Origin of the sequence: Neorhizobium sp. T25_13, assembly GCF_002968675.1 — a bacterium.
GTDB lineage: Bacteria > Pseudomonadota > Alphaproteobacteria > Rhizobiales > Rhizobiaceae > Neorhizobium > Neorhizobium tomejilense.
Window position 1 is genome coordinate 1 of the sequence record NZ_PVBI01000002.1, and the last position, 109,995, is coordinate 109,995.

Consider the following 109,995-nt stretch of genomic DNA (forward strand, 5'->3'; position numbering starts at 1 on the left):
CCCTCCCCACAAGGGGGAGGGGCTCCTCGCCCCACCTACGCGGTTACTTTACCGGCTCCACCCAGGCATAACCGAACGTGACACTGTCCCGCCCGCCCGAGAAGAGATAAGGCACGACCTTGGTCGCCGGCGCCAAGCCTTCCGCTGCGACCCCGTTCGCCCGCAGATATGGCTTGAGGGCATCGAGCGTTTCACCGCCTCCCTGCCAGACGATCAGCCCCGGCTGTTTTCTCTCCGCCTCGCCGAGCGGCGGCGTCTGCCCGAAACTTTGCAGCAGCACGCGAGCCTGCGGCAGTTCCAGCCGGGCGCTTCCGGCAAGATAGGGATCGTCGGTGATCACATAGGCCGGCTTGGCACCGGCATGCTCCGCCACCGCCTGTTCGATGAACGGCCCGGACGGCAGGTTTTCCTTGCTATAATCGCCGAACATCGGGCCGATGACATTGCCGAGCGCGATATAGACGACGAAGCCGAGCGCTAGCGCCGCCACCGGAAACAGCAGCCGCGGGATGCTGCGGCTCGTATCCGCATTGGCCGCCTCGAGCTTCAGGCAGAGATAGAGGGGCAGCAGTACCAGGAACGGTGACAGCCACTTCTCGCTGATGCTGGTGGCGCCGAAACCGAGCCCGATCAGCCCGACGGCGATCAGGCAGATAGCGAGCGTCCGCCCGATCACCCGCGTCCATTGGTTCGTAGCCTGCCAGGCATCGATGAGCGACCGCCGGAAGGCGATCAGGAAAAAGGCGAGCACCGGCAGCCCGCCGGTCAATACCGCCGCCAGAAGCGTGCCTATACCGGACAGCCGGTCGAGAATGGGGTTGCCTGACGCGTCCTGACGCATGGCCTTGATCGTCCCGGCCGTCGCTTCGCCCAGGTTTCCGAGCACCCAAAGGCCGTGCGGCAGGCAGATTACCGCTGTGACGGCAAGTGCCGGGATCAGCCGCCAGTCGAGAATGCGCTTGCGAAGCTCCGGTTCCGGCAGGATGGCAAGGATCGCCGCGACCGGCACGATGACGAAATTATACTTGGCGATCAGCCCGAACCCGACCGCGATGCCGGTAAGCAGGTAGGTCCAGAGGGTCGGCCGCGTCAGCGTCTTGAGGAAACCATAGAAGAACAGCGCGACGGCAAGCAGCGTGGCGATCGCATGCGTCAGGTCCCGCTGCGCCATGACGCTGACCGCCGGCATGGCGATCACGCCGATCATGGCGATGGCGACAAACCGCTGGTCCTTCAGCAACACCCGGGCCGCCAGACCATAGACCGCACAGGTGAGGAACAGCAGCAGGTTCTTGACCAGCGCGACCGCAAGGACCGACGGGCCGATCAGGTGGACGGCCCCGTATTGCAGCCAATTGTAGAACGGTGGTTGACGGCCGTAGCCCATCAGCAGGAACTGCGACTGGTAGAGCTGTTCCGCCTCGTCGCTTTCCAGCGCCTCCGAGCGCAGCACCCGAAGGATGACCGCGAGCACATAATATGCCGCGATCAGCCAGAGGATGAGGTCGGGACGGCGGGCAAGCGCGTCACTGATGCGCCGCATCGCCCTCATAGACTTCCCTGACGATGTAGCTGAGCGAGTTGTCATCGCGGTAATAGGTGCGGGCGATCATTTCCGCGATAATGCCGGTAGTGATCATCTGTACCGCCGACAGGAACAGCATGACGCCGATGAGGAACAGCGGCCGGGTGCCGATGTCGTTGCCCATGACGAATTTGTCGATGAACAGGTAGAAGAGGATGATCGCAGACAGCGCGCCGAGCCCGAGGCCGAGCGAGCCGAAGAAATGCCCGGGCCGCGCCTTGAAACGCATGAAGAACATCACCGACAGCAGATCGAGAATCACTCGGAAGGTGCGGGAAATCCCGTATTTGGAAACGCCGTGCTGGCGCGCATGGTGGGTCACCGGCATTTCGCCGATCCGCGAGCTCGGCACTACGCCTGCGACCCAGGCCGGAATGAAGCGGTGCATCTCGCCCATCAGCTTGACCTGCTTGATCACCGATCCGCGATAGATCTTCAGCGAGCAGCCGTAATCATGCAGCCGCACGCCGGTGATGCGGCCGATCAGCCGGTTGGCGATGAAGGAGGGCACCTTGCGCAGCAGCAGCCCGTCCTGGCGATTCTTGCGCCAGCCGACCAGCAGGTCCAGCTCGCGCCGCTCCAGCTCGGCTACCATGCCGGGAATATCCTTCGGGTCGTTCTGCAGGTCGCCGTCGAGCGTGGCGATCAGCCGGCCGTTCGCCTGGTTGATGCCGGCCTGCATGGCGGCGGTCTGGCCGAAATTGCGCTGCAGCGCGACGATCTTCAGGTCGAGGCCGGGACGGTTCAGCGCTTCGCGGGCATTGGCGATCGTCGCGTCCGTGCTGCCGTCGTCGACGAGGATGAGTTCCCAGTTCGCCGCGTAGCCGGCCATCGCCGCGCAGATCCGTTCGATCAGCGGGCGCACGCTTTCTTCTTCGTTGAAGAGGGGCACGACGAGGGACAGTTCGATCGGCTCGGCCGTCTCGATGCGGCTGGTCACCGACTCTGCTGTTGTACGCACCTTGCGTTTCTCCTAAACCACGGGCTGGAAAGGCCTCTGATAATGGCCGAAACCCGAAATTTCACATGGGGCACCCTACTATATGAAGAATTCTCCGGTTGCCAGCCGCCGGGCGTGGATAATTCGCCACGCGATGACGCTCGCAACGGTGGCGATCATCCTTGTCTACGCCGCCTTCATTCAATGGGTCTGGGGCTGGCAGAGCGTCGTGTCGCTGTGGAGCAGCGCCGGCTGGGGCTCGGCGGCGGTAGCGCTGGCGCTGCTGCTCGGCACCTACGTTCTGCGCACCTGGCGTATCTACGACTACTTTCCGGCCGAAACCGGCGGCCGGTTCGGCACGCTGCTGAGGCTCGTCCAGGTCCATAACCTCTTGAACATCATGCTGCCCTTCCGCACCGGCGAAGCGAGCTTTCCGCTGCTGATGAAGCGCGAGTTCGGCCTGGGCGTTGCGCGCAGCACCGCGGCGCTGTTGGTCATGCGGCTCTTCGACCTGCATGCGCTGCTCGCCGCCGCCGGCACGGGACTGGCGCTGCAGACAGGAAAGCTCTGGGCCTGGGCGCTCTGGCTCGCCTTTCTCATCCTGCCGGCAATCGCCTTCGCGCTGCGCGGCCCGGCCTTCCGGCTTGCAGCCAAGGTTCTGCCGGACAAGGCAAAGAAACTGCTCGACGAGGTCGAAGCCGGCCTGCCGCTCGATGCAAAAGCCTTCGCCCGCGCCTGGGGCGCGACACTGATCAACTGGTTCACCAAGATCGCCGTCCTCGCCTGGGTGCTTGGCCTTCTGGGTGGTCTCTCCATCGCTGCAAGCTTCGGCGGCGCGCTCGGCGGCGAACTTTCTTCGGTGCTCCCGATGCATGCACCGGCCGGCGTCGGCACCTATCCCGCCGGCATCACCGCCGGCGCCATCGCCTTCGGCGCCGGCACCGCCGGACTGCCCCTGGCGGAACTCGGCCAGGCGGCGGTCAACACGCATCTGCTGGTGATTGTTTCGTCGCTGGTAGGGACGGCGCTGTCACTGCTGGTGGCGAGGCGGAGTTGAGCCTGCCAGACGACGCGCTTCAATCCCGAGACCTTCGCCTCATCTATTGACGAGCTGCGCCTTGTCGTAAGCCAAAATACCGGCCTGTGAGATAACGCCCTTGAAAAATAAAGGATTGTATTTCCGCTAGGCTTTCGACATGAAGGAGTCGGCTTAGGGGGAGTGCTATTGTTGATGTTGGAGCAAGTAAAACCGGAAATTTTGCTATGAAGCGCGCCATGGAAAAAGACTATGGCGATACATCTTTTATTACCGGAATGCGGGCATTTGCCGCTCTTGCGGTCATCATGATTCATACCGGCGGTGCCGGTTTTAGAGAATTGGGTGAAATCGGGAAAAACTTCGCCAATTTTGGTGCGGCGGGTGTCTTCGTCTTTTTTGTCATTTCCGGTTTCAGCGTATCGTCATCCTACGAAACGTCGAATAGTTATCGAAGCTATCTGAATAAACGGCTCTGGCGAATCGCCCCGCTATATTATTTTTGGCTTGGTGTATCGATCCTGCTTGGGACAACGGCGCTTTATTGGCAGCAACAATTCTCCGCACCGGTCGACATCTATAATGTCGCCATGCACCTGAGTTTTCTGAGCTTCCTCGATTTCCGCATAGCCAACACAATTATCGGCGTTGAATGGTCGATCCCGATCGAGGTTTTCTGGTATCTGGCCATCCCGTTCATGATGCGGTTTTCAGGAAGCGCGAAACAGCTTGCCGCGTTGATCGCGGTATCGCTGATCGTCCATGTCATTTCAGCAAGGGCCGACGTCCTATTTCCATTTCTTGGAGAAAACGCCCCGTTCGTCATGCGATGGAGCCCGGTTCCCTACGCGCTCTGCTATGCGCTGGGCATCGCCATCTACCGTGCCCGGGCCTATATCCGTCATTCGGACGCCATCGGGAATCTGGCCTTCGTAATCTCTGCGGCATTTATCGTGGCCTACGTGTGTGCGCCTCGGATGTTTGCGAAGATATTCTTCGACGAATTGATATTCACCTCACTGGTCACGACGGTGCTTTTGCTGTTCGGTTCCGCCAAGAGTCGCATGTTCACTCTGGTCTTCGGTAACCGGGTCGCCCAGTTCCTGGGTATTGTCAGCTACGGGCTGTATCTGGCGCACGTGCCGTTGCTGGACTTGTTGACGCGCTATGACGGATTCTGGATGCAGAATCCTACATTAAGGTTCCTTCTGGTCAGCCTATGTGCGACGTTCGTCTCCGTCATAACCTATTACTCCTTTGAGCAGAGGCTCGTTACCTTCGGGAAAAATATCGCACGGCGCTTCTCGCCGTCCGCGCCTCTATCTGAAATTCAGAGTTGAGGCGGGCTTACGCGCTCGACTCGGGGATCAATCCCGCCCCGTTCTCACTGAAACGCCGTCTCATAAAAGCTTCTCAGCTTGCGCGAATGCAGTGTCTCGGTCGGCATGGCCGCGAGTTTCTGCACGGCGCGGATGCCGATCTGCAGGTGCTGGCTGACTTGGGTGCGGTAGAAGGCGGTCGCCATGCCAGGCAGTTTCAGTTCGCCATGCAGCGGCCGGTCGGAGACGCAGAGCAGCGTCCCGTAGGGCACGCGGAAGCGGAATCCGTTGGCGGCGATCGTCGCCGATTCCATGTCGAGGGCGATTGCCCGTGATTGGGAAAGCCGCTTCACCGGTCCGCGCTGGTCGCGCAGTTCCCAGTTGCGGTTATCGATGGTCGCGACGGTGCCGGTGCGCATGATCCGCTTCAGTTCGAAGCCCTGGTAGCCGGTGACCTCCTCGACGGCGCTTTCGAGCGCCTGCTGCACTTCGGCCAGCGCCGGGATCGGAATCCACACCGGCAGGTCGTCGTCGAGCACGTGATCCTCGCGCACATAGGCATGGGCCAGCACATAGTCGCCGAGGCGCTGGCTGTTGCGCAGGCCGGCGCAATGGCCGACCATCAGCCAGGCATGCGGTCGCAGCACGGCGATATGGTCAGTGATCGTCTTGGCGTTCGAAGGTCCGACGCCGATATTGACGAGCGTGATGCCCGCATGACCCTTCTTCTTCAGGTGATAGGCAGGCATCTGCGGCAGGCGGACGACCGGGTCGGTTTCCGGCTTGTCGTTGCCTGCAAGCGTGACGACATTGCCGGGCTCCACGAAGGCCGTGTAGCCGTCGCCGCCGCGCGCCATCATCTCGCGCGCCCAGGTGGCGAATTCGTCGATATAGAACTGGTAGTTCGTGAACAGCACGAAGTTCTGGAAGTGATCGGCGCTGGTCGCCGTATAGTGGCTGAGCCGGGCCAGCGAATAGTCGATGCGCTGGGCAGTGAACGGCGCAAGCGGCGCCGGCTCTCCGGGCACCTGATCGTATTCGCCATTGGCGATCAGGTCGTCGGTGTTGTTGAGATCCGGTGTGTCGAAGAGGTCGCGCAACGAGATGTCGGCGAGCGAACTGGTCGCCGATGCTTCCACATGCGCGCCTTCGCTGAAGGCGAAATGCAGCGGGATCGGCGTCGTCGATTCCGAAATCGTCACCGGAACGCTGTGGTTGCGCATCAGGAGGCCGAGCTGCTCTTTCAGGTAATGCCGGAACAGCTTCGGCCGGGTGATCGTCGTCGTATAGACGCCGGGCGACGAGACATGGCCGTAGGAGAGGCGCGAGTCGGCGTGGCCGAAGGAGGTCGTCTCGATGCTGACCTGCGGATAGCAGGCACGGTAGCGGCCGGTCACGGCAGCACCATCGGCAAGCGCCCCGAACGCGTCGATCAGGAATTTCGTATTGCGTTCGTAAAGTTCGGTCAGGGCATCGACCGCTTCGACCGGATTGTCGAAGGCGCGCGGCTCTACCGGGCTCGGGCTGATGAAGGAAAGCGGGGTCAGGGAAAAGATTCGTGTGTTCATGCGCTATTATAGAGAGAACTCAATAACAATCAAACGACGTTGAAAGCCTCCCGCCGATTGAACACTTGAACTTTTTCAAAGCGCCGCGACGCAGTTCGGCGTGGCGGGATGATAGCAGGGCACCGCGGTGCCAAGATGCACGCGCAGATCGTTGCGCGCCGGAACGGCGACGAGTGCGGCAAAGGCGAATGCGAAAATGGTCATGATCAGCGTTACGATTGTCAGGCGGCGTGCAAGGATGGTCATGGTTCTCTCCCCAAAGCCAATGACGGCAGAATAAAGGCGCGGGGCTGAATGCGTCCTGAGAGAGGGTTTCATCTAGCGTTCAGAATGGTTAACGCCGAAGGGGGCGGAATGCGCGACGAATCGTCTATGACCTCCGTCGCTGGTTTCATCCGCTCGCCGGAGGAGTCGGCACACCTCGCAGAGCACCGCGTTCATGAAAAAGCCGGCCACGAGGGCCGGCTTCGAAATTGATCTGTCGGTGGAGAGGTCATCCCGTGCATTGGTGCGACCAGCGCGGGATGCGGTATCTTGAAGCAACTGCTTAGTTATGCGGACGCAACGTACCGTCGTAGTAGTCGCCTTCGTCCTGTCCACCATCGAGATCGGCGTTGCCGCTCGCGTTGTTGTTGTACATGTAGCCGGTGCTCGGATAGATGCTGCCGGTCGACATGGTATCCACGCCCTGACTGCGATCCTGGCCGCGATCCTGCTGGATGGTCGGCGGCGATTGCGGCAGGCCGTTCGGGTCAGGATAAACGGCATCCTGCGCCATGGCTGCACCAGTAAAACCTGCTGAAATGATAAGAGCGGCAATACCGGAAGTCAGATAGCTTCTCATTGTCCTGTCCTTTCCATCTGTTCTCATGGTGCGGAGCGACAGGTTCATCGCTCCGTCCGAGGTACAAATCCCTGGAAGGGAGGATCGTTCCAATAGAAATGGAGCGGAGCCGCCAACTAGCGGTTTTTTTTGAACGGCAAAAAAGCCTGTAATATTGCGGGAAACCGGCGGCGCAGCGCCAAATGCAGGAAATCTCACGAAGAAGAGCATCAACGTGATTGATTCGTGGAAAAGCTTCACTTAATCTTGAACTCGATGGCTGGTTTCAGAGTCCGGCCATCACGCACCGGAAAGACGATTGCGACCCGTCTTTCCAATCGGTGTCTTGAATGAACTGCGAATACCAGCCGCTCGCGCGGCTGGTATTTCATTTTTTCCGTATGTTTGCTGTCTGTTTGATCCCGCACCGGGCAGGGCTCTGTGCGGCTATCGATGGTGAACGAACTTCAGGGTTAGTTCGGGCGGTTGACGCCGCTGTAGTAGTCGCCGTTGTCCAGATCGGAAGCACGGTTATCGCGGCCACCGCCATTGTTGAACGGAAGCTTGCCGTCCTGACGATCGATGCTGCCGGTGTTCAGGCGATCGATGGTTGTGGCAGGCCCGGTCTTCTGGGCGCCCTGGTAATAGTCGCCTTCAGCAAGTGCTGCACCGGCGAACGAAACCGAAGCGATCAGGGCTGCGGCGAGGGCGGAAGTCATCTTTGTCATTGTCTTATGCCTTTCAGAGTTGCCCGCGGCAGTGAGTTTGCGACCCGGCCTGCGGACATATGTTCGGTGTCTTGAATAGGAGGCGGTTAGTTCGGACGAACTGCGCCTTGGTAGTAGTCGCCACGGTCCAGGATGACCGTGCCGTCGAACGACTGGTTCGACTGGTCGGAACCCTTGGCGCGAGCGATCGAACCGGTGTAGCCGAAGCTGTCGACGCGGGCGCCATGGACGGACTGAGCCTGCTGGGTGGGCTGTGCGCCTTCGTAGTAGTCGCCTTCATCGGCGAGAGCGGCGGTGGCGAAGGAGGCCGAAGCGATGAAGGCTGCGGCGATAGCGGAAGTGATCCTGGTCATTGTGGTAGTCCTTTCAGAGTGTTCCGCGGCTTCAAAGTTTGCGACCCGGCCTGCGGAAATTGTTTCGGTATCTTGAATGAGCTGCGATTAGCTCGGGCGGTTTGCGCCGTCGAAATAGTCGCCGCTGTTGACGTCGGCCTTCTGGGCATCAACCTTCTGGCCGATGCTGCCGGTCTGAACGTGGTCGACGGTGGCGGAAGCCTTGGAGGCGCCTTCGTAATAGTCGCCTTCGGCAAGAGCGACGGAAGCGAACGAGGCCGAAGCGATGAAGGCTGCGGCGATAGCGGAAGTGATCTTGGTCATGGTGGTAGTCCCTTCAGAGTTACCCGCGGCTTTCAGTTTGCGACCTGGCCTGCGGAAGATTGTTTCGGTGTCTTGAATGAGCTGCGGTTAGTTCGGACGAACTGCGCCTTCGTAGTAGTCGCCACGGTCCAGGACGACCGTGCCGTCGAACGACCGGTTCGAACCCTGGGCGTTGGAGACCGAGCCCGTGTAGCCGTAGCTGGCCGAACCCTTGGCGTTCTGATGCGTTGCCGAGTGCTGCTGGCCGGCCGACGGCGGAGTAACGCCTTCGTAGTAGTCGCCTTCAGCGAGAGCGACGGAAGCGAAGGAGGCCGAAGCGATAAGGGCTGCGGCGATAGCGGAAGTGATCTTGGTCATGGTGGTAGTCCCTTCAGAGTGACCCGCGGCTTTCAGTTTGCGACCTGGCCTGCGGAGATTGTTTCGGTATCTTGAATGAGCTGCGGTTAGTTCGGGCGGTTTGCGCCGTCGTAGTAGTCGCCGCGACCGATCGGAGCCGGGATCTGGTTCTGTTGATCCTGAGCAATGCTGCCGGTCTGAACATGGTCGACGGTAGCGGAAGCCTTGGAGGCACCTTCGTAATAGTCACCTTCAGCGAGGGCGACGGAAGCGAACGAGACCGAAGCGATAAGGGCTGCGGCGAATGCGGAAGTGATCTTGGTCATTGTCTTTATCCTTGGGTTATGTTCGGTTCGGTCTTGGGTCCGAACCAGAGTGAATTTCTGTTTGCGATGCTGATATCGGACCGATCGGTTCGATCCGAAAGCCCCCCATTTCGGCGACTGCTGTCAACGAAACGTTGACAGCGAAAATTGCTTGGAAAAAATGCACGTAAAACGTGCTTATCGTGGTTATTTCTCGGAAAAAGCCACGAATAAATCGATTAAGTTACGATTTGGTAAGATAATTAATAAGTGAAATCAGTAGGATATCCGGCGCTGAAAGGAATTGCACCGACTGCGTGTAATTTTCGTGAAATCATGTCATTTTCGAGGCTTTTATGTGGCGTAAATAGTGTTCAATAGGTATTCAAGCTTTTCACAAAACTGTGACATTGAAATTTTGCGAATTTTTACGCCCGAAATCGATGCCGTTCGCGTGATCAAATTGCCTTTTCTTGATGCGGCGCAGCAAAATAATCGGGCACCTCTTGACGGTTGGAAACGAAAAATGGCCGTGCCGTTGCCGGCGCGGCCATTTCTGCACTTCTTATATGGGACGATATTCGGGCGATCGGCTTAGAGGCGGGTCCACGTCTGCGATTTGCAAAGGATGGCGAGGACGCAGCCTTTCATTTTGAGCGAATTGCCGTTGACCGAACCGGACCCGCTATAGGTCTTGTCCTCCGCGGGATCGGTGATCTCGCCGCTATATTCGCCGTCCTTGCCGGAGAGCTTGCCGATCTGCTTGCCCGAATGTTTGCCGGTCTTCAGCGTCACGCAATAGGCGGTGCCGCATTTGCCGATCACCGCGGTCTCGCCGCTGGCGGTCTTCCAATTGCCTTCGATCGGCTCTGCGGCCCGGGCTCCGGTCGCGGCAAGTGCCAGCACGGCAACAAGCATCAGTCTGCGCATCATGATTGTTCTCCTCCTTCGCTTCCGCCGCTGAGCTCTTCGGGAGCAGACAGACGGCGCGGTTTCCTCCAGTTCGCACCCCTCTGGACGAACTCGTGCCGAAATTATCTTACGCACACGTAAAGGTAAATATGAGTTTGGGCCCGACATGGCGGAATTTCAGCGCTCGGGAAGGCCGGGTTTTCCATAGCCCTGGAGACAGGTTCACCGAACCGAACCGTATTCGTAGTTAGCGATCAGTTTAAATCGTTTTCTAAACTTTCCGTAAAAATCTCCGCAAATTCCTTAAAATGCAAGGCATCCCATGTTTAACAAAAACTCAAATTTACGAAGCGTTTGAACTTTGTTTTCGTTGAATTAATCATGCTTTTTAGGCGTCTTTTGGAAGGTTGGGCGCATAGTGAAGTCATCAAACGAGCGGAAAAAACCGCCGGCCGGAAGGATCAAAACAGCCGCTTGAAGACGGTGATCCGGATGGAGCCCGAAAGGGCAAGAAACAGGGCAGACGACGAACAACAGGCTTTAACAGGGATCAAACCGATGGCACGCTTTGAAATGAATAATTCCGGAATGGCCACGATGGGTGGCGAAACCCGCGCCGACACTTTCTGCGAAATGGGCCTGATGTATGCGACCGGTCGTGGTTGCGACGTTGATCTGATCTCCGCACACAAATGGCTCAACATTGCCGCGATCAAAGGCTCCGATCGCGCCGCCGAATTGCGCGCCGACCTCGCTCAGACGATGAGCAAGATGCAGCTGGCCGCAGCACTCCGCGCCGCTCGCGAATGGATGACCATGCACTGAGCGCCTTCAGGAGCGCCGTGGTCGACGAATTGACCGGCCCCGCAAGAGGGCCGGTGGGAGAACAATCCAAAAGACAGCACCCATGAGGGATTGGGAGACAGGGCGGTCGGTCTGGACGGGGACGATCGTCGGAAATTGAGACCGCGACCGGCAGGAACAAGGCCGGCGCGGTCGTTTTTCGTATAGCCTATAGGCCCTTCAGCACCTTCGGCAGAGCTTCTTCGAACAGTGCCATGTCCGATTCCGGGCCCGTGCTGACGCGGATGCAGCGGTTGAGCTGCGCGACACCCGGCATGCGGATAAAAACCCCGTGCTCCATCAGCCCATCGACGATCGAGCGTGCATAGGCGCCGTCGCGGCCGCAATCGATCGCCACGAAATTGGTGGCGGACGCCAGCGGCTTCAGTCCGTTGGTTTCAGCGATTGCCGCGATCCGGTCCCGCGAGGCCTTGATCTGCCCGATCACCTGGGAGAGGTAGGCCTGGTCTTTCAGCGCCGCGAGTGCCGAGGCGATACCGATCCGGTTCATGCCGAAATGATTGCGGATCTTGTCGAAGGCTTCAGCTGTGCCGGGCGTCGAGATCGCATAACCCACCCGCGAGCCGGCCATGCCGTAGGCCTTCGAGAAGGTCCGGGTGCGGATGATGTTCGGCCGGTCGATCAGGGCGGCGATCTCGGGCGTCGCGCCGGCGGGGCCTGTCTCGCAATAGGCTTCGTCGAGAATCATCAGGCAGGTTTCCGGCAGCGCCTTGGCAAAAGCAACGATGCTGTCGGCATCCCACCAGCTTCCCATCGGATTGTCAGGATTGGCGAAATAGACCAGCGGCGCGTTTTCACGGCGAACGGCTTCCAACAGCCCATCGAGGTTTTCGCGGTCGTCGACGTAAGGCACCGTCACCAGACGGCCGCCATGGCCGGCTACATGGAAGTTGAACGTCGGATAGGCGCCGAACGAGGTGACGACCGGCATGCCCGGCTCGATGACCATCCGGACGATCAGCCCGAGCAGGCTGTCTATGCCTTCGCCGACGGCAATGTTGTTGATCTGACAGCGCAGATGCGCGGCGAGCGCCTGCTTCAGTTCGAAATTTTCCGGATCCGCATATTTCCAGGTGCTTGTCGCCGCAGCGCTGATCGCCTCGATGACGGAAGGCGCCGGTCCGAAGCCGTTTTCATTGGCGCCGATGCGGGCCTTCACCATGAGACCGCGATTGCGCTCGATGGCCTCGGGTCCGACGAAGGGGACGGTGGCGGGAAGGGCGCTGATCAGCGGCGTAAAGCGCGAGAATGCGGGCATGGACTTCAGTTCCGGTTCTTTTAAAACCGGCACACAATAGGATCGATTCACCGGCATGCAAGTCTGGTTGGGCTCGATTAGGCTGCATCGCCGCTAAATCTTTTCGCCTCCCGTTTGAAAAGCGCGTCGAGCCTTTCGATGACCTGACGTACCTCCGGCCGATGCCGGTCGTCGTCATTGGCGACGATCCACATTGTATAGGTGAGCTCCGCGATGATGCCGCCCTCGCGCACCAGACCGGGAACGGAATCACCGATGAAGCACGGCAGCACACCGCGCCCGTTGCCGCGGGCGATCAGTCTCGGCAGGATATCCGGAGAATTGGTCCAGGTGCGAATATCAGCCTCGTGATGCTGGAACACCCATTTATCGGCCGGGGAATGGGAGTTGTCGGTGCCGAGCGAAACCCAGGGCATGATCTCGTCTTCGGCAAGGGCGCTCGCCCTATATATGCTCGCCCTATATATAGAGTGTGCGACGACGACTGATCGGCGGATCGCCACATTGCCTGATTCCGGTCTCCGGGCGACTATCCCGATATCCGCCTCGCGATAGGTGAAATCGACGCCCTTATGCAACGACTTGCAGCAGAGCCGGAACCGGTCCTCTCTGCCCCTGATCTCCGGCGTGTGCTCGCCGATGTAACCGGAAAGCCAGGCATCGGCGCCGATCGAGACGATCGGCATGGCAAAGGCCTGCGCGTTCCAGTCGGCAATGCTGTCAGCGGTCCTTTGCATGGTGCGGACGTGTTCGAGCAGCGTTTCTCCATCCGGCGCCAGCCGATAGCCCTGCTGGCTGCGCACGAACAGGGTCCGGCCGGTTGCCCGCTCGAGCGCCAGCATCCGCCGGCCGATCGTCGGGGCGCTGAGGCCCGTGCGGGCGGCGGCGCCGCTCAAGCCCCCTTCGCTCGCCACATGCAGGAACAGTTTGAGATCGTCCCAGCCCGCATCCGTCATATCAGGCACCCTATCGTTTCACCGGTGATCTTCCCATCGTTCATGGATGAAAAGCGGCTTTCGCCGGCGCGTCTACAAGCCGCGCGGCAAATCACTAGCTCGATGGCATCGCATCATAGATGGAGTGACCGCCATGCTTCTCAACTGGGTGAGACTTTGGGAACAGCTGAGCAAGGGAAAGGACAGGTACCGCCTGAACGGGCTTCGGCATCCGATGGCCGATCCTCTCGAGGGTGCCGAATGGGCCGGGCTGCTGTGGACCGTGCCGTTGCTGTCGCGGCTGGCGAGCGGCGGCCATGAGCGGCGGGAGGAAAAGGCCCCCCGGCCGCGGGACTATCTGCCCGTCAATGACTCGTCTCGAAGCTCAGCCGGATCACGTGATGCAGAAACTCGGCGTCGATCAGCATGTTGAAGCCGACGGTGACCTTCTCTTCTTCGCGGCGGATCACCGTGCATCCGATGTCGTCATGGATGCCGAGGATTTCGAGGAAGAAGTTGTTGGGCATCGGCAGGGTCGGGCCGACCTCGATTTCCGCACCGTAGAGCGAGATGCTGCGGATCAGGCAGCGGAAGCTGGTTTTGGTGCTGAGATGATGGCCGACAAGGATGACCTTGCCGGGGCGGTCGATCGTGAACTTCTCGAAGGCCCGGTCGCGCGGGCCGTCTTTTCTGGTGTCGTGGTCCATAGTCAAGGGCATTACACCCTCCCGTTTTCATTCCTACTCTGTGACTATATTCCTCCTGCGCTGACACATTCTGAAACGGAATGATAAAATTCGACGGATCGGCGGGGATATTGACGGCAAATCCCGGTTTTAACGCTGTAGAGGCGGTTTTTCCTTTCCGTGTGGGACAGCTGCGAACTCATTGCGCGTAATCGGCCATGTCGCGTTGTTGACGGACCAGTGTCGCGGGGATACCCCTTGCGATCGGATTAGTGGTGCTATCAACGAAACCATGATCGGTGTGGGGAGCGAGACGTGACGGGCAGGTTGGTGATAATTGGCGCGGGCCAGGCGGGTTTCGCGCTCGCTGCAAAACTCCGGGCCCTGAAGGATGCGCGGCCGATTACGATCATCGGTTCGGAAAACGTGATCCCCTACCAGCGCCCACCGCTCTCCAAGAAATATCTGCTCGGTGAAATGGAATTCGAGCGGTTGACCTTCCGGCCCGAAAGCTGGTTTGCCGAAAACGATGTCGAGCTTCTGCTCTCGACCTATGTCGAGGAGATCGACCGCAAGGCAAAGTCCGTCCGCATGCAGGACGGTGCCGTGCTTGAATACGACACCCTGGCGCTCGCCACCGGCTCGACGCCGCGCACGCTGCCGGCAAGTGTCGGCGGCGATCTCGACGGCGTCTTCACCGTACGTGACAAGCGCGATGCAGACCTGCTCGCCGGCGAGATGAAGCCGGGTCGCCGGCTCCTTATTATAGGCGGCGGTTATATCGGCCTCGAAGCGGCCGCCGTCGCCCGCCATCTCGGCCTCGAAGTGACGCTGATCGAAATGGCCGACCGCATCCTCCAGCGCGTCGCTGCAAAAGAGACCGCCGACGTGATGCGCGCCATTCACGACAGCCACGGCGTGATCATCCGCGAAAAGACCGGCCTGCACCGCCTGGTAGGTGGAGGCGGCCCGGAAGGAAAACACGTGCGCGCCGCCGAACTCTCCGATGGCAGCACCCTCGAGGTCGATTTCGTCATCGTCGGCATCGGCGTCAAGCCGAACGACGAACTGGCGCAGGAATGCGGCCTCGCAGTTGGCAACGGCGTGATCGTCGACGAATTCGCCCGCACCTCCGATCCGTCCATATTCGCCATGGGCGACTGCGCCATGCTGCCCTGGAAGGGCGAGCGCATCCGTCTCGAATCGGTACAGAACGCCGTCGACCAGGCGGAAGCCGCCGCAGCCATCCTTGCCGGCGGCTCGGCGCCCTATGACGCAAAGCCCTGGTTCTGGTCCGACCAGTACGATGTGAAGCTGCAGATCGCCGGCTTCAACATGGGGTATGACGAGACGCTGGTGCGCAAGGGTGCCCGCGAGGGAAGCCTGTCGATCTGGTATTTCCGCGAGGGCCGGTTCATCGCCGTCGACGCGATCAACGATGCCAAGGCCTATGTAAGCGGCAAGAAGCTGCTTGATTCGGGAATCGAACCGAGCCGCGCCATCCTCGCCGATCCGGCCGCCGACCTGAAACAGCTCCTCTCCTGAAGGGAAACGCCATGCCGTCTCCGAAGAATCACTTCAAGGCGGCGCTGAAGGCCCGCCAGCCGCAGATCGGCCTCTGGCTGAACATGGGCGAGGCGCTGACAGCCGAGATCGCCGGCCATGCCGGTTTCGACTGGCTGGTGATCGACGGCGAGCACGGCCCCAACGACCTGCGCAGCATTCTGGCGCAATTGCAGGCGCTTGCCACCTCGCCCTCGGAAGTGGTCGTCCGGCCGCCGGTCGGCGAGACCTGGGTCATAAAGCAGATGCTCGATATCGGCGCCCGCACGCTGCTGGTGCCGATGGTCGATTCGGCCGAGCAGGCGAGGGAACTCGTCCGGGCCGTGCGTTATCCGCCACGCGGCGTGCGCGGCGTCGGTGCCGCCGTCGCCCGCGCCTCCGGCTTTAACTCCATCGCCGACTATGCCGAGACGGCCGCCGACGAAATCTGCCTGATTGTCCAGGCGGAAACCATGGCCGCGATCCGCGACCTGGAGAACATCGCCGCGGTGGACGGTGTCGACGGCGTCTTCATCGGTCCGGCCGATCTTTCGGCCGACATGGGTTATCTCGGCCGCATGGAGGCCCCTGAGGTCCAGGAGGTGATCGAGAAGGCGATCGGCACGATCCTGAAATCCGGCAAGGCGGCCGGCATCCTGACGTTCAGCGAAACCCTGAATCGCCATTATCTCGATCTCGGCGCGAGCTTCGTGGCCGTCGGCGCCGATGTCACCGAATTTTCCGGCGCGCTGCGATCACTGGCCGGCCGTTACGGCCGTGGCGGTGGCGCCGGCAAGCAGCGTTCGGGCTACTGAGAATCACCGAAGCTGCGGGAATGGAATCACTTGTTGCGATTCGTGCGTCGCGGCCGGTGGGAATCGCATGACATTTCTATAAAAGACCTTGCCATCGATATCGTTTCCCAATAATCAGGCCCGACCGGAGAGGTGGCCGAGTGGTCGAAGGCGCTCCCCTGCTAAGGGAGTATACCCGAGAGGGTATCGTGGGTTCGAATCCCATCTTCTCCGCCATTCCAGGCTCGAAACGCCGGCCCAATCCTCAAATCCAATCCCGTTCTGATCGACCTTTGCGTGTTGCTCGCAGGACCGCGCAGTCACGCCGCGTGACGGGCGAGGTGATTCCCCTCCGGAGCTTTCCCGAGGCCCTAAGTGGCTGCCAGATAAGCTCTTTCTTAACAAAGCGTAAAATACCACCGAAGTCGGTCCCTGGCTTTGTGTCCTTTCGGCAACAGACTTATGGGAAGCGGGTACCGGAAGGGCGCCCGATTGAAGTTCCAGATTGCATGACCTCCCCCGTCTTGTATTTTCAAATCCAGAAGCGAGGCGGTGGATCGTCCTTCTTCTAGCAATCGACGGGGATGGGGCAGGGAACGCTGTCCTTCAGCAAAAAGAACCCAGACCCATACGAAACTTTGACTGGAGGTCAAAAATGAACATCAAGAGCCTTCTTCTCGGCTCCGCTGCTGCCCTCGCAGCAGTCTCCGGCGCTCAGGCAGCTGACGCCATCGTAGCTGCTGAACCGGAGCCCATGGAATACGTTCGCGTTTGCGACGCTTTCGGCACCGGCTACTTCTACATCCCGGGCACCGAAACCTGCCTCAAGATCGGCGGCTATGTCCGTTTCCAGGTTGATGCTGGTCAGGACGTAAACACCGCGAACGACTCGGACTGGGATGCCTGGTCGCGCGTTCAGCTCAACTTCACTGCGAAGTCTGATACCGAACTCGGTACGCTGACCTCGGTTGCTGCGGTTCGTTTCGAAGCCGGCCAGGACGCCCTCTACACGGTCAACGCCGGCGCCGCTTACATCGATGAAGCCTACATCCAGCTCGGTGGCTTCAAGGTTGGTCGTTACTACAACCCTTGGGATAAGGGCATCAACGGCGAGGCCGATTGGAACTCCGGTACCCAGAACACCCGCATGCAGTCTGTTGGCTACTTCTACACGGGCAGCGCTTTCACCGCCGGTGTTCAGGTTGACGAACTGTCGCGTGTCGCGGGTATCGGTGGCCAGAACGTCGGTCTCGAAGGTATCGTTACCGCCAAGTTCGGCGCTGTAGCTTTCGACCTTCTCGGTGCTTATGACTTCGGTGCAGAAGAAGGCGCTGTTCGCGCTCTCGTCTCGGCTCCGGTCGGTCCTGGCACTCTGCAGGCTCTCGTTGTCTATTCCACCGGTCTTGGCGATCACAATGATAACGCTTACGCCAACCGCGGCGAATGGACTTTGGCTGCTTCGTATGCCTTCAAGGTCGGCGACAAGCTGACCATCACTCCCGGCGGTTCCTACATCTGGAATGCAAATGACGGTACTGGCGACTACGGCAGCGACGAAGCTTGGCGCGCTGGTCTGACGGTCGACTACACGATCGTTCCGGGCTTCACCGCCAAGGTCACTGCGAACTACAACAAGGTTCAGACTGTAGCTGACGAGTTCTGGGACGGTTTCGTCCGTCTCGACCGCTCGTTCTAATCATAATGGAACTCCCCCGGTTCGCCGGGGGAGTTCTCTATAAATGGCTGGCCTCAATGTAGGGCCTCCATATGGGGAGATGATACTGGGGAATGGGGCTGCTTATGCGGCCTTTACGCGTTTGATCAATTTTCGGTCGGGCGCGAACTAGCATTCAGAGAAATTGACTGGAGGTCAAAAGAATGAACATCAAGAGCCTTCTTCTCGGTTCTGCAGCGGCTCTCGCGGCAGTTTCCGGTGCTCAGGCTGCCGACGCCATCGTCGCTGCCGAACCGGAGCCTATGGAATACGTTCGCGTCTGCGACGCGTTCGGCACTGGTTACTTCTACATCCCGGGCACTGAGACCTGCCTCAAGGTCGGTGGTTATGTCCGTTTCGAAGTCGGCTTTGGTGACGGCACGAACGACTTTAACAATGGCGACTGGGATTCGTACAGCCGCGCTCAGCTTGACTTCACGGCGAAGTCCGACACCGAACTCGGCACGCTGACCTCGGTTGCTTCGGTTCGTTTCGAAGCCAACCAGGACGTTGCTTACACCGTCAACACGAGCGCTACCACGGCCTACATCAACGAAGCCTATATCCAGCTCGGCGGTTTCCGCGTTGGTCGCTGGCTGAACTGGTGGGATGCCAACGACCTTCCGGGCGAACTCGACAACCTCGGTTCGAACCGTCTGCAGTCGATCTCCTACACCTATACCGGCTCTGCCTTCACGGCTGGCATCCAGGTTGACGAACTGTCGCGCGCCGCAGGCGTTGGCGGGCAGAACGTCGGTATCGAGGCTATCATCCAGGCAGCGATCGGCCCAGCCAAGCTCGAACTGCTCGGTTCTTATGACTTCGGCGCCGAAGACGGCGCTGTCCGTGCGATTGGATCGGTTGCGGTTGGTCCGGGCACCTTCTACCTCTCCGGCGTTTGGTCGTCGGGTGACAATGCCTACTACGGCGTAACCGATACCGGCGCCGGTGAAGCAGCTGTGGCCGTTGCCTATTCCTTCAAGGCGACCGACAAGCTCGAAATCATTCCGGAAGCCCAGTACATCTGGAATACGGAAGCTGATGCAGACGGCGACTTCTTCGGCGATGATGCCTGGGGCGCTGGCGTAACCGTCAACTACCAGATCGTTGAAAACTTCGCTGCCAAGGTTGCTGTAAACTACGTGGAAGTTGGCGACGAAGACGGTACGGTACAGGGTATCGTCCGCCTGCAGCGCGACTTCTGATCTGATTTGATCGGATTGAATTTGGAAGCCCGGCCTCGTGCCGGGCTTTTTTGTTTTGATTGACTTTCGGCTGCAACAGGGATGGTTGCTCGAAATTAGGCCCGCGTCGTCTCTTGTTTGAAGGTAGAAGATCAGACTCGATCAGGCCGGGATGTGATTACCGCCGTCCAAACCGCAGATCCGCCTCTATATCCGCCTTCTGCCCGAGCCTTGTCTTGTAGACCTGGTAGTTCTCCATCACCCGCTGCACGTAGTTGCGGGTTTCGGGGAAGGGGATGCGCTCGATCCAGTCGACCACCTCGTCGAGCGACTTGCCGCGCGGGTCGCCATAGCGGGTGATCCATTCGGGCACACGCTTCGGGCCTGCGTTGTAGGCGATGAAGGTGAGGATGTAGGAGCCGCCGAACGTGTCGATCTGCTCGCCGAGGTAATGCGCGCCGAGTGTCGCATTGTAGCCCGCATCCGTGGTCAGCCGCGCCGCCGCATAGGTGAGGCCGTGCCGCTTGGCGACGCCCTGCGCCGTGCCGGGCAGGATCTGCAACAGGCCGCGGGCATTGGCGGGAGAAACCGCGCCCGGGTTGAAGGCGCTTTCCTGGCGGGCGATCGCATAGGCGAGCGCCTTGCCGGAACCGGCGATATCGGCACCGGCCGGGATGACGCCGATCGGGAAGGCGAGTGCGGCCACATCGACGCCGCGGCTGAAAGCGGTCTTGCCGATCTGCAGCGACAGGGCGTGGTTGTCTTCCGATTCGGCTCTTGCCGCGAGGATCGCCAGTTCTCCCGGGCTGGTCATTTCTTCCGCCAGCGCGCGATAGAGCACCGCGGCGCGTTTGCCATGGCCGGCATCTTCGAGCCTTGCGATCGCCCGGACGGCTTCGCGGCTTTCGAAATTCTGGCGGTCGGCCCCGCTCGCAGTCGGATAGGTGAGGTCGAGCGACTTGAGGTCGAGCCGTGCGGCGGCAAGCTGGCCGTAGAACGTGCTGGAGAAATGCGCCGCCTTGGCGAAGAACTCCTTGGCGCTGCCCGGACCGCCGTCTTCCGCCGCGCGGCCGAGCCAGTAGAGGGCGCGCGACGCCGAAAGCGGCTTGTTCGAGGTCTCGAGGATCTTGCGGAAATGTTTCTCGGCGGTTGCCGGCTCATGCAGCGCCCGCAGCGCATACCAGCCGGCGTGGAATTCCGCATCGACGATATCGGTGGAGGAAGCGGCGACATAATTGGCCGCGGTCCGGTAGGCGAGCTTGAACTCGCCCTGATCGGCGAGGCCGCGCGCCACGATGCGGCGCTCGTTCCACCATTCCGTCGTGTTGACCAGTTTTGCCGCGTCGCGCGGAGCGTTTTCGAGCAGGTCCGCGGCGTCCCGGTATTTGTCCTGCCGCCGAAGATATTCGACGCGGGCGAAGAGATAACCGGCATCGTCCTTCAGGGAGCTGTCGACGCCGTTCAGCAGTGCCTCGGCATTCTTGGCATTGCTGATGACGGCGGTCCAGGCCTTGTAGAGCGATTGCGCCTTACCGAGATCGCTAAAACGCTTCGCCTGTGCCGCACGCCCCTTGTACATCAGGAAGTCCATCCGCGCTTTGTGGTCGGCGGCGGTGAGAAGCGCAGAGAATTCAGAGAGGATCCGGTCCTCGGTTGGCTTGTCGAGTGGCTCGGACAACCAGATCTGCCGAAGCGGCCGGGCGGCCTCGACCTGTTTGCCGGAGGCGACGAGCGCGCGGGCGAGGATGAGCATGCCCTCGGTCGTTTCCGGCCGGGTTGAGCCGAAGGCCGCGAGCACGGTCGGGGCGGGCGGGTTTTCGCGATAAAGTGCGCGTTCGGAATTGGCACGCAGCCCCTTCAGCCCCGGCCAGCCCTTCAGCTCCGTCTGGGCCGCCGCGATCTCGCCGGACGGCACGCCCGACGCGCCGGATGTGGCGATAGCCCAGGTGAGGATATGCCGGTCGAGCGAGCCTTCGGCGAGACCGTTGCGTGTGGCAAGGGCGGTGGCGATGTCGTTGCCGGCAAGCGCATCGAGCCCGGCTTTCAGCGCAGGTGCCACCACCAGCGGGTCGGTTCTCGGGATCGTGCCGGTGACGTCCGGCGCCGGCATCGCGGCGGGCATGGTGATCGCGGCCGGGTTTTCAGGCTTCATATAGGGAAGGGGGGCCATGCTTTCGGGCAGCGATGCGGCAAATGCATGCATGCTCGCAGCGCCGAGCCCCAGTGCTGCGAGGATCAGAACAGGCCTGTACATCCGGTAACTCGCGAAAATAGTCGTCCCCTTATTAGCCGCCAGCCACGTTAACGAAAGCTTACCGCATTTATGAAAATGCGTGGTTTCTTATATGAGATTCCATATGAAATCCCTGGCACTTGCGCTTGTCGCCGCTTTCCCGCCGCTTTATGGTGCGCGACCTGAAAGGCTTTCGGGAAAAAGGTCGGCTGCGTCGCGGCCCGTCCAAAGTTGTCGAGAGCCGTCATAGTCATGGATTGCGGCAGCAGAATGGACGCTGTCGATTGGGAGTTTTGCATGTTCAAGGGATCGATGCCCGCGCTGGTCACCCCGTTCACCGCCGATGATGCGGTGGATGAGCAGGCTTTTGCCGCGCATGTGGATTGGCAGATCGTCGAAGGCAGCAGCGGCCTGGTGCCTGTCGGCACCACCGGTGAATCGCCGACGCTGAGCCATGACGAGCACAAGCGCGTCGTGGAACTCTGTATCGAAGTGGCCAGGAAGCGGGTTCCCGTTATCGCCGGTGCCGGCTCCAACAACACGCGCGAGGCGGTGGAGCTTGCCGTGCACGCGGAAAAGGCCGGCGCCGATGCCGTGCTCGTCGTGACGCCCTACTACAACAAGCCGACCCAGAAGGGCCTGATCGCGCATTTCTCGGCGATCGCGCAGGCGATCAAGCTGCCGATCATCATCTACAACATCCCGCCGCGTTCGGTCATCGACATGTCGCCGGAAACGATGGGCGCGCTGGTGAAGGCGCACCGGAACATCGTCGGCGTCAAGGATGCGACCGGCAAGATCGAGCGCGTCTCGGAACAGCGCATCACCTGCGGCAAGGATTTCGTGCAGCTCTCGGGGGAAGATGCGTCAGCGCTCGGCTTCAACGCCCACGGCGGCGTCGGCTGCATCTCGGTGACGGCCAATGTCGCGCCGCGCCTCTGCGCGGAATTCCAGGCGGCGACGCTTGCGGGCGATTATGCCAAGGCGCTCGAATACCAGGATCGCCTGATGCCCCTGCACAAGGCGATCTTCCTGGAACCCGGCCTCTGCGGCGCCAAATACGGCCTCAACAGGATCCGCGGCATGAACCGCACGGTCCGCTCGCCGCTGGTCTCGACGCTGGAACCGGCAACCGAAGCGGCAATCGACGCGGCACTGCGTCACGCCGGCCTCTTGAACTGAGACGCTTCCGCGCTCACCGCTTCACTTTCGGCTCTCGCCGCATTACATAGGCAGGTAACCCCGCTCATTGCCCATGGGCGGGGATTTTGTTTTCGGATAAAAAGGGCGGAACGGAATATACCCATGGCCCCCAAAGGCAGCCAGCGTACGGTCAACAAGATTGTCGCGGAGAACCGCAAGGCCCGCTACAACTATGAAATCCTGGATACCTATGAGGCCGGCCTGGTTCTGACCGGCACAGAGGTCAAGTCTTTGCGTGAAGGCAAGGCCAATATTGCCGAATCCTACGCCTCGGACGAGGGCAACGAAATCTGGCTGATCAACTCGCATCTGCCGGAATACCTGCAGGCCAACCGTTTCAATCACGAACCGCGCCGCCGCCGCAAGCTTCTCCTGTCGAAGCGCGAGATCAACCGCCTGCGCGTCGGCATCAATCGTGAGGGCATGACGCTGGTGCCGTTGAAGATCTATTTCAACGAAAAGGGCCGCGCCAAGCTCGAACTCGCCCTCGCCAAGGGCAAGAAGCTGCATGACAAGCGCGAGACCGAGAAGGAACGCGACTGGAACCGCCAGAAGTCGCGGCTGTTGAAGTCGAACTGAGTAACCGCTCAATTCCGCCGCGCCATTTCGCCATATATCGATCGTGAACTTCCATGCCTCCCAGCCGTTAAGGGAGATACCAGGGAGTTTTCGTGCGGAAGACAAGTTATCCGGATATCATCATCGGTGCGATCGAGCGGCGGCGGATCATCGAACTCCGCTACAAGGGCGTAAAGCGCAAGGTGCGGCCGCATATCCTCGGTTATGTCGGCGAGGGCGCACTCGCCCTCAGCGCCTGGCAGATTGCCGGAACGGGTTCCGGGTGGCGTCTGTTTCACGTCGACGACATCAGTGATCTGACCGAGACCGAGGCGGGCTTCCACAGCCCCGCGTGCGGATATAATCCCGGCGATCCCGCCTTTTCGCGCATCATCGAGCGGCTGTGAAATCTAGCCCTAGGAACAAAATCCACCTTCGCCCGTTCGTTTTTCATCTCTGAGCGCGAGCGGGCAATGAGCAACGGGGCTATGACGCGAAAGAAAATCCTCACCTATGGCATGCTGGTGATCGGTGTCAGTGCCGCCGCCTATCTGCTTTATCACACCTTTCGCGAATACTCGGTCTCCGACATCGTCGAATCCGTCCGCGCCATCCCCATTTACAATCTCCTGATGGCGCTCCTTTTTGCCTTCGGTTCCTATCTCTGCCTGTCGGGCTTCGATTGGGCCGGCGTGCGATATGTGAGGAACGACCTCGCCTATCCGAAGATCGGCCTTGCCTCCTTCATCGCGCTGTCGATCGGCCAGAGCGTCGGCCTTTCCGGCTTGAGCAGCGGCGCGCTGCGCTACCGCTATTATGCCCATTGGGGCATGAGCACCGAGGATGTGGCGAAGATCGTGCTGCTGTCGGGCGTCACGGTCGGCATCGGCATGGCAATGCTGTCCGGCATCGTCATGGTCCTCAACCCGAAGGATGCCGCTTCGGTGCTGGGCCTGAGCGAAGCCGTGATCATCGCGACCGGTTATGCCTGCCTTGTCGCTACAGCCGGCTACCTGGTGCTTGCGGCCTTCGTCCGCACCCCGCTGAAGATCCGTTCCTGGACCTTCGAAATGCCGATATTGAAGATCGCCATTGCCCAGGTGGTGATCGGCACCATCAATTTCGCGCTGGTCTCGGCCTGCCTGCGCGAAGTCATGGCCGCCAGTGCCGACGTGAGTTACCTGAAAGCCGCCACCGCCTTCGTGCTCGCCAACCTGGCGATATTGATCACCCATGCGCCAGGCGGTCTCGGCGTCCTGGAAGCGACCGTCCGCCATGTCATGGGGGACCAGGCCTCGATCGGCTCCCTGGTCGCCTTCCGGGTGATCTATTTCTTCATCCCGTTCTTCATCGGCTTGCCGCTGTCCTTGATCGTCGAGGCGATCTTCCGCGCCAACAAGATAAAGCGCCAGTCGCAGTCGGGGCTTCAGCTTTCCGAGCCGGCATCGACGTGACCGCGCTGAGGGGCGTCACCCCCGTCTGAGCTTCTAACTCTTCCTCACCGCCATCCGCCGCTCATGCTCCAGCAGCCAGCGCTTGCGCCACAGCCCGCCGCCATAACCGGTGAGGCTGCCGTCGGCGCCGATCAGGCGGTGGCAGGGGATGACGATGGCGATCTGGTTGGCGCCATTGGCGCCCGCCACCGCGCGGGTGGAGGAGGGGAGGTTGAGCTCGGCCGCGACCGCTCCATAGGTCGTCGACACCCCGGCCGGGATCGTCCGCAGCGCCTCCCAGACCTGCCGCTGAAAGGGAGAGCCGTGCCCCGCCAGCCGCGTTTTGAAGCCACGGTCCTCGCCGGCGAAATAGGCCTTCAGCTCCGCCTCGATCTGGTCGATCGGCGGATGGCGTCCCATGACGATGCCGCTGCCGGTGAATTTTTGAAGTTTCTGGATTTCCGCCGGCAGCGCCTTGCGCTCGGCGAATTCGAGGAGGTGCAGCGAATGCTGGTCGGCGATCGCCATCATCGGCCCGATCGGCGTTTCAATCCAATCTGCCCTGAGCAGCACCTTGGTCCGCAGATTGGCGGGCGCCGCACCGAACAGCTTGGTCACCGCGCTGCGGAAGCCGCTGCCGGATTCATAACCGGCATCGAGCTGCGCATCGAGAACGCTCGCGCCTTCCTTCAGCGTCTCGGCCGCCTTGCCCATCCGCCTGAGCCTCGCGATCTCGAGGAAACTCATGCCGAACTGGCGCCTGAAGGCACGCCGTGCCGTGGAGGGGTCGATACCGAGCGAAACGACATCATCTTCGCTCCAGCGGCGGAAAGGCTCCGTATCGAGCGCCGAAAGCAGCCGCGTCACCATCGGATCCGCCTCGCCGAGCTTGAGCATCGGTCGGCAACGGCTGCAGGGCCTGAAGCCGGCCTCCAGGCATTCGGCAATCGTCTCGAAGAAACTGGTGTTTTCCCGCTTCGGCTTGCGGGCCGGACAGGTGAGGCGGCAGAAAATGCCGGTCGTCTTCACCGCCGCCCAGGCAAAGCCTTCATAGGAGGCGTCGCGGGCGACCAGCGCGTCGTAAAGAAGATCATCGGAAGGGCGTTCGAAAAGCATGGATCTTTTCTAGCCCAGAACGAAAAAAGGCGCCGCCGAAAAACGGGCGCCTATTCTTCTTTTTAGTGGTGCGGATGCCGGGTGATCAGACGTCGGTGGTTTCGGTCGACTCCGCCGGGCGCACTGGGCGTTCGGACGGATCGCGGCCGACTTCCGCCTTGAGCGACACGAGATCGATGAAATGATCGGCCTGGCGGCGCAGGTCGTCGGCGATCATCGGAGGCTGGGTTGCCATGGTCGAAACCACGGAAACTTTGCGGCCCTTACGCTGCAGGGCTTCCACCAGCGTGGTGAAGTCGCCGTCGCCGGAAAACAGCACCAGATGGTCGACGGTTTCCGACTGTTCCATGGCATCGATCGCGAGCTCGATGTCCATGTTGCCCTTGATCTTGCGGCGGCCCATCGAGTCGGTAAACTCTTTGGCGGGCTTGGTGACGACCTTGTACCCGTTGTAGTCGAGCCAGTCGATCAGCGGCCGGATCGAGGAGTATTCCTGATCTTCGATCAGCGCGGTATAGTAATAGGCACGTAGAAGATAACCGCGCTTCTGAAAAGCCTTAAGCAATTTACGGTAATCGATATCAAAACCGAGGCTTTTCGAAGCAGCGTAAAGATTTGCGCCGTCTATGAAGAGAGCAATCTTCTCCCTTGGGTCAAACATGTGGTCTCCATCCCCTTTTCTTATCAACCTGCTTGGCAGGTGGAGGCCTGGTCAATATAAGCCGAACCAAATCTCCGGAATAATCCACTACATTACGAACTATTCATATAACTGTCATTTATGGCACGATTCATAATAATCCAAGCAGCTTGGGGTTGAAATTCGCGGGCGCCCCCAGAAGACGCGGGACGCCTTGTCAAAAGTCAATTCTCAGGAAAAACTTGAATTTGCCGCGCAATGGCTGTATCGGGCGTATCAATTCCGAAAATCACCGATCAAAGGACAGGCAATGGCCCGTGTCACAGTAGAAGATTGCATTGACAAAGTCGACAACAGGTTCGAACTGGTCCTGCTCGCGAGCCATCGCGCCCGCCAGATCTCGCAGGGCGCTTCGATCACCATCGACCGCGACAATGACAAAAATCCTGTCGTCGCTCTTCGCGAAATCGCCGATGAGACGCTTTCCCCGGACGACCTCAAGGAAGACCTCATCCATTCGCTGCAGAAGCATGTCGAAGTGGACGAGCCCGAGCCCGATCCGGCTTCGCTGATTGCTGCCGGAAGCGGATCGACCGCTTCGGATCGCGACGAGGAAGAAGACGCTCCGGAAGCCGTTACCTTCGACCAGATGTCGGAAGAGGAACTGCTCGCCGGCATCGAAGGCCTCGTGCCGCCGGAAAAGAGCGACGATTACTAAGCGAAACGTTCGCTTCGCAAGTTTTCGTTCATTCTCTCGCCCTAATCTGCTTGAATGTTTTATGATGGCTGCGCCAACCTATCCGGTTGGCGCGCCATTTTCTTTTCGTCCGGTGCCCATTCGCAGGCACTGAAGCGGTATCGAGGACATTTTTCAGGATGATGCGGCAATACGAGCTGGTGGAACGGGTTCAGAAATACAAGCCCGAAGCCAACGAAGCTCTGCTCAACAAGGCCTATGTCTACGCCATGCAGAAGCATGGTCAGCAGAAGCGCGCGAGCGGCGACCCTTATATTTCCCATCCGCTCGAAGTGGCAGCCATCCTCACCGACATGCATCTCGACGAGTCGACGATCGCGGTCGCCCTGTTGCACGATACGATCGAGGATACCACCGCCACCCGTGCCGAGATCGACGAACTGTTCGGCGAGGATATCGGCCGGCTGGTTGAGGGGCTGACCAAGCTGAAGCGCCTCGACCTCGTCTCCAAGAAAGCCAAACAGGCGGAAAACCTCCGCAAGCTGCTGCTTGCCATTTCCGACGACGTCCGCGTCCTTCTCGTCAAGCTCGCCGACCGCCTGCACAACATGCGAACGCTCGAGCATATGAAGGCCGAGCAGAAGGCGCGCATTTCCGAAGAGACCATGGATATCTATGCGCCGCTTGCCGGCCGCATGGGCATGCAGGACATGCGCGACGAGCTGGAGGAACTCTCCTTCCGCTACATGAACCCGGAAGCCTACGACACCGTCACCCAGAGGCTTGTCGATCTCGAAGCCCGCAACGAAGGCCTGATCAAGAAGATCGAGGACGAACTGCGTGAGCTGCTGATCGCCAACGGCCTCAAGGACGCCTTCGTCAAAGGCCGCCAGAAGAAGCCCTATTCGGTGTTCCGCAAGATGCAGTCGAAGTCGCTCTCCTTCGAGCAGCTCTCGGATGTCTACGGGTTCCGCATCGTCGTCGGCGACATTCCGTCCTGTTATCGCGCGCTCGGCATCGTCCATACGCGGTGGCGCGTCGTGCCGGGTCGCTTCAAGGATTATATCTCCAACCCGAAGCAGAACGACTACCGCTCGATCCACACGACGATCGTTGGCCCGTCCCGCCAGCGCATCGAGCTGCAGATCCGCACCCAACTGATGCAGGAGATCGCCGAATACGGGATCGCCGCGCATGCGCTCTACAAGGACGGCCAAGGGGCGGTGAAGGGCGGCGAGCTGTTGCCGAAGGAATCCAATGCCTACTCCTGGCTGCGCCACACGATCGAGTCATTGGCCGAGGGCGACAATCCGGAAGAATTCCTGGAACACACCAAGCTCGAACTGTTCCAGGACCAGGTCTTCTGTTTCACGCCGAAGGGCAAGCTGATCGCGCTGCCGCGCGGCGCCACCCCGATCGACTTCGCCTACGCGGTCCACACCAATATCGGCAACACCACGGTCGGTGCTAAGATCAACGGCCGGATCATGCCGCTGGTGACGAGGCTCAACAACGGCGACGAGGTGGAGATCATCCGCTCCGGCGTGCAGGTGCCGCCTGCCGCCTGGGAAGAGATCGTCGTGACGGGTAAGGCGCGTTCGGCGATCCGCCGCGCCACCCGCATGGCGATCCGCAAGCAATATGCCGGCCTCGGCCACCGCATCCTGGAACGCACTTTCGAGCGCGCCGGAAAGGTCTTTGCCCGCGATACGCTGAAACCCGCTCTGCCCCGGCTCGCCCACAAGGATGTCGAGGACGCGATTGCCGCAGTCGGGCGCGGCGAGCTCTCCTCGCTCGACGTGCTGCGCGCGGTCTTTCCGGACTACAAGGACGAACGCGTCACGGTGAAGCCGGCCACCGACGACGGCTGGTTCAACATGCGCAGCGCCTCGGGCATGATCTTCAAGCTGCCGAACCAGCGGCGCGTCTCGCCGGAGGAAATCGAGGCTGGGCCGGATCCGCTGCCGATCCGCGGTCTTTCGGGCAATCTGCAGGTGCGGTTCGCGCCGAGCGGCGCAGTACCCGGCGATCGCATCGTCGGCATCATGGAAAAGGACAAGGGTATCACCATCTACCCGATCCAGGCCTCCGCCCTGCAGCGGTTCGACGACCAGCCGGAACGCTGGATCGACGTGCGCTGGGATTTGGACGAAGCCAACAAGTCCCGCTTCCTCGCCCGCATCGAGGTCAACACGCTGAACGAGCCGGGCACGCTCGCGACCGTCACCCAGACGATCGCCCATCTCGATATCAACATCCGCACGCTGACCATGGGCAGCAACCGCGCTGCCGATTTCTCGGAGATCACCATGGAAGTCGAGGTCTGGGACCTGCGCCAGCTGAACCAGCTGTTGAGCCAGATGAAGGACCTCGACTGCGTGGCGAACGTCAAGCGGGTGTATGACTGAGAGGCCGTTTGAAAACGGGCGGAAATTTAAAGTTGCCCGCGATTCAAGCTTCTGATGTGGAAACCAGCGAACTGGGCGTCGATGGCTGTCGGTGTTGAGGTGTCTGGAGCGTCCTTTGATTGACGAGGCGAGACCCTCTCGGTTGAAACGACACATTGGAGATTGGAAACATGGCCCTCAAGCGGATGGACAACGTCGGAATCGTCGTCGAGGACCTCGCAGAGACGATCGATTTCTTTCGCGAGCTCGGCCTTGAGCTCGAGGGGCAGGCGACGATCGAGGGAGAATGGGCCGGGCGCGTCACCGGACTGGGTAACCAGCATGTCGAGATTGCCATGATGCGCACGCCGGACGGCCACAGCCGGCTCGAGCTCTCCCGCTTCCTCACGCCGCCTGTCGTCGAAGATCACCGGAACGCCCCGGTCAACGCACTCGGCTACCTCCGCGTCATGTTCACCGTCGACGACATCGACCAAACGCTCGAAAGGCTCCGCGCGCGCGGCGCTCAGCTCGTCGGCGAAGTCGTCGACTACCAAGACGTGTATCGGCTCTGCTACATCCGTGGCCCCGGAGGGCTTCTCATCGGTCTCGCTCAGGAGCTCGGCTGAGATCAGCCCTGCGCCGTTTCCGCCTGGCTCACCACCGTTGCCGCCTCGCTCGCATCCCGCACGAAAGCGCCTTGAGCGCGCAGCGTCGACTGCAGCTCGGCTATATCCACATCCCGCGGCGCGACGCCGCGATTGGCCGCAATCCCCGCCGCAGCACCCGCCGCCTGTCCGGTCAGCCAGCACTGCGGAATTTCGCGCATGAAGCCGTGGCTGTTCGCATCGCAGGAGATGTGCCGCCCGGCGGCCAGCAGTCCGTCCAGCCTTGCCGGCACGAGTGCGCCGTAGGGTACTGAGATCACCGGAAACTTCGGCGAGACCGAGGGACTGACGCCGATTTCATCCGGCAGAACGGCACCGACCGGCCACTGGCTGCGCTCGACCCGGCCGACACCGGCGAGCCGCCGTGTATGCCGGACGCCGAGCTGCGGCGCGCTGAGCAGCATATAAGCGTCCTTGAACCCCGGCGCATTTTTCCTGAAGAATTCGCAGTGTAACTGCATGAACCGGTGCGAGCGGATTTCGACTTCGGTCATGTCGTCGACATTGAGCGCCGAAAGCCCCGATTGCCGCGGCCCGAGGAACAGCGCGATATCGTTGCGCCAGGAAACGTACGGCGTCTGGAAGAAGCCGAGCTCTCCGCGGCCGAGTGTGTTGAAGTCGGCAAACGCCTGTTCCTGCTCCGATCGGAAGGCGAGCCAGGTGGCCATGTCCACGCCGCCGAGCATGAAGCCGGTATTCATCGAGTGATGTACGTCGCCCTCTTCGATATCGGCCTCGAAACTCGCTCCCGCACGCGCAAAAACGTCGCCGTCGCCGGTGCAGTCCACCACGACCTTGGCCATGATCCCCTGGCGGCCTTCCTTGCTTTCGAAGATGACGCCCTTTACGGCGCCGTCCTCGACCACGGGTGTTGCCGCCCAGGAATGGAAGACGATCCGCACGCCCGCCTCGATCAGCATTTCCTGCGAGGTCAGTTTCAGTCTTTCAGGGTCGATCGTGGGCGCCCAGGTGACGATGCCGTGGAAAGCGGATGTGCGCAGCCGCCAGTATTTGGCGAGATCCGCGTCCCGCTGCCCCCAAAGGCTCCTGTCCGGGCCGGCGACGGCTTCAGGGGGAAGGCGGCCCAGAACCTCCTCGGCAAAACCGCGAATGACCTGCCGCCCGTCCCAGTCGGTCATCCGGTCGATCCAGATCACCACGCCTCCGGTGGAAAGCCCGCCGAGATGATTGTAGCGCTCCAGCACCACGACCTCCGCGCCGGTTCGCGCAGCGGCGAGCGCTGCGGCGGTTCCGGATGGTCCCCCACCCACGACCAACACGTCGCAGCGATGATAGACCGGAATGTCGCGCGCCTCTTCCCTGAGAACGCCCTCGCCGTTGCGACGGGGGAAGACATACTGCCCTGATTCAAAAATGTCGGAGCTCAGGAAGCGGTTCTCGTTCTGGCGTATCTCCTTCACCGATACGTTGCGATCATTCATGGCATCCTCCTCATTTCCGCCGGCCGTCACGCCCGACGAGCCCGAGGGGGGATTTAGCCAAGGAAAAGGCTGGTCGGAAAGACACCAATCCGCCGATAGAGCTTTCTCGATTCAGGGCAGGATCGGCCCCGTAGAGCAAGAAAGAAGGCTCGGATGACGGCTTCGAACCCGGAGCCGGACGTGGTCAGCTGGCCGATGCGGCTGTGAAAACAGCCAACTGGGCGGCGAAAGCACGCTTGTATGCGGGCCGCGCTTCGCCGCGGGCGACATAGGCGGAGAGGTTCGGATAATCGTCGAGCATATCCGATGATGCTTTCAACCGGAGCAGCACCGACACCATCAGCAGGTCGCCGGCGCTGAACTCGCCATCGAGCCAGTGGGCCTCGCCAAGGCGGCGGGAAAGATCGGCCAGCCGTTTCCGGATGGTGTCGTCGAGGGAGCGCAGACGCTTTTCATACCAGGGCTCGTCGCGCTCGAGGATCCTGGCAAGGCTGCGGTCGAAGATCGGCGGCTCCACGGTGTTGAGCGCGGCAAACATCCATGCGATCGCCCGCGCCCGGGCATTCGCATCGTCCGGCAACAGGCCCCCGTGGCGTTCCGCGATATGAAGCACGATCGCTCCCGACTCGAAGAGCGCGAGATCGCCTTCTTCATAGGTCGGGATCTGCCCGAAGGGCTGAAGTGCCAGATGCGCGGGTTCCTTGATCGCCTTGAACGAAACGAGGCGAACGTCGTAAGGCTGTCCCGCTTCATCGAGCGCCCAGCGTACGCGCATGTCACGCGCCAGCCCTCTGCCGCGGTCGGGCGATCGTTCGAAGGCGGTAATAGTGATAGTCATCGTCGTCCTCCATGGCTTGTCCGTCTTGAAGACGGCCGGCTAAACGAGATTCCGACACCCGTGCCCGAAATAATGCCTGCGATCATACCAAATAGGCTCAAAAGCGCACGTTTCCTATGCATGGTGGAACCGGAGAACTCGGCGCTCGCCTATTTCCTGCGCATCCCCATTAACCCGCCATGCTTCCCACGCAGGGCTGCCCGGCAGTTGCGGCGTTGGTAAAAGATGATGCCGCGTCTTATATTGCTGCAGTGCAATATTAGAAAGAAAGAAGACATCATGTTTGACTCAGTACGCAAGTTCGCTCGCGCTTTCCGCGTTCCTACCACCCAGGACCGTGAAGTCGCTTACCTGAACGAAGCAAACGACCGGATCGACCTCGAATACCGCATGCGCCAGATCGACCGCGGCATGTTCCGCAAGTCGCCCTTCTAAGCGATACGTTCCGATCAGCTACCCGTTCGCGCGGAAAATGACGCCGCGCGGCTGCTGCAGGTCTTCCCGTGTCGACGCGACCGGTGACCGGATCACCTCTGCGAAAGCCGCTCTCATGCAGGGCGGGCCAATTTTCGCCATCATCTTCGGCTTGGGCTAAAGCCTGTTTGCCCGAAGATTCCCGCAGTTGACGGATGAATATCCCGCTGCCGAACCAGATGCGCCCTGATGCCGTTTCGCCGCCGTACACCGCTTGGAATTCGTGAAAGACTGCGCCGTGCCGTCCTGCCTCCTAAGGGCTTTCGCCGCGTCCTCGCATATTATCGCCTGAAGGTGATGCGCATCGGCGGTTCGCCGCATGCGGTTGCGGCTGGGCTTGCGATCGGCGTCGTCAGCGCCTGGACGCCGTTTCTCGGCCTCCACATCCTGTTTGCTATCCCGCTCGCCTATCTCTTCGGCGGCAGCATGATCGCTGCAGCACTTGGCACCACCTTTGCCAATCCCATCACCTGTCCGATCATCTGGCCGCTCACCTGGAAGCTCGGCGAGACGATGCTTGGCCACGACGCCGGCGGCCATGACAGTCTCGATCTCGGCAGGTTGTTTCACCACCTCGACGTCTCGCAGCTCTGGCGGCCGATCCTGGAGCCGATGCTGATCGGTTCCCTGCCGCCGGGCATCCTGTGCGGCCTGGTTTTCTATGCCGTCACCTATCTGGGCGTGCGCAGTTTCCGCAACCGGCGGCTGGAGCGCTTGACGGCGCGGGCCGGAGCCCCCAAGTCAGTATAGGACTGACGAGAACCGGCCGGGCGCCGCGAGGAAGATTTCATGATCATCGGCATGGGCAGTGACCTCATCGATATAAGACGCGTGGAAAAATCCATCGAACGGTTCGGCGAGCGTTTTACCCATCGCTGTTTCACCGAGATCGAGCGGGCGAAATCCGACCGCCGCCAGAACCGGGCGGCCTCCTATGCCAAGCGTTTCGCCGCCAAGGAGGCGTGCTCCAAGGCGCTCGGCACCGGCATCGCCCACGGCGTGTTCTGGAAGGATATGGGGGTCGTCAATCTGCCCGGCGGGCGGCCCACCATGGTGCTCACCAATGGCGCCGCCGAACGTCTCGCGAGCATGATGCCGGCAGGCTATGAGGCGGTTATTCACATCACCATCACCGACGAATACCCTTATGCACAGGCCTTTGTGGTGATCGAAGCGCGCCTCGCGGCCTAATCGACCATTGCCGCCGCTTTGCGAAGGGTTTAGAGAACGCAAAACCGCTGGCAACAGCCGAGCCGAACAGAAAGACGTCAAACGTGTCCGACAAAGCCGAGACCAAGTCGCAGAACAGCCTCTGGGAAAACATCAAGGTCATCATCCAGGCTCTCCTGCTGGCAATGGTGATCCGCACCGTGCTGTTCCAACCTTTTACCATCCCGTCCGGCTCGATGATGCCGTCCCTGCTCGTCGGCGACTATATCTTCGTCAACAAGTTCGCCTACGGTTATTCGAAATATTCGCTGCCGTTCTCGCCCAATCTGTTCTCCGGCCGTATCCTGGAATTCAGCGAACCCAAGCGCGGTGACGTCATCGTCTTCCGCCTGCCGAGCCATCCGGACATCGATTATATCAAGCGCCTGATCGGCCTACCGGGCGACCGCGTCCAGGTTACCAACGGCGTGCTGCTCCTCAACGGCAAGCCGGTTCCCAAACAGGGCGACGGCACCTTCACCTCCGATTACAGCCTCGATCCGGGCACCGACGTGCCGGTCTTCCGCGAAACGCTCGACAACGGCGTCACCTATGACACGCTCGACCATTCGCCGGTTTCGCGCGGCGACAACACCCAGGAATTCGTCGTCCCGGCCGGCCATTATTTCTTCATGGGCGACAACCGCGACAACTCGCTCGACAGCCGTTTCGACGTCGGTTACGTGCCGGCCGAGAACCTGGTCGGCCGCGCCAGCGTCATCTTCTTCTCGCTCGGCAACGACACCTCGTTCCGCGAGATCTGGAAGTGGCCGACGAACATGCGCTGGGATCGGATTTTCAAGGTCGTCCGGTGATGAAGTCCAAGACGCTTTCGGCGGAGGAACGCGGCCAGCTTGAAAAAGCCATCGGTCATGAATTCGCCGACAAGCAATGGCTCGACCGGGCGCTCACCCATGCGAGCACCGGGTCGGCCAAGAGTGCCAATTACGAACGGCTGGAATTCCTGGGCGACCGCGTGCTCGGCCTCTGTGTCGCCGAACTGCTGTTCAAGACGTTCCGCACCGCCGCCGAAGGCGAGCTTTCGGTGCGTCTGAACCAGCTGGTCAGCGCCGATAGCTGCGCTGTGGTCGCCGACGAACTCGAACTGCATAAGTTCATCCGTACCGGCGCCGACGTCAAGAAGCTGACCGGCAAGCGGATGATGAACGTGCGCGCCGACGTGGTCGAAAGCCTGATCGCCGCCCTCTATCTGGATGGCGGGCTGGAAGCCGCCCGCGGCTTCATCATCAGGTACTGGGAAGGCCGCGCCACCCGCGCAGACGGCGCGCGGCGCGATGCCAAGACCGAGCTGCAGGAGTGGGCGCACGCGAAATTCGGCCTGACCCCCGCCTATCGGGTGGACGAACGGTCCGGCCCGGATCATGATCCCCGTTTCACGGTGACCGTCGAGGTAACCGGCGTGGCGCCGGAGACCGGCGTGGACCGTTCCAAGCGCGCCGCCGAACAGGTGGCCGCCAGCAAAATGCTCGAACGCGAAGGCGTGTGGCAGAAACCCTCTGCCGAACAATGAATTGGACACCATGACCGAGAACGACAACAATACCGGTGAAGAGAACGCAGCCGGCCAGACATCCGCCAGTGCTACCCATTCCGGCTTCGTGGCGCTGATCGGCCCGACCAATGCCGGCAAATCGACGCTGCTCAACCGGCTCGTCGGCGCCAAGGTCTCGATCGTCAGCCACAAGGTGCAGACGACGCGCGCCATTGTGCGCGGCATCGCCATCCACAACAACGCGCAGATCGTCTTCATGGATACGCCCGGCATCTTCAAGCCGCGCCGCCGGCTCGACCGCGCCATGGTGACGTCGGCCTGGGGCGGCGCCAAGGATGCCGACCTGATCCTGCTCCTGATCGACAGCGAACGCGGCATCCGCGGCGATGCCGAAGCGATCCTCGAAGGCCTCAAGGACGTCCACCAGCCAAAAATCCTGGTCCTGAACAAGATCGACCGCGTCCGCCACGAAGACCTGCTGAAGCTCGCCGCCGCGGCCAACGAAGCCGTGCCGTTCGAGCGCACCTTCATGGTCTCGGCCACCACCGGCTCCGGCTGCGGCGACCTGATGGATTATCTCGCCGAAACCTTGCCGGAAGGCCCCTGGTATTATCCCGAGGACCAGATCTCGGACCTGCCGATGCGCCAGCTGGCGGCCGAAATCACCCGCGAAAAACTCTTCCTGCGCCTCCACCAGGAACTCCCCTACGCCAGCCATGTCGAGACGGAGAAGTGGGAGGAACGCAAGGACGGTTCGGTGCGCATCGAACAGGTGATCTACGTGGAGCGTGACAGCCAGAAGAAGATCGCGCTCGGCAAGAACGGCGACGCCATCAAGGCGATTTCGACCGCATCCCGCAAGGAACTGGCCGAGATACTCGAACAGCCGGTCCACCTCTTCCTGTTCGTCAAGGTCCGCGAGAACTGGGGCGACGATCCGGAACGTTTCCGCGAAATGGGACTGGAATTTCCCAAATCCTGAGCAATGCCATATCCACCTACGCCGCCGCATGGCGGCGTCAGTTCTTCCGAACGTCAGCTGCGGACGGGGTGGCTAGCTAGGCCGTGAACCCATAAACGCGAACGGCTATCTGATTTTTGCGATGACGTGCCGTCGATTCCAGATCGTCACCGACGGGCTAGCCGTTTAGGGCGACTTCCAGGGGAAGACGGGTGGTCTATTTCTTTTGATTGCCAGCAAAAGCGGCCGTCAAGCCAAGGCCGATATACACGAAACCACTGACCCAGCGTTCAGCCTTCAGATACACGGGACTGCGCTTCAGCCACTTGCCGGCCGTGCCGGCGGCAAGTGCGTAGGAGCTGTCCGTCAGAACGCCAATCGCTGTGTAAACAATCCCGAGAAAAGCGATCTGCATTGCCACATGGCCACGGTTGACCTCAACGAACTGCGGCAAGAAAGCCAGAAAGAACAGCGCTGTCTTCGGATTGAGGAGGTTAACGATAAAGCCCTCACGAAAGAGGCGCATGCGGCTTCGCGTTGGTAAACCGCCCTCGACGTTGGGAATGTCCGAGGGGCCGAAAAGCTTCTTGAGGCCAAGCCAGATCAGATAGGCCGCGCCGGCATACTTCACTACGCTGAAGGCGAGCGCGGATGACGCCAGGAGCGCCGACAACCCCACGGCGGCGGCAACGACATGAACAAGCGTGGCCGTATGGATGCCAAGGATCGAAACGAGCCCGGCAGAGCGACCCTGCTCGACCGAGCGCGCGAAGATGTAAAGAACAGCCGGTCCCGGCACGAGAAGCAGCACCAGCGTGGCGCTGACGAACAGGCTGAGATTCGTTGCGCTGGGAATTGCCAAATCCATGATTGCCTTGCCCCGTTTTCTATTGCACTAACAATAGCATTGGGCTGCCTCCAATGCGAGATCGTCTTCTGCTTGGCTGCTTTTATGCTCTCACATCGCGCCGATTTCTGGTTCAGGGCTCACCATGGGCAAGGCCTTCCGATCCGGCTGAGCGTGACCACTGGGCAAAGTCATGACGGTCAAGCTGCCGACGATCTGGGTCCAACTTGCCTCGATCCGCCTGTGGCTCCGAGTTTATGGGTCTACGGCCTAGCTATTTTTATCCATCATTATAACGACTTGCTAACGTAGAGCCGACGATACAATTTATCGACAAAGTGGCGCGGAGAGTCATGAATGTCGGACGTCGATTCGGGAGAGGAAGAAACGGGCTCGGATGATCCCAATTCTCTCGGCTTCTACAGCTGGGTCGTGCCGGAAAACAAGGTGTATGGCGACCAGGTGATCGCCGACATATTCGGCGTTTCCGAAGAGGAACTGGCCGCCGGCGCCCCCATCGAAAGGGTCATCCGCTACATCAACGAGGGCGACAGGCAACGGGTCGCCAAGGCAATCCACGACGCGATCGTCGGCGGTGGTGCATATCTGGAAAATTACCGTCTCACGCATCCGGACGGGCGCCGGATCGACGTCACCGCCAATGGCCGCTGCCTGCGCGATGCCGAGGGCGTTCCGTATATCTATTCCGGCACCGTCGCCATCCAGTCCGCGGCGGTTGCCGCGACCGATCCTCTGGAACGCCATTGCCGCGCCGCCCTCTGGCTCGCCACCAAACGCCGCCAGATGCTCGCCGCACGTTATCTCACCTCGGCGCTCAACGTGCTCGGCAAATAGGCCTGCGCCTCACTTCTGCCGGTCCATCAGCGCCCTGACCTCCTGGTAGCGGCGTCGGTTGTCCTGGTCCTGCTCGTTGGGTCCGTAGCAGGTCTCGGAAATGCAGAAGCGCTGCAGGCGGAAGGGCGGCTGCCCCTTGTCGAACTCGCACTCGATCTGGTTGGTGAAATCGGTCGGCTTGGCGTCCTCGCGGGTGGAATAGGTGAGCCGCGCGCCAGGCGGATCCAGTTCCGGGAAGGACTGGACGATACCCGTCTTGATCGACGGCACCAGCAGGAAATTTTTGGCGACGGTGATGCAGGCCTGCTCGAGCTGCTGCGATTGCGCGGCGGCCGGCGAGGGGAGAAGGGTGGCAGGTGAGGCGGCCAGAAGGGCGGCGGCGAAGAGGGCGTATTTCATGAGGGCTCCCAAGGGTCGTATTGGCGGTGCGAATTTTCGCACAGGAATCCAAATGGAGGCCGATTTGTTCCAGGCAAGCCCATGGGCATATGCATCTTTGCCGCAAGCGCGCGACAGCAGAAACCGATTCAGTCCGAAGGACTTATGCTCTATTGTTGAATCGGCTCGAAAGGAGCTTGAACAGATACATGCAGTGGCAGGACGAAGCGATCATCATAGGCGTCAAGCGCCACGGCGAGACGAGCGTCATCGCCGAGCTGATGACCCGTGACCGCGGAAGGCACCTGGGCCTCGTCCGCTCCGGCCGTTCGCGGGCGATGCAGCCGGTGCTACAGGCCGGAAACCGGGTGGACGTGGTCTGGCGCGCGCGGCTCGACGAACATCTGGGCGAGTTCAAGCTGGAACCGATCCGCCTGCGCGCCGCCAAGCTGATGGAGACGGCGACCGCCGTCTACGGCGTCCAGGCGATGGGCGCGCTGCTGCGCCTGCTGCCCGAGCGCGACCCGCATCCGCATCTCTTCGATGCGCTGGACATCATCCTCGATGCCTTCGACGATCCCGCCGATGCCGGCGAGCTTTTTGTGCGCTTCGAGCTTGCTGTGCTGAACGACCTCGGTTTCGGCCTCGACCTCACCGAATGCGCGGCGACCGGCGGACGCGAAAACCTCGTCTACGTCTCGCCGAAAAGCGGCCGCGCCGTTTCCCGCGAGGCCGGCAGGCCCTATGCCGACCGCATGCTGGCCCTGCCGGGGTTCCTCGGAGAAGGCGCCGCTTCGGCCGCCGACCGCGACAGCATGGCGGAGGCCTTCCGGCTCACCGGTTATTTCCTGCACCGCCACGTCTACGAGCCCCGCGGCCTGACGGAAAACGCCGCCCGCGACGGTTTCGTCCAGGCGGCGCTGAAGGCGCTTTCGAAGGATGCGGAACGTCAGGCCGGATGAACGAGAACCCAGCTGAAGGAGGAACCTATGGAGCGGATAGCCACCTGCGCCTGCGGCAAATTGCGGGTCATCTGCGAAGGAGAGCCGGTTAAGGTCTCTCTCTGCCATTGCCTCGAATGCCAGAAGCGAACCGGCAGCACCTATGGCATCGGCGCCTTCTTTAATCTCGGCCAAGTCCGCATCGAGGGGGATAGCAGGACCTACGCCCGCACGTCGGACAGCGGCTTTTCGGTCAACCTGCATTTCTGCCCGAATTGCGGCTCGACTGTCTTCTGGGAGCCGCAGCGCAAGCCGAATATGATCGCGATCGGCGTTGGCGCGTTTGCCGATCCGGGCTTCCCGCCACCCTCGCAGGCAGTCTACGACCAGCACCGGCATTCCTGGGTGCCGGCGCTCGAGTGAGCGTCCGCAGGAAGCCGCTTTACTCCGCCGGCTGCGGCTGCAATACCCCGCGGTCCACCGCCTTTTCCTGTATCGGCCAATGCACGGCGGCGGCAAAAAGGCCGAGTGCCACGCCGAGCCACCAGACCGGATCGTAGGAGCCGAAACGGTCGTAGAGATAACCGCCCATCCACACGCCGAGGAACGAGCCCACCTGGTGCGACAGGAAGACGAGGCCGCCCAAGAGCCCGAGATGGCGCGTACCGAACATGATGGCGACGAGCCCGTTGGTCGGCGGCACGGTGGAGAGCCACAGGAGCCCCATGACGATCGCGAACACGATCACCGAGGTCGGCGTTTGCGGCAGGAGGAGGAAGGCCGTTACCGCGATCGACCGGGCGATATAAATGTAGGCGAGGAAATAGGGTTTAGAGTACCGCTGGCCGATAAAGCCTGCGCCGAGCGAGCCGATGATGTTGAAGAAGCCGATCAGCGCCATGGCGATCACCGCGTAAGCGGGCGCGATGCCGATATCCCCGAGATAGGCCGGGAAATGCGCGGTGATGAAGGCGACCTGGAAGCCGCAGACGAAGAACCCGGCGGTCAGGAGCAGGTAGCTCTGGTGAGCGAAGGCTTCCTTCAGGGCAGCCCCTACCGATTGCTGGAACTGGCTGTGCGACTGGCTTCCCGAGTTTGCGTTGCCGCGCAACGGAAAGGCGAGCAGCGGCACGACCAGCATCAGCACCGACAGATAGACCAGACTGTCGGACCAGCCGAAATTGCTGATCAACGCCTGGCTCAGCGGCGCAAACAGGAACATGCCGGCCGAGCCTGCGGCCGTGCCGATGCCGAACGCCATCGAGCGCTGCTCCGGCGTCACGTTGCGGGCAAAGGCCGAAAGGATGACGCTGAAGGAGCCGGCGGCGATCGCCAGGCCGATCAGCACGCCCCCGCCGATATGCAGCCAGACCGGCGCGCTGGCATTGGCCATGACGATGAGGCCGGCGGCATAGAGCACGCCGGACATGGTGAGGACGCGGCCTGTGCCGTATTTGTCGGCAAGCGCCCCGAAGAAGGGCTGGCCGAGCCCCCAGGCAAGGTTCTGGATCGCCATGGCGAGCCCGAAGGTGGACCGGTCCCAGCCGGTGTCGGAGAGCATCGGAAGCTGGAAGAAGCCCATGGCGGAGCGCGGGCCGAAGGTCAGCATGGCGATCAGCGCCCCGGCGACGATGATCAGCCAGGGCATGGAAGCCGGCTTCGGCCTCGAGGGGAGCACGGATGGCGACGCGGACGTGGGCATGGGAGATCTCCTCGAACACAAGGAGCGAAACATACCGCGTGCGCCGCTATTCTTAAAACAACTTTTGCTCAATCAATCCATCACCAGGATTGATGGTGCGCCGCCTTACGGCGTGCCCGGCGGGTCGATCACCGGCGGCGCGGCGCGGCCGAGCCGGGCCTCGCGCCAGATGGTAAAAATGCCGGCGCCGATGACGATTGTGACGCCGAGGATCATGTTGGCGGTCATCACCTCGCCGAACACGAAGACGCCGATCAGGCAGACCAGCACCGACTGGATATAGGACATCGGCTGCACGACCACCGCATCGAGCAGGTTGAAGGCGCGGATCAGAAGGTAATGCCCGCTTATGCCGGTCATGCAGAGCACCAGCATCCACAGCCAGTCGGCGGGCGTAACCTGCGTCCAATAGAACGGGCCGACGATGGTGATCGTCACCGCGCCGACGACGCCGGTATAGAAAAAGGCCGTGTCGGAGGTATCGGTGCGGCTGGCAAGCCGGGTCATGACGGAATAGAGCCCGAACATCAGCGTCGCGACCATCGGGATGACGATCCGGACGTCGAAGGTGGCGTTGAGCGGGTTGACGATCAGAAGGATGCCGATAAAGCCGATGCCGATCGCCGTCCACCGCCGCCAGCCGACCTTTTCGCCGAGGAACGGCACCGAAAGACAGGCGACCACCAGCGGCGTCGCCGCAAACATCGTGTGGCTGGCCGCAAGCCCGACATGCGAGAAGGAGAAGATCGAGATGACGATCTGCACCGCCAAAAGCGCGCCGCGGGCAACCTGCAGCCAGGGCCGGCGGGCGTTCGCCGCGACCTTCACCCCGCCGGCCGAGCGGCTGGCCAGTGCAAACGCGAAGCCCGCGAACGCCCAGTAGCGGATCATGGTGATGAAGATCGGCGGATAGGCGCTGCCCAGATGTTTGGAAATCCCGTCCTGCATCGAAAAGATCGTCACCGCCGCGATGGCGCAGATGAGGCCGGTGGACCGAGGGGTCATGAAGGCAGTCTCTTTCGGGGAAACCGCCCGAAAACCCGGCCGGCGCATGAGCAGCATATGGTGATGACCCCGTTGTGACCGTTCGGCAAGGGGCCGGACAACCTGCTTTTGCGAATAGCTGCCATGCGTGGGGCGGGGGAGTGGGGTTGGGTGAATAACAAAGAATTTGGACTCGTTACAATGTCGACATTGCCGTATTCACCAAGTTCACTACCGTTGCGCTTTGAGAACACGGAAAACCGCAAATGTGGACTACAGACAAAACACGGCGAGCGCATATTTTTCCCCGCCCTTTTCGGGTTGCTTATCTTGTACCTTTTGAATCGAGTCATGCTCTTCTGGATGCAATATTTGATGAGGCAATGTCCCGATGGGGCGGCCGACGAACACCAATAATCAGGACGGATGGTGCGACGATTGCCGATACTGATTGGCTGTTTCTCGACCTTTGGGACGCTGACCTGATCTATAGCTATGTGCCGTTGAAAGACGAACTTCGCGACAGGATCGCATACTGCCTAGCGCCTTCCAAATTGGAAACGCATAAAGCAGTTGAGGGCCCCGGCGATAAACGCGCATTTCGTCCTATCTCTGATCAGCTTGAATGGGCTCTGAAGTCCATATCCTCTCTTCCTCGAATTGCTAGGCTTCAAGAGATCCGCAAAGACTCGATCTTTGAAGTTCTTGACAAGGAGAGGGGGAGTCGCATTGAGCGCGACTTGGCTGACTCTTTTGGTTTCCTGAGTAACTGCACTACCGACTACGCCTTAATTCCCTATGCAAGGAGACTGAGCTTTAGAGAGATAGGTCACGAGAAATACGCTCCGCGATTTAGTGGCGAGGATGTGATCTCCTATATCTCAGATGTCGGTGAACTCGAGATCAGGCTATCGAAAGATGCAAAAGTCCTGTCTCCAAGCCAGATGTCTGACATGTTTTGCCCTTATCTAAACGTTTTGAGAGGACATCGCGCGAGTTGGGAAAATAGACTAACCATCGTTGTTGGAGATGAGGTTGATGATCGGCTTTTGTTTTGGAATTCAATCCACCGCTATCAAAGTCTAGATATCTTCAGAAGCAATCAGATTTTTCGATTTAGCTTGGTTCGTTTTCAGGAAGATGTCCCTGATTGGATAAAATATCTATGTGGCGGCGTACGAAACCATCGACATTTAAACGGAAACGGTGCGCCCAACGTTCACGTTGTTTCGTCATCTGTTGAGGCGATTAAAATTGAAGAAATTGCAAATAAAATTGGCGAAGGCACACATATAATGTCTACGTCTAGCAAGTTTAGCGTTTCCGATATTTTTGCACCGCTTATGGAAAAAGATCCCCGGAAAGAATACGAGCGTAGTCGAAACCTATGGCCCGCTTGGAATTGGCCGTCTACTAAGGTCACGGAGTCTGTTCGACTAGAAAACAATGAGATTGATTTGCCTTGTGTAAAGCCTTGGCACACAAATGAATTCCCGCTTGGGCCGACCACTGTCGGCGCTTGGATAAGCGATCTCAAAATCGAACGTACGGAAGATCACAGTCGATATTCAAATGCCATTCACCATTGGATGTTTCCCCGCCGGTTGGCGCTTCATAGCGCTGTAAAAGTCGAGGGCTACGGGAAGGGGAATATGGGAATTCCGCCGTTGGTTAGACCGACAGAGCGTGGATGTTTGTCAATTTGGGATGATGCGCAATGGCAGCGCCCAACGTTAAGCGTGCCACGAGATGTCGATGCCTTCTATCAGGCGATCGCATTGCACCATCCAAACACAATCGCTGAGCGCAATGGCCGAAGCGAGAAGGGTGCGTATGCCCGGATTGAAGACGTCAAGTTGTCTGACAAGGGTCGAGATTTGTTAGGTGTTCTGAAGTTCTTCCGTAATCTACACGAAGCCATAACATTCCTTACTAACCCCTATATCCTATCCGTCATCTCGAAACTGTCGGCAACCGATACTGCTGCGAACCCAGAAAGGATTTCAGAAGTAAAGGAGGAACTCGTTAACCGACTGAAAGATCGAATATTCGACGATGGTGACATCGAGCGAGCGGCGAAGCGTGTGCTCGAACTTGCTGCACGCGGGCTGCAAAAAGATGCGAAGGAAAATGAGAAGGTCAGCTATCAGACGTTGCGCCAACAGTTGAGAGCAGTTGCGAAAGATGGGGTTGATTGGAAAGAACTCGATGATTGCCTCAAGTTCTTGCGGAATCAAAATTTCTTGCTTCAGGGATTTGGCTGGAGATGCGCGAGATGCCAACACCCCAATTGGGTCGGTTTGACCGATATTACCAACTCACTGGAATGCGCGGTCTGCAATTCTCCTGAAGATGCACCGGTTGGCGGCGATACTCATTCCCATTTCAAAATAAACCCCTTCGTCAGCGCCGCATTCGCGCCTAATTCGGCCCAGGATTCCGTTATTTGGTGCTTGTCTGTGTTGTTGGAGAATGCCCGCCATTCATTCATGCTTACGCCCGCATTTTACATCAAGGACAAGATCGCGATGCCTAATGGAACAGACTTGGATGTTTTAGCGTGCGTGGATGGAAAAGTTCACTTCTACGAGGTTAAGAGAAGCTTCGCTGGAATAAACCAAAAACAGATCGACGATTTGATCAAAGTGGCTACATTAATTAGGCCCGATTATGCGGGATTTGCGATCCACAATGATGCCAATAAAGACGTTCTTCCCGAAGCTAATGTTAGAGCCATCGAAGACATTCTCCGAAGGATTGACGTCAAATTTGTGCTGATCACGGGGGATGCAAATCGAGGCGGCTTTCACTATCACGACGTTCCACCTAACATAGGCGACACCATGGAATGGAATATATGGCGGGATTAGATGCAGCAGGTTGCTCGTAGTCATGTAAGACGAGGTTAGGATTTGCCTCCTCTGCCACTCACCGCTCCACCAACAACCCCGAAACCAGCGTCAGAAACGCCTCTACCGCCTTTTTCGACACCGCCTCCGGGTCCTCGGCACTGGCGATCCAGAGTGCGGCGCTCAAGGTGGCGCCGTTGACGAGGCGGGCGGTGGCTTCGGCGTCGACGGGGCGGATCGTGCCGTCGTCGATCAGTTTCTGGATGCTTGCGGTGGTGGTGCGGATGCAGGCGCTCTGGCTCGGCCATTGCGACGGATCGCCGAGCACCGCCGGCCCGTCGAGCAGCATGATCCGCTGGATTTCGGGCTCCAGCGACATCTCGATATAGGCGACACATTCGTCGACGAAGCCGCGCCAGGTATTGTCGGCCCGGCTTGAGATCTCGCAGAGCCGATCGGATATCTCCGCGTCGATCTGCATGACCACCGCCATCAGCAGGCCCTTCTTGTCGCCGAAATGGTGATAGAGCGCCCCGCGCGTCAGCCCGGCGCCGGCGGTGAAATCGTCCATCGAGGCTTCCGCATAACCTTGGCGCGCAAACGCATGCCGTGCGGCGGCGATCAGCTTGGCCTTCGTTTCGGCGATCATTTCCTTGCGCGGCCTGGCGGCGCTCTTCGGGCCCGTGCCGGGAGCCATCTCGGGTGCGATCTTGTCTGCCATCTTTTCTGCCATGCGGACTCCGAATTATTCGCATACGTGCCGTATGTGAATTGACATACGAAACGTATGCGACTATTTACCTCACATACGCGGCGTATGTAAGTCCTCATTCAAAATAACCCAAGGAGCAGGTTATGCCCAATCCCTATCGCGAAATATTCGCAAGGCCGGGTACCAAAGGTTTTTCCGCCGCTGCTTTCGTGGCGCGGCTGCCGCTGCCGATGACGACGATCGGCCTTGTCGCCATGCTGTCCCAGACGCATGGCGAATATTGGCTGGCCGGCGCCGTCTCGGCCACCTTCGCACTCGCCAACGCCTTCATCTCCCCGCAGGTGTCGCGCTGGGTGGATGCCCGGGGCCAGTCGGCGGTGCTGGTGCCGACCACGATCATCACCCTCCTGGCGCTTGTCGGCCTTGCTGCCGCCGCCTGGATGCGCTGGCCGAACTGGACGCTGTTCGCCTTCGCCTTCGTCGCCGGGCTTATGCCGAGCATGATGGCGCTGGTGCGCGCCCGCTGGTCGGAAATCTATCGGGACCGGCCGGAACTGCACACCGCCTTCGCCTTCGAATCGGTGATGGACGAACTCGTCTATATCTGCGGCCCGGTCTTCGGCATCGGTTTGAGCGTCGCGTTCTTCCCGGAAGCGGGCGTGCTCGCCTCCGCCGCTTTCCTCGCCGTCGGCACGGCGCTGTTCGTGGTCCAGAAGTCGACCGAGCCGAAAGTCGATCCGCAGCGGATGAAAGGCGGCGGTTCGGTCATGCGGCTGCTGCCCATGTGGTTCCTGGTCGTGGTCTTTGCCGGCATGGGCACCATTTTCGGCACCGCGGAAGTCTCGGTCGTCGCCTTCTCGGAAGCGCTGGGCAACAAGGGGGCCGCCAGCTACATCCTGTCGGCCTATGCCGCCGGCTCCTTCGTGGTCGGCCTCGTTTTCGGCGCCATCAAGTTCAAGTCGTCGCTGGCCCGCCGGCTGCTCTTCGCAAGCCTGGTCGCCGCCGTCACCACGCTGCCCATGCCTTTCGTCGGCAGCCTCTGGGCGCTGACGGCTGTCATCTTCCTTGCCGGGGCCGCGATCTCGCCGACCTTCATCAGCGCCATGACCCTGATCGAGCGCATCGTTCCCTCGTCGCAGGTCACGGAAGGCATCACCTATGCGATGACCGGCGTCAGCATCGGCTTTGCCGCCGGCTCCTCGCTCGCCGGCTGGACGATCGATGCCTACGGCGCCTCCAATGGCTTCTGGGTCGCCGTCGCCGGCGGCGCGGTGGCGCTCACCACCATGCTCGCCGGTTACGGATTGCTGAGCCGACCGGATCGGCAGGCGGTGCCGGCGGCGGGGGTGTTGAACCCGGCGGAGTGATCTCCTCAGGTGATCTCTTGGGCGAGGCGGCCCCTTACCCCGCCTCCGCTACGCTCGGCGACCCTCTCCCCGTTTTTAACGGGGCGAGGGGGAGCCGCCACGGTGCGGCATAACTCCTTCTCCCCGTCAAAACGGGGAGAAGGTGCCGACAGGCGGATGAGGGGCGGCACCTCGACAATCCAGAGCCTCCGCCGCGAACGAATGTCCGTCAGTCGTCTCAGTCCCGCCGCTTGATCGCCCAGGCCTCTGCCCGCTCGGCAACCACCGTCGCGATATCGCCGACCTTGATATGGCCGGTGCCGCGCGGCACGGCGTTCCAGCCGAACAGCGGGCCGGGCACGCGCCGGTCGGCGGACATGCGGATGCGGCCCATAGCGGGGATCGGGTCCGGCACGTCGCGCGAACCGGTCTGCTGGTCCTGGGTGGTCATGATGCAGCGGGCGCAGGGCTTGACGAAATCGAAGCGGATGCCGGCGATCTCGATGCCGGTCCAGCCGTCCTCCGCCCAAGGTTCGTCGTGGTCGAGCACGATGTTCGGCCGGAACCGTTCCATGCCGACCGAGCCTTCGCCTCTCGCCGCCATGTCCGCATTGAGCGCGGCAAGCGACCCGGTCGTGGTCACCAGCACCTGGTAGCCGTCGGCAAACGTCACCGGCGAATTGTCGCCCGCCCATTCCGGGCTTGCGACGCGCCTTGCCTCATCATCGAAGAACACCAGCCGGATATCGCGCCCGAGCCATTCCGACAGCGTCGCATTGGCCGCATCGTCGGCAAGCGCCGCGTTGACGCTGGATTTCCACACCACGGTTTCCATGCGCCGCTCAGCCGGCGGTCGGGCGATGCTGATCTCGCCCTGACCTTCCATCGCGAAGCGCACGGCATCGGTTCCCGGATAGACCTGAAGCCGGGCGAGAGACTGCAGTTCCCGCTGGGTGATGAACATGCCTGTCGGATCGACGACCATCATCTCCCGGTCGCTGGGAATGCCCGCGGCCGTGATCTCCGCGTGGTCAAGCGCAATGCCGCGGCCGCTTTTCAGGGGATAGAAGTTGAGTTCGCTGATCCGCATGGTTTCTCCTTCAGATCTCGTCGATGAAGAGGTCGAGCACCTGGCGCAGGCGCTCATGCCGTTCGGTGGCAAGCGCGCGGCCCGTCGCCGTCTGAAAGCCGTCAGCGAGCTTGAACAGTTTCACCTCGAAATGGTCGATCGCAAAAGCCTTGTCGTCGAGCGGTCGATGTTTGGCGAGCGGATCGGCCGGGTCGTAGAGGCCGGACCCCATCCGCCCGGCGATATAGAAACAGCGCGCCGCCCCCACCATGCCGATCGCATCGAGCCGGTCCGCATCCTGTAGCATCTTCGCCTCCAGCGTCTCGGGCGTTATGTTCGCCGAAAAGCTGTGGGCCGTCACCGCATGTGCTACGGCCGCGATATTCGGCTTGTCCCAGCCGAAATCGGCAAGGATGGTTGCGGCCTTTTCCGCCGCCAGCCGCGAGGCCTGCGCCCGCAGCGGCGAGTTCTTCTCCACCGAAACGCAATCGTGCAGCAGCACGGCAGCGGCGAGCACCCGCCCGTCGCCGCCTTCCTTGGCATGGATGCGCATCGCGTTACGGAAGACGCGCAGGATATGGGCGATGTCGTGCGAGCCGTCGTCGCCTTCGGTCGCGTGCGGGATCAGGGTCTCGGCAAGCGCCTCGAAGGGTGAAAAGGCGGCGATAAGCGAAACGGTCACGAAGCGGGTTCCTGGGAATCGATAGCTGCGGGTTCACCGCTCTTGTTCACCAGGATGCGCTGGTAGAAAAGCCCGATCCCGATCAGCACCGCACCGAGCCCGATGAAGGACAGCGCCCGGAGGATCCCTTCGAGGTTCGACATGTCGACCAGGAATACTTTTACCACCGCGACCAGCACGAGAGCGGCGGAGGCAAGCCGCAGGCTCTTGGCGTCGAGCTTTGAGCCGATCGCCAGCAGCGCCACGCCGATCAGCAGCCAGACCACGGAATAGGTATAGGTCTCGGCCGCAATGAAGCCCTTCCAGTCGGCGATGTTTTCACCCTGCCAGAAGCGCCGCACGGAAAGTGTCGCCCAGAGGAAACCGAGCACCGCCCCGGCGAGCGCCAGCATGATCACGTAGGGCATCGGCCGCCGTCCGCGTGCGTAATAGGCAACGAGCGCATAGGCGAGGCCGGGCAGAAGATAACCGAGCAGCAGCAGGTTTAGGAAAGGCCAGGCGCCGGTGTTTTCGCCGCTGAAATAGGGGTTGAGCGCAAACACGTGCAGCGACAGAACGTTGATCGTCGCAAGCACGCCGGCGATCATCGAACCCCAGCGGAACACCGGGCTCGGCGACTTGAGGTCGAGTGTCATCAATATGCCCGAGAAGCCGACCGTCAGCAGCGTGTAGATCGACTGTTCGCCAAGCGTCGGCACCCGGTCGTCGAGCACGCCGCCGTTCATCGCGTGGCGGACCAGAACGGCAACCGTCATGAGAGCGGCAAGCGATGCAAGCGCCTGCATCAGGTTGCGGATGCGGAAATCGGAAGAACCCCTCAGGAGATAGGCCGTCACGATCGCCAGCAGCGTCGGAATGCCGTAGCCCGGCAGAAGCGCGTTGAAGAACGGCGTGGTGCCGAGACTGTTCTGGCCGATCAGCGTCGGCTCCCAGGCGATCCGGCCGAACACGATCAGGATCGCCGCCGCCATCATCCAGGGAAGCGCCGGCCATGGCCGCGCCCGCATGCCCAGCACATAGGCAAAGCCCAGCACGGACAGGAGAATGGTGGTGACGATGCCGTTGGTCAGCGCGTGCAGCGCGAACGTGAAGCCGGCAAACGAGCCGGCGATGAAGAAATTGGCCGCCCAGTCGATGCGTCCATCGCTCGTCTCGTCACGCTCGCGGAACAGCCATTCGGCGCCGGCCAGCAGCACGAGGCCGAGGCCGACCCCGTAAAGCCCATGCGTCCAGTCGCGTCCGAGATTGCCGAAATTGAGGAAGCTGATTGTCGCCAGCGCCACCGGCACGCCGGACATCAGCACGCTCCAGACTATCGAAAATTCCGGCTCCGTCCTGCGGAAGCGCTTCAGGAACGCAAAGCCGAGCAGCGTGAACACTGCCCCGAGCAGCAGGCTGATGGCGATTTCCGTCGCATAGGTCACGACCGGCAGCGGTTCGTTGCCGACCGGTTGCGGCACATAGGTATCGAGCAGCATCAGCGCCACGACGGCAAGGACCAGCACCGACCCGCAGGCGGCGATCATCGCCGGCCAAACCGTGTAGGCGCGGCTGGCGCCGAGTGCGGCGAGGGCCGCGATCACGGCAGCGGAGGCGAAGTACGGATCGATGCCGGTGACCGAGTCCGCCACCAGCATGGCGAGCGCCGGCAGCACCGACATGATCGCAACCGAGAGCGTGATGGCCAGCGGCTGGCGCCCGAGCAGCCCGCTCCAGCCGCTTTTTGCCACACGGTCGGTGCCATAGGCTGCGCCAGGCCAGAAGAAGCCGGTGCCGGCGATCATCACGATCAGCGTCAGCGTCGACGGCATCGGGTCGAACTCGGCGGCGCCGAACGTGTAGGCGATCGCCCAGAGCCCGATGCCGATATTGGCGAGCATCGGCACGATCGTCCAGCGGCGGAAGCGCGAGGCGGCATTGACGGCCACCCAGGTGAGGCAGAGGAAGGCGAACAGCGCATTGGGGTTCGGTTGTTCGCTGGCGACCAGGGCCGGCGTCAGCAGCGAAGCGAGCAGGCCGAGTCCGGCCAGCGCCTGCCCGTGCAGCAGCGACAGTCCAAGGGTTGCGAAGGATACGAGCGCGAGGAGGACGAAGGCCGGCGTTGCGCCGATGAATCCGTAGACGCCGTAGGCCGCATAGATCGCGCCCAGCAGCGTCACTGCACCCGCCGCCGTCAGCGCGCCGGGGATCATCGCATTGCTGAACCGGTCGGATACCTGCGGCATCGCCCGGCGCCGCACGATCTCGCCGCCGGCCATCAGGACGAGGCCGAACAGGCAGGCGAGCACGAGGCGTGCGCCGGGTCCGAGCAGGCCGGCCTCGATCGAGGCTCGCACCAGGAAGATGCCGCCGAAGGCAAGCGCCACGCCGCCGACCCAGACCGGCCAGCGGGCACCGAGATAGCTTTCGAGGTTTTCTTTGGTCTTCGGTTTGGCCGGCGTCGGTGCCCTCGCTACAGCCGGTGCAGGAGCCTCTTCTATTGCCGGAGCCTCCTCGGCCGTCGTGCTCGCCGCGATCGTCTCCTCCGGCAGGGCCGCGGGCGCAGCCGGAACAGCCTCGGGCACCGGCTCTGCCTGAGCAGGCGGTTCCTCGACGACCGTCTCGGTGGTGACAGCCGCCGCTGCGGCTGGAACGGCCGCAGGCGTCGCCATGGGCGTGGCAGCGGAGACCGGTTGCCGAGCCAGGAGATCGGCCTTGACCGCCTCGAGCTCCTTTTCAAGCAACGTCACCCGGGCCGATGTCTTGCGGTGGAGACCTGTCATCAGGATCACCAGCAGCAGAAGGAGGATTTCGATCATCGGCACGCTCGCGAGTGAAGAGTTCGGTCGTGCGTTTATACAATTGCCGGACGAGGGAAGGGAAGAGCCGTTCCACAGCCAATTTCCAATCGGAAGCCTTGGAAACTATTGTCGTTTCGGAGTTCCGTTTGCTGCATCCGGTAGCCGGCAGGTCCTTTGCAACGTGGTCCGGACGGTCCCAGGTGGCGCGGCGGCTCCTGCTGAAAAGATAGGCGGCGTCATGTGCACCAAAGTTGCATATGCATATTGAGTATGCGATATGAAAATATGATTGTTTTATGTGCAGTTTCGACTTGCGCGGCCCCTGAATAAGCGCTTGGATGCAGGCCATCCGCACAAAAAACTCCAGGGGGACGACCTTTCATGATCTCGCGCAGACTGCTCTCAAAACTTTCGGCCGTCGCGGCACTGGCGCTTGCTGCCGGCTTTTCCATGCCGGCCGGCCAGGCTGTGGCGCAAACCGCGGTCAAGTTCACGCTCGACTGGAAATTCGAAGGCCCGGCCGCCGGCTTCCTGCTCGCCCAGGACAAGGGTTACTTCAAGGCCGAAGGCCTCGACGTCACCATCGACACCGGCAACGGCTCGGTCGAGGCGATCCCGCGCGTCGCCACCGGCGCCTACCAGATGGGTTTCGGTGACATCAACTCGCTGATCAAGTTCCTCGACGAGGATTCATCCCAGAAGATCAAGGCCGCGATGATGGTCTACGAGCGCCCGACCTTTGCGGTCGTCGGCCGCAAGTCGCTCGGCATCACCACCGATCCGAAGTCGCTGGAAGGCAAGAAGCTCGGCGCGCCTCCTCCGGATGGTGCCTTCGCGCAGTGGAAGGCCTTCAAGCAGGTCGCCAAGATCGACGATTCGAAGATCACGCTGGAATCGATCGGCTTCCCGGTCCGCGAGCCGATGCTCGCCCAGGGCAAGGTCGACGCGGTCTTCGGTTTCGCGTTCTCGGTCATCCTCAACCTGAAGGCCCAGGGCATCAAGGATGACGACATCGCCACCATCCTGATGGCCGAGCACGGCCTCAACCTCTATGGCAACGCGGTGCTGATCAACACCGATTTCGCGGCCAAGAACCCGGCCGCCGTCAAGGGCTTCCTGAAGGCGCTTGCCAAGGGCTTTGCCGATGCCGTCGCCAAGCCGGAAGAGGGCGTTACCGCCGTTCTCAAGCGCAACGAGACGCTCAACAAGGATATCGAGCTCGAGCGCCTCAAGATGGCGAATGCGATGAATATCAAGACGCCTTACGTGGTCGCCAACGGCTTCGGGGGCATCGACCCGACCCGCCTTGCCGCCTCGATCGACACGCTGAAGGTCTCCATGGGCCTCAAGGGCAACGTCAAGGCTGAGCAGGTTTTCGACGCCAGCTTCCTGCCTGCCAAGGCGGAGCGTATGCTGCCGTAGTTTGTGACGTTGCGGGCGGACTTGGACCCCCTCACCAACAAAATCTAAGACTTAGCTTCGCTAAGATCTTGATTTTGTAACCTCTCCCGCCAAGGGAGAGGTAAACCCGCAGCGATGCGGCATCTCTATCTCTCCCCTTGCGGGAGAGAAAGCGATTTCAACATCTTAGCGTAGCTAAGTGTTAGAAATCGCAAGTGAGGGGACATTCATGACGGCAGCGGGAAAGAAAGAAACCCAATGACGCACCTCGTTACCATCGACAATGTCGACATGCGCTATGGCGGCGCGGCCGGCACGCTTGCCGTCTCCGGCCTCACCATGAAGGTCGGCAAGGGGGAGTTCGCGGCCGTCGTCGGCCCGTCCGGCTGCGGCAAGTCGACATTGATGAAACTGGTCACCGGCCTCCACATCCCGCAGAGCGGCGTGGTGATCGTGGCGGACAAACAGGTGACCAAGCCGGTCTCGATCGTCGGCATGGCCTTCCAGAACCCGACCATGCTGCCCTGGCGCACCACGCTCGACAACATCCTGCTGCCGCTCGAAATTGTCGAGAGACATCGCCACCGCCTGCGCGCCAACAAGAAGGAATATGTCGAGAAGGCCGAGCACCTGCTCGAAACCGTCGGCCTGAAAGGGTTCGGCTCGAAATTTCCCTGGCAGCTTTCCGGCGGCATGCAGCAGCGTGCCAATCTCTGCCGCGCACTCATCCACGAACCCGAACTGCTGATGCTCGACGAACCCTTCGGCGCGCTCGACGCCTTTACCCGCGAGGAACTGTGGTGCGTCATCCGCGACCTGCACGCGGCCCAAGGCGTCACCATCGTCCTCGTCACCCATGACCTGCGCGAGGCGACCTTCCTCGCCGACCGCATCTTCGTGATGAGCGCCCGTCCCGGCAAGGTGCTGAAGGAACATACCGTGCCCTTCGCGCGGCCCCGCGATCTGGAAGTCATGTACGAAAAGGCCTTCAACGACATGGTGCATGAACTGCATGGCGAAATCGCCAGCGCGAGGGTGGTCGCATGAGTGTCGTGACCGGAAATACCGCCGCCTCCGCCACGCCGGCGAAGCCGCTTGCCCAGCGCATAAACTGGGTGAAGCTCGCCCCCTGGCTCTACACGATCGGGCTCTTCGTCCTTTGGGAACTGCTGGTCATCGTGCTGCAGACGCCGCCGACCATCCTTCCGGCGCCCTCCCGCGTCTTTCAGGCGATCGTCCAATACTGGTCGCCGATCTGGAAGAACTCGCTGCAGACACTTTATACGACCACCGTCGGCTTCGCGATCGCCGTCGTCGCTGGCCTTGCGATCGGCCTCTTCATCGGCTGGTCGAAGGCGATCTATGCCGGGCTTTACCCTTTGATGATCGGCTTCAACGCCATCCCAAAGGTGGCGCTCGTGCCGATCCTGGTCATCTGGTTCGGCATCGGCGCCGTACCGGCCATATTAACCGCCTTCCTGATCTCCTTCTTCCCGATCGTCGTCAACGTCGCGACCGGCCTTGCCACGATCGAGCCGGAGACCGAGGACGTGCTGCGCGCGCTCGGCGCAAAGAAGCTCGACATCATGCTGAAGGTCGGCATTCCGCGCTCGATGCCCTATTTCTTCGGCTCGCTGAAGGTGGCGATCACGCTCGCCTTCGTCGGCTCCGTCGTGTCGGAAACCGTCGCTTCCAATTACGGCCTCGGCAACATGATGAGTTCGGCCCAGAGCCAGTTCAACGTGCCGCTGGTCTTCGCCGGCCTCTTGATGCTCGCCGTCGAAGGCATCGCCATGTATGCGCTGATGGCCTGGATCGAGAGGCGCATGACCGGCTGGGCCCACCGCTCGACCATGTCGCAGTAAGGATCTCCCGAGCTATAGAGGCCATTTGACCTTTACATTGAGTGCAAATGAACTACATTTGCTCTCGACTCAAAGGAGCCTTGCCCATGGAAGTCGCCGCCAGAAAAGAAAAAGCAGAGCAGCTGGCGGCCGTCGCGCTGAAGGCATTCAGCAACGTCGTCGCCGAATGGGGCGTGCCGGTGAACGAGGCGGCGGCCCTGGCGGATATGTCCGAAAGCACCTGGAAACGTGCTCGAAAACCGGGCTATTCGGGCGGCTTGACCAAGGACCAGATGTTGCGCCTCAGCGCCGTCATCGGCATCTATAAGGCCCTAAAACTCTATTTCAGCGACCCGATCGCTTCCAGGTGGATGACGTTGCCGAACGAGGGGCCGCTGTTCCGCGGCACCCGCCCGATCGATACGCTGATCGAGGAGGGGTTGCCCCAATTCCTTGCCGTCCGAAACTACCTCGACGCCCTGCGGGGCGGCGCGTGATCGTCACGCCGGTCAGCGACCGGGGCCTCGTGCGGCTGATCCCGGCGACCTACCATAAGCCGCCGAGCCTGCGCGGTCTGGTGGATAGCGACGAGGAACTGGCGATTCTTGCCGAGATCGAGGGCATGACCAGCGCGCGGCTGACAGCCGAGCGGGGATTGAACCTCTATCTCGACCGCCGCGAGCTCGCCTGGAAACGCCGCAAGCACGACCTGCAGGTCTACGGCAACACCCATATCAACGCGGCCTTCACCTACACGCGAAAAGGCGGGAACCGCTTCAACGATGAAAACCGCGGCGCCTGGTACTGCAGCTGGGACACGATGACATCGATTGCCGAGGTCGCCTTCCACAAGACACGGGAACTGCGCTTCGTCGGCCTTTTCGAGGAGACCGCGCGTTATGTGGAACTGCTGGCGGATTTTATCGGCGAGTATCCGGACATCACCGACGAACGCGGCCACCCGGCGCTCGATCCGGATCCGGCGATCGGTTACCCCCAGGGGCAGGCGCTTGCCGAAAGGTTGAGGCGCGACGGCCATGACGGACTGATCTATCCGTCGGTGCGGCACGATCAAGGCCGCTGCCTCGTCGCCTTCGAGCCGACTGCCATCCGCAACGTACGCCCGGGAGCGTCCTGGGACATCGTCTGGTCGGGCAGCGAGGAATACGACCTCAAGGCCGTGTGACGGCGATCGCCGATTCGATTCTCGTAAAAATTTGGGCATCGGGGCCGGCTTCCTCGTAAAAAGCCGGCCCCGATGCATCCTTTCCTTCAGGTCCGCTGCGTGACCGGTTCGTCCGCACCGTGAGGAGCCGGAGGTCCGCTCTCGCCGGTGACGTCGCGGGTTTCTTCCTGAGGGTCTGGAATCTGTTCCGGCGATTTGTCGCCAGGGAATTTATCGCCGGGGAATTTGTCAAAGGCGAGCTTGACCTCCCTGGTCAGGTCGCGGCCGGTTTCCCACCAGTCGCTGCTCTTCGTCCAGTAGCGCAGCGTCAGTTTGGCGCTGCCGGCATCGAATTCGGCCACGTAGACGGTCGGTGCCGGATCCTTCAGCACCCGCTTGTCGCCGCTGGCGATCGCCATCAGTTTCGCCTGGGTCCGGCCGATATCGCGGTCGGTGCCGATACTGACCGAAATCTCGTTGCGGCGCGTCTTCAGCCGGCTGTAGTTGGTGATCGGCACGTTCCACAATGTCGAGTTGGGCGCCAGCCGATAGACGCCGTCGGCGGTCCGAAGCTCGGTCGCAAACAGCCCGACATCGACGATTGTGCCGGTGACGCTGCCGGTCTCGATGCTCTCGCCGACCCGGAACGGCCGCAGGACCAGGAGCATGATGCCCGCCGCGATGTTCTGCAGCGTGCCCTGCAACGCGAGGCCGACCGCAAGGCCGATCGCGCCGAGGGCGGCAAGCACCGATGCCGTCTGCACACCGAACTGGCCGAGCACCATGACGACGACGAGAACCAGCATCGCATAACGGATGATGTTGGAGAAGAATTGCGACAGCGTCGCGTCAATGCCGTGGATGCGCGACAGGCCGCGATGGGCCCAGCGGCTGATCAGGCCGGCTGCCATCCAGCCGAGAATGAGGAGAACGATCGCGCCGACGGCGGAGAAGGAATATTGCACCGCCAGCGCGCTCAACTGAGCGAGCGCCGCCCTGGTCGCCACAACGAATTCCGACGCCTGGTCCATCCGGCGGTCTGCTCCTGATTTTAGTTTCGCCGTTAATTGGGGCAGCAGGCCGCGACGTCAAGATAAAAGTGGAGCTTTTTCACCCCGAGCTAAACAATTAGGAAAATTCAACTTTCTGGTTCAAGGCGAGATTTTTAGCGGCAGGATGAAGGAGGCCCGGCCATCGGTCTCGGCGCCGCGGCCTATCCCCTTGATGGCAGCAATCAGCCGGCCGTTGCGGGCGAGCAGCCGGTCACCGATCTCGATCAGCCGCGTATTCGGGGTCGCATGCGGCGCGACGCTGCGAAGCCTCGCAGCCAGCGCGAAATCGTCCTCCTCCGGGTGTAGCGAGAGAACGGCGATCACCGCTGCGGCAGGTGAGCGGGAGACGCCCATCCAGCAATGGATGACGATCGGCGCTGCCTGGTCCCAGTCGCGCACGAAGCCGATCAGGCTTTCCACATGCGCCTCGCTCGGCGCGATCAGGCCGCCGGTGCCGGCAAAACCGATGTCGTTCATCGCCAGCTTCAGGTGGCGCTCGGCGGAAATCACGCCCGGCCGGTGAAAGTCCTGGCTCTCGGCGATCAGGCTCACCATTTCGCGCGCCTTGTGGCGGACGGCTGTCTCGGCGATGGAGCTCAGCGGGCAGACGACGATCGCGGTCATGGCGCCTTGCCTGCGCGCTCGGCCTCGATCTGATGGAACCGGTCGAGGAAAAGCTGCTGCGCCGTCAGCGCCGGCATCGGCTGGATCGGCAGCATGTCTCGGGTGATGCCGCGCGGCTGGCCGAAGAATTTCCGCGCCTCGGCGACCGAGAAGCCGGCAAGTTCGGTGGCCTCGAAAAAGGCAGCGATCGTGTCGGCCTTTTTGATCAGCGCCTTCAGCTCGCGGGTCGGATGCGGCGGCAGGCCGAAACGCAGGTGGATCGCCGCCTCCAGCCGCTGTTCGACCGCCTTGTAGCCGCCACCGACCACCGATTTGAACGGCGAGATCATGTCGCCGATCACATATTCCGGCGCATCGTGCAGCATCGTCATCTGCAGCGCATCGGCCGTGCAGGCCTCGTTGCAGCGGCGAAAGATCTCCTCGACGACAAGGCAGTGCTGGGCGACGGAAAAGGCGTGGTCGCCGCGCGTCTGGCCGTTCCAGCGGGCGACGCGGGCAAGCCCGTGGGCGATATCGGAGATTTCGATGTCGAGCGGCGAGGGATCGAGCAGGTCGAGCCGGCGTCCCGACAGCATCCGTTGCCAGGCACGTGGTGCCGTCACCACTGGGCTCACGTCTCGGCCTCTTCAGCCTCGACGGGGAAGGAGAGCCCGCTCCAGGCCGGAAGCGCCAGGCTGACGGTCACGTCGCCGGCGGATAGCGGCACGCCGCGTGCCAGGGCGTCGCCGACGCGGTCGATGCGCACGATCGCCAGCCCCTTGTTTCCGGCGACCGATCCGAGCGTGCCGACCGGCTTGCCGCCGGCTATGATCTCGGTGCCGGAAGCGGGCAGGGCCGCTTCGCCCGAAACGATCGCGACCCGTCGCCGCGCCGTGCCGCGATGCTGCATGCGGGACACGACCTCCTGGCCGACATAGCAGCCCTTGCGGAAGGAAAGTCCGCTCGTCTGGTCGAGCAGCACGTCGTGCGGAAAGGCGTCCTGCAACGCATAGTCGTGCCCGGAGAGAGAGATGCCGGCTTCGATACGCAGCGCGTGATAGGCTGCTTCCGGCCCGTCATCCAGCTTGCCGGGAGCGCGGGCGAGGGGGATTCCGGCCTTGGCAAAGGCAGCATCCTTCACCGAGCCCTTGCCCGAATCATCACCCCAGAACACGGTGATTCCGTCTTCCGGACCGGCCGTGATATCCACGGCTGCGCGCAGCTTGTACATCGTCAGCCGCCGCATCAGCGCCTCGCGCTGGGTCGTCTCGGTTTCGATGAGGAAACCGTCTCCCTCCCGCCAGACCAGGAAATCGAACAGGATCTTGCCCTGGGGCGTCAGGAGCGCACCCGGCCGGGCTTCACCTTCCGGCAGCGAATCGATGTCGGTGGTGATTAGCCCCTGCAGGAAATCCTGCGCATCCTTGCCGGTGAGGCGGATCAGGCTTCGCGAGGGAAGAAAGGCGGCGGGCATGGCACGGGAATCCGGTTGTTCTGAACCTGAGAGTTAAGTCTTCGCAGGGGCGGCGGCAAGGCATGCCGGGCGGCAAATGCAGTGGCGGCGGAATATGCCGTGACACCCCCTCTGGTCTGCCGGGCATCTCCCCCCTCAAAGAGAGGAGATCGGCTGGGCGCGCCAACCTGCACCCATCAACACAGTCGCCATGAGGCCGGTGAAAAAAAACTATCGGAAAGCGCTCAGTCGCCGCCGGAGAAGAACTTCCATTTGCCGTCCGGGCTGATGCCGGCGCGGAAAAAGTTGTAGTTGCCGTTCTCTTCCATGCCGGCGAGGTCGCCGGCCGTCACGATGCGCAAAAGGTCGACCCGTTCGGGCGGCGTCAGCGTCGAAAGCTGCTTTCCTGCGAAATAGGGCCAGACATAGGCCTCGTCCGGCGTGCCGACGTCGAAATGCGCAGCACCGGTGGACAGGATGTCGAGCAGGATGGCGAGGATCTCCTGGCCTTCCGCGTCGCCCGAAAAGCTCTTCAGCGTTTCGATCGGGTCCTCGAACTCGCCGTTCATCACCTGCGTCTGGGTGGCACCTGTTCCCATCAGGGCACGCAGGCGGGCGATGTCGCCGGAGGCTGCGGCCTCGACGAGCTGTTCGCGCATGTGCTTGACCGGCGCCGGCAACTTGGTCATGTCGCGGATGATCTCCGCCGGCTTGCTGTCGGCCGGCGCGGGCTTGGCGGCGTTGGGATCCGCCGGGGGGGCGGTCGTCTTGGCGTCGCCGGCCTGTGCCGACCGATTGATCGCAGGACCCGGCTGCGGCAGGGTCGTACCTTCGAAGGCCTGGAGGATGGCGCGGCTCTGTCCCTGCTCGGGTTGGCTGGGCTCGTCGCCCGGGCGCAGCTCGGACAACGCAAGAGCGTGGCCGCCGACCGCCGCGGCAAGCATCGTTGCCGCCGAAAGGCGGATGATCAGTTGGGCTATCGTCGTTTCCGCCGCGTTTCGCACGGGAAACCTCTATCGTTATTGAACAGTGCGCTCGGGGGAGAATTCGCCGGCGAGCATGCGGCTCTTGAGCGAATCGAGCATGGCTTCGGCGCCCATTTCTCCATGAATGCGGATGGTTTCCCGCATGGCAAGTACCAGAGCTGCGTCGGCGATGATTTCCGGCTCGATACCGTCGGCACGGCCGTCTGCCCATGCCTCACTCTGATATTCCAAGGCAGCCTGCATCTTCTCATGCACAATCATGTCGTCGATGTCGTTGCGGCCTGTCTGCATTCTGTCGTCCTCGGTGCCCGTTTAATTACTAGCCCGTTAAAAACTTTATCAGCCTTTTATCAAAACGACACGGCCTCCTGCCAAAAGAGGTAAATAATCCTCTAATTTCCGAAGCGCGCGGCGATTTCTGTCGCAAGTGTTGCGCCTTCGATACGATAACGCTCCTCGGCGGTCCTTGCCGCATCCGTACAGGACGTGTGCACGGCGGCAAACGACCGGTACCCCCGATTGAAGGCCGCCGTCAACCGCTCGCGGCGCTTCGGTTCGGTGCCGGTATCGGCATCCAGTAGCTGCTGCATCGAGGCCCGCCATTCGGATGTCGGGACGCCGCACAGCGTGCGAAGATACTGGATCGAGCCGAGCACTTCCGCAAGCCGCGTCAACTGCACGTCATAGGGCGCCGGCTTTTCCTCGGCCGGCGGAGGCGGGGGCGGTGCCGCCGGCTGCTGTTTCGTCGGCTGGGCGGCAAGCGGCGTCGCCGCCAGGATTGCCAGTAGCGTCAGGCAGCCAAGTCGCGGAATGAGCGTCATGAACGGGTCCCGATGCGGCGCGATTGCGCCGGTTTTGCGAGCATTCTTAGCGGGCATTGATCTCCGCCGCCAGCCTCTCGGCGCATTCGAGCACGCTCGCCGGCACAGCCAGGCCGCGGATCTCCTCGACCGTATACCAGCCGGCATCGGCCGCATCGTCGGCGGCGATCGCCTGGGCGTCGGGATCGGCCTCCACACGGAACACCGACAGAAAGAAATGCCGCCTGTCCTCTTTCTCGCTCTTCAAGTCGTAGGTCGCGAAGAGGACGGGATTGCGCACCGGAATGCCGGTCTCCTCGAGAAATTCCCGCACCGCCGTCTGGTCCGGCGTCTCGCCGGGCTCCGCCCGCCCGCCCGGAAACGCGAACAGATCCATCGACGGCGGGTTCACCCGCCGAATCAGCAGAAACCGGCCATCTCGTTCGAGAATGGCGGAGGACGCGGCTTGGGGAGAGGAGGGCATGTTACGGTCTTTATGGTTCACTGGGCCGAGAATGCTTCACGCCGCGCTCAAAGTGGGAATCTTGCTGACATCCACCTCGCGTTCCGCGTGCCAGGCGTCATGGGCGGCCTGCATGCGCAGCCAGATAACGGCACCATCGCCGAACATCTTCCCGAGCCGGGCTGCGACATTCGGCGAGACGGGCTTGCGCTCGCGCAGGATATCGTAGAGTTGCTGGCGGGAGATGCCGAGCAGTCCGGCGATCTCGACCTTTGTCTTGCCGGTTGCCGGGATGATCTCCTCGAGCAACGCGCCGGGATGTGACGGGCAACGCTGGATCGGCCTTCTTACTTCATATTCCGCCATCGACATCATCCAAACCGCCGCCTCAATGATATTGCTCGAAATCGACACGGGCGGCGTCCTTACCGTCGAATTCGAATGTGATGCACCACGGTCCATTGACATGAACGGTATAACGGGTCGGATTGAAGCCATGCAGGGCATGAAAATCAAACCCTGGCAGGTTCATATCCTCCGGGCGCTCCGCCGCTTCGACACGGTCCAACCGCACAAGGATGCGCTTGTGCATCTTTGCATCGATTTTCCCCGTCTTTCCGGTTTCGAACAAGGCCGCCAGAACCTTATTCCTGAAGGATTTGATCATGGGATATGTAAGTACATTGCTTACGCGTCGTCAAGATATGTAAGCAGATAATTTACATCGGCCCTGATGAGGCCGACCTACCGCATCCGTCCAGCCGGTATTGTAAAAGTATTGCATTTTATCGTATGTTTCATGCAAAGGAGCTTGCCATGGCACGTGCGAAAACATTCTCGCTGGGCGACGCCTATGATGGCATCCTGTCCGATCTGGTCAAGAACGGCCGCTTTGGCACCGAGACCGAAGCCGTTCGGGCAGGCATACGTATGCTTGCGGACTACGAGATGCGCATCCAGTCGCTCCGCCATGCGATTAATGCGGCGGATGCCGAAATCGAGGCGGGCCTCGGTGAGGAATATGCCTCGGGTGCAGACCTGCTTGCCGACGTCATGAGCGAAGGCGACGGTCATTAGCCCCAAGCGCCTCATCGTAGCACCTCTTGCGCGCGAAGACCTGCGTGCCATCCGTCACTTTATCGCAGAAAGCAGTCCCTTCTATGCCCGGGAATTCCTGGCGGACATCACCGCCAAGATCGCCTGGATTGCCGAGGTGGATTTCACCGGTTCGCCGCGTGACCATATTTCGCCCGGCCTGCGCGGCTTTCCCTATCGGCAACGCTGCATCTACTATCGCTCCTATCTCGACCGGATCGTGGTTCTCCGGGTCATGCACGGTGCGCAGGATGTGAAGCCGCAGGATTTCGGGTAGGCAATCGATGAAAACCTACACCCTCTACTTCCTCGCCGCCCTTGCCGAGATCGCCGGTTGTTTCGCCTTCTGGGCTTGGCTCAGGCTGGAAAAGCCGGTCTGGTGGCTGGTGCCGGGCATGGTATCGCTGGTCGTTTTCGCCTGGCTGCTGGCGCTGGTGCCGAGCGAGGCGGCGGGGCGCACCTATGCGGCCTATGGCGCCATCTATATCCTCGCCTCGATCCTCTGGCTCTGGGCCATCGAGGCCCGGGTGCCGGACCGCTGGGATATTCTCGGCGTCACGGTGTGCCTGGTCGGCGGGGCGATCATCCTATTCGGCCCCAGGAGCGCATGACGTCAGCGCCTGATCGGCGCTTGACCCTTTGAAAGCCCGATGCCACATAGTTTGCATGTGCGGACGCTACGCCCTGACGGCGACCCCCAAGGATATTTCGGAATTCTTTAGCCTGGCGGATCTCGACGATTTCCCGGCACGCTACAATATCGCGCCGACCCAGCCGATCCTCGTCGTCATGTCCTCGGAAAAACGTGAGCCGGGCAGCAACCTGCCGGAGCGCCGTGCCTTCCTTGCCCGCTGGGGTCTGATCCCCGGCTGGGTAAAGGACATGAAGGAGTTTCCGCTGCTGATCAACGCCCGCTCCGAGACGGCGATCGGCAAGGCGTCCTTCCGCGCGGCCATGCGCCATCGCCGTATCCTGATCCCGGCCACCGGTTTCTACGAATGGCGCCGGCCGCCGAAGGAAAGCGGCGTCAAGCCGCAGGCCTATTGGATCCGCCCCAAGCGCGGCGGCGTCGTCGCCTTTGCCGGCCTGATGGAGACCTGGTCTTCGGCCGACGGTTCCGAGGTGGATACCGCCGCGATCATGACGACGGCGGCGAGCGGCGGCATCCGCCACATCCACGACCGCATGCCGGTCGTCATCGCGCCCGAGGATTTTTCCCGCTGGCTCGACTGCAAGACGCAGGAGCCGCGCGAGGTGGCCGACCTGATGCGGCCCGTCCAGGAAGATTTCTTCGAGGCGCTGCCGGTCTCCGATCTCGTCAACAAGGTCGCGAACATGGGTCCGGATCTGCAGAACCCGGTCGCTGTCGCCCAACCGGAAGAGGAGCCGCCGAAAAAGCCGAAACCCGACTCCACCCAGATGTCGCTTTTCTGATCCCTCGGCCTCCTCCCTAGACGGACAATGCCATGAACCTGTTTTCCGCCGGCCTTTCCGGCCTCGCACTCGGGGCTTCGCTGATCATCGCCATCGGCGCCCAGAACGCCTTCATCCTGCGCCAGGGGCTGATTCGCGCCCACGTCTTCATCCTCTGCCTGATCTGCGCCCTGTCGGATGCGACGCTGATCGCCGCCGGCGTTGGCGGGCTCGGCACGATCGTCGCGCAATCTCCCACGCTGATCTCTGTGGTAACGCTGGGCGGCGCGGTGTTTCTCGGGCTTTATGCCATCATGGCCTTCCGCCGGGCGGTAAAACCGGCCGCGTTGGTGGCGGGCGCGCCGGAACCGATGGGGCTGAAGGCGGCGGTTCTGACCTGCCTGGCCTTCACCTTCCTCAATCCGCATGTCTATCTGGATACGGTCGTGCTGCTCGGCAGCCTGTCTGCGGCCTTCGAAGGGGCGGAACGCGTGGCCTATGGTGCCGGTGCGGCAATTGCCTCGTTCGTCTGGTTCTTCGGGCTCGGTTACGGCGCGCGGTTCCTGGCGCCGCTTTTTGCCAGACCCGCCGCCTGGCGGGTGCTGGATGTCGTCATCGGCATCGTCATGGGCCTTCTCGCGCTGGGGCTCCTGTGGAGTTTTCTCAGCGGCGAATGAAGTCGGTCGCCTGGTCCCTGGGCCGGCTCAGCGGGCCTGATCAGCCGGCCGGGGTAAGCTTCGGCTTGCGGTTCAGCATCAGGGCGGCGGCAACCACGGCCTTCAAGCCGAGCGGACGGTAGGGCGTGGTCATTTCCGGTTTGGATTCAATCTTCTTCTCGGTGCTCATAGCTGTCTCCTCAACACGCGAATCTCTTGTTTGCATTTTGCGATCGCGGCTTTTCCCATAAAAGCGGGCGGAATCGTGGCCGGCAAGCCGGCAGTGCCGCCCGGTATTCGTAGAACTGTCATCTTGCGGGAAACTGTTGCGCGGAAGTTGCAACTTACCGAGTGCGCCTGCCCTCAGACGTTCGCACTGTCATCCTCGATCGTGATCGTGCCGTAGCGGCGGTGCCAGGCGCGCGCGCTGAACGGCAGGACGAGGAGGTACCCGACGACGGTGATCGACAGCACTTCCCACGTATAGCTCATCAGCAGCGCCACATAGAGCACCACGGCAAGCATGATCGGCAGCATCAGGTCGCGGCGGATACGGCTCGACTTGCCGGACCAGACCGGCAGGCGGGACACCAGCAAGTAGCCGATCAGCAGCGTATAGGCGACGCTGACATATACGAAGACCGGCGTCGCCTCGAGCCCGAGGAAGCCCAGATAGACCGGCAGCAGCACCAGCATGGCGCCCATCGGGGCTGGCACGCCGACGAAGAATTCCGATTGCCAGTCGGCCTTGATGTTGCGGTCTTCCATGACGTTGAACCGGGCGAGGCGCAGGCCGGCGGCGATCGCATAGAGCAGCGCCGCGATCCAGCCGATCGAATGCGCCTGGTCGAGCAGGAAGGCGTAGGAAACCAGCGCCGGCGCGACGCCGAAATTGATGATGTCGGCAAGCGAATCCATCTGTACGCCGAATTTGGAGGTGGCCTTCAGGAGCCGTGCCACGCGCCCGTCGATGCCGTCGAGGAAGGCGGCCAGCAGCACCATGGCGACCGCCAGTTCGAAACGCCCCTCGAAGGCGAGCCTTATCCCGGTCAGGCCGGCGCAGATGGCAAGCACGGTGATGAGGTTCGGCACCAGCAGCCGGAGCGGGATTTCGCGCAGGCGCGGCCCGCGGGCCTCTTCGTTCGGGCGGTTGTGTTCCCTGTGCGAATGAGGGGGCGAGGGCGGCGAGGCGGGCGTCTCCATCAGGCTTCTGGCTCCCTTTACGTGCGGCGGCTGATGATCGGGCCCTTGGTCGAGCCGAATTCCGCAAGCACGGTTTCGCCGCCGATGGCGAGCTGGCCGACGGACACGCGCGCCTGGCCGCCGGCCGGCACGAAGACGTCGAGCCGCGAGCCGAAGCGGATCAGGCCGAACCGTTCGCCGGCATTGACCGGTTCGCTCGGCTTCACCCAGCAGACGATGCGCCGCGCCACCAGGCCGGCGATCTGCACCACGCCGACCTTGCCGTGGCGGGTTTCGATGACGAGGCCGTTGCGCTCGTTGTCGTCGGAGGCCTTGTCAAGTTCGGCATTGATGAACTGGCCTGGGCGGTATTCGATGCGCGACACCTGGCCGCGCACCGGCGAGCGATTGATGTGGCAGTCGAACACGTTCATGAATACCGAGATGCGCAGCATGGGTTCCGAACCCAGCTGCAGCTCGACCGGCGGCACGACCATGGCGACATGGCTGATGCGGCCATCGGCAGGGCTGAGGATGAGATCGTCGTCCTGCGGCACCGCCCGCTCCGGATCGCGGAAGAAGTAGGCGCACCACAAGGTCAGCACCAGGCCGATCCAGAACAGCGGCTCGGCGATATAACCAAGGATCAGCGAGGCGATGAAGAAGGCGGCGACGAAGATGTAACCTTCCTTGTGGATCGGCACGAGCGTGTTGCGGATGGTCTCGAAGAGGTTGATCAACGTTTTCTCCCGTATGTCAGTGCCATCTGACTACAGCGAAACCGTTTTTGCGGCAATGCGGTTCCAAGACGCAACTGACGGGTTCAGCCGCAATGGCTTTCAGGGCAACGCCCTTTGCATCGTTTCAAGGCAGTCGGTGCCGGTTGCGGGTTGAAGCGAGCACAAGAAATCGAGCTCCTCCCAAGGTTACGACCTTGAGAAGTTTCGCGCCGAATCTCAATCTGTGGTTAAATGGCGCGCAGTTCTTTTGACGATTCAATCTCAAGATGGTTTTTCAGCTGTCATGTCGATTTCAGATTTCGTTTATCGCCCCTTCGAGACCCTGATCCAGCCCCTCGAAATCCCGCATGAGCGTCTGCCCTCCCGCGGTCCTTTCGTGCTGCTCCTGCACTTCATAAAAATGTTCCGGGGCGTGCTGATTTCCATCTCCGTCTTTGCAATGCTGGTGGAATGCATCAACCTTTTCCTGATCTGGAGCCTGTCGGCCATCGTCGATGGCGTCGCTGCAAGCGGAGCCACAGCCTTTCTGCACGACCAGTGGCGCCTGCTTCTGGCCATGGGAGTGCTGCTATTTCCAGTTCTGCCCCTCTTCGCATTCTTCGCCAACACGCTCGCCTCGCAAGCTGTCGCGGTCTGCATGCCGGTGGCAATCCAGTGGCAGGGGCACAAAGCCGTGGAAAGACAGGACCTCGGGTTCTTCCATGATCTTTTCGCCGGCCAGGTGGCCTCGCGCCTGTCTCAGGTTGCATCCGCGGTCCAGCAGCAGGTCGTCGTAGCCTTTCAGACGATCCCGCATTTCCTGGTGCAGTTCATCGGGTCGCTGTTCCTGCTCGGAACCGTGGCCTGGCCGCTCGCGCTGCCGGTTCTTGTCTGGATTGCCGCCAGCATTGTCATCGCCGTGATAGCGGTCCCCCATTTCACCGAGCGCTCCCGCCGTTCGGCCCGCCAGCGCAGCCTGGTCGTGGGTTCGATGACCGATCTCTACAGCAACATCCAGATGGTGAAGCAATTCGCCGCGGAAGACAGCGAAGCCGGCGCTTTGCGCAAGGTTTTCGCAAATGTCGTGGAAACCCAGCAGAAAGAACGGCGGATCTACCTGACGACCGACACCGGCATCACAACACTCAATGTGCTCCTGTGGTTTGCCATGCTCACCGTCGGTTTCTGGGGCATGATCGCCGGCTTTGTCAGCACCGGCCAGTTCGTCGTCTCGCTTTACATCACCCAGCGCCTGTCGGGAAATGCCCGCGCTTTTCTGCAGATGGGGCAGCAGATTTTCCAGGCCGTCGGCACCATCCGTGATGCCATGCCGGTAATGACAACGCCGCCAACCATCAACGATGCACCGGGGGCGCCATCGCTGGTCGTTTCGCGCGGCGATATCCGCTTCGAGAATGTCGGGTTCGCATACCGGCCGGACCGAAAGGTTCTTGATAGCCTGACCTTGAACGTCCGGGCGGGCGAAAAGGTCGGATTGGTCGGAGTTTCCGGCGCAGGCAAGACGACGCTGGTGAGCTTGCTTCTGCGGTTTTATGACCTGACGAGCGGTTCGATCCTGATTGACGGCCAGGACATTCGATCGGTCACCCAGGCAAGTCTCAGGGAGAAGATCGGCGTCATTTCCCAGGATGTCGCCCTGCTGCATCGCTCGGTCGGAGACAACATCCGCTACGGAAGGCCGGCTGCGTCGCAGGAGGAAATCGAACGGGCAGCCAGGGCTGCCCAGGCGGATGGCTTCATTGCCGAACTGAGGGACGGCGAAGGGCGCAAGGGATACGACGCCTTCGTCGGCGATAGGGGTGTCAAGTTGTCGGGCGGTCAGCGGCAGCGCGTCGCCATCGCAAGGGTCCTTCTCAAGGACGCGCCGATCCTCGTGCTCGACGAGGCGACCTCCGCGCTCGACAGCGAGTCGGAGGCGGCCATTCAGGATAAGTTGGCCGTGCTGATGAACGGCAAGACGGTGATCGCCATTGCTCATCGGTTGTCGACGATCGCCAAAATGGATCGGATTATCGTTCTCGACAAAGGCCGTATCGTCGAGGAGGGAACGCCCGAGGAGCTGCTGACCCGCGATGGGCTCTATGCCCGGCTCTGGAAGCGGCAGACCGGTGGTTACATCGCGGATGCTGATGATAGCTAGTGCATATGGGTGCTCTGGGACGACGGCTCCGTGGGGCAAGCCGTCGTCAGGTGCAGTCCGGGCTTAGTTGCCGTTGCGCCGCGCTATCGCCACCCCAGCCCCGGCGCCACATGCTTCAGAATGCTCTCCAGCACATGCGCGTTGTACTCGACGCCGAGCTGGTTGGGCACGGTGAGCAACAGCGTATCGGCCTCGGCGATCGCCTCGTCGGCCTTCAGCTGGTCGATCAGCCTGTCCGGCTCGGCGGCATAGGAGCGGCCGAAGATCGCTTGGGTCTGCGGGTCGATATTGCCGATCTGGTCCTGGCTTTCGCCGCTGCCGCCGAAATAGGCGCGGTCCGTGTCGTTCATCAGCGCGAAGATGCTGCGGCTGACGGAGACGCGCGGTTCGCGGGCGTGGCCGGCTTCCTTCCAGGCTTCGCGGTAGATGCGGATCTGCTCGGCCTGCTGGATGTGGAACGGCTTGCCGCTCTCGTCGGTCTTCAGCGTCGAGCTCTGCAGGTTCATGCCCAGCTTGGCGGCCCAGACGGCGGTCGAATTTGAGCTCGAACCCCACCAGATGCGGTCGCGCAGGCCCGCCGAATGCGGCTCCAGGCGCAGCATGCCGGGCGGGTTGGGGAACATCGGCCGCGGGTTGGGCTTGGCGAAACCTTCGCCGCGCAGCACGTCGAAGAACACTTCCGCATGGCGCCTGCCCATGCCTGCATCGGTCTCACCTTCCGCCGGCTGGTAGCCGAAATAGCGGAAACCGTCGATCACCTGTTCCGGCGAGCCGCGGCTGATGCCGAGCTGCAGGCGTCCGCCGGCGATGAGGTCGGCAGCGCCGGCATCTTCCACCATGTAGAGCGGGTTTTCATAACGCATGTCGATGACGGCGGTGCCGATCTCAATGCGCTTGGTGCGGGCGCCGACGGCCGACAGAAGCGGGAAGGGCGAGGCGAGCTGTCGCGCGAAATGGTGGACGCGGAAATAGGCGCCGTCGGCGCCAAGTTCTTCGGCGGCGACCGCCAGATCAATGGATTGCAGCAGGACATCGGATGCCGACCGCGCCTGCGACTGCGGCGAGGGGGTCCAATGCCCGAAGGAGAGAAAGCCGATCTTTTTCATTGCGTTACCACCGTGAATTTACTGTGTCTGAAGTTACACGTTAGATGGCATCTCGACAGCGACATGAACAGTCGCCGCCCTGTGAACAGTGCGTCCGCTTACCGTGCGGCCTGCGGATCGACCCAGCCCATCCAGGTGGTGAAGGCGAGCAGCGGCGAGCCGAAGAAGATCAGCACCAGCACATAGGCGATCGCGATGCCGCCGAGGACGAGCATGCGGGGGGTGAGGTATCGTTTCATCATTTCAATCCTGGTGAGTGGTTGGTGATTAGTGGTTAGTTGATAGTACTGGCGTTTCGCTTTGAGATCGGCTTCTTTTCACTACCCACTACCCACTACCCACTACCCACTACCCACTACCCACTACCCACTATTCCGCCGCCGGCACGCCGCGCAGCACGACCCCGAGGTCGTCGCTCTCGCGCACCTTGCGCAGCTGCTCTTCGGCCTGCACCGCTTCGCGCTGGCGGTTCCACATCGAGGCGTAGAGCCCGTTCTGTTCGAGCAGTGAACTGTGCGTGCCGCGCTCGGCGATCAGCCCGTCGCGCAGGACGATGATCTCGTCGGCGCCGATGACGGTCGAAAGCCGGTGGGCGATCACCAGCGTCGTGCGGTTCTTGGAGACCACGTCGAGTGCCGACTGGATCTCGTGTTCGGTCGTGGTGTCGAGCGCCGAGGTCGCCTCGTCGAGGATCAGGATCGGCGGGGCTTTGAGGACGGTGCGGGCGATCGCCACGCGCTGCTTCTCGCCGCCCGAAAGTTTCAGGCCCCGTTCGCCGACCTTGGTGTCGAAACCGTCGGGCAGGGCGCTGATGAAATGGCCGATCTGCGCCACTTCGGCGGCGGCAAGCATTTCTTCCTCGCTCGCCGAGGGGCGGCCGTAGCGGATGTTGTAGGCGATCGTATCGTTGAACAGCACCGTATCCTGCGGCACCATGCCGATCGCCGCGCGCAGCGAATGCTGCGTCACGTCCCGCACGTCCTGGCCGTCGATGGTGATCGAGCCGTCCTGGATGTCGTAGAACCGGTAGAGCAGGCGGGAAATGGTCGATTTGCCAGCACCCGAAGGCCCGACGATCGCCACCGTCTTGCCGGCCGGCACTTCGAAGGAAACACCCTTCAGGATCGGCCGGGCCGGATCGTACGAGAAATGCACGTCCTTGAAGGCGATCGAGCCTTGGGGGATGGCGAGAGGCGCGGCATCCGGCCGATCGACGACCTCCGGCTGCACTTCGAGCAGCTCGAACATCTGCTCGATATCGGTCAGCCCCTGGCGGATTTCGCGGTAGACGAAACCGATGAAGTTGAGCGGGACGGAAAGCTGCAACAGCAGCGCGTTGACGAACACGAAATCGCCGATCGTCTGCTCGCCGCGCTGCACGGCCAGCGCCGACATCACCATCATGACAGTCGTGCCGAGGCCGAAGATCACGCCCTGGCCGAAGTTGAGCCAACCGAGAGAAGTCCAGACGTCGGTCGCCGCCTTCTCGTAGCGCGCCATCGAACTATCGAAGCGCTTGGCTTCCATCTCCTCGTTGCCGAAATATTTGACCGTCTCGAAATTGAGGAGCGAATCGATCGCCTTGGTATTGGCGTCCGTATCGCTGTCGTTCATCGAGCGGCGGATGGCGATGCGCCAGTCGCTGGCCTTCACCGTGAACCAGATATAGAGCGCCACCGTGACGGCGGTAACGAGAACGTACCAGAAGCCGTAAGCGACCCAGAAGATGATGGCCGTCAGCAGGAATTCGAGCAGAGTCGGCACGGTGTTGAGAATGGTGAAGCGGACGATCGTCTCGATGCCCTTGGTGCCGCGCTCGATGATCCGCGACAGGCCGCCGGTCTTGCGCTCGAGATGAAAGCGCAGGGAGAGCTGGTGCATGTGCACGAAGGTACGGTAGGCGAGCTGGCGCACCGCATATTGGCCGACAGAGGCAAACAGTGCGTCGCGCAACTGGTTCAGCCCCACCTGCAGGATGCGGGTGAAATTGAGCGCGATGACCAGCACCACAGCGCCAAGCAGGAAGGCAGGCAGGAGACCTGCCATGTCCAATTTGCCGTTCAGCGCATCCGTCGCCCATTTGAAGAAATAGGGCACCGTCAAGAGCACGAACTTGGCGACGAAGAGGTAGAAGGTCGCCCAGATGACGCGGGCCTTCAGGTCGGCGCGTCCTTCCGGCCACATATAAGGCCACAGGTTGACGAGCGTACCGAGCGGATTGCTGGCATCCGCCGAAATGGTCTTCTTGTTATTCGCCATCAATGTCTCCGGGACGGGCGCGTCGAAACGCCTCCCGCACATAAGGTCCGGGGAAGAATGTTGCAATGACGGTTTCGTGAAACTTCAGGGCCGGCACGGACCGGCCGGGCGATGAGAGGCGAAGGCTGGATGTCTCCGGCCCTCGCCGGTCGCGATCACTTGGTGCTGGTGGAGGCGGCGGGCGCGGTGCCGGCTGCCGGCTTGGTGGTCGCTGCCGGCGTCGGCCAGGAGATGTAGTAGTAGGCCTCGCCGACCATGCCGAAATAGGAGCTGGCCCCGGTCGCCTTCTCGATATAGCTGCCGTCCGCGTTGCGCACGAACTTGCCGCTTTCGTCCCGCGTCAGGCGATCCTTGAGGAACTGTGTCCAGTCGGATTTTTCGACGGAGGTAACGCCGGCCGAGGTCTGTTTGCCGTCGGTAATGTCCCAGGCGGTGATCTGGTCGCCGGCGACCGCGTCGGTCAAAGTCAGGGTGCCGGCATCGATCGCCTTCTGCATCGCCTCGGCCATCGCCTTACTGTCGGGGCTCGCCTTCAGCGCCTCCAGCTTCTCCTGCAGCGCCTTCATGAACGCCTTGCTGGACATGTCGCCGACCGATCCGTCGCCTGCGGTGTCCGGGGCATTGCCGTTCATGGTCTGCTGCAGCGAGGCGATCAGCGCCGCGATCTTGTCGTCCTCGTAGTCGTCGTCACCGCCGCTACCGCTGGAAAACAGGATGTCGGCGAGCGACGAGGAGGACGAGCCGGACGCCGAGCTGCCAGGCGCCCTGTTGTTGGAGACATCATTGAATGCATTGAGGGCCGCTTGAGAGGACCAAGTCCGAATGGAATTAATGCTGGAAACCATTTTCTTCTCCTGTCCGTGCGGCATGGATCAGAGCCGGAGATAATATGCGAGCACGCCGCCTGATCACCGCGGTATTCCTCCTAACCTGCGCGAAGCTGGCCCAACCGGAGCTGGCGCTCATCGGCCGCCCAAGGCGTCTTCTGGGGGAGTGGAATTGGAATGGTGGTGGTGGGGCTGGATGCGTTTTTCACGGGGTGGGGAAATCGTCCCCGGTTTCTCGGCGGGGGAGATGCGCAGGAAGAGACTTTCGCACCGCCGACGCGGCGCGGCTGGATTCCTGTGACAAGCACAGGAATGAGGGAGGTTGGGGAGCCGCGGCAGCTACTGCAACGCCTCATACCTGGGTTCTTGTTTGTAAAGGTGATCCGGAACTAGCTTCCGCAGACACATAGGATTTGGAGTGAAGGCCTGGGCCTAAACCACCCTCATTCCTGTGCTTGTCACAGGAATCCAGCAGCCGCGCGTCTGCGCGGCGGGGACTATGCCCCAACGACTTCACAGCGAATGTAGATGCGAGGCAATGTCCTCCCAATCCGGATTGCGTTCCTCGATAAGGTTGAGTTTCCATTTCCGAGGCCATTTCTTCATCGTCTTTTCGCGGGTGATCGCGTCGACAAGAAGGTCGTATTCTTCGAACCAGACGAGCGTCTTGATCCCGTATCTTGATGTGAACCCAGGCGTCAGTTCGTTCTGATGTTCGTAAAGGCGGCCAGGAAGATCGCGCGTCACGCCGATGTAGAGCGTGCCGTTGCGCTTTGAGGCGAGAATATAGACGTAACCCTTCATGGTTGAAGAGTGACAGCGGTCATTACCGCTTGCAAGGGACTTTCGCGCCGCCGACGCGGCGCGGCTGGATTCCTGTGACAAGCACAGGAATGAGGGAGGTTGGGGAGCCATGGCAGTCCCAGGCGACGTCCCGAATGGGTCAGCAGGGGTTTCTATACCCCAGGCCCCGCCCCCTTACGACCGGCGTTGTATCATCCGCTGGCGATGGAGTTCTTCAGCGTCCGGCAGGGCGGCGTCAGGCACGCCAAAAATCTGGCCGGGCTGGATGACGTCGGGGTTGCGGATCTGGTCCTCGTTGGCGAGGTAGATCGTCGTGTAGCGCACACCCTGGCCGTAGACGCGGCGGGAGATCTGCCAGAGCGTGTCGCCGCGGCGGATGATCACCGAGCTGCGTTCGCTCTGGGTCAGCGGCTCCTGCTGGATGGTACGCGTGCCGCTGGCATCGGTGACCGTCATCGGGGCGGCTGGGGTAACCTGGACGCCTTGCAGCTCGCGGGCGATGGTCGGGCCGACGGCGCGGGCGATCATTTCGCCGATCCGCTTCAGGCCGGCGCCGACGCTCGCGACATCCTTGGGAAGCGCGTCGAGGGCGGCAACCGCTGCCGCGGCGTTCTGGACGGTGGTTTCGGCAAGCACCCGGGCGGAGGCGGCCGCATCGGCCGGCAGGCGGTATTCGGAGAGCGACTTCAGGGCGATCGAGGTGGCGGAGCGGGCGGCGGTCATCTGTTCCGCCGAGGGTATGCGGCCGCCGTCGTAAAGCCCGCGCAGCAGGTTGAAGGCGCGCACCGTTTCGTTGCGCAGCTTGTCGAAGGCGCCGCTGTCGGCCGCCGACATGCCGTTATTGGCGGCCTGCGGCGCTGCGACGGCCGCGACCTGGTCGCCGGCCGGGCGGTTGAAGGGCACTTCGACCCGTACCAGAGCCTGTCCGCCGGCCCCGACAACCTCGACGCCGATCCGGTGGTCGCCGACGGCAAGGTCGATCGCCCCTTCGATCACGAAACTGCCGTCCTGGCCCGCCTGAGCGGTGCCGATCGGCCGGCCGTCGGCCTGGCCACGCAGCATGGTGCCGGCCTTGGTGTTGCCGGCGACGAAAATCTTGTTGCCCTCGATTTCGACAGCGGTGATGCGCAGTTCAGGCGCAGCGGATGTCGCCGCCGGAGAGGCGGGCGCCGAGACCGGTATGCTCGGCGCGGAAGATGCGAGATTGGACGAGCCGGCCGGCGGTGCCGGCAGGGCGACAACGGAGGTACTGGCCGACGGCGCGGCCGAGGGGGCGGCAAGCGCGGGGCTGGCCGGGGCCTGATTGGTAGCGGGCGAAGCTGCCGCGGCCTGGGCTGCCGGCTGTGGGGCACTCGCGCCAGGCGGAGTTGCGGCGTCCGGGGTCGCGATCAGGCGGCTTGCCTTGCCGGGCTTGGTGACCATGGCGAGCAGCTTGCCGTTCTTGTCGGCGGGCACCGAGACGGTCGCAGTTTCTTCCGACAGGGTGGTCTTGCCATCCTTGCCGATCGCCTTGAGCACGAGCTGGTGGTCACCGGGCGGCAGCGGCTTGTCGAGGATGGCGGCGAAATCACCGCTCGGGCCGACGTCGACCTTGGCGACGATCGCGGTGCCATCGGTAACTTCGAGCTTGGAATGGGGCGCGGCGCGGCCGGCAATCACGGTCGACCCATCCGGCTCGACGCGCAGCACGTCGAAGGAGGGCGGCGTCATTGCTGCAGCCTGGCCTGCTGCGGAAGACGCGGCGGGCTGAGCCGTCTGCGGCGCCGTGGCAGCGGCCTGGTCGGCCGGCTTTGCGGCATCGGGCGCCCTGGCCGTCGGCTGCGGTTCCGTCACCGCGTCTTTGACGGCATTGCCTGCGGCATTGATCGCGTCGCCGATCGGCTTGGAATCCTTGTTTATCGCAGGCATCACCAAGAACACCATCAGCAGCGATGCGATAGCCAATACGATCAGAGCCAGCCAGCCGGCGCGGTTTTTCATCATCAATGCCTCTCCCGACAGCTATAGCCATCGCATATCCGGATTAACCTTTTCCTCCCGCATTCACAAGCTTTTCACACGATAAACCCTTGCTCTTCCGGGCATTTCCCGTCAATTTTGACGACCGGGGCCTGGTTTGGCCCTCCCTTTGAAATGCGTTGCGGAGAAAACTGTGCCGATTCGATCCATCTGCGTTTACTGCGGCTCGCAGCCGGGGCGCGATCCCGCCTACCTTGCAGCCGGCCGTGCGCTCGGAAAATCCATCGCCGCCCACGGGCTTCGGCTTGTCTATGGCGGAGGCACCAAGGGCATCATGGGTGCGGTCGCGGCCGGCGTTCTGTCGAACGGCGGTCAGGTCACCGGCATCATTCCAGAGTTCCTGGTCGACATGGAGGCCACGCGCCATTCGCTCGGCCAGCTCGACGAGCTGATTGTGACGGAGGACATGCATGCGCGCAAGCACAAGATGTTCGAGCGCGCTGACGCTTTCGTGACCCTGCCGGGCGGCATCGGCACGCTGGAGGAGATCGTCGAGATCATGACCTGGGCGCAGCTCGGACGGCATGAGAAGCCGATGGTGTTCGCCAATATCGGCGGTTTCTGGGATCCGATGCTCGACCTCATCACCCACATGCGCGAACAGGGGTTCATCCACCGTGCGCATCTCGTCCAGCCGTTGGTCATCGCCGACGTCGAGGACATCGTTCCGGCGATCCTGGAACAGGGCGAGGAGCGCCCGCCGACGAGCGGCGAGGGCGCGGTGATTTCAAGGCTGTAAGCGCCGGCGCTTGAGCCCTAGTCGACGATGAAGAGTTTTGCGCCGACCGATGTCGAGGAGCGGTGGGGCTCGGCATCGTCGGCCACCTGATAACTCATGCCGGGCGTCAGCACGAAGACCCGGCCGTCGGCGAGTTCGGTCGCCAGCTCGCCTTCGAGGCAGAGCAGGATATGGCCTTTGACGCACCAGTGGTCGGCGAGATAGCCTGGGGTATATTCGACCATCCGCACCCTGATCCCGCCGAAATGGCAGGTCTGCCAGGTCGCCAGCCCCGTGTCGCCCTTGTGCTCTGTCTTCGGAATGGCGCTCCAGTCGGTGGTACCGAACGGGATATCGCTGATTTTCATGGGAATGCTCCGGGAAAGGCCTATCGGCCGCGCGCTTGCTTCAGAAGCGACCAGGTATAGATTGCCAGCGCCGTCCAGATCAGGACGAAGGCCCCGAGCTTCACGGGGCTGAGCGGCTCGTGGAAGGCGAAGACCGCGATCAGGAAGATCATCGTCGGCGCGATATACTGCATGATGCCGATGGTCGAGAGCTTCAGGAGTTTTGCGCCGTTGGCGTAGATCATCAGCGGTGCGGCGGTGACGATGCCGGCGGTCATCAGGATGAACGTGTCCCAGCCGGTCGAATTGAGGAGATGGCCCTGGCCGGTCGATTCCAGCCAGATCACATAGGGCAGGCAGGGAATGCTGATCAGCAGCACTTCCAGGAAGAAACCCTGGTTCGGGCCGATCGGCAGGGTTTTCCGGAACAGCGCATAGAACCCCCAGGTGAAGGTGAGCGCCAGCGAAACCCACGGCAATCCGCCCGCGTCATAGGTGAGGATCGCCACCGCCACCACGACAAGGCCGATCGCGGCGAGCTGAACCGGCGCCAGTCGCTCCTTGAGCAGCACCGCCGCCAGGAAAATGCTGAACAGCGGATTGATGAAATACCCGAGCGCCGCATCGAGCGCCCGCCCGGCGGCGACCGCCCACACATAGATGCCCCAGTTCGCCATGATGATCAGGGCGGTCAGGCACGCCATCGCCAGCATGCGCGGGTTCTGCACCGCCACCTTGAGATCGCCGGTGCGACGCAGGATCAACAGAACGATCCCGGCGACCGGCACCGACCAGATCGCCCGGTGCGCCAGCACTTCGAGCGAGGGAATATGGGCGACCGCCTTCAGGTAGAACGGCAGGAAGCCCCAGAGGAAATAAGCCGTCAGCCCGAAGGCGAAGCCACGCGGAGTATCTTCGTTCTTCACGGTCGTCGCCGCGGCGGTGTCGGTGGCCATGTGGGGTGTTTCCGGTATGTTGTTCTGGTTATCCCCCGTTTAAACGAATAGGTTGAGCCGGACCAATTCATTTCATTGAAGAACCTATCGTTTGTCGCGATTCTGTCGGCTTGGCTTGCGATAGTGAGCCCTTGTCAGAACGGAGGAGTTGGATGGATTTCGAAAGCCAGCCGTTGCACCGGCAGATCTATGCCCGCCAGATCTCGGCGAAGGCCGGCGTGAGCGCGGACGCGCGCCTTTTCGCGGCCTTCGCCAAGGTGCCGCGCGAACAATTCGTCGGCCCGCCGCCCTGGGTCTATAACGACTTTCGCAACTACCGCGAGCTCGCCTCCACCGATCCGCTGGTGCTTTACCAGGATGTGCTGGTCGGGCTGGATACGGGCCGGGGCGTCAACAACGGCATGCCGTCGCTGCATGCCGGGGCCCTTCACGCGCTCGGCATCCGCGAAGGAGAGACCGTCGCTCATCTCGGCGCCGGGACTGGATATTACACAGCCATCATCGCCGAGCTGGTGGGGCCGTCGGGCCGGGTGATCGCCGTTGAATACGATGAGGTCCTCGCCGACAAGGCGCGGCAAAACCTGGCGGACTACGCGAATGTCGAACTCGTCCGCGGCGACGCGACAGAATGGCCGAAGGAGGACGCGGACGTGATCTACGCCAATTTCGCGCTCGACCACCCGCCGGCCGTCTGGATCGACAATCTCGCGGTCTCGGGGCGCGCGCTCTTCCCGCTCGGCTTTCCGGCGATCGACAACGGCCGGCGGAGCGGCTTTACCCGTTCTGCGGGTTTCCTGATGATCGACCGGCGAGCGTCGGGTTTTGGCGCCAGGTTCCTGCAGCCGGTCTCCTTCGTCTGGGCGGAAGGCCAGCAGCCACCTCCGCCAGGCCGTCACGAGGGGCTGGCGGAAGCCTTCCGCTCCCGCCGCGGCTATCAGGTCCGCAGCCTGCGCTGGCATCGGCCGCCTCAAGAGGGCGAGTGGTATGGCGAGGAGGATTGGGGGCTGAGTTTTGAGGAGGTGTGAGAGCGTCAGCCCACTTTTCCATTAAGGCGGTCAATCAGAGGGAGTGTGCCGCGCCATTCCGCCTCGCCGATTGTTTCCAACCCGAATCTCTGATCAATCACGCCGAACGAATGTCGGCGGAGGCGAAGGTCATGGCGGAGCAGGATCCCATCGAGGTTTCCGAACAACGGATCGGACGCGCGGAGGTGCTTGGCTTTACGGCGGCCGGAAACACGGTGGTCCTGAACGGCTGCGCTGGAGGAAGCAGACCTGTCGGGGCTCGATCTTCAGCGCTGGGAATTTCGAAACTGCAGGATGACGACCGTCAATCTGCGGGCCGCGGACCTGGAAGGGGCGAAGTTCGAGGGGTGCCGGGGGCCGTTCGCCAATTTTACAGGCGCCAACCTCGCGGAGGTGGAGTTCCGGAATTGCGACTTCAACAACGCCGCTTTTTTGGAAGCCAGAATGAACGACACCCGGTTCGTCGGCTGCAAGCTGACCGGTGCCAACCTGACGCGGATCGCGTCGCTTGGCCTGTCGTTCAAGGAAACCATCCTGGCGCAGGCGAGACTTCCCGCACTGTCGTTCCGGAAGTCCCGGATAGAGCGGGTCGATTTTGGCATGGCCGATCTGTCGAAATGCGATTTTCGCGACGTCGTGTTCGACGGCTGCAGCCTGCGTGATACAGGGCTCGTCGATGCCAGGTTCGAAGGGGCCGATCTGCGCGGCGCGGACCTCGGCGGACTGAAGCTGATCGACGCCAGGAAGTTCAAGGGGGCAACGATCTCGCGGCAGCAGGCCGGAGATATCCTGGCGGAACTGGGACTGAAGGTTCAATAGCCGGGTGCGGCATCCTCAGTCTCCGGTTCTTCCAGTCGTCTTGCAGGCGAGAAGGATTAGACGGCTACGCGCCGTGCTTCCTTGTCGGCCGACTTCCGGTCTGCGCCGTGCTTTTCGATGATCGCCTTCGCATCCTCAACCGAAATGCGATGCTTCTTGGCAAAGGGGATGGGCTGGTAAGGCTGGTCCGGGGTGTTTGCTTTTTTTTCAGACATGAACGTCTCCGATCTCGATGCTCCGGCAGAATGCCGAAGCCTCTTTGGATTAATGAAATAGTGAGGGGGTTGGTTGCCAGGTGCTGCTGCGTCATTACCGCGAGCGGCTGCCTCAATGTACCGTCTATATGGTACGAAAGCCCCTGAAACACAATGGCCCGGATCGGGCCACAGGATTCGGGGCCGCCTGCCAACTCCTGCAGGGACGGTTTTCGCGCGAAACCTTCAGTATTTCTTCTTGCGGACGATCTTGTTGCCCTTCGGCCCGCTCAGAACCGGCGTCCTGTCGCGGTTTTCCGCAAGCAGGTTGCGCCAGCGTTCCAGGCGCTCGGCGGAAAGTTCGCCTTTGGCAACGGCTGCCTGCACGGCGCAGCCCGGTTCGTGGGCGTGGGTGCAATCGCGAAACCGGCAATTCGGCGCCAGATCGGTGATTTCGGCAAACAGCGTATCGATGCCGTCGGTGACGTCGCTGACATAAAGCGTCCGGATACCCGGCGTATCGATTACCCAGCCGCCGCCGGCAATCGCGTGCAGCGACCGTGCCGTCGTGGTGTGACGACCCTTCGCATCACGTTCGCGAATGCTGCCGGTCTTCTGCATCGTGTCGGAGGCATGCCCGGCGAGCGTGTTGACCAGCGTCGACTTGCCGACGCCGGAGGAGCCGACAAGCGCTACGGTCTGCCCGACGCCGCACCAGGGCTTCAGCAAGGCAACGGCATCCGTTGTACGCGCATTGAGGACGACCACCGGCAGGTCGCGCTGCAGCGCCTTGGCCTGCTGCTCGAACGGGCCGGCATCTTCGACCGTGTCGGCCTTGGTCAGCACGATCACCGGATTGGTCGCGGCCTGGTTGGCCATGATCAGGTAGCGTTCCAGCCGCCCCGGGTTGAAATCGGCATTGCACGACGTGACGATGAACAGCGTATCGACATTGGCCGCGGCAAGCTGCTGGCCGTGCCCGCCTTCCGCGCGCCGTTGAAACACGGTTTTCCGGTCGAGACGGCGCACGAGCATGCCCGTCAGCGGATCGGCAAGAACCCAGTCGCCAACCGCAAAATCCGCGGTGTTGCTATTGGGCGGAAGTTCGATCTCGACCGGCCCGCTGATGTCGATCGCATCGATGCGCGCCCGGTGAACCGAAGCGACGCGCCGGGGTGCGAGATCCGCTTCATGCGACTCGACCTGAGCCGCAAAGAAATCGGACCAGCCAAGCAGTTCGAGCGATGAGGGTGGATTGGAGCCGGTCAAGGTTCGGTACGAAAATTCGGGGACGCCGTCATGGGCAGGCTTTCCGCAGGTTGCGATTGCGCTCTTCCAAGGAGGAGTCGCAGATCGGGGTGCAAAGGTGCCGGTTCTTGGCTCGACCAAAACCTCTGTCTATACCGGAGCATTAGACCAGCATGCCGCTGAAGTCGAGGAAACGATCGACCCGCGCCCATATATGATGGTTAGCCGGGCCGATCGAGTGTGTAGCGTTTTACAAGCCTCACTCCGCCGCGATCTTGCCCGCCAGTTCCCGGTTCTTCATCAGCTTGTATATGACCGAGTCCATCAGCGCCTGGAACGAGGCGTCGATGATGTTTTCCGAGACACCGACCGTCCACCAGCGCACGCCGTCGCCGTCGGTGGATTCGATCAGCACGCGGGTGATCGCCTCGGTGCCGCCGTTCAGGATACGCACCTTGAAGTCGGCGAGCACCAGGTCGTCGATCTCGTGCTGGTATTTGCCGAAATCCTTGCGCAGCGCCCGGTCGAGCGCGTTGACCGGGCCGTCCCCCTCGGCCACCGACATCAGCGTCTGCCCATCGACGACGAGTTTGACCACCGCTTCGGAGACGATCTTGATCTTGCCATGCGAGTCGAACCGGCGCTCGACCATCACCCGGAAACCTTCGACCGCGAAGAACTCGGGAATGGTGCCGAGCGTGCGGCGGGCGAGCAGTTCGAAGCTCGCATCGGCGCCTTCATAGGCATATCCGGTCGCCTCGCGTTCCTTGACGATCGAGATCAACTGGTCGAGCTTCGGGTCGTCCTTGCCGACCTCGATGCCACGGCGCTTCAGCGCGTTGATGAAGTTCGACTTGCCGCCTTGGTCGGACACCATCACCTTGCGCAGGTTGCCGACACTTTCCGGCGTCACGTGTTCGTACGTTCGTGGGTCTTTGAGCAGCGCCGAGGCATGGATGCCAGCCTTGGTGGCGAAGGCGGAAGCGCCGACATAAGGCGCTTGGTGGTTGGGTGAGCGGTTCAACAACTCGTCGAAGGCGTGGCTGAGGCGGGTGAGGCCGGTCAGCCGCTCCGCGTCGATCGCCGTCTCGAACCGGGTGGCGTAAGCGTCCTTCAGGGCAAGCGTCGCGATGATCGTCACCAGATTGGCATTGCCGCAGCGCTCGCCGATGCCGTTCAGCGTCCCCTGGATCTGCCGACAGCCCGCCTCGATCGCGGCGAGCGAATTGGCGACCGCCTGGCCGGTATCGTCATGGGCATGGATGCCGAGCGAGGTGCCCGGAATGCCCGATGCGATCACCGCCTCGACGATGGCGCGGATCTCGCCCGGCTGGGTGCCGCCATTGGTGTCGCAGAGCACCACCCAGCGCGCACCCGCTTCATAGGCCGTCCTGGCGCAGGCAAGCGCATATTCGGGATTGGCCTTGTAGCCGTCGAAGAAATGTTCGCAATCGACCAGCGCCTCCTTGGCAGCGCCGCGGGCAGCCTCGACGCTGTCGCGGATCGATTCGAGGTTCTCCTCGTTCGAACAGCCGAGCGCGACGCGGACGTGGTAGTCCCAGCTTTTCGCGACGAAACAGGTGGCGTCGCTTTTCGCCTGCAGCAGCACGGCCAGCCCCGGATCGTTGGAGGCCGAAATGCCGGCCCGCTTGGTCATGCCGAAGGCGACGAATTTCGATTTCACCGTGCGCTTCTCCGAGAAGAAGGCGGTGTCGGTCGGATTGGCGCCGGGATAACCGCCCTCGACGTAATCGATGCCGAATTCGTCCAGCAGGTTGGAGATGGCGATCTTGTCCTCGACGGAAAAATCGACGCCGGGGGTTTGTTGCCCGTCGCGCAGCGTTGTGTCGAAGAGATAGATGCGTTCGCGTGTCATGGGTGCTCCTCCTGGAGCGGTGTCAGTTCTGAAATAGGCGTCCGAATTTCACGACACCCCCTCATCCGGCTGCCGCCACCTTCCCCCCGCTGGGGAGAAGAAGATATGCCGCACCGTTGCCGTTCTTCCTCTCCCCAGCGGGGAGAGGGTGGCCGAGCGAAGCGGAGGCCGGGTGAGGGGGCTGCAGGAACACCGGTCAAATCTTCCCCGCAAACCGGTCCGTCGCGCGGATCAGCTGGTCGGTAATCCCCGGTTCCGAGACCGCATGCCCGGCGCCCTCGATGATGTGGAAATCCGCGTCCGTCCAGACTTTCGAGAGCTGCCAGGCATATTTCAGCGGGCAGGGCATGTCGTAGCGGCCGTGCACGATGACGCCGGGAATGCCCTTGAGCTTCGTGGCGTCGCGCAGGAGCTGCCCGTCTTCCAGCCAGCCGGCATTCATGAAGAAGTGGTTTTCGATGCGCGAGAAGGCGAGCGCGAAATGGTCGTCGTCATGGTCCGACGCCAGTTCGGGGTTCGGCAGAAGCGTGATGGTCGAGCCCTCCCAGACGCTCCAGGCCTTGGCGCAGCGGATTTGTTCCGCCTTGTCGGTGCCGGTGAGGCGGCGGTGATAGGCGGCCATCATCTCGTGGCGCTCGGCTTCCGGAATGGGGGCGACGAAGGCTTCCCACTTGTCAGGGAACATTTCCGAGACGCCGAACTGGTAGTACCAGTCGAGCTCCGGCCGGGTCAGGGTATAAATGCCGCGCACCAGAAGTTCGGTTACCCGCTCGGGATGGGTTTCCGCATAGGCAAGCGCCAGGGTCGAACCCCAGGAACCGCCGAAAACCTGCCATTTGTCGACGCCGACCATTTCGCGCAGCCGCTCGATATCCGCGACCAGGTGCCAGGTCGTGTTGGCCTCGAGGCTTGCATGCGGGGTGGAACGACCGCAGCCGCGCTGGTCGAACAGCACCACGTCGTAAAGGTCCGGGTTGAAGAGCCGGCGCTGGTTGGGCTTGCAGCCGCCGCCGGGGCCGCCATGCAGGAAGACGGCGGGCTTCGCGCCCGGCTTGCCGACCCGCTCCCAGTAGATCACATGACCGTCGCCGACATCGAGCCGGCCTGTCGCGTAGGGTTCGATCTCGGGATAGAGGGTACGCAGAACTTCGGTCATAGATGGAGACCCTTTGCCGGCCAGTTTTCAGTATCGTGATCGGGATGCTGGAAGGAGATGATCTGCTCCTGCTGGACGGCGTCCTCGCCGCTGTCGCGGACCGGCTGGTTGAAGATCGTCGTCACCCACGGGATATGCGAGGCGTAGTTCACCTGGATTTTCGGGGCGAGATCGTCGCGCTTGTCGAAGGCTCCGATCGCCAGGTCCAGGCCGCCCGGGTAGCGGTAGGTGAGCGGCGTGCCGCAATTCTCGCAGAAACCGCGGTCGATATTGACCGAGGACTGGAAATATTTCGGCTCGGCGCGGGTCCACTCGACACCGTCCTTCGGCACGGTGACCAGCGGCCCGAAAAAGCCGCCGAAGGCCTTCTGGCACATGCGGCAATGGCAGATCGAGGCGCGGCCGAGTTCACCATGGATCCGGAAGCGCACGGCGCCGCACTGGCAGCCGCCTGTTCTAAGGGTTTCGCTCATGGCTTGTTCTCCGGTGGCTGGTTTTCTGGCGGACCGCTCTCCGGCGGCCAGATTTCGGTGTCGTGGTCGGGATGCTGGTAGGAGACGATATCGGCCAGGAAGGGGGCGGTGTCGATATCGTCCATCGTGTGGCGCGCCGGCAATTCGGACAGCCGGTCGACGAAGGGAAGTTTGCCCTCGACGCCGAACTGCACGACCGGCGGCAGCAGGGTCGGGTCGTCGAAGCTGCCGGCGGAGATCGCGATCCCGTCCGCCGCCTCGTAGGTCATCGGCGTGCCGCAGTCCCCACAGAATCCGCGCCGGACGTGGTTCGACGACTGGAAGTATTTCAGTTCGCCGCGCGTCCAAGTGAGCTTTGCCTCGCCGGTCGCCACCAGCGGCGCATAATAGGCGCCGAAGGCCTTCTGGCACATTCGGCAATGGCAGACCGAAGAATCGAACGGCTCACCTTCAAGCCGGAAGCGGATCGCGCCGCACTGGCAGCCGCCGGTTCGGATGGTTTCGCTCATGATTGGCCCTCCGCATGTCGATCGCCTGGAGGCCAGACCGCGGTGTCGTGGTCGGGGTGCTGGTTACTGCTGGCCGAGACAGTCTTTTCCTGTTCCTCGGTTATGTCCATGGCGTTATCGTGCTGTAGGTGATCGAGCTCGCCGAACCAGGACATCTTGTGGGCAAGATTGGTCTGCAACTCCGGCTTCACCGATTGCGGATCGTCGAGCGAACCGAGCGTGATGCTCATATGATCGCTCGACCCGTCATAAAAGAGCGGCGTGCCGCATTTCTCGCAGAACCCGCGCCGCACTGTTTCCGACGACCGGAACCAGGCCGGCTCGCCGCGCGTCAGCTTGAAATTTTCATGCATCACTCCGCCGAGCGGCATGAAATAATTGCCCGCCGCCTTCTGGCACATGCGGCAATGGCACAGATGCGGAAACCCGATCTCGCCCTCTGCCCGGTAGCGCACCGCCCCGCACTGACACCCACCGGTGTGGATCGCCGCGCTCATCCTTGGGTTCCTTCCTGCACATGACACACCGCCTCGATATTGTTGCCATCGGGGTCGAAGACGAAGGCGCCGTAATAGTTCGGGTGGTAATGCGTCCGCAGGCCGGGCGGACCGTTGTCGCGGCCGCCGGCGGCGATTGCGGCTTCGTAGAAGGCGTCCACCTCGGCGCGGCTGTTGGCGGTAAACGCGACATGCTGGGAGTGACCAGGAACCGGCTTATCCTCATGGAGCCAATAGATCGGCCGCTCGCGCCCGTAGCCGCCGACCTTGACGCCACCCGTATATTCAGCCGGAACCATGTAAAGCAGCGAGGCACCGAGCGGCGCGAAGGCTGCGTCGTAGAATGCTTTGGCGCGGTCGAAATCCGCGACCTTGATACCCATGTGATCGATCACCGCTTGGCTCCTCGCGCATTGTTCGGGAGATGAAGCTTAGCGCTTCACCTCCCAGGTCGTCACCCTCTCACCCGTTGCCGGGTCCTTGCCGTCTTTCAGCTGGATGCCCTTGTCCGACAGTTCGTTGCGGATCTTGTCGGCCTCGGCGAAATTTTTCGCCTTGAGCATTTCGAGCCGCAGGGCGACCAGCGCATCGACGGCGGACGCCAGTGCCTCGTCGACCTCGGTTTTCTCAGGCAGTACGCCGAGAAACGCGGCACTGGCGGCAAACACCGCAAGTGCGTCCGGGTCGCCATGGGCCTCCTGCGCCAGCGCGTGCAGCGCCTGCACGGCGGCGACCGTGTTGAGGTCGTCGGCAAGCGCGTTGATCACCGTATCGCAAGGCGCGGCACCGGAAGCCTCCGCCGCCGGCCATTTGGCGAGAAGGCGCTCGGCCTCTTCCAGCCGCTTCACCGAAAAATCGATCGGCTCGCGATAGTGCGTCATCAGCATGGCAAGCCGCAGCACCTCGCCCGGCCATTGGCGGCCGCCGAATTTCTCGGTGTGCAGCAGGTCGTAGATGGTGATGAAATTGCCCTCGGACTTCGACATCTTGCGGCCTTCGACCTGCACGAAGCCGTTATGCATCCAGACATTCGCCATCACCTCGGTGCCGTGGGCGCAGCGCGACTGGGCGATCTCGTTTTCATGGTGCGGGAAGATCAGGTCGAGCCCGCCGCCATGGATGTCGAACACTTCGCCGAGATAGCGCCGGCTCATCGCCGAGCACTCGATATGCCAGCCCGGACGACCGCGGCCCCAGGGGCTTTCCCAGCCGGGTTCGTTGTGGGAGGAGAGCTTCCACAGCACGAAATCGCTCGGGTTTTTCTTGTGCGCATCGACCGCGACGCGGGCGCCGGCCTGCTGCTCGTCGAGCGGACGCTTGGAAAGCTGGCCGTAGTCGGCCATCGACTTGGTATCGAACAGCACTTCGCCTTTTGCCACATAGGCATGGCCGTTGCCGATCAGCTTCTCGATGATCTCGATCATCTCGGCAATGGTGTCGGTGGCACGCGGCTCGACGGTCGGCTCCAGGTTGCCGAGCAGGGCGATGTCCTCGTGGTACTGCGTCTCGGTCTTTTCCGTGACGAGGCGGATCGCCTCGTTGAGCGGCAGGCCGGGATGGTCGCGCAGCGCCCGCGCGTTGATCTTGTCGTCGACGTCGGTGATGTTGCGGGCATAGGTGACGTGGGCCTCGCCATAGACATGGCGGAGCAGCCGGAAGAGCACGTCGAAGACGATGGCCGGTCGGGCATTGCCGATATGGGCGTAGTCGTAGACCGTCGGGCCGCAGACATACATGCGTACGTTCTGGGGGTCGATCGGCGCGAACGACGTCTTTTCACGGGTCAGCGTATTGTAGAACCTGAGCGAAATGCTCATAGAAAAATCTCCCCAAAGTCTCGCACGGCGAGCATCCGGCTGGGCGGGATGCCGAAAAGTGTACGCGGTTTTCGGACGACATCCCGCTCTCACTATCAACTAGGAACCGGATGCTTTCGCGTTCAGGAGACACGAAAGCATCCGGCTCCGGCCGGGTCGTTTGTCTTCAAGGCTTTTCGAGAGACGAAAACGGCCGGGCCAGCGCGAACGCTAGCGGATAATGATCCCACAAATGGAAATCGCCGTTTTCATGGAGGTGGTTATGGCGCGGGCAAGCCGTTTGGTCAAGTGGGCTTTGCCCGCGCGGGATCTCCGAAACCTGACCTACGCCGTCTTGCGGCCGATGCCGTTTCTGGCGACGGTGAACAGAAAGATCAGCATCGACACGACGGTGAGGATCGAGCCGATCGCGGCAAGCGCCTCGCCGCCCGAGGACACCGCCATCGCGATGCCCGGCACGATACAGAGCACCCCGAGAACCGCAAAGCCGAGATGGACCTTCGACAGCACTGAATCGGCTGCCGTCGGGGTCACCGTGTAGTAGAGACCGAAAATCCCCATAGTCGTCCAGCCGACCAGGTTCAGATGCGCATGCGCCGGCGCCATCAGATGGTCGCCGGAGATGGCCATCTGAATGCCCCAGAACATGCCGACGGTGACACAGAGTACAGCCGCGCCGAAGAAATAGAAGGCGATGTTTCTCATCAGATATTCCCCCGAGATATGAAGTTCCTGCGCCCTATCGCAGGACCTGCAGCATAGCAGAAAATCGGATTTTCATACATGGGGTATCTCCCCGGCGCGCGCCGCCGGGATCAAAACATGCGCTTTGCACGTTGATGGGCACGCATTCCAGCAATCGGATGGATACCGAAATGGCCAGACAGGATAGACATCGCAACGTTTTCGACATCTTCTCGAGCGCCATCTCCTCCTGGTCGGGAAAGCCGGTCACGTTCGTTGCGGCCGTTGTCCTGATCGTCATCTGGGGCGTCACCGGACCGTTCTTCGGATTCTCGGAAACCTGGCAGCTGGTGGTCAACACTGGAACGACGATCATCACTTTCCTGATGGTCTTCGTCCTGCAAAATTCCCAGAACAGGGACGGCGAGGCGGTCCAGGCGAAACTCGACGAGCTGATCCTGTCCAGCCAGGCTGCCAACGAGTTCATCGGCATCGAGAAACTGGACGAGAAACAGCTTCGCAAACTCAGCGAAAGTCTGCAGCGCCACGCCAAGACGCTGGATCAGGAGGCGGAGAACGTCTAGGTCGCCTCAGCGGCCTCTTTCGGTCGGCGGGTTGCTGTTGTCGAGCAGGGCCTGGGCGATGGACCTGCGCCGCGCGTCGTCGGTCATGGCGGAGCTGATCAATCGCATCGCCTCCATGACGGCGGCGTCCCCATGTTCGCGGTGAAGGCGGGCCATCGCCGCGGCGACGAGATTGGCGGTCGCCGTCGCTTGCTCTCTTTGCTCGTCGGTAAGGTGCGGTTGCATCATCCAGGCTTCTTGCGGCGAGCGGTGCCTCTATTCCGGCGCGCGAAAATCCGCGAACTTGTTGTCGCGCACGACGAACAGGCGGCCGGTATCCTGAAGGTCGGGGGAGGCGAGGAAGAGGATCTTTTCGGCGACTTCCGACGGATGCGGCAGGGTTTCCGGATCTTCGCCGGGCATCGCTTGAGCGCGCATGGCAGTGCGGGTAGCGCCTGGATTGACGATGTTGACCTTGAGCGGCGTGTGGGCGGTCTCGGCAGCCCATATGCGGGCCATGTTTTCGACGGCCGCCTTGGAGATCGAATAGGCGCCCCAGAACGCCGGTGCCTTGGATGCAACGCCGGACGACAGGATCAGCGCGCGGCCGGCATCGGATTTCGTCAGCAGCGGCTCGACCGAGCGGATCAGTCGCCAGGTGGCGGTGACGTTGGTCAGCATTACCTTCTCGAACACCTTCGCCTCGATATGGCCGAGCGGCGAGATGACGCCGAGGATGCCGGCGTTCGCCACGAGGATGTCGAGCTTGCCCCAGCGCTCGAAGATCGAGGCGCCGAGCTTGTCGATCGCCGCCATGTCGGTGATGTCGAAGGGAACCAGCGTGGCGGTGCCGCCGGCCGCCTTGATCGCATCGTCAAGATCCTCGAGGCCGCCGACGGTGCGCGCGGTGGCGATCACATGCGCGCCGGCTTTCGCGAGTGCCAGCGCCGTGAAATAGCCGATGCCCCGCGATGCGCCGGTCACCAGCGCGATCCTGCCCTTCAGATCGATATTCATGATTTTCCGCCCTCAAATGCAATGCGCGCGACGGTCATTACAGTCGCCGATGGATATTGGTGGAGGAGGCGACAGCTGCTTGTCGCAGGAGCCCGGCCTCGCTCTCCGTAGCCCTGTGCTTGTCACAGCGATCCGGTGCGCGCAAGTCCTTGCGCGCGGGAGAGGCTTTCACGGCTCCCGATGTGGGTGCGGCGAACTGGCTCGGCGCTTAATTTCAGCTTCAGGGAGGAAGCTCGTCTCAGCCGTTGCTCGCCAGTACCGAAACCTTGCGGCCCATCGTCTCGCCGTCCTTGTCGAGCAGGCGGGTGGGGTAATCGCCGGTGAAGTAATGGTCGGTGAATTGCGGGCGGGCGTTGTTGCGGTCTTCGCCGCCGACGGCGCGGTAGAGGCCGTTGATCGACAGGAATTCGAGGCTGTCCGCGCCGATATATTGGCACATGGCTTCGAGGCTGTCGTACTGGTTGGCGAGCAGCTTGTCGCGGTCGGGCGTGTCGATGCCGTAGAAGTCAGGGTAATAGATCATCGGGCTCGCGACGCGCAGATGCACTTCCTTGGCGCCGGCATCGCGGATCATCCGGACGATCTTCAGCGACGTCGTGCCGCGCACCACCGAATCGTCGACGAGCACGACGCGCTTGCCCTCGATCATCGCCCGGTTGGCGGAATGCTTGAGCTTGACGCCGAAGGCGCGAATCTGCTGGGTCGGCTCGATGAAGGTGCGGCCGACATAGTGGTTGCGGATGATGCCGTATTCGAACGGAATGCCGCTTTCCTGGGCGTAGCCGAGAGCAGCAGGCGTGCCGCCATCCGGCACGGGCACGACGACGTCGGCTTCGACCGGCGCTTCCTTGGCGAGGTTGATGCCCATGTTCTTGCGCGCCACATAGACGCTGCGGCCGCCGACGACGGAATCGGGGCGGGCGAAATAGACGTATTCGAACAGGCAGAGCCGTTCCGGCTGGCCGTTGCCGGCCTTGCGGGCGTCGATCGAGATAGAGCCGTCAGCCTGGATTTCGCAGATGATGACTTCACCGTTCTCCACGTCGCGGACGAACTTGGCGCCGATGATGTCGAGCGCGCAGGTCTCGGACGCGAAGATCGGCTTGCCGTCGAGTTCGCCCATGACCAGCGGGCGGATGCCGGTTGGGTCGCGCGCGGCGATCAGCTTGGTGCGGGTGACGGCGAGCATCGAATAGCCGCCTTCCATCTGCCGGATCGCGTCGATGAACCGGTCCGCGGTCGACGAATAACGGGAGCGGGCGATGAGGTGCAGGACGACTTCGGTATCGGAGGTCGACTGACAGATGGCGCCGCCGGCGATCAGCTGCCGGCGCAGGGTCAGGCCATTGGTGAAATTGCCATTATGGGCAACCGCGATGCCTCCGACTTCGAGTTCGGCGAACAGCGGCTGGACGTTGCGCAGCGCCACTTCGCCGGTGGTCGAATAGCGGTTGTGGCCAATCGCGATATTGCCGGGCAGGCGGGCAAGGGTGACGGGATCGGTATAATGGTCGCCGACGAGGCCCATGCGGCGTTCCGAATGGAAGCGCAACCCGTCGAAGGAGACAATGCCGGCCGCTTCCTGACCGCGATGCTGCAGGGCGTGCAGCCCGAGCGCCGTCAGCGTCGCAGCCTCGGGATGGCCGAGAATGCCGAACACGCCGCATTCTTCATGCAGCGTATCGCCATCCCACTCGTTGACGCTGTCTTCGGCGAACGTCTCGGAAACCGCCTGCTTCATCTTGGCCCCTTATCCCTGTGGACAACCTGTCCCTGTCGGAAAAATGGAAAGGCCGGCCGGGGAGAACCTCCCCGGAAACCAGCCTGCTTTTCACTTGAATGCGAATGATACCACAAATGGTGACGTTTTGCGCTGCATCAAGCGCAAGATCGCGTCAATTATTTGTCGCAGGCGCGTCGTCTGCCGTCGGCTGATCCTGAGCCGGAGCGCCATCGGTTGGCGCTGCCCCGCGGCCGAGGATGCGGGCGCGGATCTGCGGCTCGATATCGGCGGGCAGCACGGCTTCGAGGCGGGCGACGAGCGTGTCGAGGAACGGCTTCGATTTCGCCTGCGTCACCCAGGTCGGCTGGGCGTTGGCGGCCACCAGCCAGTTCCAGAATGCGACGGCCACAACGAGCAGCAGGATGCCGCGGGCGGCGCCGAACAGGAAACCGAGCGTCCGGTCGAGCGCGCCAATGCGGCTGTCGATGATGAAATCGGCGATTCTTGTGGTGATGAACGAGATGATGATCAACGCGATCAGGAAGATGGCACCGGCGGACGCGGCGATCGCGATACGCTCGTCACTCAGGTGCGGCTTCACATAGGGCAGAAGCAGGGGGTAGAGGTAATAGGCGGCGGCGACCGAGCCAGCCCAGCTTGCGATCGACAGCACCTCTCGCGAAAAACCGCGAACCATGGCGAGAACGGCGGAAAACAGCGTCACAGCGATGACGATACCATCGAAAATCGTGATGGGCATATATGATCTACTCCAGACTTGCCGACTTCAAGACTTGCCGGCTTCAAGCCCGGCGCCCCGCCTTACCGCAGCCGTCATACATCAGCGGGCTTGTTAACGGAAGATCAATCATCTTCCGGCGTTTGTCTCAGCTTGGCGGCGGAACCCGCGATGCGGGATACCAGATCCGGCAGGTCCTCGATCGTCACCCAGCGTCCGTTCGCGCCCTTCGGCACCTCCGCGGACGTGGCCGGCAGCATCGCTCCTGCAAAACCAAGTTTCTCAGCTTCCTTAAGGCGTTGCGCAGTCTGCGAAACCGGCCGCACCGCGCCCGAGAGGCTGATTTCGCCGAAATAGACGCAATCGGCCGGCAGAGCAAGACCGGCAAGCGAGGATACCAGTGCGGACGCGACCGCGAGGTCGGCCGCAGGCTCGGTAATGCGATAACCGCCCGCGACGTTCAGATACACATCGTGCTGTCCGAGCTTGACGCCGCAATGGGCCTCGAGGACCGCGAGAATCATCGACAGGCGCGACGAATCCCAGCCAACCACGGCACGCCGCGGCGTGCCGAGCGAGGTCGGCGCCACCAGCGCCTGCACCTCGACCAGAACCGGCCGCGTGCCCTCCATGCCGGCAAAGACCGCGGCCCCTGGCGATTTCGAGTTGCGCTCGCCGAGGAAAAGCTCGGACGGATTGGTGACTTCGCGAAGCCCCTTGTCGGACATTTCGAAGACGCCGATCTCGTCGGTTGGGCCAAATCGGTTCTTGACGGTGCGCAGGATGCGGTAGTGGTGGCCACGGTCGCCTTCGAAATAGAGGACCGCATCGACCATGTGCTCGACGACGCGCGGGCCGGCGATCTGGCCTTCCTTGGTGACGTGGCCGACAAGAACCATGGCGGCCCCGGTCTGCTTGGCGAACCGGATCATCGCCTGCACGCCGGTGCGCACCTGGGTGACGGTGCCCGGCGCCGAATCGGCGGTGTCGCTCCATAGCGTCTGGATCGAATCGATGATGACGAGGTCGGGGCGCTTGCCTTCGCCGATCGTGGCGAGGATGTCCTCGACATTGGTTTCGGCCGCGAGCAGCACCTCGGTATCGGCGGCATCCAGCCGCTGGGCACGCAGCCGCACCTGCGCCACCGCCTCTTCGCCCGACACGTAGATGATCCGGTGGCCGCGACGGGAAAGGGCGGCCGCCGCCTGCATCAAAAGCGTCGACTTGCCGATGCCCGGATCGCCCCCGACCAGCACCGCCGAACCGCGCACGAACCCGCCGCCAGTCGCCCGGTCGAGTTCGGAAATGCCGGTGAAGATGCGCGGCGCTTCCTCGGTCTCGCCGGACAATGTGGTGAGTGCCACGGCACGGCCCTTCTTCGGCACCTTGCCGGGGCCTCCACCGATGCCGCCCATCTGGTCGTCTTCGATAATGGTGTTCCACTCGCCGCAGCCGTCACACTTGCCGGCCCAGCGGTTATGCACCGTGCCGCAGTTCTGGCACACGAATTGAGTTTTGGATTTTGCCATGGGGAATTCAGGTTTCGTCGGTTGGGAAGTTGTCGGCAGAAACGTCCTGATGTCCGTGAAGAACGCGCAGGACATGCATCGTCGTTTCGTCGATCACGACATAGATGCACCTGCCGCGAAAGGGGAAGGCCCGCAATCCAGGAACGAATTCTCGGGAACTGCCGGTAAGGCCGAGTTCCGCTAACGAGGCCATCTTGGCATTGAGGTCGTCCAGCAGGCGTCTTGCGGCTATCGGATTGAATTGCGAGGTATACTCATAATCTTCCAGAAGATCGGTCAGCGCGCGTTGGGACACGTTGAGACGGCGCGCTTGCATTCTTCCGTTCCTCTGCCATCTTGAGAATGTGCGCCGTCAACTCCTCGCCGCTTTCAAAACTCATCACTCGGCCCGCTTCGACATCGTCCAGCCCTTCCTGGATCAATCGCTTCAGCGTTTCCGTTTTTTCTTGAAGCTGGCGCAAACCGGCCGCAACAACCTCGTTGGCATCCTTGTAGACTCCGGCCTCGACTTGGGCGTCGATAAACGCCCGCTGTTTCTCGCTCAGATGGATCTCGGTCATTTCGATCTCCTTTTGTTCTCGTATAGCACGAGGGATTTCCGCTTCCAAGAGGCAAGCGAGCGCCGATCAATCCTCGGGATATAGATAACGCCGCTCGTAGCGCAGACCGAGGCTGGTCAGCAGTTCGTAGCCGATCGTGCCGGCGGCGCGGGCGACGTCGTCGAGATCTATGTTCGGGCCGAACAACTCGACATAGTCGCCGGCCTGGATCTCCGATGGCGGGATATCGGTGACGTCGAAGATCGTCAGGTCCATGGTGATGCGGCCGATGACCGGAACCTTGCGGCCGGCGACGAAGCCGAAGCCGCCATCCTTCACCGTTTGACGCAACGGCACGCCGGAGCCGGAAAGCGCTCGGCTGTAGCCGTCCGCATAACCCGCGGAAACGATCGCCAGCCGGCTGTCGCGGGAGAGCTGGTAGGTGCCGCCGTAACTTACCGTCTCGCCCTTTTTCCCGTCGCGGATCTGGATGATGCGCGCTTCCGCCTTGGCAACCGGCTTCATCGGATTCGGCACTCCGACGACCGCCTCGCCGCCATAAAGCGCGATGCCGGGGCGAGTGAGATCGAAATGATAGTCCGGTCCCAGAAAGATCCCGGCGGAAGCCGAAAGGCTCGTTTCGATGCCTTCGAAAGCCTCTGCGACCTTCCGGAAAGCCGAAAGCTGTTTCTCGTTGAGGGGCGAGGAGGGCGTGTCGCCGCTATGAAGATGCGACAACACCAGGACCGGCGAGAAGCTTGCCGGCCGCGACACGTCGTCGGCAAAGGCGATCGCATCCTCGAGCGGCAGGCCGAGCCGGTTGAAGCCGGTATCCACCTGCAAAGCGCAGGGATGGTCGCCATATTCCGATGTCACCGACATCCAGAAGGCGAGCTGTTCTTCCGAGGCCAGAACCGGCACCAGATCGTGTTCGAAGAACATAGCCTCCTGGCCGGGCCATATCCCGGAGAGAACATAGATGCGGGCGTCGGGTGCATAGGCGCGCAGCGTCACGCCTTCTCGCGTCACGGCGACGAAGAAATCCCGGGCGCCGGCCTCGTAAAGCGTTATGCCGCAATCCTCGAGCCCTAGCCCATAGGCATCCGCCTTGACGACAGCCGCCGTCCGCGCCGTTCCCGAACGCCGCGCCATCTCCCGCCAATTGTCGGCAAGCGCGCCCAGATCGACCGTCAGCCGGACGGGCGCAATGTCGAAATCGTCGGGATAGGAAAGCTCGCTGTCGAAATCGGTCATGTCGGCTCGTAGGGCATGAGGATCGGGGGCATGAGAACGGTCGCAGCGATCCTACCCGTTTCGAAGGCAGGAAAAAGACCGCGCCCGCAAAATCTTTCGCGCTGCACAATCTTTTAGGCCGTCGGGAATTCAGGCAACGCTGCGCAGGTCGAAATCCGCATGGATGACGTCGTAGGGTACGTGGATGCGACCATCGTCGTTCACCTCGACAAGACCCCATTCGATCAAAACGGCCGTGTCCTCATGCACCCGCTTCACATCGCGGGAAAGGGCTGTGGCCAAAGCGCGGTAGGTCGAGGGGCCAAGGCTCTGCAACGTCTCGATCAATGTCCAGCGCTTGGGCGTCAGGACGGTAAAGAGCTGTTCGGGGGAGGAGAAGCTGAAGACGTGCTCCTGAGCTTTGCCGGTTTTCCAAGCGTTGAGAAAGCCCCCTGCGGCGTCTTGAAGCGCAGCTTCGTCACCCCGCTGAATTCGGATTGTTGCGGTTGTCATCGGCGCGGCCTTCTATACCATCTAAGCCATCGGGAAAACTCGGCACACTAGCGTCATTTCTAACATTGACGGCCTAAGAGGCGCGTATTCTACTGGGTTTCCGGCAATGCAGGACAGAGAAATGGCTACTTACAAAGATATTCAAGTCTATACCAAGCGTACCCGATTGTTCGTTCCTAAAACGTGCTGGATAGCTCACATTTTATCTCAGCATGGCATGACGAATCGACAAGCACCGAACCGGTATGATCCAAACAAACGAAAGCACCCGTGTCCGGAGCATCGGCGTGAAGAGCTTGAGGCGGCTATGCGAGAAATGGGCGCGCTTCCTGTTTAGGCTCAAAGTAGCCAACGCCCCAATCAATGCTCTTCGTATTGCGTAAAGCTCGGGTCGGCCAGATCGGCGAAGCGGGTGTATTCCGACTGGAAGGCGAGCTTGACTGTGCCAGTCGGTCCGTGGCGCTGCTTGGCGATGATCACGTCCGCCGTGCCCTTGACCTTGTCCATCAGCACTTCCCATTCGGGATATTTCGGGTCAGCGATGTCGCGGGGTTCCATGTTCTTCACGTAATATTCCTCGCGGAACACGAAGAGCACCACGTCGGCGTCCTGTTCGATCGAGCCCGATTCGCGAAGGTCGGAGAGCTGCGGGCGTTTGTCGTCGCGGCTTTCCACCTGGCGCGAGAGCTGCGACAGCGCGATGATTGGCACGTTCAGCTCCTTGCCGAGCGCCTTCAGACCCGTTGTGATCTGGGTGATTTCCTGGACGCGGTTCTCGCCCGATTTGCCCGAGCCGGTCATCAACTGGATATAGTCGACCACCAGGCAATCGAGGCCGCGCTGGCGCTTGAGGCGACGGGCGCGGGCGGAAAGCTGGGCGATCGAGATACCGCCGGTCTGGTCGATGAACAGCGGCACCTTCTGCATCATTTGGGAGCAGGCCACGAGCTTTTCGAAATCGGCCTCGGTGATGTCGCCGCGGCGGATCTTTGACGAGGAGACTTCCGTCTGCTCGGAGATGATACGGGTGGCGAGCTGTTCGGCCGACATTTCGAGCGAGTAGAAGCCGACGACGCCGCCGTTCTTGGCCTTGAACGAACCGTCCGGCTGGACTTCCGGTTCGTAGGAGGCGGCAATGTTATAGGCGATGTTGGTGGCAAGCGATGTCTTGCCCATGCCGGGGCGTCCCGCAAGCACGATCAAGTCGGAACGCTGCAACCCGCCCATCTTGCTGTCGAGAGACATGATGCCGGTCGAGACACCGGAAAGATGGCCGTCGCGCTCGAAGGCCTGGCCGGCCATGTCGATGGCGAGCGCCACCGCGTCGTTGAACGACTGGAAGCCGCCGTCGTAGCGACCGTTTTCCGCGAGCTCGAACAGCCGGCGTTCGGTATCCTCGATCTGCGTCTGCGGCGGCATGTCGAGCGGCGCGTCAAAAGCGATGTTGACCATGTCCTCGCCGATGGTGATCAGCGCGCGGCGGAGCGCCAGGTCGTAGATCGCCCGGCCGTAGTCTTCCGCGTTGATGATCGACACGGCTTCGGAGGCGAGGCGCGCGAGATATTGCGCCACCGTCAGATCGCCGACCTTGTCGTCGGCGGGCAGGAAGGTCTTGATCGTCACCGGATTGGCGGTCTTGCCCATCCGGATGATGTCGCCGGCAACCTCGAAGATCTTGCGGTGCAGCGGTTCGTAGAGATGGACGGGCTTGAGAAAATCGGAGACGCGGTAATAGGCGTCGTTATTGACCAGGATCGCGCCGAGAAGCGCCTGTTCGGCCTCGATATTGTTCGGGGCTTCGCGGTAATGCGGCTCTGCCGGCTGGATGTTGGCGAGCTTGCGTACTGCGTCGTTCATGGTGTTTTCCGTTCTGTCCCTGTACCCCGGCAGTACCCTTAGAGGTGTCTGGCCTGTCACGAAACGGCAATATTGATTCCCACAGTAGTTCACAGGCAAAACTGCGCCGTGAAGCGAAAAACGGTCGGAAACCGTAAATCCGTTTGACTGTGTTCCCGGAGCGAATCGACTCGGGGGATCACTCTCTTTTATAGCCCGAAAAAGACAAAAAAGCGCCCGGGCCTTGTCGGCCCGGGCGCTCTTTGAACAGTCTTTGGAACGAAGCTTATTCGTCGTCGCCGGCGCCGTCGGCTTCCGGATCGAAGAAGTCTTCCGGACGCAGCGCATCTTCGTCGACGCCGTAGATGGCGTCGGCCGAGGTGAGGCTTTCGCCCTGGGACTGGCGGCTGGCTTCTTCAGCGGAGCGGGCGACGTTCAGTTCAACCGAAACTTCGACTTCCGCATGCAGGTGCAGCGAGACCTTGTGCAGGCCGATTTCCTTGATCGGCGTGTTGAGGTCGACTTGGTTGCGGCCGATGGTGAAGCCTTCGGCAGCGAGCGCATCGACGATGTCGCGGGCAGCGACGGAGCCGTAGAGCTGGCCGGTTTCGCCGGCGGCGCGCACGACGACGAAGGACTTGCCGTCGAGGACTTCGGCGACCTTCAGAGCTTCGCCCTTGCGCTCGAGGTTGCGGGCTTCGAGAGTGGCGCGCTCGGATTCGAAGCGCTTCTTGTTGGCTTCGTTGGAGCGGAGAGCCTTGCCCAGCGGCAGAAGGTAGTTACGGGCAAAGCCGTCGCGGACCTTGACGGTTTCGCCCATCTGGCCAAGCTTCGGTACGCGTTCAAGCAGAATGACTTGCATGATTCAGGTTTCCTTTCGATCAGTCAATCTTGTTTTCGGTAGTCTTGTTGTCGGGGCTGGCGCCCGCTTTGAGCGGGGTCAGCGCGATCGTCCGCCTTGTATCGGTAAGCCCCAGGATGAGGATCGCGATGGCCGGCAGGACAAGCATGGAAGAGAGATAGCAGAGGACTAGGGCCGGGATGCGCCAGTCCTTGCCGAGGCTGCGGAAGTGCAAGGAGGCGAAACCCGCCATCAGGAAGCCGGCGCCGAACGTGCCGCAGATCGTCGCGCCGATCATCGCCGGAACGCCGCCGAGGAAAGCGAGCACGATGCCGCCGAGGAAGATGAAGATCGCGTGCCGGTTCATCCGGAGTGCCGAGGGCATGTCCTCGCGCGGACGGACGGCCCGGCCGGAGCGCGACACGATGCGCACGGCGATGTAGAAGGCAGCAAACAGCAGCGTTACCCAGACGCCGCCCTGGACGAGCGGCAGCATCAGCACCAGCACCGACTTGGTCTGCGCCATGCCCGCCGGTTCCGGCGTGAAGGCAGGTTCCTGGGCCTGCAGAGCCGCGATCATCGCATCGACCATCCGGTCGGTAAGTTCCGGGCCGTAGCCGATTGCGACCCCGAGCGCGATGACGGCGATCGTCACCAGGCCACAGAGATGCAGGAGGATATCCGAGATCGGATACCAGGCCATCAGGTTGTCCGGGCCGCCGAGTTCGGAGGCGGGACGCGCAAGGTTGGCGAGATGCGACAGCCAGCCCGCCGGGATCAGCGTGAACACTGCCATGGCGACCGCAAACATCGGCGAAACGAGGATGGCGCCAAGGATGCCGGCGGTGACGATGCCGATGACGGCGGCGCGATTGCCCCAGCCGAGGCCGGCGATGAAGATCGGAAGCGAGGAGGCGGCGTAGAGCACGGACGCAAACGACAGCTGCGCATTCGCACCCAGCACGAGCAGGGTGGCGGCAATGCCGGCAAGGATGCCGGTGGGCAGCACTGTCTGTATCTTGTTCGTCACGGTCTCGCTGTCCTGCTTTTTGAAGCAGTTAGGGGATCACACCTGAATCTATCTCTCAGGTACTTCATCCCCAACATGGGATTTGGAAATTCCGATCCGCGCCCATCGCGGAAGGGATTTGACCCGCTGACTCTTAATCAGCGGGTCCGATATTCGTAATTACGCTACGACGTAGGGCAGCAGGCCGAGGAAGCGGGCGCGCTTGATCGCCTGGGCGAGTTCGCGCTGCTTCTTCTGGGAAACGGCCGTGATGCGGGACGGAACGATCTTGCCGCGCTCGGAAATGTAGCGCTGCAGGAGGCGTACGTCCTTGTAGTCGATCTTCGGCGCATTGGCACCCGAGAACGGGCAGGTCTTGCGGCGGCGATGGAACGGACGGCGTGCCTGGGAGGAGGATGATGATACGTCAGCCATGGTCTTTTCTCCTTAGCCTCTATTACGCACGGTCTTCGCGCGGACGGCGCTCGAAGCCGCCTTCACGCGGACCACGGTCCGGACGGTCGCCGAAGCCGCCTTCGCGGCGCGGCGGACGGTCGCCGAATTCGCGGCGCGGACCACGGTCGTCGCCATCACGGCGCGGGCGGTCGTCACGGTCGCGCTTCTGCATCATCGCCGACGGACCTTCTTCATGCTTCTCGACGGCGATCGTCATGTAGCGAAGAATGTCTTCGTTGATGCGCATCTGGCGTTCCATCTCGTGTACGGCCGGAGCCGGTGCGTCGATGTCCATCAGGGCGTAATGAGCCTTGCGGTTCTTGTTGATGCGGTAGGTGAGGGACTTGAGGCCCCAGTTTTCAATGCGCCCGACTTTGCCGCCGTTAGCTTCGATGACGCCCTTGTACTGTTCGACGAGGGCATCAACCTGCTGAGCGGACATATCCTGCCGGGCAAGGAATACGTGTTCGTAAAGAGCCATGTAGCTTTGCCTTTTCTTGCGGTTGTCTACCCGGACCTCGGCGGCTAAGCCTCAACGACTGCTCCTGAACGGGAAAACCCGAGGCAAGAAAAGTGTTGTATCGAGACGGTCGAGAGCGGAGACACGGGAGGCTTGGACCCTATGGTCCCTGCGGCTTGCCTTGCGGCAAACCTGCCCTCCGTTCAGCCACCAGCCAGAAGACCGGGTATTGCGAACAGCGCGCTTATACGGATTTTTGGAGAGAAGGCAAGGGCGGTTCATCGAATGTAATCAATTAGCGATGTCTAAATTATACTTAAGGTAGAGTTAACAGATATACAGGTTGAAAACCCGAGTAATCGGAGTATAGTTCGCCGCGGGAAAAGTGCTGGAGGGTATTCAACCAAGGTGGAGGGGAGTTTGTTATGCATCATGGAGAGAAGAATTTTGAAGTAACCGCGCCACGTTCTCGATTTTACCAGGGAGGTTTCGGGCGGTTGTTTCCTGAGCTTCCGGGCTGGGAGCCGGATACAACCGGTTTTACAGGTGCAGGGATAGGGAGTGCTGCGGCACTCGAAGCCTATTTCATGAATTTCGTCGCGACCAAGATGGTCGATACGACGGCGCCGCCCGCGGGCGACTCCAAACTTCCGTCCGGTTACGTCTATTTCGGTCAGTTCATCGATCATGACCTGACGCTGGACACGACGCCGCTCAGCGAGGCGGAACTCGATCCGAACCGGCTTCATAACTTCCGGACGCCGCGGCTCGATCTCGACTGCATCTACGGGCAGGGGCCGGATGCGCAGCCCTATCTCTACGACAAGACTGCGCCGGGCTGTTTTCGGATCGGCGAGATTGCCGGCACGCCGTTCAAGGATCTGCCGCGCGCCGCAGGCCAGGATACCGCTCTGATCGGTGACCCGCGCAATGACGAAAATGCCATTGTCTCCCAGCTGCACCTGGCCTTCCTTCTGGCCCATAACACGCTCGTCAAGGCGGCGGTCAAGAAGGGCATGTCGTCCAGGAAGGCCTTCGAGGCGGCGCGGAAGACGCTGCGGCGGCTCTACCAGTGGATCATCTGGCACGACTACATGGCTCGCATCTGCGATCCCTCCGTCCACAAGCGGGCGCTTCGCAAGGATCGCGACGCCGGCAACGGGCGCACCTTCTGGGAGCTCGGTTACGAAGACGTCTACGACTGGAAGAACAATCCGTTCATGCCGCTGGAGTTTTCGGTCGCCGCCTACCGGTTCGGGCATTCGCTGGTCCGCAACGGCTACCAGACGAATTTCGCCAAGGGCGTCGGCGTCTTCACGCCGACCTTCAAGTTCAATGCCGAGGACCTCAGAGGTTTTCGCGCGCTGCACCCGGACCGGGTCGTCCAGTGGGACTGGTTCCTCAGGATGTCGTCCTCCGTGCGGCCGACATTCCCGCAGGTTGCCCGCAAGTTCGACGGCGTGCTGGCGAATGCGCTGCGCGAACTGCCGGAGGATCCCGACAAGCCGGGCGACAACACCAGGATCCTCAACGTGCTTGCGGCCCGCAATCTGGTGCGCGGCGTCAGGATGCAGCTACCGTCGGCCATCGAAATCGCCAAGCTCCTGGATATCCCGATCATCAAGATCAACGAGGATGAGCGGGAGGCCCTCTGGTACTACATCCTGCGGGAGGCAGAGTTCGATCCCCAGGTCGAGGGCTCGACGCTGACCGTCGGCGGCGCCGGCGATCGTCTGGGAACGCTCGGCTCGATCATCGTCGCAGCGACGTTCGCAGGCCTCCTGAAAGGCGATCCGCTGTCCTTCTTCAATCTGGAGCCCGGATGGACGCCCGACAAGGACGAGCTGCTCGACAGCGTCGAGGCGGATTTGGTCGCTGCCGGCAAGCCCGGCCTCAACGCCGATGAACAGGTCAACGGCCGCAAATGGGGGCTGCCGACCATCATCCGCCTGTCGGGCCTGCCGGTCGATGCCTCGCCGTTCCGGCCGGTGCCGATCCCCGTCCCCGAGCCTGTCGTCGAGCCCGCGGCACCGCCGACGGAGTGAACTATTGGACATAACCATCGGATATCGCCGGGAGAACCGGCGATATCCCCGATAATGTCCGGGGGCATGCTTTTGCTTGGAAGGTTGGATCAGCCGATCTTGAGGACGGTCTGTCCATTTTCGAAAGCGAAGCCATAGGACAAGACGCCGCCCTTCAGCGCCTTCTCGTCGAGCGTCACTGTGATCTTGTCGTCCGAGCTCTCGAAAGAGGCGGTCAGCACATTGTCCTTGATCGAAATGCTGACATCCTTCTCGAAATAACCGTCGAACCGCAGCGAGATGGGGCCGTCGGTGGCGATCGTGTCCTGGCCGCCATTCTTGCCGAACGTGTATTCGACGACGCCCTTGCCGGCCGGTTTGCCGGTCTGGTGGATGGTCACCGTGTCGTTGCCGGCGCCGCCGGACGCAAAAATACGGCGTCCTTCGAGATAGAGGATATCGTCGCCATCGCCACCATCGATGCCGGTCATCGTCTCGGCCGAGATCCGGATGCTGTCGGCATCGCCGCCGCCCGACACGTCCATCGCCAGCTTTCCTGCAAGCTGGATGTCGTCCTTGCCGGCGCCGCCATCGATACCGCGCAGCAGGTCGGCCTTCGCCTGGACCTTGTCGGCCCCGTCGCCGGCATATAGGCCGGAGAGCGAAGCGGTCTTGACCATCAGCGTATCATCGCCGGCGCCGCTCTCGACATCGTAGACGGCGCGGCCGGTCATCGTCAGGCTGTCGTCGCCTTCGCTGCCGGAAGCGTGGGTAATGTAGCCGAGGCTTTCGCTGACGCTCACCTCGGACGAGTCGTCGCCCTTGCCGAGCGCCAAGATCTCGACGATCCGAGCCAGTGCCCGCTGCGCCGGCCCCTGCGTGTCGGGCTCGATGCCGCCCGCACTGGCCGGGCCGATGCCCTGGGCGCTGCCGGACGACTGGCCTGCCGAAACGGACGGACCGGAAAACAGCAGCGATGCATAGCTCGCTGCATTGGAGTTCCGGTAGAAGGCGTTGGTAATGCTGGTGATGGCTCTGTCCTCCGGCATGCAGCCCAGAGGCCGCAGGTCCCGTCTTTCACATGCCGCCATCATGCCGGACATTGATTGAGAACAGCTTACAGCAGAGCAGGGTAGCGAGACAGCGGCACCGCTTTGCGCGGTAAGCGCTTGGTAAAGAAAAAGCGGCTGTTTTCGCGGTTGCACGGCATCTCTCGATCAAGTTCGAAGGATTCGTTGCCATGTCATGCCGCCCGGCCTGCGCCTGCGGAAAAAGCCTTACCGCTGGAAGGAGCCTACGTGACTACCTTCGGGCGCGTTGAAGACCATCTGGGGCGGATAATTCTCCGCAATATACCGGTCATCGGCGATCAGCAGCGACTGGGTTTCCGGCTTGTAGACGAGGTGGATGTTGCCCGCATCGGCCATCCGGCCGGTCAGCTTCACGGTGATGCTGTCAGTCGTCCCGGCAAAGCCGATCGTCACGGTGTCGCCGTCCACGGTGATGCTGGCCCTGCTCATGTCGAGCCGCCGGGTGCTATCTTCGCTGAAGCCGTTGATTTCGAGCGGGCCATTGGTGACAACCACATCGCGCCCGTCGCCGGCACTGAAATAGTAGCTGGCTTCATTCCGGCTCTTGTTGTCGAGTACGACATGGTCATCGCCCCTGCCGCCCGAAATATTTCTGAGGAGGCCGTCCGTCGTGGCGATGATCGTATCGTCGCCGTCACCCCCGTCGATGTTGCTCACATACGAGGCGTTGACGACGATCGTGTCGTTACCATCACCTCCGTCGAGAAGCGAGACGCTCTTCGCCTGCGCGGTGATCGTGTCGTTGCCGTCACCGCCATGGATCCCGTCAGCCCTCCCGTTGGCCTTGATGTCGATGATGTCGTCGCCCGTGTCGCCGTAGATTCCGCTGACATTCGAGGCGCTTTCAAGCTTGATCGTATCGTTGCCTGCGCCGCCGCTGACGATGTTAATGCCATAGTCGACAAAGCTCGACGATCCGTTGCCGCCGGTGCTGCCGATCTCGATGAGATCGTTGCCCGCGTCGCCGTCGATCCGCATCACGACCCCATGGCCGTCGATATGGATGCTGTCGTCGCCCTCGCCACCCTCTACATTGTCTGCGGCGACGTTGAACGAGCCGAGGATCGATTTCATGCCGGTTGCTGCGATGTCGATCGTGTCGTTGCCGGAGCCGCCATACACGCCGATCGCGGCTCCGGCGCTGATTTTGATCGTGTCGTCGCCGCTGCCGGCCTTGGCCGTCACCGCTCCATCCTTCGCTTCGATCGAGATGTCGCTATTGCCCTTAGCGTCCAGCGCGATCCGGATCAGGATGTCGATCGCGGCATTGGCGGTCCCGTTCATCAGCGGCGAAAGCCCGGCGGATATCCTCTCGATGCTGCCGGCGGTGCCGGTACGGTCAACCGATACCTGCAGAAGCTGCAACGCGGAGCGGCCGTGATAGGTGGCGCTCAAAGACGATATGGCGCTGAGCATGCTCGTTCTTCCAAATCGAGAATGGCAGGAGGCGACCGAAATCCGCGAATATGATCGCCTGTAAGATTGCGATCGAAAGTGTGGGAGGTGCGTTAAGAAAGTCTCAATCCAGGTTGCGAAATGTACTATTTCGACGCCCCTGGATTGCAATTTCGCGGGGATGCCGGTCGAGCCAGGAAGCGGCGCTTGCTTCATGGCCTGCCGATGTCGTTCCGGCTCGTGACATGACTGCGCGCCCCAGTCCTACAGCGGCATCGGCCACTGTCGATGGACCCTTGCGATGTCCGCGAGCACCTCGTCCGACAGCGTGACGTCCGCAGCCGCCATGTCGTGTTTCAGCTGGGCCATCGATGTTGCGCCGATGATGATCGACGTCATGAAGGGGCGTGACAGGCAGAAGGCGAGCGCCATCTGGGCGAGGTCGAGGCCGTGCTTTTCGGCGACCTCGAGATAGGCCTTTACGGGCGGCTCCTGGTACGGTGTCAGGCGGCCGCCGAGATCCGTGTTGATCGTCGCCCGAGATCCTTCCGGCCTTGCGCCGTTCTGGTACTTGCCGGTGAGGAGGCCGGCGGCGAGCGGCGAATAGGCCATCAGCCCGACATCCTCGTGATGGGCGACCTCGGCGAGGTCGAGATCGAAATGCCGGTAGAGGAGATTGTATTCGTTCTGCAGCGAGGCGATGCGCGGCAGGGCCTTTTTCTCCGACAGGCGCAGGTATTTCATCGCGCCCCAGGCGCTTTCGTTGGACAGGCCGACAGCGCGCAGCTTGCCTTCCTTCGCCAGATCGCCGAGCGTTTCGAGGACTTCGGCGATTTCGGCGGCGGCCTTGTCGCGGTCCTGCTGCGTGACGTCGAAAGTCCAGGAATTGCGGAAATGGAAGGTGCCGCGGTTCGGCCAGTGGATCTGGTAGAGGTCGAGATAATCGGTCTGGAGGCGGGTCAGGCTGGCGTCCACGGCCTGGCGGATGGTGGCGGATTCGATGTCGCGTCCGTCGCGGATATGCGGACGACCGCCGCCGGCGATCTTCGTGGCGAGGACGAGGTCCTTGCGCTTGGCCGCATTCTTCTTCAGCCAGGTGCCGATATATTCCTCGGTACGGCCATAGGTGGCGGGGCCGGCCGGCGTGGTCGGATAGAGTTCGGCGGTGTCGAAGAAGTTGATGCCGTTCTCGAACGCGTAGTCCATCTGTTCATGGGCTTCGGCTTCCGAATTCTGGGTGCCCCAGGTCATCGTGCCGAGGCAGATTTCCGACACGGAGAGATTCGTGCGCCCAAGTTTCTTGTATTTCATGCCGACAGATCCCGTCCTCAAAAAGTCGGCGGCACTCTAAGCGCGATTTGACGAAGCGCAAGGGGACAACGGGCCGGAAAAGGCCCCGAAAACCGCGCCGCCCTTGACTCTCCGGGCCGGAATGTGAATGGAGAGGGCAAAACATAAGGGAAGGAAATCATCCCATGGCCACAACAGACGGCACTTCAACGAGCATCGCATTCACGTTCCCCGGCCAGGGCAGCCAGGCTGTCGGCATGGGCAAGGATTTGGCGGAGGCTTTTCCCGAAGCCCGCGCCGTCTTCGATGAAGTCGACGAGGCGCTCGGCCAGAAGCTCTCCGACATCATGTGGAACGGCCCGGAAGAAACGCTGACGCTGACCGCCAATGCGCAGCCGGCGCTGATGGCCGTCTCGGTCGCCGCGATCCGGGTGATGGAAGCGCGCGGCCTGAAGCTCGCCGACAAGGTCGCCTTCGTCGCCGGCCATTCGCTCGGCGAATACTCTGCTCTTTGCGCCGCCGGCACCTTCTCGCTCGCCGATACGGCACGCCTGCTGCGCATCCGTGGCGATGCCATGCAGTCGGCGGTGCCTGTCGGGCAGGGCGCCATGGCGGCGATCATCGGCCTTGAGCACGGCGATGTCGACGCGATCTGCGCCGAAGCACGCGAGGCCGGCATCTGCCAGATCGCCAACGACAATGGCGGCGGCCAGCTTGTCATCTCGGGCTCCAAGGCAGCGGTCGAAAAGGCAGCGGCGCTGGCGACCGAAAAGGGCGCCAAGCGGGCCATTATGCTGCCTGTCTCCGCACCCTTCCACAGCGACCTGATGGCGCCGGCGGCCGACGCCATGCGCCACGCGCTCGACAAGGTGGCGAAGAACAACCCGGTCGTGCCGGTTATCGCCAATGTGCGCGCCGTGCCGGTCTATGATGCCGACGAGATTGCCAAGCTGCTGGTCACCCAGGTCACCGGCCAGGTCCGTTGGCGCGAGACGGTGGAATGGTTCGGCGCCAACGGCGTGACGACCCTTTACGAGATCGGCTCGGGAAAAGTGCTGACCGGCCTTGCCCGCCGCATCGACAAGAATATCTCCGGCATTGCCGTCAACACGCCGGCCGATATCGAAGCCGCGCTCACAGTCATTCTCGGATGATTTGATCAGTGAGTAGTGAATGGTGTGTAGTGAGTAGTTCAGTTTCTTGCTGCCCACGGCTCACTAACCACTACTCACTCTAAAAAAGGAACACGATCATGTTTGATTTGACCGGCCGCAAGGCATTGGTGACGGGCGCAACCGGCGGGCTCGGCGAAGAGATCGCCCGGATGCTGCATAGCCGGGGCGCCACAGTCGGCCTGCACGGCACGCGCGTCGAGAAGCTCGAGGCGCTCGCCTCCGAACTCGGTGACCGGGTCAAGGTCTTTCCGGCCAACCTCTCGGACCGCGCCGAAGTGAAGGCGCTCGGCGAAAAGGCCGAGGCCGAGCTCGAAGGCGTTGACATCCTCGTCAACAATGCCGGCATCACCAAGGACGGCCTGTTCGTGCGCATGAGCGACGAGGACTGGGATGCGGTTCTGGAAGTCAATCTGACGGCAGTTTTCCGCCTGACCCGCGAACTCACCCATCCGATGATGCGCCGCCGTTACGGCCGCATCATCAATATCACCTCCGTGGTCGGCGTCACCGGCAATCCTGGCCAGACCAACTACTGCGCCTCCAAGGCCGGCATGATCGGTTTTTCCAAATCGCTGGCGGCGGAGATCGCTACCCGCAACGTGACGGTCAACTGCGTCGCGCCGGGCTTCATCGACAGCGCGATGACCGGCAAGCTCAACGACAAGCAGAAAGAGGCGATCCTCGGCGCCATTCCGATGAAGCGCATGGGCGCCGGATCGGACATCGCGTCCGCGGTCCTCTATCTCGCCTCCAGCGAGGCTGGCTATGTCACCGGCCAGACCCTGCATGTCAACGGCGGCATGGCGATGATCTGATTGAGTGCCGCCTTCAGGAAAACACGTTACAATCGGTTGTTGGCGGCTGTGCAATGGAACAAATTCTGGCTTTGCTGAACACGGAAACCATGTTAAGCGGGCCATGACTGTGAATGGTCACCCTGAAATGCAGGCCGTCATATTGCGTGAGTGCAATAGGATCGGAACCTGAAAAGGGGAGAACGGGTTTGCCCGCATCGGCGCTGAACAAGCGGCGGTCGCAGGTTTTTAACAGGGTGCGGATGCCGATCGGGCATTCGATAAAGACAAAGGTCGAGGAAACCGACATGAGCGATATCGCAGAACGCGTTAAGAAAATTGTTATTGACCACCTCGGCGTCGACGCCGACAAAGTTGTCGAAGGCGCAAGCTTCATCGACGATCTCGGTGCGGACTCGCTCGACACCGTCGAACTGGTCATGGCTTTCGAGGAAGAATTCGGCGTTGAGATCCCTGACGACGCTGCCGATTCCATCCTGACCGTCGGCGACGCTGTGAAGTTCATCGAGAAGGCCCAGGCCTGATCAACCCGACATAGTGGGGATGACGCCGCGAGGCAGGTCCCGAAAACGGCCCGCTTGTTCGGGCCGTTTCAGCAATTGGGGCTTGGGCCCTGAAAATCGAGAAAAAATTATAGGGTAGGGCACTGGCGATGAGACGGGTCGTTATCACCGGTACCGGCATGGTATCTCCTCTCGGATGCGGAACGGAAGTCAGCTGGTCGCGCTTGCTGGCCGGCCAGAACTCCGCCCGCGTCGTCACTGAATTCGAGGTCGAAGACCTTCCCGCAAAGATCGCCTGCCGCATTCCTGTCGGCGACGGTTCCGATGGCACGTTCAACGTGGACCAGTGGATGGAGCCGAAGGAACAGCGCAAGGTCGATCCCTTCATCATCTACGGCGTGGCCGCTGCCGAAATGGCGCTCGAGGATGCCGGCTGGCATCCGAAGACCGACGAGGACCAGATCGCCACCGGCGTGCTGATCGGCTCGGGCATCGGCGGTCTCGAAGGCATTGTCGAGGCAGGCTATACGCTGCGCGACAAGGGTCCGCGCCGCATCTCGCCCTTCTTCATTCCCGGCCGGCTGATCAACCTGGTCTCCGGCCAGGTGTCGATCCGCCACAAGTTGCGCGGTCCGAACCACGCGGTCGTCACGGCCTGTTCCACCGGCGCCCACGCGATCGGCGACGCGGCCCGGATGATCGCCTTCGGCGACGCCGAGGTGATGGTCGCCGGCGGCGCGGAATCGCCGATCTGCCGCATTTCGCTGGCCGGCTTCGCCGCCTGCAAGGCGCTTTCGACCCAGCACAACGACGATCCGCAGAAGGCCTCGCGCCCCTATGACCGAGATCGCGATGGTTTCGTCATGGGCGAGGGCGCCGGCATCGTGGTTCTGGAAGAGCTGGAACATGCCAAGGCCCGCGGCGCCAAGATCTATGCGGAAGTGGTCGGCTACGGCATGTCCGGCGACGCCTTCCACATCACCGCGCCTTCGGAAGACGGCGACGGTGCGTTTCGCTGCATGACCGCGGCGCTGAAGCGTGCGGGTATTTCGGCGTCGGACGTCGACTACATCAACGCCCACGGCACCTCGACCATGGCCGACACGATCGAGCTCGGTGCGGTCGAGCGTCTGGTCGGCAACGCCGCGTCGAAGATCTCCATGTCGTCGACCAAGTCGGCGATCGGCCATCTTCTCGGTGCTGCCGGTGCGGTCG

General features: G+C 61.8%; 121 protein-coding genes and 1 tRNA gene (1 of these 122 only partly in view). 46 read left to right on the forward strand and 76 right to left on the reverse strand.

The genetic code is table 11. The features are described 5' to 3' along the window. Positions 1-43 precede the first annotated feature (43 nt). Together C5J22_RS03375 and C5J22_RS03380 are read right to left on the reverse strand one after the other, a co-directional pair. On the reverse strand, positions 44-1,543 hold the full coding sequence (locus tag C5J22_RS03375) for a glycosyltransferase family 39 protein (protein WP_172746516.1): 1,500 nt from the start codon (positions 1,541-1,543) through the stop codon (positions 44-46). Continuing rightward, complete coding sequence (locus tag C5J22_RS03380; protein ID WP_105437205.1) at positions 1,527-2,546, reverse strand: glycosyltransferase family 2 protein; 1,020 nt, start codon at positions 2,544-2,546, stop codon at positions 1,527-1,529. The genes C5J22_RS03375 and C5J22_RS03380 overlap by 17 nt, the downstream gene beginning before the upstream one ends. 82 nt (positions 2,547-2,628) lie before the next feature. Between C5J22_RS03380 and C5J22_RS03385 the strand changes: the two genes are divergently transcribed. Next, on the forward strand, positions 2,629-3,582 hold the full coding sequence (locus C5J22_RS03385; RefSeq protein ID WP_105437206.1) for a lysylphosphatidylglycerol synthase transmembrane domain-containing protein: 954 nt from the start codon (positions 2,629-2,631) through the stop codon (positions 3,580-3,582). Positions 3,583-3,788: 206 nt separating this feature from the next. Continuing rightward, positions 3,789-4,901, forward strand: a complete 1,113-nt coding sequence (locus tag C5J22_RS03390) for an acyltransferase (RefSeq protein WP_105437207.1) — start codon at positions 3,789-3,791, stop codon at positions 4,899-4,901. Between the two features lie 44 nt (positions 4,902-4,945). Here C5J22_RS03390 and amn read toward each other — a convergent pair whose 3' ends face one another. The 9 genes from amn to C5J22_RS03430 all read right to left on the reverse strand — a co-directional run bounded on the left by amn (position 4,946) and on the right by C5J22_RS03430 (position 10,229). Further along, positions 4,946-6,448 carry an AMP nucleosidase gene (gene amn / locus C5J22_RS03395; protein WP_105437208.1) on the reverse strand — a complete coding sequence of 501 codons (1,503 nt, stop codon included), beginning with the start codon at positions 6,446-6,448 and terminating at the stop codon, positions 4,946-4,948. A 75-nt stretch (positions 6,449-6,523) separates the two neighbouring features. Then, on the reverse strand, positions 6,524-6,694 hold the full coding sequence (locus tag C5J22_RS30990; RefSeq protein WP_172746517.1) for a hypothetical protein: 171 nt from the start codon (positions 6,692-6,694) through the stop codon (positions 6,524-6,526). Positions 6,695-6,995: 301 nt separating this feature from the next. Then, positions 6,996-7,292: a hypothetical protein gene (locus C5J22_RS31490; protein WP_105435439.1), complete on the reverse strand. Its 297-nt coding sequence runs from the start codon at positions 7,290-7,292 to the stop codon at positions 6,996-6,998. Positions 7,293-7,744: 452 nt separating this feature from the next. Beyond that, on the reverse strand, positions 7,745-7,999 hold the full coding sequence (locus C5J22_RS03405) for a hypothetical protein (RefSeq protein WP_105437209.1): 255 nt from the start codon (positions 7,997-7,999) through the stop codon (positions 7,745-7,747). 86 nt (positions 8,000-8,085) lie between these two features. Next, positions 8,086-8,352 carry a hypothetical protein gene (locus C5J22_RS03410; RefSeq protein ID WP_105437210.1) on the reverse strand — a complete coding sequence of 89 codons (267 nt, stop codon included), beginning with the start codon at positions 8,350-8,352 and terminating at the stop codon, positions 8,086-8,088. A gap of 87 nt (positions 8,353-8,439) precedes the next feature. Further along, on the reverse strand, positions 8,440-8,655 hold the full coding sequence (locus C5J22_RS03415; RefSeq protein ID WP_105437211.1) for a hypothetical protein: 216 nt from the start codon (positions 8,653-8,655) through the stop codon (positions 8,440-8,442). Positions 8,656-8,742: 87 nt separating this feature from the next. Beyond that, complete coding sequence (locus C5J22_RS03420; RefSeq protein ID WP_105437212.1) at positions 8,743-9,012, reverse strand: hypothetical protein; 270 nt, start codon at positions 9,010-9,012, stop codon at positions 8,743-8,745. A gap of 86 nt (positions 9,013-9,098) precedes the next feature. After that, positions 9,099-9,317 carry a hypothetical protein gene (locus C5J22_RS03425; RefSeq protein ID WP_105437213.1) on the reverse strand — a complete coding sequence of 73 codons (219 nt, stop codon included), beginning with the start codon at positions 9,315-9,317 and terminating at the stop codon, positions 9,099-9,101. A 573-nt stretch (positions 9,318-9,890) separates the two neighbouring features. Beyond that, complete coding sequence (locus tag C5J22_RS03430) at positions 9,891-10,229, reverse strand: DUF2147 domain-containing protein (protein WP_046629900.1); 339 nt, start codon at positions 10,227-10,229, stop codon at positions 9,891-9,893. Positions 10,230-10,766: 537 nt separating this feature from the next. Here C5J22_RS03430 and C5J22_RS03435 point away from each other — a divergent pair. Further along, positions 10,767-11,033, forward strand: a complete 267-nt coding sequence (locus C5J22_RS03435; protein ID WP_046637522.1) for a sel1 repeat family protein — start codon at positions 10,767-10,769, stop codon at positions 11,031-11,033. Between the two features lie 187 nt (positions 11,034-11,220). Here the strand turns inward: C5J22_RS03435 and C5J22_RS03440 are convergent, their stop codons facing one another. The 3 genes from C5J22_RS03440 to C5J22_RS03455 all read right to left on the reverse strand — a co-directional run bounded on the left by C5J22_RS03440 (position 11,221) and on the right by C5J22_RS03455 (position 13,984). Then, positions 11,221-12,330: a pyridoxal phosphate-dependent aminotransferase gene (locus tag C5J22_RS03440; protein WP_105437214.1), complete on the reverse strand. Its 1,110-nt coding sequence runs from the start codon at positions 12,328-12,330 to the stop codon at positions 11,221-11,223. Between the two features lie 77 nt (positions 12,331-12,407). Beyond that, a complete protein-coding gene (locus C5J22_RS03445; RefSeq protein WP_105437215.1) occupies positions 12,408-13,286 on the reverse strand; it encodes a LysR family transcriptional regulator in 879 nt (292 codons plus the stop codon). 344 nt (positions 13,287-13,630) lie between these two features. Beyond that, positions 13,631-13,984 (reverse strand): PilZ domain-containing protein, encoded by a 354-nt coding sequence (locus C5J22_RS03455; protein WP_105437217.1) that lies wholly within the window; start codon positions 13,982-13,984, stop codon positions 13,631-13,633. Positions 13,985-14,266: 282 nt separating this feature from the next. On the opposite strand from C5J22_RS03455, the gene C5J22_RS03460 reads away from it, so the two are divergent. The 5 genes from C5J22_RS03460 to C5J22_RS03480 all read left to right on the forward strand — a co-directional run bounded on the left by C5J22_RS03460 (position 14,267) and on the right by C5J22_RS03480 (position 19,206). Beyond that, positions 14,267-15,496: an NAD(P)/FAD-dependent oxidoreductase gene (locus C5J22_RS03460; protein ID WP_105437218.1), complete on the forward strand. Its 1,230-nt coding sequence runs from the start codon at positions 14,267-14,269 to the stop codon at positions 15,494-15,496. Positions 15,497-15,507: 11 nt separating this feature from the next. After that, entirely contained in the window at positions 15,508-16,308 is an 801-nt protein-coding gene (locus C5J22_RS03465; protein WP_105437219.1) for an aldolase/citrate lyase family protein, read from the forward strand. A 126-nt stretch (positions 16,309-16,434) separates the two neighbouring features. Then, positions 16,435-16,524 (forward strand) — tRNA-Ser (locus tag C5J22_RS03470). 418 nt (positions 16,525-16,942) lie between these two features. Continuing rightward, positions 16,943-17,983, forward strand: a complete 1,041-nt coding sequence (locus tag C5J22_RS03475; protein WP_105437220.1) for a porin — start codon at positions 16,943-16,945, stop codon at positions 17,981-17,983. Positions 17,984-18,165: 182 nt separating this feature from the next. After that, positions 18,166-19,206, forward strand: a complete 1,041-nt coding sequence (locus C5J22_RS03480) for a porin (protein WP_105437221.1) — start codon at positions 18,166-18,168, stop codon at positions 19,204-19,206. 157 nt (positions 19,207-19,363) lie between these two features. On the opposite strand, the gene C5J22_RS03485 is transcribed toward C5J22_RS03480, so the two are convergent. Beyond that, on the reverse strand, positions 19,364-21,439 hold the full coding sequence (locus tag C5J22_RS03485) for a lytic transglycosylase domain-containing protein (protein ID WP_105437222.1): 2,076 nt from the start codon (positions 21,437-21,439) through the stop codon (positions 19,364-19,366). 276 nt (positions 21,440-21,715) lie between these two features. On the opposite strand from C5J22_RS03485, the gene dapA reads away from it, so the two are divergent. From dapA to C5J22_RS03505, 4 genes are all read left to right on the forward strand, one after another. Then, positions 21,716-22,600: a 4-hydroxy-tetrahydrodipicolinate synthase gene (gene dapA, locus C5J22_RS03490; RefSeq protein ID WP_105402851.1), complete on the forward strand. Its 885-nt coding sequence runs from the start codon at positions 21,716-21,718 to the stop codon at positions 22,598-22,600. A gap of 123 nt (positions 22,601-22,723) precedes the next feature. Further along, entirely contained in the window at positions 22,724-23,200 is a 477-nt protein-coding gene (gene smpB / locus C5J22_RS03495; protein ID WP_105402852.1) for an SsrA-binding protein SmpB, read from the forward strand. 92 nt (positions 23,201-23,292) lie between these two features. Next, positions 23,293-23,586: a WYL domain-containing protein gene (locus C5J22_RS03500; RefSeq protein ID WP_105437223.1), complete on the forward strand. Its 294-nt coding sequence runs from the start codon at positions 23,293-23,295 to the stop codon at positions 23,584-23,586. Positions 23,587-23,667: 81 nt separating this feature from the next. Next, positions 23,668-24,633 carry a YbhN family protein gene (locus C5J22_RS03505; RefSeq protein WP_105437224.1) on the forward strand — a complete coding sequence of 322 codons (966 nt, stop codon included), beginning with the start codon at positions 23,668-23,670 and terminating at the stop codon, positions 24,631-24,633. A 33-nt stretch (positions 24,634-24,666) separates the two neighbouring features. Here the strand turns inward: C5J22_RS03505 and C5J22_RS03510 are convergent, their stop codons facing one another. Both C5J22_RS03510 and C5J22_RS03515 read right to left on the reverse strand, forming a co-directional pair. Continuing rightward, positions 24,667-25,728 (reverse strand): bifunctional transcriptional activator/DNA repair enzyme AdaA, encoded by a 1,062-nt coding sequence (locus C5J22_RS03510; protein ID WP_105437225.1) that lies wholly within the window; start codon positions 25,726-25,728, stop codon positions 24,667-24,669. An 85-nt stretch (positions 25,729-25,813) separates the two neighbouring features. Then, positions 25,814-26,389 (reverse strand): NYN domain-containing protein, encoded by a 576-nt coding sequence (locus C5J22_RS03515; protein ID WP_105437226.1) that lies wholly within the window; start codon positions 26,387-26,389, stop codon positions 25,814-25,816. A gap of 289 nt (positions 26,390-26,678) precedes the next feature. Here C5J22_RS03515 and rpoZ point away from each other — a divergent pair, with 289 nt between their 5' ends. From rpoZ to C5J22_RS03530, 3 genes are all read left to right on the forward strand, one after another. Then, on the forward strand, positions 26,679-27,086 hold the full coding sequence (gene rpoZ / locus C5J22_RS03520) for a DNA-directed RNA polymerase subunit omega (protein ID WP_046629916.1): 408 nt from the start codon (positions 26,679-26,681) through the stop codon (positions 27,084-27,086). Between the two features lie 158 nt (positions 27,087-27,244). Continuing rightward, positions 27,245-29,473, forward strand: a complete 2,229-nt coding sequence (locus tag C5J22_RS03525; RefSeq protein ID WP_046637507.1) for a bifunctional (p)ppGpp synthetase/guanosine-3',5'-bis(diphosphate) 3'-pyrophosphohydrolase — start codon at positions 27,245-27,247, stop codon at positions 29,471-29,473. Positions 29,474-29,643: 170 nt separating this feature from the next. Further along, positions 29,644-30,081, forward strand: coding sequence for a VOC family protein (locus C5J22_RS03530; protein WP_105437227.1), 438 nt, complete (start codon positions 29,644-29,646; stop codon positions 30,079-30,081). 2 nt (positions 30,082-30,083) lie between these two features. Here the strand turns inward: C5J22_RS03530 and C5J22_RS03535 are convergent, their stop codons facing one another. Continuing rightward, entirely contained in the window at positions 30,084-31,562 is a 1,479-nt protein-coding gene (locus tag C5J22_RS03535) for an FAD-dependent oxidoreductase (protein ID WP_205837153.1), read from the reverse strand. A 184-nt stretch (positions 31,563-31,746) separates the two neighbouring features. Continuing rightward, entirely contained in the window at positions 31,747-32,400 is a 654-nt protein-coding gene (locus tag C5J22_RS03540; RefSeq protein WP_105437228.1) for a glutathione S-transferase family protein, read from the reverse strand. Between the two features lie 279 nt (positions 32,401-32,679). Between C5J22_RS03540 and C5J22_RS03545 the strand changes: the two genes are divergently transcribed. The 6 genes from C5J22_RS03545 (at position 32,680) to era (ending at position 36,578) form a co-directional block, all read left to right on the forward strand. Further along, on the forward strand, positions 32,680-32,835 hold the full coding sequence (locus C5J22_RS03545) for a DUF3563 family protein (protein WP_105437229.1): 156 nt from the start codon (positions 32,680-32,682) through the stop codon (positions 32,833-32,835). Between the two features lie 228 nt (positions 32,836-33,063). Further along, the gene (locus tag C5J22_RS03550) at positions 33,064-33,624 is read left to right on the forward strand and encodes a DUF2062 domain-containing protein (protein WP_105437230.1); all 561 of its coding nucleotides are present in this window, start codon (positions 33,064-33,066) and stop codon (positions 33,622-33,624) included. 39 nt (positions 33,625-33,663) lie between these two features. Further along, entirely contained in the window at positions 33,664-34,065 is a 402-nt protein-coding gene (acpS, locus tag C5J22_RS03555; RefSeq protein WP_038541482.1) for a holo-ACP synthase, read from the forward strand. 83 nt (positions 34,066-34,148) lie between these two features. After that, entirely contained in the window at positions 34,149-34,898 is a 750-nt protein-coding gene (lepB, locus tag C5J22_RS03560; protein WP_046605691.1) for a signal peptidase I, read from the forward strand. Further along, positions 34,895-35,614: a ribonuclease III gene (rnc, locus tag C5J22_RS03565; protein ID WP_105421441.1), complete on the forward strand. Its 720-nt coding sequence runs from the start codon at positions 34,895-34,897 to the stop codon at positions 35,612-35,614. Before lepB ends, rnc begins: the two co-directional genes overlap by 4 nt. 10 nt (positions 35,615-35,624) lie before the next feature. Then, on the forward strand, positions 35,625-36,578 hold the full coding sequence (era, locus tag C5J22_RS03570) for a GTPase Era (protein WP_105437631.1): 954 nt from the start codon (positions 35,625-35,627) through the stop codon (positions 36,576-36,578). Between the two features lie 196 nt (positions 36,579-36,774). Here the strand turns inward: era and C5J22_RS03575 are convergent, their stop codons facing one another. Further along, the gene (locus C5J22_RS03575; RefSeq protein WP_105437231.1) at positions 36,775-37,425 is read right to left on the reverse strand and encodes a LysE family translocator; all 651 of its coding nucleotides are present in this window, start codon (positions 37,423-37,425) and stop codon (positions 36,775-36,777) included. A gap of 336 nt (positions 37,426-37,761) precedes the next feature. On the opposite strand from C5J22_RS03575, the gene C5J22_RS03585 reads away from it, so the two are divergent. Next, positions 37,762-38,259, forward strand: a complete 498-nt coding sequence (locus tag C5J22_RS03585) for a PAS domain-containing protein (RefSeq protein ID WP_105437233.1) — start codon at positions 37,762-37,764, stop codon at positions 38,257-38,259. 9 nt (positions 38,260-38,268) lie between these two features. On the opposite strand, the gene C5J22_RS03590 is transcribed toward C5J22_RS03585, so the two are convergent. Continuing rightward, positions 38,269-38,658 (reverse strand): hypothetical protein, encoded by a 390-nt coding sequence (locus C5J22_RS03590; protein WP_105435446.1) that lies wholly within the window; start codon positions 38,656-38,658, stop codon positions 38,269-38,271. A 188-nt stretch (positions 38,659-38,846) separates the two neighbouring features. On the opposite strand from C5J22_RS03590, the gene recO reads away from it, so the two are divergent. Next, positions 38,847-39,599, forward strand: coding sequence for a DNA repair protein RecO (recO, locus tag C5J22_RS03595; RefSeq protein ID WP_105437234.1), 753 nt, complete (start codon positions 38,847-38,849; stop codon positions 39,597-39,599). A gap of 27 nt (positions 39,600-39,626) precedes the next feature. Continuing rightward, positions 39,627-40,001 carry a GFA family protein gene (locus C5J22_RS03600; protein WP_105437235.1) on the forward strand — a complete coding sequence of 125 codons (375 nt, stop codon included), beginning with the start codon at positions 39,627-39,629 and terminating at the stop codon, positions 39,999-40,001. A gap of 19 nt (positions 40,002-40,020) precedes the next feature. Here C5J22_RS03600 and C5J22_RS03605 read toward each other — a convergent pair whose 3' ends face one another. Together C5J22_RS03605 and C5J22_RS03610 are read right to left on the reverse strand one after the other, a co-directional pair. Further along, complete coding sequence (locus C5J22_RS03605; RefSeq protein ID WP_105437236.1) at positions 40,021-41,280, reverse strand: MFS transporter; 1,260 nt, start codon at positions 41,278-41,280, stop codon at positions 40,021-40,023. 105 nt (positions 41,281-41,385) lie between these two features. Continuing rightward, entirely contained in the window at positions 41,386-42,285 is a 900-nt protein-coding gene (locus C5J22_RS03610) for a DMT family transporter (protein ID WP_105437632.1), read from the reverse strand. 245 nt (positions 42,286-42,530) lie between these two features. Between C5J22_RS03610 and C5J22_RS31000 the strand changes: the two genes are divergently transcribed. After that, entirely contained in the window at positions 42,531-45,134 is a 2,604-nt protein-coding gene (locus C5J22_RS31000) for a hypothetical protein (protein WP_172746518.1), read from the forward strand. Positions 45,135-45,192: 58 nt separating this feature from the next. Here C5J22_RS31000 and C5J22_RS03620 read toward each other — a convergent pair whose 3' ends face one another. Further along, the gene (locus tag C5J22_RS03620) at positions 45,193-45,810 is read right to left on the reverse strand and encodes a TetR/AcrR family transcriptional regulator (RefSeq protein WP_245440308.1); all 618 of its coding nucleotides are present in this window, start codon (positions 45,808-45,810) and stop codon (positions 45,193-45,195) included. A gap of 158 nt (positions 45,811-45,968) precedes the next feature. Here C5J22_RS03620 and C5J22_RS03625 point away from each other — a divergent pair, with 158 nt between their 5' ends. Next, on the forward strand, positions 45,969-47,192 hold the full coding sequence (locus tag C5J22_RS03625; protein WP_105437239.1) for an MFS transporter: 1,224 nt from the start codon (positions 45,969-45,971) through the stop codon (positions 47,190-47,192). A gap of 217 nt (positions 47,193-47,409) precedes the next feature. Here the strand turns inward: C5J22_RS03625 and C5J22_RS03630 are convergent, their stop codons facing one another. Genes C5J22_RS03630 through C5J22_RS03640 form a run of 3 tightly spaced genes read right to left on the reverse strand, consistent with a single transcriptional unit; the run spans position 47,410 to position 51,720 of the window. Continuing rightward, the gene (locus tag C5J22_RS03630) at positions 47,410-48,261 is read right to left on the reverse strand and encodes an MOSC domain-containing protein (protein WP_105437240.1); all 852 of its coding nucleotides are present in this window, start codon (positions 48,259-48,261) and stop codon (positions 47,410-47,412) included. A 10-nt stretch (positions 48,262-48,271) separates the two neighbouring features. Further along, complete coding sequence (locus tag C5J22_RS03635) at positions 48,272-48,922, reverse strand: HD domain-containing protein (RefSeq protein ID WP_105437241.1); 651 nt, start codon at positions 48,920-48,922, stop codon at positions 48,272-48,274. After that, entirely contained in the window at positions 48,919-51,720 is a 2,802-nt protein-coding gene (locus tag C5J22_RS03640) for a DUF2339 domain-containing protein (RefSeq protein WP_105437242.1), read from the reverse strand. Before C5J22_RS03640 ends, C5J22_RS03635 begins: the two co-directional genes overlap by 4 nt. A gap of 363 nt (positions 51,721-52,083) precedes the next feature. Here C5J22_RS03640 and C5J22_RS03645 point away from each other — a divergent pair, with 363 nt between their 5' ends. From C5J22_RS03645 to C5J22_RS03665, 5 genes are all read left to right on the forward strand, one after another. Next, positions 52,084-53,124, forward strand: a complete 1,041-nt coding sequence (locus C5J22_RS03645; protein ID WP_105437243.1) for an ABC transporter substrate-binding protein — start codon at positions 52,084-52,086, stop codon at positions 53,122-53,124. Between the two features lie 237 nt (positions 53,125-53,361). Further along, a complete protein-coding gene (locus C5J22_RS03650) occupies positions 53,362-54,150 on the forward strand; it encodes an ABC transporter ATP-binding protein (protein WP_172745881.1) in 789 nt (262 codons plus the stop codon). After that, complete coding sequence (locus C5J22_RS03655) at positions 54,147-54,968, forward strand: ABC transporter permease (RefSeq protein WP_105437244.1); 822 nt, start codon at positions 54,147-54,149, stop codon at positions 54,966-54,968. The genes C5J22_RS03650 and C5J22_RS03655 overlap by 4 nt, the downstream gene beginning before the upstream one ends. 86 nt (positions 54,969-55,054) lie before the next feature. Then, entirely contained in the window at positions 55,055-55,444 is a 390-nt protein-coding gene (locus tag C5J22_RS03660) for an MbcA/ParS/Xre antitoxin family protein (RefSeq protein ID WP_105437245.1), read from the forward strand. Beyond that, the gene (locus C5J22_RS03665; protein ID WP_105437246.1) at positions 55,441-56,133 is read left to right on the forward strand and encodes an RES family NAD+ phosphorylase; all 693 of its coding nucleotides are present in this window, start codon (positions 55,441-55,443) and stop codon (positions 56,131-56,133) included. The genes C5J22_RS03660 and C5J22_RS03665 overlap by 4 nt, the downstream gene beginning before the upstream one ends. 86 nt (positions 56,134-56,219) lie before the next feature. On the opposite strand, the gene C5J22_RS03670 is transcribed toward C5J22_RS03665, so the two are convergent. The 10 genes from C5J22_RS03670 to C5J22_RS03715 form a co-directional block, all read right to left on the reverse strand. Further along, complete coding sequence (locus tag C5J22_RS03670) at positions 56,220-57,143, reverse strand: mechanosensitive ion channel family protein (protein WP_105437247.1); 924 nt, start codon at positions 57,141-57,143, stop codon at positions 56,220-56,222. A gap of 120 nt (positions 57,144-57,263) precedes the next feature. Continuing rightward, a complete protein-coding gene (locus C5J22_RS03675) occupies positions 57,264-57,788 on the reverse strand; it encodes a tyrosine phosphatase family protein (protein WP_105437248.1) in 525 nt (174 codons plus the stop codon). Next, positions 57,785-58,363 (reverse strand): YfbR-like 5'-deoxynucleotidase, encoded by a 579-nt coding sequence (locus C5J22_RS03680; RefSeq protein WP_105437249.1) that lies wholly within the window; start codon positions 58,361-58,363, stop codon positions 57,785-57,787. The genes C5J22_RS03675 and C5J22_RS03680 overlap by 4 nt, the downstream gene beginning before the upstream one ends. Before the next feature lie 35 nt (positions 58,364-58,398). Continuing rightward, positions 58,399-59,241 (reverse strand): folate-binding protein YgfZ, encoded by an 843-nt coding sequence (locus C5J22_RS03685; protein WP_105437250.1) that lies wholly within the window; start codon positions 59,239-59,241, stop codon positions 58,399-58,401. A gap of 224 nt (positions 59,242-59,465) precedes the next feature. After that, on the reverse strand, positions 59,466-60,164 hold the full coding sequence (locus C5J22_RS03690) for a hypothetical protein (RefSeq protein WP_371412559.1): 699 nt from the start codon (positions 60,162-60,164) through the stop codon (positions 59,466-59,468). 75 nt (positions 60,165-60,239) lie between these two features. Continuing rightward, entirely contained in the window at positions 60,240-60,497 is a 258-nt protein-coding gene (locus tag C5J22_RS03695; protein WP_007752665.1) for a hypothetical protein, read from the reverse strand. 101 nt (positions 60,498-60,598) lie between these two features. Continuing rightward, positions 60,599-61,027, reverse strand: coding sequence for a TIGR02301 family protein (locus tag C5J22_RS03700; protein ID WP_105437633.1), 429 nt, complete (start codon positions 61,025-61,027; stop codon positions 60,599-60,601). A gap of 46 nt (positions 61,028-61,073) precedes the next feature. Then, the gene (locus C5J22_RS03705; protein WP_105437252.1) at positions 61,074-61,490 is read right to left on the reverse strand and encodes an NUDIX domain-containing protein; all 417 of its coding nucleotides are present in this window, start codon (positions 61,488-61,490) and stop codon (positions 61,074-61,076) included. Between the two features lie 36 nt (positions 61,491-61,526). Continuing rightward, positions 61,527-61,835 (reverse strand): HigA family addiction module antitoxin, encoded by a 309-nt coding sequence (locus tag C5J22_RS03710; protein ID WP_105437253.1) that lies wholly within the window; start codon positions 61,833-61,835, stop codon positions 61,527-61,529. Between the two features lie 22 nt (positions 61,836-61,857). Beyond that, the gene (locus C5J22_RS03715) at positions 61,858-62,136 is read right to left on the reverse strand and encodes a type II toxin-antitoxin system RelE/ParE family toxin (protein ID WP_105437254.1); all 279 of its coding nucleotides are present in this window, start codon (positions 62,134-62,136) and stop codon (positions 61,858-61,860) included. 149 nt (positions 62,137-62,285) lie between these two features. Between C5J22_RS03715 and C5J22_RS03720 the strand changes: the two genes are divergently transcribed. From C5J22_RS03720 to C5J22_RS03740, 5 genes are read left to right on the forward strand one after another with little or no spacing between them, the layout of a single operon-like run. Beyond that, positions 62,286-62,546 (forward strand): type II toxin-antitoxin system ParD family antitoxin, encoded by a 261-nt coding sequence (locus C5J22_RS03720; RefSeq protein WP_105403012.1) that lies wholly within the window; start codon positions 62,286-62,288, stop codon positions 62,544-62,546. A 13-nt stretch (positions 62,547-62,559) separates the two neighbouring features. Beyond that, positions 62,560-62,841 (forward strand): type II toxin-antitoxin system RelE/ParE family toxin, encoded by a 282-nt coding sequence (locus C5J22_RS03725; protein WP_080955222.1) that lies wholly within the window; start codon positions 62,560-62,562, stop codon positions 62,839-62,841. Positions 62,842-62,848: 7 nt separating this feature from the next. Further along, on the forward strand, positions 62,849-63,175 hold the full coding sequence (locus C5J22_RS03730; RefSeq protein WP_105437255.1) for a YnfA family protein: 327 nt from the start codon (positions 62,849-62,851) through the stop codon (positions 63,173-63,175). A 55-nt stretch (positions 63,176-63,230) separates the two neighbouring features. Beyond that, positions 63,231-63,998: an SOS response-associated peptidase gene (locus C5J22_RS03735; RefSeq protein ID WP_105437256.1), complete on the forward strand. Its 768-nt coding sequence runs from the start codon at positions 63,231-63,233 to the stop codon at positions 63,996-63,998. A gap of 38 nt (positions 63,999-64,036) precedes the next feature. Beyond that, positions 64,037-64,654, forward strand: coding sequence for a LysE/ArgO family amino acid transporter (locus C5J22_RS03740; protein ID WP_205837161.1), 618 nt, complete (start codon positions 64,037-64,039; stop codon positions 64,652-64,654). 40 nt (positions 64,655-64,694) lie between these two features. Here C5J22_RS03740 and C5J22_RS31905 read toward each other — a convergent pair whose 3' ends face one another. The 3 genes from C5J22_RS31905 to C5J22_RS03750 form a co-directional block, all read right to left on the reverse strand. Next, complete coding sequence (locus tag C5J22_RS31905) at positions 64,695-64,823, reverse strand: hypothetical protein (RefSeq protein ID WP_255759033.1); 129 nt, start codon at positions 64,821-64,823, stop codon at positions 64,695-64,697. A gap of 173 nt (positions 64,824-64,996) precedes the next feature. Further along, positions 64,997-65,836 carry a CDP-diacylglycerol--serine O-phosphatidyltransferase gene (gene pssA / locus C5J22_RS03745; RefSeq protein WP_105402883.1) on the reverse strand — a complete coding sequence of 280 codons (840 nt, stop codon included), beginning with the start codon at positions 65,834-65,836 and terminating at the stop codon, positions 64,997-64,999. Positions 65,837-65,853: 17 nt separating this feature from the next. Further along, the gene (locus tag C5J22_RS03750; protein WP_105437634.1) at positions 65,854-66,552 is read right to left on the reverse strand and encodes a phosphatidylserine decarboxylase; all 699 of its coding nucleotides are present in this window, start codon (positions 66,550-66,552) and stop codon (positions 65,854-65,856) included. A 286-nt stretch (positions 66,553-66,838) separates the two neighbouring features. On the opposite strand from C5J22_RS03750, the gene C5J22_RS03755 reads away from it, so the two are divergent. Continuing rightward, positions 66,839-68,695 carry an ABC transporter ATP-binding protein gene (locus C5J22_RS03755; RefSeq protein ID WP_105437258.1) on the forward strand — a complete coding sequence of 619 codons (1,857 nt, stop codon included), beginning with the start codon at positions 66,839-66,841 and terminating at the stop codon, positions 68,693-68,695. An 83-nt stretch (positions 68,696-68,778) separates the two neighbouring features. On the opposite strand, the gene C5J22_RS03760 is transcribed toward C5J22_RS03755, so the two are convergent. From C5J22_RS03760 to C5J22_RS03785, 6 genes are all read right to left on the reverse strand, one after another. Continuing rightward, positions 68,779-69,801, reverse strand: coding sequence for an LLM class flavin-dependent oxidoreductase (locus C5J22_RS03760; RefSeq protein WP_105437259.1), 1,023 nt, complete (start codon positions 69,799-69,801; stop codon positions 68,779-68,781). 98 nt (positions 69,802-69,899) lie between these two features. Further along, positions 69,900-70,040: a hypothetical protein gene (locus C5J22_RS31005; protein WP_172724106.1), complete on the reverse strand. Its 141-nt coding sequence runs from the start codon at positions 70,038-70,040 to the stop codon at positions 69,900-69,902. Positions 70,041-70,170: 130 nt separating this feature from the next. Beyond that, entirely contained in the window at positions 70,171-72,060 is a 1,890-nt protein-coding gene (locus tag C5J22_RS03765) for an ABC transporter ATP-binding protein/permease (RefSeq protein WP_105437260.1), read from the reverse strand. A gap of 155 nt (positions 72,061-72,215) precedes the next feature. Further along, positions 72,216-72,905 carry a hypothetical protein gene (locus C5J22_RS03770; RefSeq protein ID WP_105437261.1) on the reverse strand — a complete coding sequence of 230 codons (690 nt, stop codon included), beginning with the start codon at positions 72,903-72,905 and terminating at the stop codon, positions 72,216-72,218. Positions 72,906-73,400: 495 nt separating this feature from the next. Next, positions 73,401-73,691, reverse strand: coding sequence for a GIY-YIG nuclease family protein (locus C5J22_RS03780; protein ID WP_105437263.1), 291 nt, complete (start codon positions 73,689-73,691; stop codon positions 73,401-73,403). 174 nt (positions 73,692-73,865) lie between these two features. Continuing rightward, complete coding sequence (locus C5J22_RS03785) at positions 73,866-75,674, reverse strand: LysM peptidoglycan-binding domain-containing protein (RefSeq protein WP_105437264.1); 1,809 nt, start codon at positions 75,672-75,674, stop codon at positions 73,866-73,868. A gap of 145 nt (positions 75,675-75,819) precedes the next feature. On the opposite strand from C5J22_RS03785, the gene C5J22_RS03790 reads away from it, so the two are divergent. Then, positions 75,820-76,449: a TIGR00730 family Rossman fold protein gene (locus tag C5J22_RS03790; protein ID WP_105421259.1), complete on the forward strand. Its 630-nt coding sequence runs from the start codon at positions 75,820-75,822 to the stop codon at positions 76,447-76,449. A 17-nt stretch (positions 76,450-76,466) separates the two neighbouring features. Here C5J22_RS03790 and C5J22_RS03795 read toward each other — a convergent pair whose 3' ends face one another. Together C5J22_RS03795 and rarD are read right to left on the reverse strand one after the other, a co-directional pair. After that, the gene (locus C5J22_RS03795; protein WP_105421261.1) at positions 76,467-76,796 is read right to left on the reverse strand and encodes a DHCW motif cupin fold protein; all 330 of its coding nucleotides are present in this window, start codon (positions 76,794-76,796) and stop codon (positions 76,467-76,469) included. 20 nt (positions 76,797-76,816) lie between these two features. Then, positions 76,817-77,731 (reverse strand): EamA family transporter RarD, encoded by a 915-nt coding sequence (gene rarD, locus C5J22_RS03800; RefSeq protein ID WP_105437265.1) that lies wholly within the window; start codon positions 77,729-77,731, stop codon positions 76,817-76,819. 152 nt (positions 77,732-77,883) lie between these two features. Here rarD and C5J22_RS03805 point away from each other — a divergent pair, with 152 nt between their 5' ends. After that, on the forward strand, positions 77,884-78,756 hold the full coding sequence (locus C5J22_RS03805; protein WP_105437266.1) for a protein-L-isoaspartate O-methyltransferase: 873 nt from the start codon (positions 77,884-77,886) through the stop codon (positions 78,754-78,756). Between the two features lie 249 nt (positions 78,757-79,005). Further along, positions 79,006-79,575 (forward strand): pentapeptide repeat-containing protein, encoded by a 570-nt coding sequence (locus tag C5J22_RS03810; RefSeq protein WP_245440310.1) that lies wholly within the window; start codon positions 79,006-79,008, stop codon positions 79,573-79,575. Positions 79,576-79,631: 56 nt separating this feature from the next. Here C5J22_RS03810 and C5J22_RS31010 read toward each other — a convergent pair whose 3' ends face one another. From C5J22_RS31010 to C5J22_RS03855, 10 genes are all read right to left on the reverse strand, one after another. Next, complete coding sequence (locus C5J22_RS31010; protein WP_172746519.1) at positions 79,632-79,790, reverse strand: hypothetical protein; 159 nt, start codon at positions 79,788-79,790, stop codon at positions 79,632-79,634. A gap of 225 nt (positions 79,791-80,015) precedes the next feature. Beyond that, entirely contained in the window at positions 80,016-81,038 is a 1,023-nt protein-coding gene (gene rsgA, locus C5J22_RS03815) for a ribosome small subunit-dependent GTPase A (protein ID WP_105437267.1), read from the reverse strand. 238 nt (positions 81,039-81,276) lie between these two features. After that, positions 81,277-82,893 carry a citramalate synthase gene (gene cimA, locus C5J22_RS03820; protein ID WP_105437268.1) on the reverse strand — a complete coding sequence of 539 codons (1,617 nt, stop codon included), beginning with the start codon at positions 82,891-82,893 and terminating at the stop codon, positions 81,277-81,279. A 196-nt stretch (positions 82,894-83,089) separates the two neighbouring features. Further along, positions 83,090-84,049, reverse strand: coding sequence for a prolyl aminopeptidase (pip, locus tag C5J22_RS03825; RefSeq protein ID WP_105437269.1), 960 nt, complete (start codon positions 84,047-84,049; stop codon positions 83,090-83,092). Next, positions 84,046-84,522, reverse strand: coding sequence for a GFA family protein (locus C5J22_RS03830; RefSeq protein ID WP_105437270.1), 477 nt, complete (start codon positions 84,520-84,522; stop codon positions 84,046-84,048). The genes pip and C5J22_RS03830 overlap by 4 nt, the downstream gene beginning before the upstream one ends. After that, the gene (locus C5J22_RS03835; RefSeq protein ID WP_105437271.1) at positions 84,519-85,031 is read right to left on the reverse strand and encodes a GFA family protein; all 513 of its coding nucleotides are present in this window, start codon (positions 85,029-85,031) and stop codon (positions 84,519-84,521) included. Before C5J22_RS03835 ends, C5J22_RS03830 begins: the two co-directional genes overlap by 4 nt. Beyond that, positions 85,028-85,528 carry a GFA family protein gene (locus C5J22_RS03840; protein ID WP_105437272.1) on the reverse strand — a complete coding sequence of 167 codons (501 nt, stop codon included), beginning with the start codon at positions 85,526-85,528 and terminating at the stop codon, positions 85,028-85,030. The genes C5J22_RS03835 and C5J22_RS03840 overlap by 4 nt, the downstream gene beginning before the upstream one ends. Beyond that, complete coding sequence (locus C5J22_RS03845) at positions 85,525-85,923, reverse strand: VOC family protein (RefSeq protein ID WP_105437273.1); 399 nt, start codon at positions 85,921-85,923, stop codon at positions 85,525-85,527. The genes C5J22_RS03840 and C5J22_RS03845 overlap by 4 nt, the downstream gene beginning before the upstream one ends. Positions 85,924-85,959: 36 nt before the next feature. Then, a complete protein-coding gene (gene cysS, locus C5J22_RS03850; protein WP_105437274.1) occupies positions 85,960-87,345 on the reverse strand; it encodes a cysteine--tRNA ligase in 1,386 nt (461 codons plus the stop codon). Between the two features lie 324 nt (positions 87,346-87,669). After that, positions 87,670-88,050 (reverse strand): hypothetical protein, encoded by a 381-nt coding sequence (locus C5J22_RS03855; RefSeq protein WP_046667881.1) that lies wholly within the window; start codon positions 88,048-88,050, stop codon positions 87,670-87,672. Positions 88,051-88,220: 170 nt separating this feature from the next. Here C5J22_RS03855 and C5J22_RS03860 point away from each other — a divergent pair, with 170 nt between their 5' ends. Then, positions 88,221-88,613 carry a low affinity iron permease family protein gene (locus C5J22_RS03860; RefSeq protein ID WP_105437635.1) on the forward strand — a complete coding sequence of 131 codons (393 nt, stop codon included), beginning with the start codon at positions 88,221-88,223 and terminating at the stop codon, positions 88,611-88,613. 6 nt (positions 88,614-88,619) lie between these two features. Here C5J22_RS03860 and C5J22_RS03865 read toward each other — a convergent pair whose 3' ends face one another. The 14 genes from C5J22_RS03865 to rpsF form a co-directional block, all read right to left on the reverse strand. After that, on the reverse strand, positions 88,620-88,841 hold the full coding sequence (locus tag C5J22_RS03865; RefSeq protein WP_046636453.1) for a hypothetical protein: 222 nt from the start codon (positions 88,839-88,841) through the stop codon (positions 88,620-88,622). 27 nt (positions 88,842-88,868) lie between these two features. Then, positions 88,869-89,609, reverse strand: a complete 741-nt coding sequence (locus C5J22_RS03870) for an SDR family NAD(P)-dependent oxidoreductase (protein ID WP_105426722.1) — start codon at positions 89,607-89,609, stop codon at positions 88,869-88,871. A 238-nt stretch (positions 89,610-89,847) separates the two neighbouring features. After that, the gene (gene purF / locus C5J22_RS03875; protein WP_105437275.1) at positions 89,848-91,350 is read right to left on the reverse strand and encodes an amidophosphoribosyltransferase; all 1,503 of its coding nucleotides are present in this window, start codon (positions 91,348-91,350) and stop codon (positions 89,848-89,850) included. A 154-nt stretch (positions 91,351-91,504) separates the two neighbouring features. After that, positions 91,505-92,092, reverse strand: a complete 588-nt coding sequence (locus C5J22_RS03880) for a CvpA family protein (RefSeq protein WP_105437276.1) — start codon at positions 92,090-92,092, stop codon at positions 91,505-91,507. Positions 92,093-92,196: 104 nt separating this feature from the next. After that, the gene (radA, locus tag C5J22_RS03885) at positions 92,197-93,600 is read right to left on the reverse strand and encodes a DNA repair protein RadA (protein WP_105426720.1); all 1,404 of its coding nucleotides are present in this window, start codon (positions 93,598-93,600) and stop codon (positions 92,197-92,199) included. A gap of 7 nt (positions 93,601-93,607) precedes the next feature. Continuing rightward, complete coding sequence (locus C5J22_RS03890; RefSeq protein WP_105437277.1) at positions 93,608-93,916, reverse strand: type II toxin-antitoxin system RelE/ParE family toxin; 309 nt, start codon at positions 93,914-93,916, stop codon at positions 93,608-93,610. Further along, entirely contained in the window at positions 93,855-94,160 is a 306-nt protein-coding gene (locus C5J22_RS03895) for a type II toxin-antitoxin system ParD family antitoxin (protein ID WP_105437278.1), read from the reverse strand. Before C5J22_RS03895 ends, C5J22_RS03890 begins: the two co-directional genes overlap by 62 nt. Before the next feature lie 66 nt (positions 94,161-94,226). Continuing rightward, positions 94,227-95,393 carry an alanine racemase gene (gene alr / locus C5J22_RS03900; protein WP_105437279.1) on the reverse strand — a complete coding sequence of 389 codons (1,167 nt, stop codon included), beginning with the start codon at positions 95,391-95,393 and terminating at the stop codon, positions 94,227-94,229. 129 nt (positions 95,394-95,522) lie between these two features. Continuing rightward, complete coding sequence (locus C5J22_RS03905; RefSeq protein WP_105437280.1) at positions 95,523-95,885, reverse strand: transcriptional regulator; 363 nt, start codon at positions 95,883-95,885, stop codon at positions 95,523-95,525. A 360-nt stretch (positions 95,886-96,245) separates the two neighbouring features. Further along, positions 96,246-97,742 (reverse strand): replicative DNA helicase, encoded by a 1,497-nt coding sequence (locus C5J22_RS03915; protein WP_046605633.1) that lies wholly within the window; start codon positions 97,740-97,742, stop codon positions 96,246-96,248. Positions 97,743-98,007: 265 nt separating this feature from the next. After that, positions 98,008-98,583 carry a 50S ribosomal protein L9 gene (gene rplI, locus C5J22_RS03920; protein ID WP_105402905.1) on the reverse strand — a complete coding sequence of 192 codons (576 nt, stop codon included), beginning with the start codon at positions 98,581-98,583 and terminating at the stop codon, positions 98,008-98,010. A 19-nt stretch (positions 98,584-98,602) separates the two neighbouring features. After that, entirely contained in the window at positions 98,603-99,592 is a 990-nt protein-coding gene (locus C5J22_RS03925; RefSeq protein WP_105437282.1) for a DUF2232 domain-containing protein, read from the reverse strand. Between the two features lie 159 nt (positions 99,593-99,751). Further along, a complete protein-coding gene (gene rpsR, locus C5J22_RS03930) occupies positions 99,752-100,006 on the reverse strand; it encodes a 30S ribosomal protein S18 (protein WP_007771634.1) in 255 nt (84 codons plus the stop codon). A gap of 22 nt (positions 100,007-100,028) precedes the next feature. Further along, positions 100,029-100,508: a 30S ribosomal protein S6 gene (rpsF, locus tag C5J22_RS03935; RefSeq protein ID WP_046636463.1), complete on the reverse strand. Its 480-nt coding sequence runs from the start codon at positions 100,506-100,508 to the stop codon at positions 100,029-100,031. A gap of 476 nt (positions 100,509-100,984) precedes the next feature. On the opposite strand from rpsF, the gene C5J22_RS03940 reads away from it, so the two are divergent. Further along, positions 100,985-102,532: a peroxidase family protein gene (locus C5J22_RS03940; protein WP_172746520.1), complete on the forward strand. Its 1,548-nt coding sequence runs from the start codon at positions 100,985-100,987 to the stop codon at positions 102,530-102,532. A gap of 89 nt (positions 102,533-102,621) precedes the next feature. On the opposite strand, the gene C5J22_RS03945 is transcribed toward C5J22_RS03940, so the two are convergent. From C5J22_RS03945 to C5J22_RS03955, 3 genes are all read right to left on the reverse strand, one after another. After that, positions 102,622-103,560, reverse strand: a complete 939-nt coding sequence (locus C5J22_RS03945; protein ID WP_245440291.1) for an RTX toxin — start codon at positions 103,558-103,560, stop codon at positions 102,622-102,624. Between the two features lie 228 nt (positions 103,561-103,788). Next, entirely contained in the window at positions 103,789-105,018 is a 1,230-nt protein-coding gene (locus C5J22_RS03950; protein WP_105437285.1) for a calcium-binding protein, read from the reverse strand. Positions 105,019-105,261: 243 nt separating this feature from the next. Beyond that, positions 105,262-106,308 (reverse strand): aldo/keto reductase, encoded by a 1,047-nt coding sequence (locus tag C5J22_RS03955; RefSeq protein WP_105437286.1) that lies wholly within the window; start codon positions 106,306-106,308, stop codon positions 105,262-105,264. Between the two features lie 164 nt (positions 106,309-106,472). Between C5J22_RS03955 and fabD the strand changes: the two genes are divergently transcribed. Together fabD and fabG are read left to right on the forward strand one after the other, a co-directional pair. Further along, the gene (gene fabD, locus C5J22_RS03960) at positions 106,473-107,441 is read left to right on the forward strand and encodes an ACP S-malonyltransferase (RefSeq protein WP_105437287.1); all 969 of its coding nucleotides are present in this window, start codon (positions 106,473-106,475) and stop codon (positions 107,439-107,441) included. 98 nt (positions 107,442-107,539) lie between these two features. After that, positions 107,540-108,277, forward strand: a complete 738-nt coding sequence (fabG, locus tag C5J22_RS03965) for a 3-oxoacyl-[acyl-carrier-protein] reductase (protein ID WP_105437288.1) — start codon at positions 107,540-107,542, stop codon at positions 108,275-108,277. A gap of 13 nt (positions 108,278-108,290) precedes the next feature. Here the strand turns inward: fabG and C5J22_RS31015 are convergent, their stop codons facing one another. Next, positions 108,291-108,566, reverse strand: coding sequence for a hypothetical protein (locus C5J22_RS31015; RefSeq protein WP_172724109.1), 276 nt, complete (start codon positions 108,564-108,566; stop codon positions 108,291-108,293). On the opposite strand from C5J22_RS31015, the gene C5J22_RS03970 reads away from it, so the two are divergent. Both C5J22_RS03970 and fabF read left to right on the forward strand, forming a co-directional pair. Next, positions 108,565-108,801, forward strand: a complete 237-nt coding sequence (locus tag C5J22_RS03970; protein ID WP_003502080.1) for an acyl carrier protein — start codon at positions 108,565-108,567, stop codon at positions 108,799-108,801. The genes C5J22_RS31015 and C5J22_RS03970 overlap by 2 nt on opposite strands. 128 nt (positions 108,802-108,929) lie before the next feature. Beyond that, on the forward strand, positions 108,930-109,995 hold the 5' portion of the coding sequence (gene fabF / locus C5J22_RS03975; RefSeq protein ID WP_105437289.1) for a beta-ketoacyl-ACP synthase II. 197 nt of this gene lie beyond the right edge of the window; the window shows 1,066 of its 1,263 coding nt (coding positions 1-1,066); the start codon lies at positions 108,930-108,932; its stop codon lies off the right edge, out of view.

Coding starts and splice junctions, on each gene's coding strand:
- C5J22_RS03620 (WP_245440308.1), bottom strand. CDS start 45,810: ATGGCTCCCGGCACGGGCCCGAAGAGCGCCGCCAGGCCGCGCAAGGAA.
- C5J22_RS03590 (WP_105435446.1), bottom strand. CDS start 38,658: ATGAAATACGCCCTCTTCGCCGCCGCCCTTCTGGCCGCCTCACCTGCC.
- era (WP_105437631.1), top strand. CDS start 35,625: ATGACCGAGAACGACAACAATACCGGTGAAGAGAACGCAGCCGGCCAG.
- C5J22_RS03420 (WP_105437212.1), bottom strand. CDS start 9,012: ATGACCAAGATCACTTCCGCTATCGCCGCAGCCCTTATCGCTTCGGCC.
- C5J22_RS03695 (WP_007752665.1), bottom strand. CDS start 60,497: ATGCAGACAGGCCGCAACGACATCGACGACATGATTGTGCATGAGAAG.
- C5J22_RS31490 (WP_105435439.1), bottom strand. CDS start 7,292: ATGAGAAGCTATCTGACTTCCGGTATTGCCGCTCTTATCATTTCAGCA.
- C5J22_RS03855 (WP_046667881.1), bottom strand. CDS start 88,050: ATGAGAAACATCGCCTTCTATTTCTTCGGCGCGGCTGTACTCTGTGTC.
- C5J22_RS03645 (WP_105437243.1), top strand. CDS start 52,084: ATGATCTCGCGCAGACTGCTCTCAAAACTTTCGGCCGTCGCGGCACTG.
- C5J22_RS03435 (WP_046637522.1), top strand. CDS start 10,767: ATGGCACGCTTTGAAATGAATAATTCCGGAATGGCCACGATGGGTGGC.
- C5J22_RS03840 (WP_105437272.1), bottom strand. CDS start 85,528: ATGAGCGCGGCGATCCACACCGGTGGGTGTCAGTGCGGGGCGGTGCGC.
- C5J22_RS03650 (WP_172745881.1), top strand. CDS start 53,362: ATGACGCACCTCGTTACCATCGACAATGTCGACATGCGCTATGGCGGC.
- C5J22_RS03880 (WP_105437276.1), bottom strand. CDS start 92,092: ATGCCCATCACGATTTTCGATGGTATCGTCATCGCTGTGACGCTGTTT.
- radA (WP_105426720.1), bottom strand. CDS start 93,600: ATGGCAAAATCCAAAACTCAATTCGTGTGCCAGAACTGCGGCACGGTG.
- C5J22_RS03550 (WP_105437230.1), top strand. CDS start 33,064: ATGCCGTTTCGCCGCCGTACACCGCTTGGAATTCGTGAAAGACTGCGC.
- C5J22_RS03865 (WP_046636453.1), bottom strand. CDS start 88,841: ATGATGCAACCGCACCTTACCGACGAGCAAAGAGAGCAAGCGACGGCG.
- C5J22_RS03640 (WP_105437242.1), bottom strand. CDS start 51,720: ATGATCGAAATCCTCCTTCTGCTGCTGGTGATCCTGATGACAGGTCTC.
- C5J22_RS03575 (WP_105437231.1), bottom strand. CDS start 37,425: ATGGATTTGGCAATTCCCAGCGCAACGAATCTCAGCCTGTTCGTCAGC.
- C5J22_RS03655 (WP_105437244.1), top strand. CDS start 54,147: ATGAGTGTCGTGACCGGAAATACCGCCGCCTCCGCCACGCCGGCGAAG.
- C5J22_RS03805 (WP_105437266.1), top strand. CDS start 77,884: ATGGATTTCGAAAGCCAGCCGTTGCACCGGCAGATCTATGCCCGCCAG.
- recO (WP_105437234.1), top strand. CDS start 38,847: ATGCAGTGGCAGGACGAAGCGATCATCATAGGCGTCAAGCGCCACGGC.
- rplI (WP_105402905.1), bottom strand. CDS start 98,583: ATGCAAGTCATTCTGCTTGAACGCGTACCGAAGCTTGGCCAGATGGGC.
- C5J22_RS03585 (WP_105437233.1), top strand. CDS start 37,762: ATGTCGGACGTCGATTCGGGAGAGGAAGAAACGGGCTCGGATGATCCC.
- C5J22_RS03720 (WP_105403012.1), top strand. CDS start 62,286: ATGGCACGTGCGAAAACATTCTCGCTGGGCGACGCCTATGATGGCATC.
- C5J22_RS03680 (WP_105437249.1), bottom strand. CDS start 58,363: ATGCTGTCGGGACGCCGGCTCGACCTGCTCGATCCCTCGCCGCTCGAC.
- C5J22_RS31015 (WP_172724109.1), bottom strand. CDS start 108,566: ATGTCGGTTTCCTCGACCTTTGTCTTTATCGAATGCCCGATCGGCATC.
- rpoZ (WP_046629916.1), top strand. CDS start 26,679: ATGGCCCGTGTCACAGTAGAAGATTGCATTGACAAAGTCGACAACAGG.
- C5J22_RS03915 (WP_046605633.1), bottom strand. CDS start 97,742: ATGAACGACGCAGTACGCAAGCTCGCCAACATCCAGCCGGCAGAGCCG.
- C5J22_RS03630 (WP_105437240.1), bottom strand. CDS start 48,261: ATGCGGATCAGCGAACTCAACTTCTATCCCCTGAAAAGCGGCCGCGGC.
- dapA (WP_105402851.1), top strand. CDS start 21,716: ATGTTCAAGGGATCGATGCCCGCGCTGGTCACCCCGTTCACCGCCGAT.
- C5J22_RS03730 (WP_105437255.1), top strand. CDS start 62,849: ATGAAAACCTACACCCTCTACTTCCTCGCCGCCCTTGCCGAGATCGCC.
- purF (WP_105437275.1), bottom strand. CDS start 91,350: ATGAAGCAGGCGGTTTCCGAGACGTTCGCCGAAGACAGCGTCAACGAG.
- C5J22_RS03480 (WP_105437221.1), top strand. CDS start 18,166: ATGAACATCAAGAGCCTTCTTCTCGGTTCTGCAGCGGCTCTCGCGGCA.
- C5J22_RS03525 (WP_046637507.1), top strand. CDS start 27,245: ATGATGCGGCAATACGAGCTGGTGGAACGGGTTCAGAAATACAAGCCC.
- C5J22_RS03505 (WP_105437224.1), top strand. CDS start 23,668: ATGACGCGAAAGAAAATCCTCACCTATGGCATGCTGGTGATCGGTGTC.
- C5J22_RS03690 (WP_371412559.1), bottom strand. CDS start 60,164: ATGCTTGCCGCGGCGGTCGGCGGCCACGCTCTTGCGTTGTCCGAGCTG.
- rpsR (WP_007771634.1), bottom strand. CDS start 100,006: ATGGCTGACGTATCATCATCCTCCTCCCAGGCACGCCGTCCGTTCCAT.
- C5J22_RS03405 (WP_105437209.1), bottom strand. CDS start 7,999: ATGACAAAGATGACTTCCGCCCTCGCCGCAGCCCTGATCGCTTCGGTT.
- C5J22_RS03605 (WP_105437236.1), bottom strand. CDS start 41,280: ATGCCCACGTCCGCGTCGCCATCCGTGCTCCCCTCGAGGCCGAAGCCG.
- C5J22_RS03685 (WP_105437250.1), bottom strand. CDS start 59,241: ATGCCCGCCGCCTTTCTTCCCTCGCGAAGCCTGATCCGCCTCACCGGC.
- C5J22_RS03700 (WP_105437633.1), bottom strand. CDS start 61,027: ATGACGCTCATTCCGCGACTTGGCTGCCTGACGCTACTGGCAATCCTG.
- C5J22_RS31005 (WP_172724106.1), bottom strand. CDS start 70,040: ATGAAACGATACCTCACCCCCCGCATGCTCGTCCTCGGCGGCATCGCG.
- C5J22_RS03895 (WP_105437278.1), bottom strand. CDS start 94,160: ATGACCGAGATCCATCTGAGCGAGAAACAGCGGGCGTTTATCGACGCC.
- C5J22_RS03870 (WP_105426722.1), bottom strand. CDS start 89,609: ATGAATATCGATCTGAAGGGCAGGATCGCGCTGGTGACCGGCGCATCG.
- fabG (WP_105437288.1), top strand. CDS start 107,540: ATGTTTGATTTGACCGGCCGCAAGGCATTGGTGACGGGCGCAACCGGC.
- C5J22_RS30990 (WP_172746517.1), bottom strand. CDS start 6,694: ATGACCATCCTTGCACGCCGCCTGACAATCGTAACGCTGATCATGACC.
- C5J22_RS03475 (WP_105437220.1), top strand. CDS start 16,943: ATGAACATCAAGAGCCTTCTTCTCGGCTCCGCTGCTGCCCTCGCAGCA.
- rarD (WP_105437265.1), bottom strand. CDS start 77,731: ATGGCCACCGACACCGCCGCGGCGACGACCGTGAAGAACGAAGATACT.
- C5J22_RS03660 (WP_105437245.1), top strand. CDS start 55,055: ATGGAAGTCGCCGCCAGAAAAGAAAAAGCAGAGCAGCTGGCGGCCGTC.
- C5J22_RS03540 (WP_105437228.1), bottom strand. CDS start 32,400: ATGACTATCACTATTACCGCCTTCGAACGATCGCCCGACCGCGGCAGA.
- C5J22_RS03735 (WP_105437256.1), top strand. CDS start 63,231: ATGTGCGGACGCTACGCCCTGACGGCGACCCCCAAGGATATTTCGGAA.
- C5J22_RS03705 (WP_105437252.1), bottom strand. CDS start 61,490: ATGCCCTCCTCTCCCCAAGCCGCGTCCTCCGCCATTCTCGAACGAGAT.
- C5J22_RS03625 (WP_105437239.1), top strand. CDS start 45,969: ATGCCCAATCCCTATCGCGAAATATTCGCAAGGCCGGGTACCAAAGGT.
- C5J22_RS03545 (WP_105437229.1), top strand. CDS start 32,680: ATGTTTGACTCAGTACGCAAGTTCGCTCGCGCTTTCCGCGTTCCTACC.
- C5J22_RS03755 (WP_105437258.1), top strand. CDS start 66,839: ATGTCGATTTCAGATTTCGTTTATCGCCCCTTCGAGACCCTGATCCAG.
- C5J22_RS03510 (WP_105437225.1), bottom strand. CDS start 25,728: ATGCTTTTCGAACGCCCTTCCGATGATCTTCTTTACGACGCGCTGGTC.
- C5J22_RS03945 (WP_245440291.1), bottom strand. CDS start 103,560: ATGCCGGAGGACAGAGCCATCACCAGCATTACCAACGCCTTCTACCGG.
- C5J22_RS03535 (WP_205837153.1), bottom strand. CDS start 31,562: ATGAATGATCGCAACGTATCGGTGAAGGAGATACGCCAGAACGAGAAC.
- C5J22_RS03830 (WP_105437270.1), bottom strand. CDS start 84,522: ATGAGCGAAACCCTTAGAACAGGCGGCTGCCAGTGCGGCGCCGTGCGC.
- C5J22_RS03785 (WP_105437264.1), bottom strand. CDS start 75,674: ATGATGAAAAACCGCGCCGGCTGGCTGGCTCTGATCGTATTGGCTATC.
- C5J22_RS31905 (WP_255759033.1), bottom strand. CDS start 64,823: ATGAGCACCGAGAAGAAGATTGAATCCAAACCGGAAATGACCACGCCC.
- C5J22_RS03835 (WP_105437271.1), bottom strand. CDS start 85,031: ATGAGCGAAACCATCCGAACCGGCGGCTGCCAGTGCGGCGCGATCCGC.
- C5J22_RS03770 (WP_105437261.1), bottom strand. CDS start 72,905: ATGGTTTCCAGCATTAATTCCATTCGGACTTGGTCCTCTCAAGCGGCC.
- smpB (WP_105402852.1), top strand. CDS start 22,724: ATGGCCCCCAAAGGCAGCCAGCGTACGGTCAACAAGATTGTCGCGGAG.
- C5J22_RS03970 (WP_003502080.1), top strand. CDS start 108,565: ATGAGCGATATCGCAGAACGCGTTAAGAAAATTGTTATTGACCACCTC.
- pssA (WP_105402883.1), bottom strand. CDS start 65,836: ATGGAGACGCCCGCCTCGCCGCCCTCGCCCCCTCATTCGCACAGGGAA.
- alr (WP_105437279.1), bottom strand. CDS start 95,393: ATGACCGATTTCGACAGCGAGCTTTCCTATCCCGACGATTTCGACATT.
- C5J22_RS03610 (WP_105437632.1), bottom strand. CDS start 42,285: ATGACCCCTCGGTCCACCGGCCTCATCTGCGCCATCGCGGCGGTGACG.
- C5J22_RS03375 (WP_172746516.1), bottom strand. CDS start 1,543: ATGCGGCGCATCAGTGACGCGCTTGCCCGCCGTCCCGACCTCATCCTC.
- C5J22_RS03415 (WP_105437211.1), bottom strand. CDS start 8,655: ATGACCAAGATCACTTCCGCTATCGCCGCAGCCTTCATCGCTTCGGCC.
- C5J22_RS03530 (WP_105437227.1), top strand. CDS start 29,644: ATGGCCCTCAAGCGGATGGACAACGTCGGAATCGTCGTCGAGGACCTC.
- C5J22_RS31010 (WP_172746519.1), bottom strand. CDS start 79,790: ATGTCTGAAAAAAAAGCAAACACCCCGGACCAGCCTTACCAGCCCATC.
- C5J22_RS03485 (WP_105437222.1), bottom strand. CDS start 21,439: ATGTACAGGCCTGTTCTGATCCTCGCAGCACTGGGGCTCGGCGCTGCG.
- C5J22_RS03780 (WP_105437263.1), bottom strand. CDS start 73,691: ATGAAGGGTTACGTCTATATTCTCGCCTCAAAGCGCAACGGCACGCTC.
- C5J22_RS03860 (WP_105437635.1), top strand. CDS start 88,221: ATGGCCAGACAGGATAGACATCGCAACGTTTTCGACATCTTCTCGAGC.
- C5J22_RS03905 (WP_105437280.1), bottom strand. CDS start 95,885: ATGACAACCGCAACAATCCGAATTCAGCGGGGTGACGAAGCTGCGCTT.
- C5J22_RS03385 (WP_105437206.1), top strand. CDS start 2,629: ATGAAGAATTCTCCGGTTGCCAGCCGCCGGGCGTGGATAATTCGCCAC.
- C5J22_RS03425 (WP_105437213.1), bottom strand. CDS start 9,317: ATGACCAAGATCACTTCCGCATTCGCCGCAGCCCTTATCGCTTCGGTC.
- C5J22_RS03445 (WP_105437215.1), bottom strand. CDS start 13,286: ATGACGGATGCGGGCTGGGACGATCTCAAACTGTTCCTGCATGTGGCG.
- C5J22_RS03715 (WP_105437254.1), bottom strand. CDS start 62,136: ATGATCAAATCCTTCAGGAATAAGGTTCTGGCGGCCTTGTTCGAAACC.
- C5J22_RS03675 (WP_105437248.1), bottom strand. CDS start 57,788: ATGACCGCGATCGTCGTCTGCCCGCTGAGCTCCATCGCCGAGACAGCC.
- C5J22_RS03670 (WP_105437247.1), bottom strand. CDS start 57,143: ATGGACCAGGCGTCGGAATTCGTTGTGGCGACCAGGGCGGCGCTCGCT.
- C5J22_RS03465 (WP_105437219.1), top strand. CDS start 15,508: ATGCCGTCTCCGAAGAATCACTTCAAGGCGGCGCTGAAGGCCCGCCAG.
- C5J22_RS03955 (WP_105437286.1), bottom strand. CDS start 106,308: ATGAAATACAAGAAACTTGGGCGCACGAATCTCTCCGTGTCGGAAATC.
- C5J22_RS03390 (WP_105437207.1), top strand. CDS start 3,789: ATGAAGCGCGCCATGGAAAAAGACTATGGCGATACATCTTTTATTACC.
- C5J22_RS03795 (WP_105421261.1), bottom strand. CDS start 76,796: ATGAAAATCAGCGATATCCCGTTCGGTACCACCGACTGGAGCGCCATT.
- fabD (WP_105437287.1), top strand. CDS start 106,473: ATGGCCACAACAGACGGCACTTCAACGAGCATCGCATTCACGTTCCCC.
- C5J22_RS03430 (WP_046629900.1), bottom strand. CDS start 10,229: ATGATGCGCAGACTGATGCTTGTTGCCGTGCTGGCACTTGCCGCGACC.
- amn (WP_105437208.1), bottom strand. CDS start 6,448: ATGAACACACGAATCTTTTCCCTGACCCCGCTTTCCTTCATCAGCCCG.
- pip (WP_105437269.1), bottom strand. CDS start 84,049: ATGACCGAAGTTCTGCGTACCCTCTATCCCGAGATCGAACCCTACGCG.
- C5J22_RS03890 (WP_105437277.1), bottom strand. CDS start 93,916: ATGCAAGCGCGCCGTCTCAACGTGTCCCAACGCGCGCTGACCGATCTT.
- C5J22_RS03710 (WP_105437253.1), bottom strand. CDS start 61,835: ATGGCGGAATATGAAGTAAGAAGGCCGATCCAGCGTTGCCCGTCACAT.
- acpS (WP_038541482.1), top strand. CDS start 33,664: ATGATCATCGGCATGGGCAGTGACCTCATCGATATAAGACGCGTGGAA.
- cimA (WP_105437268.1), bottom strand. CDS start 82,893: ATGACACGCGAACGCATCTATCTCTTCGACACAACGCTGCGCGACGGG.
- C5J22_RS03455 (WP_105437217.1), bottom strand. CDS start 13,984: ATGCCCTTGACTATGGACCACGACACCAGAAAAGACGGCCCGCGCGAC.
- C5J22_RS03950 (WP_105437285.1), bottom strand. CDS start 105,018: ATGCTCAGCGCCATATCGTCTTTGAGCGCCACCTATCACGGCCGCTCC.
- C5J22_RS03765 (WP_105437260.1), bottom strand. CDS start 72,060: ATGGCGAATAACAAGAAGACCATTTCGGCGGATGCCAGCAATCCGCTC.
- C5J22_RS03440 (WP_105437214.1), bottom strand. CDS start 12,330: ATGCCCGCATTCTCGCGCTTTACGCCGCTGATCAGCGCCCTTCCCGCC.
- C5J22_RS03760 (WP_105437259.1), bottom strand. CDS start 69,801: ATGAAAAAGATCGGCTTTCTCTCCTTCGGGCATTGGACCCCCTCGCCG.
- cysS (WP_105437274.1), bottom strand. CDS start 87,345: ATGAGCATTTCGCTCAGGTTCTACAATACGCTGACCCGTGAAAAGACG.
- C5J22_RS03515 (WP_105437226.1), bottom strand. CDS start 26,389: ATGTTTGACCCAAGGGAGAAGATTGCTCTCTTCATAGACGGCGCAAAT.
- C5J22_RS31000 (WP_172746518.1), top strand. CDS start 42,531: ATGTGGACTACAGACAAAACACGGCGAGCGCATATTTTTCCCCGCCCT.
- rpsF (WP_046636463.1), bottom strand. CDS start 100,508: ATGGCTCTTTACGAACACGTATTCCTTGCCCGGCAGGATATGTCCGCT.
- C5J22_RS03410 (WP_105437210.1), bottom strand. CDS start 8,352: ATGACCAGGATCACTTCCGCTATCGCCGCAGCCTTCATCGCTTCGGCC.
- C5J22_RS03600 (WP_105437235.1), top strand. CDS start 39,627: ATGGAGCGGATAGCCACCTGCGCCTGCGGCAAATTGCGGGTCATCTGC.